The organism is Pseudonocardia sp. NPDC049154, assembly GCF_040648315.1.
Taxonomy (GTDB): domain Bacteria; phylum Actinomycetota; class Actinomycetes; order Mycobacteriales; family Pseudonocardiaceae; genus Pseudonocardia.
Genome location: NZ_JBEZDN010000015.1, coordinates 1 through 95,087 on the forward strand (window position 1 = coordinate 1; position 95,087 = coordinate 95,087).

Genomic DNA, 95,087 nt, shown 5'->3' on the forward strand with positions numbered 1-95,087 from the left:
CTGGCCGGGATCGACGACGCCGTAGTCCTCGATCAGTACGGAGAAGTACTTCTGTACGCCGTTCGTCCGCGTCGAGGCGGCCCGGCTCGACGAGCTGCGCCTGGGCGCCGCCGAGGACCGCGCCGACGCCGAGCTGGCGCTGGGCCGGCACACCGCGCTCGTGCCCGAGCTGGAACGGCGGGTGCAGAGGCACCCGATGCGGGAGCGCTCCCGCGCCCAGCTGATGCTCGCGCTCTACCGGTGCGGCCGGCAGGCCGACGCGCTGGCGGCCTACCGGCAGGGCCGCCGGGTCCTGCGCGACGAGCTGGGCCTCGATCCCGGCGCCCGGCTGCGCGAGCTGGAGCAGGCGGTCCTGCGGCACGATCCGGGCCTGACCTGGGAACCCCCGCGGCCGGTGGTCCTGCCCTCGGCCGGCCCGACTGCCGGTCCCGGCGCCGACGAGCCGGGCCGCGTCCTCGTCGTCGACGACAGCGGGGTCAACCGCCGGATGCTGGTCGCCGCGCTGAGCGAGCTGGGCCACGAGGTGCACGCCGCCGAGAACGGCCGGCGCGCGCTGGAGCTGTTGCCCGACGGTGGCTTCGACGTCGTCCTGCTCGACCTGCTCATGCCCGTGCTCGACGGCTACACCACCCTGGCCGCGATCAAGGCCGACCCCGCCCTCGACCACCTCCCGGTGATCATGGTGTCGGCGGTGCCGGACCTGGAGAGCGTGGTGCGCTGCATCGAGCTCGGGGCCACGGACTACCTGCCGAAGCCGTTCAGCGCCGCCATGCTCCGGGCCCGGATGCGCTCCTCGCTCACGCTGAAACGGCTGCGCGACCGCGAGCGCGCCGAGATCGCGGCCCTGCGCAACGAGGTCGACCGGGTGCGCGCCGGGGCCGACCGGCGGTGACGCGGCGTGCCGGCCGCCGGACGCTCACCCGGCTGCTGACCGTCGGGCTCGGGATCGGCGGGGCCCTCCTCGCGGTGCTGCTGCTGGTCAGCCTGCTCGCCGAGCAGAGCATGCAGGACGCCACGGAGGCCGAGGCCCGCCGGTCGGAGTCGCTGCAGCTGGCCTACGAGCTGCGGCAGACCTCGGACGACCTCACGCGGATGGCCCGCTCGTACGTGGCCACCGGCGAGCCGCGCTACCTGGACTGGTTCCGCGAGATCCTGGCGATCCGGGCCGGCACCGCGCCCCGGCCGGTGGGCTACGACGGCATCTACTGGGACGTCGTCAGCGACACCGGGCAACGCCCGACGCCGTTCGCCCCGCCGGACTCGTTCGCCACCCTGGCCGCCCGCGCCGGTTTCAGCGCGCAGGAACAGGCGCTCCTCGCGACCGCCCAGGCCCGCTCCGACGCGCTGGCCCGGATCGAGGAGCAGGCGTTCACGCTGGTCGCGGCCGGGGCGGCGACCTCCGACGCCGACCGCGCCCGGGCCACGTCGATGCTCTACGACCCGACCTACCTGCACGCCAAGGCCGAGATCATGGAGCCGATCGGGCAGGTGCTCTCGCTCGTCGACACCCGGACGGCGCAGGAGACCGCGCAGGCCACGGGGCGGGCCCGCGACTGGTCCGCGGCGGCGGTCACGACGGCCGTCCTGCTGCTGGCCGGCATGGCGGTGCTCGTCGTGGTGACCCGGCGGGACGTGCTGCGGCCGGTCGCCGAGCTCGACGCGGCCACCGCCCGGATCGCGGCGGGCGAGGCCGACGTCCGGGCCCGGGTCGCCGGCGTCGGCGAGGTCAGCGCGCTCGCCCGGCGCTTCAACGGCATGGCCGAGCGCGTCCGCGCCCGCACCGCCGAGCTGCGGCTGCTGCACCGGGTGGCGGCCACCGCGCACCGCGCCACCGACCTGCCGACCGCCACCCGCGAGGTGCTGGCGCTGGTCTGCGCCCACACCGGCTGGACGCGGGGCCGCGCGTCGTTCGCCGACGGCACCTCCCTCGCCGAGCACGGCGACCCGCCCGCGGACGCCGGACCGCGCGAACGCGTGCTCGCCACCGGCGAGCCCGTCTGGCTCCCCGGCCCGGACGGCGTATCGGGCGGATCGGACGACGTCGCCGTGGCCCTCCCGGTGCACGCGGCGGGCGAGGTCGTCGCGGTCGTGGAGTTCGTCGCGACCGGCCCCGCCGAGCCCGATCCCGCGCTGCTGGCCCTGCTGTCCGACGTCGCGGCGCAGCTCGGGCAGGTCGTCGACCGGGTCCGGACCGCCGACGCCCTGCGCGCCGCCGCCACCGCCGCGGAGAGCGCCAACCGGGCCACGAGCGCCTTCCTCGCGACGATGAGCCACGAGATCCGCACGCCGATGAACGCCGTGATCGGCATGTCCGGGCTGCTGCTGGACACCGACCTCGGGCCCGAGCAGCGCCGCTTCGCCGAGGTCGTCCGGGACAGCGCGCACGCCCTGCTGCTCATGATCAACGACATCCTCGACTACTCGAAGATCGAGGCGGACCGGCTCGAGCTGGAGCGGCGGCCGTTCCACGTCGCCGAGTGCATCGAGGGCGCGCTGGAGCTCGTCGCCGCCGACGCCGCCGCGAAGGACCTCGAGCTCCTCTGTGTGGTCGAGCCCGGCACCCCGTCCGGCCTGGTCGGCGACGTGACGCGGGTGCGCCAGGTGCTGCTGAACCTGCTGAGCAACGCCGTGAAGTTCACCGAGCGCGGCGAGGTCACCGTGACCGTGGGCGCCACACCGTGCGGGGACCGGCACGAGTGGCGGTTCACCGTGCGGGACACCGGCGTCGGCATCCCGGCGGACCGGCTGGGGTCGATCTTCGAGGCGTTCACGCAGGTCGACGCGTCGACCGCCCGGCGCTACGGGGGCACCGGCCTCGGCCTGGCGATCTGCCGGCGGCTGGCCGAGCTGATGGGCGGGTCGGTGACCGCGGAGAGCACCCCCGGCGCCGGCACCTCGGTCACGGTCACGGTGCGGGCCGAGGCCACCGGGGGCGTGCGCCGCGATCCCGTGCCCGACGCCGGCCGCGCGCTGTCCGGCCTGCGGGCACTCGTCGTCGACGACCATCCCGGCAGCCTCCGGCTGCTGCGCCGCCGGCTCGGGGCGTGGGGCATGCAGGTCAGGGACACGACCTCGCCGGCCACGGCGCTGCACTGGCTCGACGAGGGCCGCCGGTTCGACGTCGCCGTGCTCGACGAGCGCATGCCCGGGCTCGACGGCCCCGGCCTGGCCGCCGCGATCCACGCGCGGCCCGCGGGCGCCGGGATGCCGTTGGTCCTGCTCACCTCGCTCGGCAGCCGCCCGCCGCGCGACCGGACCGGGATCGCCGCCGTGCTGTCCAAGCCGGTCCGGCCCGCCGCGTTGTTCCGGGCGCTCGCCGACGCCCCCGCGGACCCGGTCCCGGTCACGCCCGGCGGCGCCGCGCCGCGGATCCTGGTCGCCGAGGACCACCCGGTCAACCAGCGGCTCGTCTCCCTGCTGCTCACCCGGCTCGGGTACCGCGCCGACGTCGTCAGCAACGGTCTCGAGGCGGTGGCCGCGGTCCGCGACCGCCATTACGACGTCGTTCTGATGGACGTCCGGATGCCCGAGCTCGACGGGCTCGGCGCCACCCGCCGGATCCGGGCCGAGGCCGAGGTCCGGCAGCCGTGGATCATCGCGGTGACCGCGGAGCCCGGCGGCCGGGACGCGTGCCTGACCGCGGGGATGGACGACCACCTGACCAAGCCGCTCGTGGCCGTCGAGCTCGCCGAGGCCCTGGCCCGGGCGCCACACGCGGAGGCTGCCGGGCCCCCTCCGCGGGACCCGGAGGCACCCGACCCGCTCGACCCGGCGGCCCTCGACCGGCTGCGCGAGCTCGTCGGCGGCGACGCCGACACCCTGTCCGGGCTCGTCGCGGACTTCCTCAGCGAGACCCCGCCCCTGGTGCGCTCGCTGCGTGCCGCCGTGGCCGCCGGCGACCCGGAGGGCGCGCAGCGCGCCGCGCACACCCTCAGGGGGCTCGGCGACACGTTCGGGGCCACCGCGATGGCCCGGCTGTGCCGGAGCGCCGAGTCACGGGGGCTGGCCGAGCTGGGCCTCGTCGTCGAGGAGATCGCGGGCGAGCACGCCCGCGTCGCGGCGGCGCTGCGGGACATCTGACCTGATCGAGCGGCACTTGGCGGTCGTTTAGCGGCGCGCTGTTCGCTGGTCGTCGGGGTCGGCGCAGCCCTCGCCGGCGCGCACCCGGGTGGGCCGCCGGAGATCACCACCGAACGTCACTCCGCGATCGGACGATGTCCGGAAAGGCAGCCGCATGAGCATCGAGAACCGGGAGGCGGGCGCCGCGCCGGCGGCCACCGCCGACGTCGGGACCGCCGCGAAGGAGACGCTGGAGGACTACACCCTCCGCTTCGCCCCGCGCAGCTACCGCAAGTGGTCGACGGGCGTCGTCGGGGTCACGGCGCTGGGCGGCATCGCCTACCTCGCCGACTTCGCCATCGGCGCCAACATCGGCATCTCCTACGGCACCACCAACGCCCTCTGGGGCATCCTCGTGTTCGCGGTGGTCATCTTCGCCACGGGCTTCCCGCTGGCCTACTACGCCGCGCGCTACAACCTCGACCTCGACCTGATCACCCGCGGCTCCGGCTTCGGCTACTACGGCTCGGTCGTCACGAACGTCATCTTCGCGACGTTCACGTTCATCTTCTTCGCCCTCGAGGGCTCGATCATGGCCCAGGGCCTCGAGCTCGGGCTCGGCATCCCGCTCTGGCTCGGCTACGCGCTCTCGACGCTGATCATCTTCCCGCTCGTCGTGTACGGGATGTCCCTGCTGTCGAAGCTGCAGCTGTGGACCACCCCGCTGTGGCTGGTGCTGATGGTCGCGCCGTTCGTGTACCTGCTGGTCAGCCACCCCGACTCGGTGGGCTCCTTCTTCGCCTACCAGGGCGAGAACGGCCAGGGCACGCCCAGCCTCGGCGCCGTGATGCTGGCCGCCGGCGTGTGCCTGTCGCTGATCGCGCAGATCGCCGAGCAGATCGACTATCTGCGCTTCATGCCGCCGAAGACGCCGGAGAACTCCCGCCGCTGGTGGACCTCGATGATCCTCGCCGGCCCGGGCTGGGTGTTCTTCGGCGCGATCAAGCAGATCGTCGGGCTGTTCCTCGCCGTGTACCTGATCGCCAACGTGGCCGACGGGGCCGCCGTCGCCAACCAGCCGGTGCACCAGTTCCTGGAGATCTACCGCGACCTCCTGCCCCCGTGGCTGGCGATGACGCTCGCCGTCGTCCTCGTCGTGATCTCGCAGATCAAGATCAATGTCACCAACGCCTACTCCGGCTCGCTGGCCTGGACGAACTCCTTCACCCGGGTCACCAAGCGCTACCCGGGCCGGCTGGTGTTCCTCGGCGTGAACCTGGTGATCGCGCTCGTGCTGATGGAGGCGAACATGTTCGACTTCCTCAACACGATCCTCGGCTTCTACGCCAACTGCGGCATGTCCTGGGTGGTCGTGGTGGCCGTCGACATCGCGATCAACAAGTACGTGCTGAAGCTGTCGCCGATCACGCCCGAGTTCCGGCGCGGCATGCTCTACGCCGTCAACCCGGTCGGCTTCGGCTCGATGATCGTGTCCGCGGGCGTGTCGATCCTGGTGTTCTTCGGGGTCTTCGGCGCGGCGGTCCAGCCCTTCTCCCCGCTCGTCGCGATCGGCCTGGCCGTGGTGCTGCCGCCGCTGCTCGCGATCGCGACCAAGGGCAAGTACTACCTGCGGCGCACCGACGACGGCCTCGACCTGCCGATGTTCGACGAGCACGGCAACCCGTCGGGCGAGGTCCTGCACTGCCACGTCTGCCGGCAGGACTTCGAGCGTCCGGACGTCACGAAGTGCGAGACCCACGACGCCGTCGTGTGCTCGCTGTGCCTGTCCACGGACAAGGTGGGAGATCACGTCCTGCCCGCGTGAGGGGCGGGTGGCGGTCGTCGCACGTGGGGCGGCCGCCACCCGGGCGTGTGCGGTGCAGAATCGTCCCGTGCCCCGCGTGATCAGGTTCCACGAGCTCGGCGGACCCGAGGTGCTGCGCGTCGAGGACCTCCCGGTCCGCGCGCCCGGCCCCGGCGAGGTCCGCATCCGGGTCGACGCCGTCGGCCTGAACCGCGCGGAGGTGAACTTCCGCCGCGGCACCTACCTGGAGGACCCGCGGCTGCCGGCGGGGCTGGGCACCGAGGCGGCCGGCGAGATCCTCGAGGTCGGGCCGGACGTCGCCGGCTGGGCCCCGGGCGAGGCCGTCAGCGTGGTCCCCGCCTTCTCCCAGAACGACTACCCGGTCTACGCCGAGGAGGCCGTGGTGCCGGCCGCGGCGCTGGTCCGGCGGCCGGCCGGGATGGACGCCGTGACGGGCGCGGCGGTCTGGATGCCGTACGTGACGGTGTACGGGATGGTCGCCGAGATCCTGCGGGTCCGGCCCGGTGACCGGGTGGTGGTCACGGCGGCCGCGAACAGCATCGGCGTCGCGGCGCTGCAGGTGCTGCGGTACCTGGGCGCGGTGCCGGTCGCGACCGTCCCGGCGCCCGGGCCGGAGGCGGCGCTCCGCGAGGCGGGCGCGTCCGCGGTGGTGGTCGCCGGGCCCTACGAGGGCGACGGCCGGGACGTCCCCGGGGGCGGCACCCTCGCCGACGCGCTGCGCGGCGCGTTCGGCAGGGCCGACCCCGGCGGGTCGGCCGGGGCCGACCTCGTCCTGGACGCCGTCGGCGGACCGCAGGTCGGCCAGCTGGTCACGGCCTGCGCGCCCGGGGCCAGCGTGATCGTGCACGGCGGCCTGTCCGGGCTGCCCACTCCCCTGCCGGGCGGCGGGTACGCGGCCGTCTGGCTGCGGCGCTACCGCGTCTTCGAGATCACCGGCGACCCGGCCGCGCTGCGCCGGGCGGTCGCGTTCGTGCAGGCCGGGCTGGCCTGCGGGGCGCTGCGGCCGGTGATCGACCGGGTCTTCGACTTCGACGACGTCGCCGCCGCCCACACCTACCTCGACTCCCCCGACCGCGCCCCCGGCAAGCCCGTCCTGCGCGTCCGCTGAGGGTCACGCCCAGGCGCGGGCGGAGCGGGCGGCCCAGTACTGCTCGGCGGGCTCGGCGAGGTCGAGCAGCTCGTCCTCCACCTCGGCCGGGATCTTCAGACCGGTCGCGGCCACGTTGCTCGCCACCTGCGCGGGGTCGACGGCGCCGGACAGCACGATCCCCGCCCACGGCTCGGCCAGCACGGCGGCGAAGGCCAGCCGGTCCACGCTGGTCCCCAGCTCGTCGGCCAGGTTGGCGACCCGGTCGTCCCGCGAGTTCGTCGCGCCGCCGGGGGCCAGCCGCCCGTTCGCGACGGCCTCCTTGACGATCACCCGCGCGCCCGCGTCCGCGGCCTCGGCCAGGGCCGGCCCGACGGACGGCTCGAGGATGTTCCAGGTGCTCTGGAACGAGGTGAACAGCGGCTCGCCGTCCACGGTCACGTCCAGCGCCCGCCGCACGGCCTCGGCCTGCCGCGGCCCGGACGTCGAGATCCCGACCCGGATCCCGTGCTCGCGCAGGTCGGCCATCGCGCGGTGGAGCGCGGCGTCGTCGAGCGCGCCGGTGTCGAGCGTCGCCGAGTGCACGTGGTAGACCGCGAGCCGGTCCCCGAGCAGCGCCAGCGACTCGGCGGACTGCTCGGCGAACGCCTCCACCGAGTGGTCCTTGACCTCGTGCGTGCCGGAGACGGAGCCTGCGGAGTCGGCCATCGGCACCCCGTCGAGCCGCCAGTCGCCGACGTAGCGGTACCCCCACTTCGACCCGATCTCGACGTCCGCCGTGTCCGGGCGGGCGGCCAGCCAGCCGGCCAGGAACTCCTCGGCCCGGCCGTAGGACCGGGCGGCGTCGACATACCGGATCCCCGCTGCGTAGGCCGCGTCGAGCACCGCCCACGTGCGTTCGCGCAGCGCCTCGACGTCCCGCGCGTCGCCGAGGTCGCGCTCGCGTCCGGCGGTGATGTACGCGGGCCGGCCGACCGCGGCGAGCCCGATCCCGATGCGGCGTACGGAGGTCACGCCCCCACGCTGCCACATCGCCGACCCGCCGCGGAGTTGCAACGGCGCTGCAACCCTTGATCCCCGTGCCGCTGGGGGCTTGGGTGGAGTGGCACGCACCACACGGGAGACGGACAGGGAGGTCCGCATGACCCAGACCCTCGAACCGGCCGCCGCCACCGGGGCCCGCGAGCGGGTCGACACGTGGCTCGCCGACTTCGAGGCCGCCCTCGCGGCCCGGGACGCCGAGCGGGCGGCCGGCCTCTTCGCGACGACGTCGTTCTGGCGCGACCTGGTCGCGTTCACCTGGAACATCAAGACCGTCGAGAACCGCGACGGGATCGCGGACCTGCTGCGGTCGACCATGGAGTCGACGGACGCACGCAACTTCCACGCCACGGAGGAGCCGACCGAGGCCGACGGCGTCGTCGACGCCTGGATCGGGTTCGAGACGGCCGTCGGCCGGGGCCGCGGGCACCTGCGGCTCACCGACGAGGGCGCCTGGACCTTCCTCACCACGCTCTACGAGCTGAAGGAGCACGAGGAGCCCCAGGGCGAGCGCCGGCCGCTGGGCGCCGAGCACGGCGTCAACCGCGAGCGCGTGACCTGGTCCGAGGCCCGGCAGGCCGAGGTCGAGGAGATGGGCCGCACCCGGCAGCCCTACGTCGTCGTGGTCGGCGGCGGGCAGGGCGGCATCGCGCTCGGCGCCCGGCTCAAGCAGCTCGGCGTGCCGCACGTGGTCGTCGACCGGTACCCGCGGCCCGGCGACCAGTGGCGCGGCCGGTACAAGTCGCTCTGCCTGCACGACCCGGTCTGGTACGACCACCTGCCGTACATCGACTTCCCCAAGAACTGGCCGGTCTTCGCGCCGAAGGACAAGATCGCCGACTGGCTCGAGATGTACACGAAGGTCATGGAGGTCAACTACTGGTCCTCCACGACCTGCAGGTCCGCCTCGTACGACGAGGAGGCGAAGGAGTGGACGGTCGTCGTCGACCGGGACGGCGAGGAGATCACCCTCCACCCCAAGCAGCTCGTGCTGGCCACCGGCATGTCCGGCAAGCCGAACGTGCCGGAGCTGCCCGGCCAGGACGTGTTCCGGGGCGAGCAGCACCACAGCTCGAAGCACCCCGGCCCGGACGCGTACAAGGACAAGAAGGTCGTGGTCGTCGGGTCGAACAACTCGGCCTTCGACATCTGCGGCGCGCTGTGGGAGGTGGGTGCCGACGTCACGATGGTGCAGCGCTCCTCCACCCACATCGTCAGGTCCGACTCCCTGATGGACCTGGGGCTGGGCGACCTGTACTCCGAGCGCGCGGTCGCGGCCGGGATGACCACGCAGAAGGCCGACATGACCTTCGCGTCCATCCCGTACCGGATCATGCACACCTTCCAGCAGCCGGTGTACGCGGCGATCAAGGAGCGCGACCAGGAGTTCTACGACCGGCTGGAGGCCTCCGGGTTCCGCCACGACTGGGGCGACGACGACTCCGGCCTGTTCATGAAGTACCTGCGCCGCGGCTCGGGCTACTACATCGACGTCGGGGCGGCGGACCTCATCGCCGACGGCGAGGTCAAGCTGGTGCAGGGCCAGGTCGTCGAGCTGACCGAGCACACCGTGAAGCTCGACGACGGCACCGAGCTCGAGGCGGACCTCGTCGTCTACGCGACGGGGTACGGCTCGATGAACGGCTGGGCGGCGGACCTCATCAGCCAGGAGGTCGCCGACAAGGTCGGGAAGGTGTGGGGCCTCGGCTCCGACACCACGAAGGACCCCGGCCCCTGGGAGGGCGAGCAGCGCAACATGTGGAAGCCCACCCAGCAGGAGGGGCTGTGGTTCCACGGCGGCAACCTGCACCAGAGCCGCCACTACTCGCTCTACCTCGCGCTGCAGCTCAAGGCGCGGCTCGAGGGCGTCCCGACGCCGGTCTACGGGCTGCAGGAAGTGCACCACACCGGCTGAGCCCGCCGCGGGGCCCGGCGGCGGGGCGAGTGGATCACGTGAGTCGATCTCCGCCGCCGGGTATCCCGCGTCACATGCATGCCGAACTGCTCGTCGTCGGCGGCGGGCCGGCCGCGCTGGCCGCCGCCACCAGCTACCGCGACCACGGGGGCGAGGGCGCGGTCGTGCTCGTCTCGGACGACACCGCGCCGCCCTACTTCCGGCCACCGCTGTCGAAGGACTACCTCCGCGGCGAGTCCGAGGCGGGTGACACGGAGCTGACCCCCGCCACCACCTACACCGACCGCGGCATCACGCTGCTGCTGCGGCAGATGGTGACCACCCTGTCCGGTCAGGAGCGCGCCGCGCAGTTGTCCGGCGGCGCGCGGATCACCTACAAGGCCTGCGTGCTGGCCACCGGGTCCGCCCCCAAGCCGCTTCCGGTGCCCGGCGCCGACGCGCCCGCCGTCGCCATGCTGCGCTCGCTCGACAGCGCCACGGAGCTGCGCTCGGCCGCCCTCACCGCCCGCAGCGCCGTCGTGGTCGGGTCCGGGTTCATCGGCTGCGAGGCCGCCGCCTCCCTGGCCCGCCGCGGGCTGGACGTCACGGTCGTGAGCATCGAGGAGCTGCCGCAGGAGAAGCGCCTCGGCGCCGACGTCGGCCGCCGGATCGCGGGCTGGCTCGCCGAGGACGGCGTCACGCTCGTCGGCGGTGCGCAGGTCGAGGCGATCGAGCCGCTGGGCGACCCGGACGAGCGCCCCCGCCGGGTCCGGGTGTCCGGGCACGCACCGCTGGAGGCCGACCTCGTGCTGGTCGCCGGCGGGATCGACCCGAACGTCACCCTCGCCCGGGCCACCGGGGCACGGGTCGAGCAGGACCGCGTGGTCGTCGACGAGCACATGCGCACCTCCCTGCCGGGCCTCTACGCGGCGGGCGACGTCGCCTACGCGCGCAACGCCACCGCGGGCCGCCACCTCGTCGTCGAGCACTGGGGCGAGGCGCAGGCGATGGGCACGATCGCGGGCGGCGTGGCCGCCGGGGCCGACCTCCGCTGGGACGCCGTGCCGGGCTTCTGGACCGAGATCGGCGACCGCACCCTCAAGTACGCCGCCTGGGGCGACGGCTACGACCACGACCGCCTCGTCGACCACGGCGGCGGCGCCTTCACCGTCTGGTACGCCGACGAGCAGGGCCGCGCGGTCGGGGTCGCCACCCACGGAGCGGACGAGGACTACGAGCGCGGCGAGCGGCTCGTCGCCGGCGGCCGGCCGGTGCCCGACGTGGCCGCGCTCACACCGGAGTAGGCGTAGGCACCTCCGGGTACGCATCCCGTGATCACGCCGGGTCGGGCGACCCGGCGTCACGTGCGACGCCCCGCGCAGGGGCTCGGGAGGTGCGCGTGTCGCTGTTGGTGTCGGCTCCGTCGACGGTGCCGGCGGGGGACCTCCGGGAGGAGGGCCGCCCGGCGGACCGGCTCGCCACGATGCTCCGCCGCGGCGAGCTGGAGCTGCCGCCGCCCGGGCAGGGCGCCACCGGCGTCCGGTGGGCCCGGCTGTCGGCGTGGGGCCGGGAGAGCCTGCCGCTCGCCCGGCTCGCCGAGGGCCACACCGACGCCGTCGCGATCCTGCGCGAGTCGGGAGCGGAGCCGGTGCCCGGCGCCCGGTACGGCGTGTGGGCGGCCCGCTCGGGCGGCACCGGCGCCGAGCTGGCCGGGGCGGCCGGCTCGTGGGTCCTGCGCGGGCGGGTCCGCTTCTGCTCCGGCGCCCCGGACCTGGAGCGCGCGCTCGTGGTCGCCGCCGCACCCGGGGGCAGCCGGATCGTCGACCTGGACCTCTCCCGCCCCGGCGTCCGGCGGCACGCCGACTCGTGGCACGCGGCCGGGATGCGGGCGAGCGACACCCTCGACGTGGACCTCGACGACCTCGCCGTGACCGACCTGGTCGGCGAGCCCGGCTTCTACACCGAGCGGCCGGGGTTCTGGTGGGGCGGCGCCGGCGTCGCGGCCGTCTGGCTGGGCGGCGCCGCCGGGCTCGTCGACGAGCTGCGGGAGCGCCTGCGCGAGAAGGCCGATCCCCACCAGCTGGCCCACCTCGGCGAGCTGCACGCCGGGCTCGAGGCGGTCGACGCCCTGCTCACCCGCACGGCCGACGTCATCGACGCCGACCCCAAGTCCCCCCACCGCACCGCCGTGTGGACCGCCCGCGCGGCGGCCGAGCGGCTCTGCCGGTCGGTCCTCGACGTCGCCCCGCGGGTCGCCGGGGTCGCCGCGCTGGCCGGCGGGCTGGCCGACCGGCTCGCCGACCTGGGGATGTACGTCCGCCAGCACCACGGCGAGCGGGATCTCGCGGCGCTGGGCGAGGCGGTCCTGGGCGAGGCGGTCCTGGGCGAGGCGGTCCTGGGCGAGGCGGGTCGGGCCGTGCCCGGGGAGGAGCGGTGACCGCGACCGTCCCGGGCTGGAGGGAGGCCCTGGCCACGCACGCCCCGCCCGCGATGGACCCGGCCGTCGGCCGGCTGGTCGTCGTCGCCGCCCACCCGGACGACGAGACGCTGGCCGCCGCGGGGTTCCTGCGCGCGGTGCACGCCGCCGGCGGCACCGTGGAACTGGTCGTCGCGACGGACGGCGAGGCCGCCTTTCCCGACGCCGCGCCCGCCGACCGGGCCGCGCTGGGCCGGACCCGGCGCGCCGAGCTGCACGCCGCCCTCGAGGCGCTCGGCGTCGGCGACACCCGGGTGACCTGGCTCGGCCTGCCCGACTCCGGCCTCGCCGGCCGCGAGGACGAGCTGACCGGCGCGCTCGCCCCGCTGCTGCGCTCCGCCGACGCCTGCCTCGCGCCCTGGACCGGCGACCCGCACCCGGACCACGCCGCTGCCGGGCGCGCCGCCGAGCGGGCGGCCCCGGTGCGCGCGCACCGCTTCGGCTACCCGATCTGGATGTGGCCCTGGATGCGGCCGGACGACCCGGCGATCCCGTGGTCGAAGGCGTGCGAGCACCGGCTCGACGAGCCCGCCCGCCGGGCCAAGGCCGCGGCGATCGGGCGGTTCGCGTCGCAGCTCGCCCCCGCCCCCGGCGGCGGCCCGCCGATCCTGCCGCCGGACGTCCTGAGCCACTTCGCCACCGGCCGGGAGCTGTTCTTCCGGGTACCCCGCCCGGACAGCGCCCCGGCCGAGCGGTTCGCCGACCTCTACGCCGGCGGCGCGGACCCGTGGGAGACCCGCACCAGCTGGTACGAGGAGCGCAAGCGCACCGTCCTCGCCGCGTGCCTGCCGCACCGGCACTACGCGCACGCCGCCGAGCCCGGGTGCGGGCTCGGCGGGCTGACCCGCGTGCTGGCCGGGCGCTGCGACGCCGTGACGGCCTCGGACTACGCCCCGGCCGCCGTGGCCGCGACCCGCGACGCGACCGGCGGGTTCCCCGGCGTCACGGTGCTGGAGGCGGCCCTGCCCGACCCGCGGGCGGTGCCCGAGGGCGTCGACCTCGTGGTGCTCAGCGAGGTGCTCTACTACCTCTCCCCCGCCGACGTCGACGCCGTGGCCGACCGCCTCGCCCACGCGCTGCTGCCGGGCGGGGACGTGGTGCTGGCGCACTGGCGCGGCTGGCCGGCGGAGGCCCCGCAGGACGCGGCGGCCACCCACCGCAGGCTCGTCGACGACCCCCGCTTCGGCCTCCTCGTCGAGCACGTCGACGAGGAGTTCCTGCTGCACGTGCTCCGGCGCTCGTGAACGGCCCGTACGCCGCGTTCCCGCCGGGGGCCGTGCCCGTCGAGGCCGTCGCGGTCGTGGTCCCGGCCCGGGACGAGGCGGATCGGCTCGGCTCGTGCCTGCGCTCGGTCCGCGTGGCGCTGTCCGGCGCCGGGCTGCCCGGCGCGATCTGCGTGGTCGCGGACCGGTGCACCGACGGGACCGAGGCGGTCGCGGCCCCGCACGCCGAGGTCGTCCGCAACACGGCTGCGCGGACGATCGGCGAGCTCCGCACCCTCGGGGCGGGACGGCTGCTGGCCCGGCTGCCCGCCCGGACCTGGCTGCTCAGCACCGACGCGGACACCGTCGTGCCGCCGAGCTGGGTCGCCGACCACCTCCGGCACGCCCGGCGCGGGGCCGACGCGGTGGCCGGCGTCGTGGACCTCGACGACCCCGAGGTGTTGCCGGCCGACGTGCTCTGCCGCTACACCGACCTCGTCCGCGCCGGCACCGGCGCCGACCGGCACACCCACGCCTACGCGGCCAACCTCGGGGTGCGGGCGGAGGCGTTCGTGCAGGTCGGCGGCTTCCCGGCGGTCCCGTCCGGTGAGGAGCACGCGCTGCTGGCGCGGCTGCGGACGGTGGGGTACCGGGTCGTCTCCCCCACGGACGTCCGGGCGCGGACGAGTGCGCGGACCGAGGGGCGCGCGGTCGGGGGCCTGGCGGACCTGCTGCGCGAGCTGGGCGCGTGAGCCGTCAGGGGCGCTCGAGGTCCTCGAGCGCACCGACGAGCTGCAGCTGGCTGTCGACGCCCGTCACCTGCATCGGGCGGAGCACGACCCGGCTACCACCGGTGATGACGGAGAGCGTGGTGCCGACGGCATCGGCCGCGCGTTGGGTGCGGACGAGCGCCGCGAGCCCGCGGGAGGCGAGGAACCGGACGCCCGAAAGGTCGACGACCAGGTACCTCGCCGTGCGGACCAGGTCGATCGCGGCGTCCTGGAAGGCGGCGGCCTCCGCGGCGTCGATCTCGCCGCGCACCGCGAGCACGCGGATGCGCTCACCCGCGCGGCACACGTGCAGCTCGATGCCGCTGCCGGGCTCGTCGAGACGCTCCCAGTCGCCGGCCTCGCCGCACCACGCCGCGACCTCGGGCAGGCCCGGCGCACGACCGGTTCCGGCACGCTCGGCACTGTCGGGAGCGGGGCACACGGGATCTCGTCCTCTCAACGTGGGAGCGGGCTTCTCGACTCCGGGCCAGTGTGCCCACGACCGTACCTCCCCGCAGCCGCCCCGGCGCGACGGCGACCACCCGGATGCGCGATCTCCGCCACGGAGGAGGACGGTTGGGCGCTCCGTGCGGGGGAACCCGGCCCCATGCCGACCGAGCCCACCCCCGACCCCGGCGAGGCGCCCGGGCGCGTCTTCCACCGGGACAGGGAGGACCGCATGGACCACGGCGACCCGCGTGAGCGCGCCGGCTCGTCTGAGTCTTCTGGGTCGTCCGAGTCGTCCGGGGAGTCCGAGGAGACGCGGGACCGCGAGGGCGGCCCGAACTCCGGCGCGAGCGGGGACTGGCGGGAGGAGCCGCCCCGCTAGTGTCCTCGGCCGCGCTCACCGCTGGCAGCCGGGGCACCACCAGGTCTCCCGGCCGTGCGGCGTGCGCGCCGCGGGTCGGAAGGCGACGGGGGTGCCGCAGCGGTGGCAGGGCCGGCGGGCCCGGCCGTAGACCCAGTGCGGGCGCCGCGGATCGCCGGTGGTGACCTGCCGGGGGTTGATGGCGACGGCCTCGCGCAGCCGCGCCCGGGCGTCGTCGAGCAGGGGGCCGACGTCGACCTCCCCGATCGGCCGCCACGGGCTCACACGGTGGAGGAAGCACAGCTCACCCGCCCACATGTTGCCCAGCCCGGCGACGCGCCGCTGGTCCAGCAGGGCGGCGACGGCGGCGGTGTCCGGGGTGGCGTGCAGCCGGCGGGCGGCGCGGTCGGCGTCGAAGTCGGCGGTCAGCAGGTCCGGACCCAGGTGCCCGACGACGCGGGCCTCGTCCCGCGTCCGGACCAGGTCGAGGACGGGCAGCGCGACGCCGGCCAGGGTGCGGCCGTCGTCGAGCCGGAGCAGGACGCGGGCCTCCACCGACCGCGGCAGCCGCTTCCCCGGGCCCAGCACCGACCACGACCCGCTCATCCGCAGGTGCGAGTGCAGGGTCAGGCCGGCCGAGGTCCGCATCAGCAGGTGCTTGCCGCGCGGCAGCCAGGCCTCGATGCGCTGCCCGGAGAGGTCGGCGAGGGCCAGGCGGGGATGCCGGAACGTGCCGCCGACGACCGTGCGGCCCGCCGTCGCCGCGTGCAGCCGGGCGGCCAGCCGCGCGATGGAGTCGCCCTCCGCCACGCCCGCACGCTACGCGCCCCGGGCGCGTCACACCTGTCGGCCGGGTGACTCACTTTGCTCCATCCGGCCGGTGCGCGAGCGGGCGCGTGCTGTGATCGTCGGCGGACGTCACACCGATGTGGACGGGAGCGCGGATGCTGCGTGCGGCGGAATGCCTGACCGAGGCCGAGCGGGTGCTGAACCAGGTGCTGGACGGGGTGGCGCCCGACCAGTGGCGCATCCGCGTCCCGCCGCTGCCCGACGGGCCGGATCCCGCCCGGCCGACCACGCTCGACGCCCTGGTCCGCCACCACGTCCGGGTCAACGCGTCGTTGCCGGACCTGCTGGCCGGGCGCGAGCCGGAGGGCACGGCCGAGCTCGCCGACCTCACGGACCTCGAGCACCGGCAGGACCTCCCCGCGCTGGCCCGCGAGGTCTCCGACAAGGCGTGCGCCGCGGCGGCGGCCGTCGCCGACCCGGCAAGGCCCACCGGCGACGGCGGGCTCCCCGCCGAGGAGCTGCTGTGGCGGCGGGCGGTCGGCACCGCGTTCACGGCGCACGAGGTGTCGGTGCACCGAGGCTCGGTCAACCCGCTGACCGAGGAGCTGGCCCGGGCGCTCTGGGAGCACACCGAGCCGGAGGCGGCGCGCTGGCGCGAGCTCGGCCTGTTCGGCGAGCCGCTGACGCCGGTGCCAGCGGACGTGTCCTGGCGCGACCGGTTCCTCATGCTCGCCGGCCGCGACCCGCACCCCCTCTGGGACCGCTAGCGCCGCTCGCGCCAGGCCCGCTCGAACGGCAGCCGCCACGCGTTCGGCGCGATCAGCTGGTGGATCGCGTTGGGCCCCCACGACCCGACGGGGTAGTTCTTCGCCGGCGGCGGGTCCTCCAGCAGCGGCATGGACCGTTCCCACAGCGACTCGATGCCCTCGGCCGTGGTGAACAGGGTGTGGTCGCCCCGCATGGCGTCGAGGATCAGGCGTTCGTAGGCCTCGAGCACGTCGCCGGCGGACTCGGTCTCCTGCGTCGAGAACTGCATCGACAGCTTCTCCAGCCGGAAGCCCGGGCCGGGGCGCTTTCCGTAGAAGGACAGCGAGACCTTGGAGGAGTCGGCGAGGTCGAAGGTCAGGTGGTCCGGGCCCTGGGTGCCGACGCCGGACCCCGCCGGGAACATCGTCCGCGGCGCCTCCTTGAAGGCGATCGAGATGATCCGCTGGCCCTCCGCCATCTTCTTGCCGGTGCGCAGGTAGAAGGGCACGCCCGCCCAGCGCCAGTTGTCCAGGCCGACCTTGAGCGCGATGAACGTCTCGGTGTCCGAGTCGCGGGCGACGCCCTTCTCCTCGCGGTAGCCGCTGTACTGGCCGCGGACGGCGTCCCACGGGTGCACCGGCAGCAGCGAGCGGAAGACCTTGTTCTTCTCCTCGCTGATCGCCCGCGGCTCCAGTGCCGTCGGCGGCTCCATCGCCACGAACGCCATGACCTGCATCAGGTGCGTGACGACCATGTCCTTGTACGCGCCGGTCGACTCGTAGAAGTTGGCCCGCTCGTCCAGCCCGAGCGTCTCGGGGATGTCGATCTGGACGTGGTCGATGAAGTTGCGGTTCCAGATGGGCTCGAACAGGCCGTTGGCGAAGCGGAACGCGAGGATGTTCTGCGCCGCCTCCTTGCCCAGGAAGTGGTCGATCCGGAAGATCTGCGACTCGTCGAAGACCTTGTGCACGTAGTCGTTCAGCTCGATCGCGCTGGGCAGGTCGTGCCCGAAGGGCTTCTCCATGACCACCCGCGAGCGGTCGACCAGGTCGGCGTCGCGCAGCATGGCGATCACGGCCTGGGCGGCCTTCGGCGGCACGGACAGGTAGTGCAGCCGCTGCACGCCCTCGCCGAGCCTGGCCTCGGCCTCCTTCACCGCGGCGGTGAGCCCCTCCGGCCCCGCGCCCTGCGGCACGTAGGTCAGCCTGTCGGCGAACCGGGCCCACGCGTCGTCGTCGGACTTGTGGGTGCCGAAGGACTGCACGGCGGTGTGCGCCAGCTCGCGGAACTCGTCGGTGGTCATGTCCTCCATCGCCGTGCCCACGACGCGGACCTCGGGGGCCAGCGACGACTCGCACAGGTAGGCCAGGCCGGGCAGCAGCTTGCGCTTGGCCAGGTCACCGGTGGCACCGAACAGCACGATGACGTGCGGCTTCAGCGGCTCCTGGTCGCGGCGGAAGGGGCGCGAACCGGGACCGGGGTAGGCGATCGTCTGAGGGCGGGACTCGGGCACGCGGGGACTCCTCGGGAGACGGACCGGTGGGCACGCGACGTCGGGGCCGACCCTAGTCCTTCCGGCGTGCGCCGTCCCGCTCCGTGATCGGCCCGGGGGTGATCGGCCCGGGGGTGCTCGGCCCGGGGGTGCTCGGCCGGGTGCCGGGGTGGTCGGCGCGGTAGCGCGCGCGGATCGGGCGGGCACCCGGCACGATGCGGACATGAGCACGGAGGCAGGCAGGGCGCGGGAGCACGATCTGGTCGTCTTCGGCGCCACGGGGTTCGTCGGGTCCCTGCTGACCGGCTACCTCGCGGGCGCCGCGCCGGACGGCGTGCGGATCGCGCTCGCCGGGCGGGCGCAGGAGAAGCTTGAACGGGTGCGGGCCGGCCTGCCGGAGCGGGCCCGGGACTGGCCGATCGTCACCGCGGACTCGACCGACCCGACCTCGCTGGCCGCGCTCGCGGGGTCGGCGCGCGTCGTCGTCACGACCGTGGGGCCGTACGCGCAGTACGGGTTGCCGCTGGTCGAGGCGTGCGCCAGGGCCGGCACCCACTACGCCGACCTCACCGGCGAGGTGCTGTTCGTCCGCGAGGCGATCGACCGGTACGACACCGTGGCCCGCGGGACCGGGGCGCGGATCGTCCACTCCTGCGGGTACGACTCCATCCCCTCGGACCTCGGCACCCTGCTGCTGCGCGAGGCCGCGGGCGTCGACCTGGGCCGGGTCCGGGCGGTCGCGACGGCCCGCGGCGGGTTCAGCGGCGGCACCCTCGCCTCCCTGCTCGGGCACGTGGCGAGCGTGGCGGGCGACCCGGCGGCGCGGCGGATCGCGCTCCGGCCGCACTCGCTGAGCCCCGACCACGCCACCGAGCCCACACCGGACCAGCCGCGCGACGCCGGCCCGCCCCGCCGCGAGCCGGACGGCTCCTGGACCGCCCCGTTCGTCATGGCGCCCTACAACACCCGGATCGTGCGGCGCAGCAATGCCCTGCAGGACTGGGCCTACGGGCGCGACCTGCGCTACGAGGAGCGGATGGCGGCCGGACGGGGGCTCACCGGCGCGGCGGCGTCGGTCGCGATCACCGGGGCGATGGGGGCGATGGTCGGCGGCGCGGCCTTCCCGCCCACCCGCGCGCTGCTGGAGCGGGTGCTGCCCGAGCCGGGCAGCGGGCCGAGCGAGCAGGCACGGGCGAAGGGCTACTTCCGGCACGTCCTCACCGGCACCACGGCCGACGGCCGGACGGTCACCGCCACGGTCGCGGGCTCCGGCGACCCGGGCTACGCCGCCACCGCCGTGATGCTCGGCGAGAGCGCCCTCTCCCTCGCCCTCGACACCGACCTCCCCGACCGCGCGGGCTCCCTCACCCCCGCCACGGCGTTGGGCCACATCCTGATCGAACGCCTCCGCAAGGCGGGCCACACCTACGAGGCGACCGCGGGGTAGAGCCACGCACTCCCCCGGCCCTTCCCCAGGCGTTGTGGATCCCTGGCGTTCTCCTCGCGCCCTCCCGGCCACGTCATGGATCCACAACGCGGGCTTCCGAATCCGGGCAGCGTCCGGGTGCACGCCCACCGCCCCGCGCACCCGCCCCAGCCCCCGCCCTGCACGCCCGGAGACCACCCCGCCCCCGACACCCCGACACCCCCTCCCGCTCACCCCGCTCGCCCTGTAGCGTGCGTCACCGTCGGAAGGAAATGACGATGACGTCACGCTCGCAGTCGTTCGACCACCCCCTCGCGGGCCTGCGCGTCCTCGAGGCCGGGGACACGCTGGCCGCGGCCTATGCGGGCCGCCTGCTGGCCGATCTCGGCGCGGAGGTCGTGCTGCTGGAGGCCCCCGAGGGCGACCCGTTCCGCACCCTCGGCCCGTTCGTGAAGTCGGTGCCCGACGCCGAGCGCAGCGCGTCGTTCGCCTACTTCCACGCGGGCAAGCGCTCGGTCGTCGCCGAGGATCCCGCGGTCCGCCTGCTCGCCGCCCGCGCCGACGTGCTGCTCCGGTCCACCCGGGACGGGTCGGACCTGATCGGCGACGACCTCGTCGCCGAGCTGGAGGCCGCCCGCCCGGAGCTCGTCGTCGTCGACCTGTCGACCTTCGGCCGCACCGGCCGCGACGGCCCCCACCCCACGAACGACCTGCTCGCGCTGGCCGCGGGCGGCCTGCTGTCGATCAACTCGACCACGCTGCGCGGCCCCGACCCGCTCCCCCTGCGCTACCGGGGCGAGCTGTCGAGCGTGCACGCGGCGTGCGGCGCGGTGCTCTCCCTGCTCGGCGCGCTGGTGGAGCGCCGGCGCAGCGGGCTGGGCCAGCGGCTCGACGTCTCCCTGCAGGCCTCGGTCGCGAGCGTGCTGGCCACGGCGATGTCGCGCTACCACTACACCGGCGAGATGCCGGTGCGGCAGGGCAACCGGAGCGTCGGGCCGTGGGGCTTCTACCCCTGCCGCGACGGCACGGTGCTCATGCAGATCACCCGGGACGAGGAGTTCCGCCGCCTGGTCGCGATGCTCGGCTCGCCGGACTGGGGCACGCTCGAGATCTTCGAGACGACCGCGGGCCGCGACGAGAACGCCGACGTCCTCGACGTGTTCGTCGGCGAGCACCTGGCGGAGTTCACCCTCGCCGAGTTCCTCGAGCTCGCGAGCGTCCACCGGATCGCGGCGGCGCCCATCCACGGCGCCCGGGACATCCTCGGGTGGGACCACCTGGCCGTCCGCGGGTCCCTCCCGCCGGTCGCGCTCGGCGGCGCCCGCGGCGAGTCGTTGCCGGTGCCCGGGCGGCCGTGGCGGGTCGACGGCACCGTCCCACCGCCCCGCGAGGCCGCGCCGGCCCACGGCGAGGCCGACGCGTCGTCGCTCTGGTCCGGCCCCACGGAGCACCCGGCCGGCTCCGGCACGCCCGCCGAGCGCCCGCTCGCCGGGGTGCGCGTCGTCGACCTGACCTGGGTCTGGGCCGGGCCGTTCGCCGCGATGCAGCTGGCCCATCTCGGCGCGGACGTCGTGCGGGTCGAGACCGGGACCCGGCTGGAGACCACCCGCGGCCTCGGTCCCTACGCGGACGGCATCGTCGGCGTCGACCGGTCCGGCTACTTCAACCAGTACAACCAGGGCAAGCGCGGCGTGGCGCTGAACCTGAAGACGGCGCGCGGCATGGAGCTGCTGCGCGGGTTGATCGCGACCGCCGACGTCGTGATCGACAACATGAGCGCCGGCGCGCTGGCCCGGATGGGCCTGCCGTACGAGACGCTGAAGGAGATCAACCCGCGGATCGTCGCCGTCTCGATGACCGGCTTCGGCGAGTCCGGCCCCTACCGGGACCGCACGGCCTACGGCTCGCTGATCGACGCGCTGAGCGGCATCGCGTCGTCCAACGGGGACGTCCGGGGTGGACCGACGGACCTGGTCATGTCGCTGCCCGACCCGATGGCCGGGATCACCACCGCGATCGCGACGGTGGCCGCGCTCTACCAGGCGCGGGCCTGCGGCGAGGGCGTCCGCGTCGAGACGGCGATGTTCGAGGCCTGCCTCGCCGCGTTCCCGTGGCCGGTGCTGTACGCCGGGGCGACCGGCGGCGAGGTGCCCGTGATCGGCAACCGCGACGACCTGGCGAGCCCGCACGGCACCTTCCGCTGCGCGGGCGACGACGAGTGGGTCGCCATCGCCTGCGAGGACGACGCCCAGTTCGCCGCCCTCGCGGTGGTGCTCGGCTCCCCCGAGCTCGCTTCGGACCCCCGCTTCGCCACGCTCGCGGCGCGGCGGGTGCACGAGGACGCGCTCGAGGCGCTGGTGACCCGCTGGACGGAGCAGCGGACGCCGGCGGAGGCGGCGAAGGCGTTGCAGGCCAAGGGGGTCGGGGCGGAGGCCGTCGCGCGGGTCGACGAGGTCTACCGGTCCCCCGTGCTCGCCGCCCGCGGCTTCTTCCCCGAGACCGTGCACGCCGTGATCGGGCCGCGCCGGCTGCCCTCGGTCGGCTGGATCGCCTCGCGCAGCGCGATGGGCCCGCAGGGCGCCGCCCCCGCCCTCGGCCAGCACACCCGCGAGGTCCTCGGCGAGATCCTCGGCCTGTCCGACGCGGATCTGGACGCCCTGGAGACCGAGGGCGTCACCGTCTGACGCCGCCCGCCCGGCCGCACCGCCGCGGCCGGCCGGGCTCGACCGTCGGAGGCGTGCGGCTGTGCCACGATCACCCGCATGACCGACGCGACGACGCGGGCCACGGAGCTGCGGGAGCGCTACGGGCGCGCGGACCTCTGCCTGGCCGCGGAACTGTGCGACCGGCACCCGGCCGGGGAGGTGGCGGCCACGCTGGTGGCCGGGGACCTGTCGGCCGTCGACCTCACGTACGGCGAGCTGCGCGAACGCTCCGAGCGGCTCGCCGCCGGCCTGGCCGGGCTGGGGGTCGGCCCGGGCTCGCGGGTGGCGACACTGCTGCCCAAGACCGCGGACCTGCTCGTCACGGTGGTGGCGGTGCTGCGCCTGGGCGCGGTCTACGTGCCGCTGTTCACCGCCTTCGCCCCGCAGGCGATCGCGTTGCGGCTCACCGCCTCCGGCACCGCCGTCGTGATCACGGACGAGACCCAGCGGCCGAAGCTCGACCCGGGCGAGGACATGCCCGCCGATGCGCCGTGGACCGTCGTCACGGTCGGGTCGGCGGAGTGGGACCGGCTCGCCGGCGCCTCGCCGACCGGCGCGCCCGCCGCCGTGGTCGGGCCGGACGGCGCGATGGTGCAGCTCTACACCTCCGGCACCACCGGCAGGCCCAAGGGCGTGATCGTCCCGGCGAAGGCGCTCGCGTCGATGGTCGCCTACCAGGAGCTCGCGCTCGACGTCACCGCCGACGACGTGTTCTGGAACGCCGCCGACCCCGGCTGGGCCTACGGGCTCTACTACGCCCTGCTCGCCCCGCTGGCCACCGGACGTCGCACCCTCCTGCTGCTGAACGCGGGCTTCTCCGCCCGGTCCACGTGGGACGTGCTCGGCCGGTTCGGCGTCACCGCGTTCGCCGCCGCACCGACCGTCTACCGCGGGCTGCGCGCCTCCGGGATCGCCCCGCCCGAGGGGTTGCGGCTGCGCACCTGCTCGAGCGCGGGTGAACCGCTGAACCCGGACCTCGTGACGTGGGGCCGCGAGGTCCTCGGGGTGGAGATCCGGGACCACTACGGACAGACCGAGCTCGGCATGGTCGTCGCCAACGCCTGGCACCCGGACCTGCGCACCGGGATCCGGCCGGGCTCGATGGGCCGCGCGCTGCCGGGCTTCCGGGTCGCCGTCCTCGCCGACGACGGCTCCGGGCAGGAGGTGCCGCCGGACACCCCCGGCCGCGTCGCCCTCGACGTGCCGGCCAGCCCGCTGCTGTGGTTCGAGGGCTACGCGGGCGGCGTCCGCGGCGACCGGTTCAGCGAGGACGGCCGCTGGTACCTCACCGGCGACGCGGGCCGCGCCGACGCCGACGGCCACCTGTACTTCTCCGCCCGGGACGACGACGTGATCATCATGGCTGGCTACCGGATCGGTCCGTTCGACGTCGAGTCCGTGCTGTCGACGCACCCGGCCGTCGCCGAGGTCGCCGTCGTCGGGATGCCGGACGAGCTGCGCGGCGAGGTGGTCGAGGCGTTCGTGGTGCTGCGCGAGGGCGTCGAGGCGACCCCGGACCTGCCCGACGAGCTGGCGAACCTGGTCCGGACCCGCTACGCCGCCCACGCCTACCCGCGCCGGGTCCACCTCGTCGACGCCCTGCCGAAGACGCCCAGCGGGAAGGTGCAGCGCTTCCTGCTGCGACAGCAGGGCCGTTAGACCGAGACCTGGTCCGGGAGCTTGGTGGGCACCCCGAGCGGCAGGATCGTGAGCCGGTCCGCCAGCCCGGCCTCGGCGAACGCGCGGTACAGCGTGCCCGGCCCCTCGGTGAAGTGCAGCCAGCCCTCGGTGTGCACCGGCAGGACCCGGCGGGCGTCGAGGGCCCGGGCCGCGAGGACCGCGTCGGCCGCGGTCAGCGTGAGCGGCTCGGGGCGGTCGGGGCGGCGCGCCGCGCCGCAGAACAGCACGGCGAGGTCGACGCGCGGGACACGCTCCGCGATCGCCTCGACCACCCCGACGGAGGCGTTGTCGCCGGACACGTAGACCGTGGTCCCGTCCGGGGCCTCGAGGACGAACCCGGTCACCGGACCGGAGAAGGCCTCCGCCCCGGGCGGGCCGTGGCGCGCCGGCACCGCCCGCACGACCAGCGGCCCCGCGGGCGCCGGGACCTCCGCGGTCTCCCACGGCGCCAACCCGTCGAGGCCCGCGATGCGGCCCGCGGCCGCCGGCGTGGACAGCACCCGCCCGGCCTCGCCCAGCAGCGCGCGGCCGGACGGGTCGAGGTTGTCCGGGTGCTGGTCGTGCGACAGCAGGACGAGGTCGACGCGGCCGAGGTCGGTCGCGGGCACGGCGGGCCCCGTCAGCTTGCGCAGCACCCGGCCGTCGCCGATCGGATGGTCGCCGGGCGGGTCGAAGGTCGGGTCGGTGACGACGCGGAGGCCGGCCAGGTCGAGGACGAGGGTCGGGCCGCCAACGTGGAGCGCGGTGAGGGTCATGGCCTCATCACAGCGCCGCCGACGGCCCCGCTCCAGTGGCCCGGAGGCCGATACCTGCTCACATCGGGCCATGTCCGCCCTACCCTGGCGGCGTGACCCACGCGATCGCGGTCCTGGCCTTCCCGGGGATCAGCCCGTTCCACCTGTCGGTGCCGACCCTGGTGTTCACCGCCGAGCTCGACGACCGCCCACTGCCGGGCTACCGGGTCACGGTCTGCGCCGCGACACCGGGCGCGCTGCCGACACGGGCCGGCTTCGACCTGGCCGTGCACCACGGGCTGGAGGCGGTCGCGGCGGCCGACACGGTCGTCGTGCCCAGCTGGGACCCCGACCTGCCGGTGGCCCCGGAGCTGGGCGAGGCGCTGCGCGCCGCGCACGGCCGGGGCGCCCGGATCGTCGCGCTCTGCCTGGGGGCCTTCGTCCTCGCCGAGTCGGGGTTGGTCGACGGCCGCGAGGTCACCACGCACTGGCACGCGGCCCCGCTCCTCGCCGCGCGTCATCCCGGGATCCACGTCCGGTCGGACGTGCTGTGGACCGACCTCGGCGACGTCGTGAGCTCGGCCGGCACGGTCGCCGCGCTGGACTGCTGCCTGCACCTGGTGCGCCGCGACCTCGGCGCCGCCGTCGCCGGCGAGGTGGCCCGGCGGCTGGTGATGGCCCCGCACCGGGACGGGTCGCAGGCCCAGTTCGTGCGCACCCCGGTTCCCGACGACGACGGCCCCGACGAGATCGCCGAGGCCATGGCCTGGGCGCGGTGGCGCCTCGACCGGCCGCTCGACCTCGACGCGTGGGCCGACGGTGCCCTGATGTCGCGCCGCACCTTCACCCGCCGCTTCCGCGAGCGCACCGGGGAGAGCCCGGGCCGGTGGCTGCTGCGCCAGCGCCTCGAGCTGGCCCGCACGCTGCTGGAGACCACACAGCTGCCGATGGACGAGGTGGCCGAGCGATCCGGGCTGGGCTCCTCGGCGTCGCTGCGCCGGCACTTCCGGCAGGCGCTCGGGACCAGCCCGCGCCGGCACCGGGACCAGTTCGCCGACGGCCCGGGGGCCCGCTGATCACTCGATCTCGTCGAGCTCCCCGAGCATCGCGCGCAGGACGCGCAGGGTGGCCTCGACGTCGTCGCCCGTGATCCGCCCGGCCAGCGCGCGCAGGCGCGCGTGCTCCCACCCGCTGACCGCTGCGATCACGCGGCGCCCCTCGGGGGTGAGCCGCACCAGGCCGGAGCGGCGGTGTGCGGGGTTGTCGACCCGCTCCACCAGACCGGCCTCGCGCGCGTCGTTGACCATGCGCTGCACGAACTGCCGGCTCAGCGACTGCGCCCGGCCCATCTGCGGCACGGTCATCGGGCCGGTGCGGTGCAGCAGGTCCAGCACGGCACGCACCCCTGCGGACACCCCGGCGCCGGGGCCGTCGGCCCCCACCTCCCGCAGCACCCGCCGGTACAGCGGGCCGACGACCAGGTAGACCTCGGCGAGCCGGTCCGCGAGGGCATCGGCATCCGTGCCGTCCGTCATCCGCCCGGCCGCCACCCCGCCCATGCCCCGGCGAGCAGCTCGTGGCTGCGGACCCGGTCGGCGTGGTCTGTGGTGATCGTGGTGACCAGCAGCTCGTCCGCCCCGCTCACGCGGGCGAGGGTGGCGAGCCGCTCGCACACCGTGTCCGGCGCGCCGACGAACTGGGTGTCGACGCGGTCGGCCACCCCGGCCCGCTCCTCGGGCGTCCACTCCCGGGCGCGCGCCTCGGCCGGGGTCACGTACGGCCGGGCCCCGCGGCCCGTGCGGATGTCGAGCACCCACTGGCCGTAGGGCGCGGCGAGCTCGCGGGCCCGCTCGTCCGTCTCCGCGACGACCACGTCCGCGGACACGATCACGTGCGGCTCGGCCACCCGGCCGGGCCGGAAGGCCTCGCGGTACGCGGCGACGGCGTCGAGCACCAGGTGTGGCACGAGGTGATAGCTCACGGCGAACGGCAGCCCGTACTCCCCGGCCACCCGCGCGCTCTCCCCCGGCGTCGAGCCGAGCACCACGACGTCGACGTCGGCGCCCTCCGCGGGCGTGACGTGCAGCGGTTCGCCCCGCGGCCCGCGGGCGGTCCCGGCGAAGTAGGCGAGGATCTCGCCGACCTCGCGGCCGTAGTCCGGCGGTTCCTGGTCGGGGTCGAAGCCGAGCAGCTCGGCGAGGCAGCCGTACAGCCCCAGGTCCGACGGGACCTTCCCCGGCTTCGGCAGCAGCAGCCCGTCGACCGTGCGGGTCTCCGGCGGCCGGCCGCCCGGGCGTCCGGTCGGGCCGTTCTTGATCAGCCGCAGGATGCGGTGCAGGTCGAAGCGCCCGAGCCCGACGTCGATCCGTCCGGGATGGACGGCGGCCACGGTGCCGAACTGCTCGGCCACCTGCACCGGCCGGGTGTGCGGCAGCTGCACCGCGCCGGAACCCACCCGGATGCGTTCGGTCGCCGCCGCGAGCAGGGCGACCAGCACGGGGGTGGAGGAGGACGCGACGCCGGTGACGAGGTGGTGCTCGGCCACCCAGAAGCGGTGGTAGCCCGCCCGCTCCGCCGCCCGCGCGAGGTCGATCGAGTTCCGCAGCGCGTCGCCGGGCGTCCCGCCGGCGGGGACGGGCGAGAGGTCGAGGACCGACAGCGGGAGGCTCACCCGCGGCCCCGCTCGAGCACCTCGGTGAGCACGGCCGCCCACCGGTCCGGCGCCTCCACCGGCGAGAAGTGGCCCACGCCGTCGAGCGGCCGCAGGTCCACCTTCTCGAACCAGTCGTCGAGCCGGTCGGCCCAGGCGCGCGGGAACAGGGGATCGTGCTCGGGCCACAGCACCGTGGTCGGGACGGTGATCCGGTTCACGGGCGGCTCCTCGGCGAGCGAGCGCGCGATCATGCCGGAGCCGCTGCGGTACCAGCCGATCGACGCCGTGAACGCGCCCCGCGGCGAGTACCGCGCGGTGAGCCGGTCGAGCCGCTCCTCCTCCACGGTGAAGTCCGGGCTCGACCAGTGTTCCCAGAAGTGCCGCAGGTACGCGCGCACGGCGTCGGGCCGCCCGTCGACCACCTGCTCGGGCAGCCCGAGCCGGTGGAAGTGCTGGTACCAGAACTCGGCCGCGGCCTCGGGTTCCAGCACGCGCCGGCCCGCGCCGGGCAGCGGCGGCGCGAGGACCAGGGCCGCGACCCGGTCGGGGTGCTCGGTGGCCAGGGTCTGCGCCACCCGACTCCCGACGTCGTAGCCCGCGACGACCGCCCGCCCGAGGCCGAGCTCGTCGAGCAGGGCGAGTGCGCTGCGGGCCTGGCCGGCCGCCGCGACGTCGCCGCCCTCGTGCTTGTCCGACTCGCCGAACCCCCGCAGGTCGGGCCACACCACGTCCGCCGTGCCCGCGTCGGCGAGCAGGTGCGCGACGGCGGCCCAGTCGCCGCGGTCGCCCGGCCAGCCGTGGAGCAGCAGCACGGGGTCGCCGGTCCCGGCCCGCTCGTAGGCGAGCGCGTAGCCGTCCGCGTCCGGGGTCGTTCGTGTCGTCCCTGCCACGCTGACGGACCTTACGACGTCCTCTTCGGCCCGGCCGGGGTTAGTGTCGACGCTGTGGTCCCCGGGGTCCTGACGATCGTACTGACGCAGCGGCGGTGGATCGACCGCTGCCTCGTCACGACCACCGGCTGTCGCGCCCGCTGACGCGCACGCCCCTTCCTCGACCCGTCCCCAGGGAGAGCTGTCGGATGACCCCCCTGCACCTCGCCGTCGCCCTCGAGGGCACCGGCTGGCACCCCACCTCGTGGCGCGAGCCCGAGGCCCGGCCCACCGCGCTGTTCGACGCCGGCTACTGGGCCGACCAGGTCCGCGAGGCCGAGCGCGGGCTGCTCGACCTGGTCACGATCGAGGACGGTTTCGCCATCCAGTCCTCGCGCCCGTTCGAGCCGGACGAGCGCACCGACCAGGTCCGCGGCCGGCTCGACGCGCTGCTCGTCGCGGCCAGGGTCGCGCCGGTGACCTCGCACATCGGGATCGTGCCGACCGCGGTCACGACCCACACCGAGCCCTTCCACTTCTCGAAGGGCGTCGCGACCCTCGACTTCGTGAGCACCGGCCGCGCCGGAGTGCGCGTGCGGGTGTCCACACGTCCGGACGAGGCGGCTCTCGTGGGGCGGCGGGAGATCGGCCGGGAGGACGCGCCGGAGCTGTTCGACGAGGCCGCGGACTGGGTCGAGGTCGTCCGCCGGCTCTGGGACAGCTGGGAGGACGACGCCGAGATCCGCGACGCGGCGACCGGCCGGTTCGTCGACCGGGACAAGCTGCACTACATCGACTTCGAGGGCCGGTTCTTCTCCGTGCGCGGCCCGTCGATCACCCCGCGGCCGCCGCAGGGGCAGCCGCTGGTCGCCGCGCTGGCGCATCGTGACTACGCCTACCGGCTCGTCGCGCGCTCCTGCGACCTGGGCTTCGTGACCCCGCAGGAGACCGCCGACGTGGCCCCGATCCTGGGCGAGATCCGCCGCGAGCAGGAGGCCGCCGGCCGGGCGGAGGAGCCGCTGCACGTGCTCGGCGACGTCGTGGTGTTCCTCGACGAGAGCGCCGAGGCCGCGCGGGACCGCAAGGGCCGCATGGACACCCGGCTCGGCCGCGAGCTGGTCAGCGACGCCCGGATCGTCGCCGGCACCCCCGCCGAGCTGGCCGACCTGCTGCTGGAGTGGCAGGAGGCCGGGCTCGCCGGCGCCCGGCTGCGCCCCGGCTCCGTCGACCACGACCTCGCGCAGATCACCCGCGGGCTCGTCCCCGAGCTGCAGCGCCGCGGTGCCTTCCGCACCGCCTACGAGGCCGACACCCTGCGCGGGCTGTTCGGCCTCGACCGCCCCGCCGACCGCTACGCCGCCTGACCGCCCGGGAGGACACCGCATGCCGCGCAAGCAGATCCACCTCGCCGCGCACTTCCCCGGCGTCAACAACACCACGGTGTGGAGCGACCCGGAGGCCGGCAGCCACATCGAGTTCGACTCGTTCCTCCACTTCGCCCGGACCGCCGAGCGGGCGAGGTTCGACTTCCTGTTCCTCGCCGAGGGGCTGCGGCTGCGCGAGCAGAACGGGCTGATCTACGACCTCGACGTCGTCGGGCGGCCGGACACGTTCACGATCCTGGCCGCGCTCGCCGCCGTCACCGACCGGCTCGGGCTGGCCGGGACGATCAACTCGACCTTCAACGAGCCGTACGAGGTCGCCCGCCAGTTCGCCTCGCTCGACCACCTCTCCGCGGGCCGCGCCGCGTGGAACGTCGTCACCTCGTGGGACGAGTTCACCGGCGAGAACTTCCGCCGCGGCGGCTTCCTGCCGCAGGAGAAGCGGTACCTGCGCGCCAAGGAGTTCCTCGCCGCCACCTGGGAGCTGTTCGACTCCTGGCAGGGCGACGAGATCGTGGCCGACAAGGAGACCGGCGAGTTCTGGCGGCCGGGCGGCGACTTCGCGATCCGCTCGGACCAGTTCGACATCCACGGACGGTTCCCGGTGCCGCGCAGCCCGCAGGGCCGCCCGGTGATCCTGCAGGCCGGTGACTCCGAGGAGGGCCGCGAGTTCGCCGCCTCCGGGGCGGACGCGATCTTCACCCGGCACGGCACGCTCGAGGCCGGCCAGGCCTTCTACGCGGACGTCAAGGGCCGGCTGGCCAAGTACGGCCGCTCCCCCGACGACCTGAAGATCATGCCGGCGGCCACGTTCGTGCTGGGCGACACGGAGGCCGAGGCCCAGGAGAAGGCCCGGCACGTCCGGTACCAGCAGGTCAGCCCGGCCACGGCGATCAAGTTCCTCGAGCAGCTGTGGAACCGCGACCTGTCCGACCACGACCCGGACGGCCCGCTGCCCACCGTGGACCCCGTCGTCGGCGAGAACACGATCTCCCGCGGCCGCGCGAGCGTCCGGATGTACCGGGACCCGATCGCGACCGCTCACGAGTGGCGGGAGCTCGCCGAGGCCAAGCACCTCAGCACCCGCGAGCTGATCATCGAGGTGACCGGCCGGCAGAACTTCATCGGCACCCCGGGCCGGATCGCCGAGCTGCTCGACGAGTTCGTGCAGGCGGACGCGTCGGACGGGTTCGTGCTCGTCCCGCACATCACGCCCGGCGGGCTCGACGAGTTCGCCGACACCGTGGTGCCGCTGCTGCAGGAGCGCGGGGTCTTCCGGACCGAGTACGAGGGCACCACGCTGCGCCAGCACCTCGGCCTGAAGCCGGCGCCGACCACGGCCGCCGGTGACCTCGGGACGGCCGTGTCCGGGTGAGCTAGCGCCCGTGCTGGCCGTCGTCGACCTTGATCACCGTGCCGGTGACCAGCTCCGACGCCGGCGAGCACAGGTAGAGCAGGGTGCTGTCCAGCTGCTCCGGGGCGCCGAGGCGCTTGCGCGGGAACGGATCCGCCAGGCCCTCGGGGTCCGTGTGCAGACGCTCGATCATGCCCTCCATCATCTCGGTGAGGAAGGCGCCCGGGGCGATGCCGTTGACGTTGATCCGGTGTTGCGCCCACTCCGTGGCGAGCACCTCGGTCATCCGGTTCAGCGCCGCCTTGCTCACCGAGTACAGCGCGGCCGCGCCGCCGTTGCGGTAGTCGAAGGCGCTCATCGACGAGATGTTGACGATCCGGCCGGGCCGCTCGGCGGCGATCAACCGGCGGCCCACCTCGGTCGCGAGCAGCCACGGGCCGCGGACGTTGGTGTCGAGCACGGCGTCGACGACCTCGAGCGGCATCCAGTGGGCCCGCTTCGCGTCGGGGACCCCGGCGTTGTTCACCAGGATCGTGACGGGCCCGAGCTCGGCCTCCACGCGGTCGACCGCGGCCGGGATCTCCTCGGCGCGCGAGACGTCGAGCTGCACGGGCAGGCACCGGCCCCCCGCGGCCTCGATCTCCTTCGCCAGCTCCTCCAGCCGGTCCGCGCGGCGGCCCGCCGCGGCGACCGCGGCACCGGCGCCGGCCAGGACCTCGGCGAAGCGCCGGCCGAGACCGGACGTCGCACCGGTGACGAGGGCGACCTGCCCCTCGAGCTCACGGGACACGGGCACACCTCACGGGCGTCGGGGACGGGGGCGGACCGACGCTAGGCCGCGGCCCACGATCTTGTCAAACGTTCGTTCAGATGAACCAGGTCAGTAGGACGCGCCGTCGGTCCGCGCGGCCACCGAGTCCGACGGTCGGGTACGCGAGCTCCCCCTCCGGCGACCCGCGTCCCGGCCCGCGGCGTCCTCGAGGATCACCGCGGAGGCGCTGGTGCCGAAGCGGGTGGCGCCGAGCTCGCACAGCGCGAGCAGGGTGTCCAGGTCCCGCACCCCGCCGGACGCCTTGACCTGCACGGACGGGCCGACGGAGGCCCGCATGAGGGCGACGTGCTCGGCCGTCGCGCCGCCGCCGGCGAACCCGGTCGACGTCTTGACGAACGCCGCGCCCGCCGCCTCGGCCGCGTGGCAGCCCGCCACGATCTCGTCGCCGGTGAGGAAGGCCGTCTCCAGGATGACCTTGACCACCCGCTCCCCCGCCACCCCGACGACGGCGGCGATGTCCGCCCCGACGTCGTCGAGCAGGCCGCTGCGCAGCCGGCCGACGTTGAGCACCATGTCCAGTTCGACGGCGCCGTCGGCGAGCGCCTGCCGGGCCTCGGCCACCTTCGCCGCCGTCGACGTGCTGCCGTGCGGGAAGCCGAGGACGGTGCCGACCGCGACCCCGCTGCCGGCCACGGTGGACACCGCGTGGGCGACGTCGGACGGCCGCACGCACACGCTGAACACCCTGTGCTGCATCGCCATCGCCAGGTCCGCGTCGACCTGCGGGCGGGTGAGCTCGGGCTTGAGGATCGCGTGGTCGATCATCGCGGCGACCGCGGGGGCGTCGAGGCTCATGCTCAGGGCTCCGGGGACGGCGGGTGGGACGGGCCGACGCTACCCGAGGCGCGCGGGTGCTCCGGGCCTTGCCGGACGGCGCGGCCGCTCGTAACTTGCTGCGTCAACGGGCCGTCGACACCCACCTGCGGCCCCGGGCCGACGGGAGGCCGCCAGGATGCCGGAACCGTCCGAGGGAGGCAGGGCACGCCGGTCCGTGGACCGTGCCCCGCGATCCCTGCACGAACGGCTCGTCGACGTGCTGTGCGACGTCCGCTACCCGGCCGAGCGCTGGGAGATCATCGCCGGGGCCGCGGCCCGGGGCGCCGACCGGGTGACCGCCTACCGTCTCGCCCGCCTGCCCTACGGCACCTACCCGGACCTCGACGCGGTGCTGGCCGGCGTGTTCGCCGCGCAGCCGATGCCGCGACCCGGGCGCGCCGGGCCCTGACGCGCCCTAGGGCCGCGGCACCTCACCCGACGCGACCACCCCGCCCGCCGCGTCGGCGATCCGGACGCTCGCGACGGCGTCGGCCGGGCGTTCCACGCCCCACCACTCCGTGCCGCCCGAGGCGTCGTAGACGGTGGAGGCGGCCACCGTGCCGTCCTGCCGGAGGAGGTCGCACCGCAGCGGTCCCGGCGCGGACACGTCCAGGTAGACCGACAGGAAGTCGGGCCGGGCGCGGCTCACGAGGACGTCGCCGACGTGCCGGTCCCCGGCCAGCAACGGGGCGGCGACCGCGGGCGCCGCGGGCGCGACCGTCGTCGTGCCGGCGAGCCAGCCGCCCGCGAACGCGGCCCCGACCAGGGCGGCGGCCGCGGCGACCCGGCCCCAGCCGGGCAGCCGGCGTCGGGGCCGGACCGGGCCGACCCGGCGGAGCACCCGCTCCTCGAACCCGGCCGGCGGCTCGACCGGCGGGACGAGCGCGCGCAACCGGTCGTGCACGCCGGCGAGCCGGGTCACCTCGTCGCGGCACGCCGGGCAGCGCTCCAGGTGGGCGAGCGCCTCCGCGCGCTCGTGCCCGCCGAGCAGGCCGAGCGCGAGCTCCGGCGCGAACTCGCGGCAGCGGGTGCACTCCGGGCCGGTCACGACGGGCCCCGCTTGGGCTCGAGGACCGCGGCCAGCCGCAGCATGGCCGTGCGGATCCGGGTCTTGGCCGTGCCCACCGGGATGCCCTCGCTCTCGGCGACCTCCCGGGCCGTCAGCCCGCGGAACGCGGCGAGCACCAGGGCGCGCCCCTGCTCGGCGGGCAGCCCGCGGATCGCCGCCCGCAGCTCCGCGGCGGACTCGGCCGCGAGGGTCGCGCGCTCCGGGCCGTCCGGGCCCGCGCCGAGGACCTCCTCGAGGGCCATCGGGTCGACGGGTGCGGCGCGACGGGCGCGTACGGCGTCGATCGCCAGGTGGTGGGTGATCGCGGTCAGCCAGGTGGTCACCGAGCCGCGGCGCGGGTCGAACACCGCGGCGTGCCGCCAGGCGCGCTCGAAGGCCTGCTGCGCGACGTCCTCGGCCTGGCGCGGGTCGCCCAGCACCGCCATCGCGACGCCGAAGACCCGGCTCTGGAAGCGCCGCACGAAGGCGACCGACAGCTCGGCGTCCCCCGACGCCAGGCCGGCGAGCAGCAGGTCGTCGGGGAACCCGTCGACCGGCCTGGCCCGCCACGCCATCCCGCGCCCTCCGGCGCCGGCGCTCAGGCCCGGGTCCGGCCGGCGGCGAAGGACCAGGCCAGCAGCCACACCGCCCCCACCAGGCAGATCATCGCGAGGGGCACGTGCACCGCCATCACCCCGCCGCTGCCCAGGGCGGCCTGCAGGAAGGTCACCACGAACAGGACCGCGGCGAGGATCGGCGGCCACCACGGGCCACCCGTCGCGCGGACGACGAGGAACGCGGCGATCGCGGTCAGCCCGGTGAGCACGTGCACCACGATCGCGCCGCCGGAGTGCAGCGCCGCGGCGGTCGCGCTGCGGGACAGGATCTCGCCGGCCGACACCCCCTGCACGACGATCATCAACACGGACAGCGCGGCCAGGACGCGCAGCAGGGTCACGACCGCCGGTGAGACGGCGGACGCGGCGTGCGAGCGGGTCATGGTGCTCCTCTCGTCGGCCGGGCTCTCCCGGCTCCGGTGCTACGGAAGGATGGGCGAGCGGGATTGCACCCGCCCTCGATCGTGACCGTCCCGTGACCTTCCCCGGGCGCTCGGCCGTCGAGAAGGAGCTGACGGCTCTGCGGAGCGGCCCCGGGAGCCCTCAGCTCCTGATGATCACCGCGCGCCGGGCTGTCCCCCGATCGCCCGACAGCGCGGTCGGCCGGGAGATCGGCCGGCGGACCGACGGTGGCGGGGCCGGATCCGCAGGAGGGTTCTCCTCGACGGAGCGAACGCCCCGGACCACCTCGTAAGGAGAATCCGATGAGCACCACCGACACGATCAGCACCCCCGCCCCGCAGGACCCGCGCGACGGCGACGGCGCCCCGCAGGCGTCCGGCCGCGCCGGGGTCGACCGCACCGCCGGGGCCCCCGCGTCCGGGCCCCGTCGCACCGACGCGCCCGCCGACGACCCGTTCGCCGACGCCCCCTACTCCCCCGCCCTCTACGACTGGTCCCGCGCCCACGGCGCCTATCTCGGGCCCGACGACGCGGCCGACGTGCCCGGCCGGAAGGAGACCTGGCGCCGCATCGGGTTGACCGTCGGCGCCCTGGTGGTGGCCGCGGGCATTGCGGCCGGTCTGGTCTACGGGCTCGGCTACGGCCACGACGCCGCTCCGATCCCGGCCGACCCCGGGGTCGCCGCCACCGCGCCGGCGCGCCACGCACCGATGCCGGCCCACCCCGTGACCGGGACAGGCGCCACCGCAGGCACCGGCGGCACGAGCGCGAACGGCGGCTCGTCGAGCGGCGGGCACCCCACCCCGCCCGCGCCGCCGACGCCCTCGGCCGCGATCGAGACCCTGCAGAAGGAGCTCGGCCAGTTGAACTACTACGAGGGGCCCGTCACCGGCCTGATGAACACCCAGACCACGCAGGCGATCACCTACCTGCAGCGCGACGCCGGCCTCCCGCAGACCGGCCAGATGAACGCCGCCACCCAGGCCGCGCTCACGAAGATGCTGGCGACCGGGAACAGCCAGATGAACGGCAACAGCCAGATGAACGGGGGCAGCCAGATGAACGGGGGCAGCCAGATGGGAGGGATGCCGGGCATGTGAGGCCACGACGATCGGCCGACGGCCTGCGCACCCCGGCGCGGGCCCGCCGCCGTTCCCGGAACGGCGGCACCTGCTCCACCGGCGCCTACTCCACCAGCCCCCGCCGCATCGCGACCGCCACCGCGGCCGCGCGGTCGGACACGCCGAGCTTCTCGTAGAGCCGCTGGGTGTGGGTCTTGACCGTGCTGACCCCGATGACCAGCTCCTTCGCGACCTGCGGGATCGACAGCCCGCGGGCGAAGGCCGACAGCACCTCGCGCTCCCGCTCGCTCAGCACCGGCCCGTCCGACGCGGCCCGCATCCGGATCTCGCCGGCCAGCCCGGCCGCCAGCTCGGGCGGCACGACGGTGCGGCCGTGGGCGACGTCGAGCACCGCCTGCACGATCTCCGCGCGGCGGGCGTCCTTGGCCAGGTAGCCGGCCGCCCCCTCCTGCAGCGCCTGGTACACCACGGCGCTCTCGGTGTGGGCGGAGAGCAGCAGGATCCGCGTCGGCAGCCCGTCCCGGACGACGGCGCGGACCACCCCGAGGCCGTCGATGTCGGGCATCTCGTAGTCGACCAGCGCGACGGCCGGGGACTCGGCCCGGATCGCCTCGAGCGCGGCGCGGCCGTCGCCGGCCTCGCCGACCACCTCGATCCGGCCGCTCTGCACGAGTCCGCGCGCCACGCCGTCGCGGAAGAACGGGTGGTCGTCGGCGACCAGCACGCGGATGCGCGCGTCGCCCCCTCGGCCGGCGGTCACGGGTGAAGCATAGGGAGGATCAGGATGCGGGGACCACGACCGAAGGGTGGATGGATGAGCACTCCGACCGGCGCACCCGTCCCGCCCGGAGGGCCTGCGGTGCTGGCGGTGGCCGTCGAGCACGCCCGCCGCGGGGTCCGGCTGCAGGTCGCCCTGCGCTGGGTGCTGGTCGCGTTCGTGGCCCTGACGGTGGCGTTCGTGCCGCCGGCTCACGACCTCGTCACCTGCGCGGTGATCGCCGCCTGCTACGCGCTGTTCGCGCTCGCGATCGCCGTCTGGGTGCGCCGCGGCGGCGATCGCCCGGTCCGGCTCGCGTGGGTCGCGCTGCTGGGCGACCTCGTCGTGCTCGCGGTGCTCACCCTGCTCACGGGGGTCTCGACCCCGGAGAGCTGGACCTCCGACGTCGTGACGACGGGGTTCCTCCTGCTCCCGGTGCTGGCCGCGACCCAGCTCCGCCCGCGCGTGTGCGCGGCGGTCGTGATCCCGACGGTCGTCGTCTACCTCGTCGCCGGGATCGCGACGATGGGGGCGAACCTGGAGCCGTGGAGCTCGCTGCTGCTGCGCACGGCGATCGTGGCCGGGGTGGCCGCGGGCTGCGTCGGGCTCTCCCGGATCCAGCGCTCCCGGGTCGCGCAGATCGGGCGGCTCGTGCAGACCCGCGGCGAGCTGCTCGGCGAGCTCGGCGACCTCGAGCAGCGCGAACGCAGCTCGCTCTCCGAGCACCTGCACGACGGCGCCCTGCAGTACGTCCTCGCCGCGCGGATGGACCTCGACGACGCCCGGGACTCCGGCGACCCCGAGGCGTTCGAGCGGCTCGACCGGGCGCTCACCGAGACCTCCCGGCTGCTGCGCTCCACGGTCGCCGAGCTGCACCCCGCGGTGCTGGCGAAAGCCGGCCTGCCGGCGGCGGTGCGGGAGCTGGCGGCGACCGCGGCCGCGCGGGGCGGGTTCGTCGCCGACGTCCGCGCCGACGGCTGGCCGGCCGACCTGCGCACGACCGCCGATCCCCTGCTCCACCGGACCGCCCGCGAACTGCTGGCCAACGTCGCCGAGCACGCCCGGGCCCGCACCGCGGACGTCACGCTGACCTTCCTCGGCGGCCGCGCCCGCATGGTCGTCGCCGACGACGGCGTGGGGATCGGGCCGGGCGCCGCCGGTCCCGGCGGCGGTCACATCGGCCTGGCATCCCACGCGGTGCGGATCGAGGCCGCGGGCGGACGCCTGACGATCGGCCCGGGCCCCTCCTCCGGCACCGTCGTGACGGTCGAGGTGCCGGCCGACCCGGTCTGACCGGGGGTCAGGTGTCGAACTTCTCCGCCCGGGAGGGGGTGTCCTCGGCGGTGAGGTACTCCAGCGTGCGGGTGAGCTCGAGCAGGCGGGCGAGGCCGGGCTGCATGTTGTCCAGGTGCAGACGCGCACCCACGCCCCGGATGTGCCGGTGCGCCATGAGCAGCGCGGCGAGGCCGTAGGAGTCGCAGAAGGCGACCTCGGCGCAGTCCAGGTGCACCTCGCGCAGGCCCGGGTGCGCCGCGAGGCCCTCGACCAGGACGCGGTTGATCTCGTCGGCGTGGTCGTAGTCGAGGTCGCCGACGATCGTGAGCCGGCCCGTGCCCCGCCCGGCGACCGCCCAGCTGCAGGTCAGTCGCTGCCCCGCCGTCACGCCGACTCCTTCGTGCCCACGAGGGAGGCCGCGAGCTGCGCCCGGGCGCCCTCCAGCAGGGCCGTGGCCCGCGGGAAGTCCCGCAGCTCCTCCTCGAGCAGTTCGAGCGCGGGGACCAGGAAGCCCGGCGGCACCGACCGGGCCTGCAGGATGTCCGCGGTCCAGCGGAGGAAGTGGCCGAACAGCTCGTCGTCGCCGGTGTAGAGCGAGGTCGCCAGGAACTGCACGATGTGGTCGAGGTCCTCGGCGGTGTGCTGGCGCTGCTGGTCGGTGTAGCGCGCCATCACCGGCAGCTTCTGCTCCAGGCCGGTGTACATCGCCTTGACCAGCTGCGGCGCGGTCCGCGTGACCATCGTGTACTCCTGGTCCGCGAGGTGCGGCAGGTCGTCGATGGCCTGTGTGCCGTTCTGCGGCCGCGGCAGCGGGCCCTCGGCGAGCCGGGCCGCCGCGGCGCGGGCGTCGGGCGCCCAGGCCTCGGCCCCGAGGAGCCGGGCGTAGCGGCCGTCCGGGCCGAAGGCGGCGCCGCCGGCGATCACGGGGACGCCGGTGGCGCGGCAGGCGGTGATGGTGGCGTGCGCGGTGGGCAGCCGGGTCGCGATCGAGCCCGAGATGGCGACGGCCTCGGGGGCGGTCCGGTGCAGGTGCTCCACCAGGTGCGGCGCGGGCACCTGGGCACCGAGGTAGTCGACCCGGAACCCGCGCAGCCGCAGCACCTCGGCGAGCAGCCGGGCCGGCAGGGCGTGCCACTCGCCGTCGACGCAGGCCACGGCGATCCGGCCGCGGTGCGGCTCGGTGCGCACCCGGTGGCCGATCGCGCCGACCACGCGCTCGTCGATGGCGGTGGCGGTGTGCTCCTGCGCCACGGTGATCCGGTTGGCCGCCCACTCGCGGCCGACCTTGCGCTGCACGGCCCCCACGACGTCGAGGAGCACGGCCTCGGGGTCGACGCCGGCGTCGAGCGCGCCGAGCACGGCGTCGGTGGCCGCGTACTCGTCGCCCGCGATGGCGGCGGACCACAAGGCGTCGGCGTAGGTGCGGAGGGACTCCTCGGGCCCGGTCGGGGTTCGGGTCGTCGGATCGGTCATGCGGTGTACCTGCCTCGTCCGTGCCCCCCGACCGCTGTGAGGTGCTGCCCGCGGGGAGCCGTGATCGCCAGTACGGCCATGTCGTCGTGCGCGCCGCGGCCCAGCCACTGCGACGCCAGCATCTGCACCCGCTCGACGACGGCCTCGGCCGGCATCCCGGCGCACTCGCCAAGCACCCGGTGCAGGCGCTGCTCGCCGAACAGCTCGTCGCCGAAGGGACCGCCCTTCGCCTCGGTGATGCCGTCGGTGTACATCAGGCACGTCTCGCCCGGGCCGAGCGTCAGCTCGGCCGTGGTCGCCCTGACGTCGGGCATCGCGCCGATGAGGGTGCCGCGCGTGGGGGCCTCCTCGACGCGCCCGTCGGCCCGCACGACCAGCGGCGCCGGGTGGCCGCCGCAGGTCAGGCGCAGCCGCACCCCGGCGCCGTCCCGGGCGACGGAGGCGAGCACGAGCGTGGCGAACCGCGCGTCGTGGGTGTTCAGCAGCGCGCCGTTGAGCAGGCGCAGCATCCGCAGGTGGTCGTCGGCGAGCGGGAGCAGCGCGTGCAGGGTGCTGCGGATCTTCCCGGTGAGGACGGCGGCGTCGAGGCCCTTGCCGCAGACGTCCCCGAGCACGACGAGGGACTCCTCGTCCTCCACGCTCGCCGGGTGCACGTCGTAGAAGTCCCCGCCGACGCGGTCGCCGTCCTGCGAGGCGCGGTACCGGGCCGCGAACTCCACTCCGGACAGCTGGTGCACCGCGGGCGGCAACAGGTCCCGCATCAGCGTCTCGGTGATCGACGCCTGCTGGTCGTACATCCGGGCCGCGGACATGGCCACGCCGGCGCGGGTGGCGAACAGCCGCGCGACGACCTCCTCCTCCTCGCTGAACTCGGCGGCGCCGGCGCCGCGCACGAGGATCAGCGCACCGGCGGGCACGCCGTGCCCGGGAAGCGGGGTGACGACGACCGAGCCGACCTCGCCGAACCCGGTCGGCCGCAGCCACTCCGGGACCGACATCGGGTCGAGCCAGCGCGAGGGCACGGGCGGGAAGCCCTGCAGCGCCTCGGCCAGCCCGGGGACCTCCTCGGCGTCGACGTCGAGCACGTCGTGCACGACCTCGCCGCCGCGGACGGCGGTGACCGTGGGGTACCGGCCGCCGCGCCCGGCGGGGGCCATGACGATCGCGGCGTCGCAGAGGTTCTCGGTCGCCAGCGTGACCGTGGTCTCCGTGCAGCGCTGCAGGTTCAGCGACCCGAGCAGCGCGGTCGAGACCTCGGTGAGGAAGGCCGTGCGGGCCTGCTCGGTGCGCAGCGCCTCGCGGGCCAGCCGGGTGTCGGTGTCGTCGACGAGCCACCAGGTGACCGTGCCGTCGTCGTGCCGGACGGGGTGGCCCCCGAGGCTGCGCCGGTCGACCCAGCCCTGCGCGGCGCTCCGGGGGCCGGGGTCGGGGTCGCCGGCGAGGGTCGCGTGCGACTCGGCCAGCCAGCCGGGGGCGGTCGCGGTGAGGGTCTCGCCGACGCGCACGCCGGGCAGCAGCGTGCGCGCGGCGCGGTTGAGGGCCTGGACGATTCCGGCAGCATCCGCCACCACGGCCGCATACGGCGCGGTGTCGATCCGCGCGTCGATCTCGAGGACCGCCGCGCGCGTGGCGTGCTCGGGCTCTGTCACGGGTACGGGGGCGCCTTCGCGGCCCCTTCTCACCTCATCCCGTTCGGGTCGGGTGCGATCAGTGTCGCGCATGCCGATGGCTGTGTCCAAAGGGCACGAACTGGCTGTGTCCAAAGGGCATGAACCCCGTTCAACCGCCGCGGGCGCCCCGGGATTCCCGGATCAGCTCCAGCCCGGGACCACGCGGGCCCACACGACCTTGCCCTCGCCCCGGTCGACGACGGCCCACTCCTCGGCAAGCGAGTCGACGAGCTGGAGGCCCCGGCCGCGGGCGGCGCCGGGATCGTGCGGCCGGAGGACGGGCGGCAGCGGTGAACGGTCGCCGACGGCGATCCGCAAGCCGGTCCGGTCGAGCGTCAGGGTGAGCGTGAAGGTGGTCTTCGCGTGCTCCACGGCGTTCGCGGCCAGCTCGTTCACCACGAGGGCGACGTCCTCGGGGTCGCCCGGGAAGGCCCAGGCCGCCAGGCGCCGGACGACCTCCCGCCGCGCGCGGCCCACCATCTCCGGCTCGGGCGGGAAGGTCCAGCTCGCGTCGACGACCGCGGGACGGCGTTCGGCCCGGTCGAGCGCCAGGTCGAGGCCGTCCGCGACGGCCACCCGGTCGGCCACCCCGGCCGCGCGCAGCATCTGCCGGAGCTGGGTGTCCCGGGCCACGAGGGCGAGCCGGGCGCCCGGCCAGCCGCCGGCGTCGCGCGCGGCCCGGGCCAGCACGGCGAGCAGGCTCAACCGCTCGACCCGCAGCTCGTCGAGGTCCACGACGACCCGGTCGTAGCCCTGCAGGAGCCCCGCGAGGTGTGCGACGGCGTCGGGTGCGGTCTCGGGGGCGAGCCGCCCGAACAGGTGCACGTGGGCCGTCCCGCCCGCCGCCGCCGTGACCGCGCGCAGCACGGACGAGGCGTCGTCGTGCTCGGGAACGGTCACCCGGCCCGGCCCCCCTTCCACATCACCCACGGTCGCTCACCCGGTACTCGTCCACCTCACCCTCGGCGCTAACGCCTCGTGAGGCCGGGGTCCCCGATCCGGACGACGATCACGCCCGCGTCGTCCGGCGAGCGGCCGTCCGACCGGGCGCGCGCGGCCCCGACGAGCGCCTCCGCGGCCTCCTGCGGCCCGGTGCCGTGCGGCAGGCCGGCGAGCACCGCGGCCAGCCCGGACTCGTCGAACTGGTCGGGGTCGCCGACCCGGTGCGCCTCGGTCACGCCGTCGGTGTAGAGCACCAGGTCGTCCCCCGCGGCGAGCTCGACCCGCTGTGTGCTGACGGCCGCGCCGGCGATCAGGCCCAGGATCATGCCTCCGCCCCTCAGGTGCTCCACCCCGCCGGCGGCGCGCCGGACGAGGCCCGGCGGGTGGCCCGCCCCGGCGACGTCGACCTGCCAGGTCCCGCCCGCCGCGGGTCGGTGGAACGTGGCGTAGGTCGCCGACACGAAGCCGATGCGGCCACCGAACAGCGGGTCCGCGAACCAGCCGCGCAGCACCTCGTTGACCGTCCGCAGGACGGCCGTCCCGTCGCCGTCCGCGGGCTCGCTGAGCGTCGCCGTGCGCACGGCGGAGCGGGCCAGGGCCGTGGTCCGGGCGGCCGCGGCACCCTTGCCGCAGACGTCGCCGACGACGAGGCCGAAGCCGCCCGCGGCGGACACGACGTCCCAGAAGTCCCCCATCACCTCGACGCCGGTCCCGCCCGGCGCGAAGCACGCACCGATCGTCACACCGGGGAGCGCGGGCGGCTGCAGCGGCAGCAGGCTGGCCTGCAGGGTCCGAGCCAGCTCCGCGGCCTCGGCGGCGTGCCGCTCGGCCTCCGCGGCCGCCCGGGCGGTCTCGGCGAGCGCCCGGCGCAGCGCGATCTCGCCGCCCGCCGCGCGGGCCAGGCCGCGCAGGCCCTCGCGCTGCTCGTCCGTCCACTCGCGGACCACCCGGTCCAGGGCGCAGAAGTTGCCGACGACGTAGCCGTCGGGATCGAGGATGGGCACGCCGATCCAGGCCGCGGCCTCGAACTCCTTGATCTGCGGCAGATCCCGCAGCCGCGGCTCCAGTGACACGTCCGGCGCGTAGATCTCCTCGCCTGCGTCGATCACGACGTGGCACGCGGCGTCGAAGACCGGGGACTCGTACGTCCCGTCCGGACCGGTCATCGCCTCGGGGTGCGGCGCGCCCTTGAGGAAGGAGCGCACGTCGTCGACCACCGTGAGGGCGACCATGGGGGTGCAGAGGATGATCGCCGCCAGCCGGGTGAGGCGGTCGAAGGCCTCCTCCGGTCCGGTCTCGAACAGGCGCGTGGCGTGCACGGCCTCGACGCGACGGGGCGATCCGACGCCGGTCCGGTCCCCGCCGGTCGCGTGGGACCCGCTCACTCCACCCTCACCGTGCGACTCCTCGTGCGTTGCGCGACCGCAGTGGGCTGAACGGTGCTCGGGCTGCGTCGATCCGTTCGCGATGCTAGGCGTCGGGCGCCCCCCGCGCGCGGGCGCGGGGTGGTTGAGGGCAGTGGTGACGGGGATGTCATCCGACCAACGGCCGGAAGGTCAGGGCCAGGTGGAGGGTGAGCCGGTCCCGGCCGTCGGCCAGGTCCAGACCGGTGAGCTGGGCGATCCGCCCCAGCCGGTAGTAGAGGGTCTGCCGGTGCACGGCGAGCGCCTCCGCGGTCCGCTGCACGTTGCCGGCCAGGTCGAGCCAGGTCGTCGCGGTCTCGGCGAGCACCGGGTGCTCGAAGAGCGGGCGCACCGCGGGGTCGATCGCGCCCTCGCGCAGCGCCGGCCGCGGCCCGCAGGCGAGCAGGCGGTAGGGACCCAGGTCGTCCCACCGCGCCACCGGGCGCAGCCGGGGCACCTCGTGCGCGACCCGGGCGGCGAGCCGTGCCTCGCGGACGCTGTCCCGCAGTCCGACGAGGTCCGCCCGCTCGCCGCCGATGCCCGCCACCAGCCGGTCCGGGTCGACGCGGTCGAGCCGGTCGGCGTAGAGCCGGCGCGCGGCCCCGGCGAGGTGGTCCGCGTCGGCCGACGGCGTCAGCAGCAGCACCGTCGGGTCGGCGGGATCGTCGGCGGCGGTCGCGACGGCCGCCCGGGGCAGCCGCCAGAGGTTGAGCGGAGGCACCGGCCCGCCGTCGGCGAGGTGCAGGGCGATCGCGCGGACCGGCACGTCGCGGGCCAGGGCGCCCAGCCGGTCGATCTCGGCGGCCGCGATCTCGGCGGTCGCCGGGTCCCCGGCCAGCAGGTCGTGGGCCCGTTCGGCGAGGTGCTCCCGGGTGCGCGCCTGGCCGGCCATGATCGTCCCGGCGCGGGCGGCGTGCCGCATCACGCGGTCGAGCCGCTCGTCGGCCTCCGGCCCGGCGAGCCGGCCGGCGGCGTCGAGCACCCAGACGTAGCCGTAGGTCACGCCGTTCCAGCGCGCCGGCAGGCACACCCGCGCGACGACGCCGAAGCCCGGGTCCGCCGGCGTGCGCACCGGCCGCTCGCTGGTCGCGATGCCGAACCGCTCGAACCAGTCCTGCACCTCCGGCGCGGAGCGGCGGTGCAGGATCGAGCGCTGCCGGACCGGGTCCAGCTCGTCCGGGTGCGCGCCGTAGCAGACCAGGTTGAAGTCCCGGTCCTCGAGCACAACGGGCTCGCCCAGCACGCGGGAGACCTCGTCGACGAGCTCCTGCAGCTCCATCGGACAAGTGTATGAGGATTCGGGGCACATCCTCGGACGTCCGTCCATGGGCCCGGGAACGGGAACTCCCTACTGTGACTGCACACCGGCGCCGTCGGTCCTGCCCGCCGCGCCGGTGGCCGGAAGGGAGACCTGCCGTGTTCAGCGCGTCCGTCCTCGCCGTCAGCCGCCGCCCGTGGGTGCGCCGCCTCGTGACCGGAGCGCCCGCCGCGCGCCGGGTCGTCGACCGCTTCGTCGCGGGCGACACGCTCCACGCCGCCCTCGCCACCACCGCCGACCTCACCGCCGCGGGCCTGCTCGTGACCCTCGACCACCTCGGCGAGGACACCACCGACGCCGCCCGGGCCGCCGCGATCCGCGACGCGTACGTCGCCGCCCTCGACGGGCTCGCCGCGCACGGCCTCGCCGACCGGGCCGAGGTGTCGGTCAAGCTCTCGGCGCTGGGCGCGGCTCTGCCCGGCACCCTCGCCCTCGACAACGCGGCCGCCATCTGCGCCGCCGCCGACCGCGCCGGCACCACGGTCACGGTCGACATGGAGGACCACACGACCGTCGACACCACGCTGGAGACGGTCGCGAAGCTGCGGGCCGAGCACCCGTGGGTGGGCGCCGTCGTCCAGGCGGCCCTGCGCCGCACCGAGGCGGACTGCGCCGACCTCGCCCGCGAGGGCTCCCGGGTCCGGCTGGTCAAGGGCGCGTACGCCGAGCCCGCGTCCGTCGCCTTCACCGCGAAGGCCGAGGTCGACGCGTCGTACGAGCGCTGCCTGCGCGTGCTCATGGCGGGGCCCGGCCACCCGATGGTCGCCACGCACGACCCGCACCTGATCGCCCTGGCCGAGGGGTCCGGACGCGACCCCGGGACCTTCGAGTTCCAGATGCTCTACGGCATCCGGGTCCCCGAGCAGCACCGGCTCGCGGCCGCCGGGCACCGGATGCGCGTCTACGTCCCCTACGGCGCCGACTGGTACGGCTACTTCGCCCGGCGGCTCGCCGAACGGCCCGCCAACCTGGGCTTCCTGGTCCGCGCCCTCCTCACCCGCTGACCCGTTCTCCCGAGGAGTCGATCATGGATGCGATCACCACCGTCCCCGAGCCGGCGAACGAGCCGGTGCACACCTACGCGCCCGGCACGGCCGAACGCGCCTCCCTCGAGGCCCGGCTCGCCGAGCTGCGCGGGCAGCGGCCCGACCTGACGATGACCGTCGCCGGACAGCGCCGGATGGCCTCCGGCGAGCGGTTCGACGTCGTCGAGCCGCACCGGCACCGCTCGGTGATCGGGGTGTCGGCCAACGCCACGGACGCCGACGTGGCCGAGGCCGTCGCCGCCGCGAAGGCCGCCGCCCCGGACTGGGCGGCCCTGCCCTTCGACGAGCGCGCCGCCGTCCTGCTGCGGGCCGCCGACCTGCTCGCCGGGCCCTGGCGGGACACGGTCAACGCGGCCACGATGCTCGGCCAGTCCAAGTCCGTGCAGCAGGCCGAGATCGACGCCGCCTGCGAGCTGATCGACTTCCTGCGGTTCAACGTCCACTACGCCCGCCGGGTCCTCGCCGAGCAGCCGCGCAGCGTCCCCGGCGAGTGGAACCGGATGGACCACCGTCCGCTCGACGGGTTCGTCGTGGCCATCACCCCGTTCAACTTCACCGCCATCGCCGGGAACCTGCCGACGGTGCCCGCGCTGATGGGCAACACGGTCGTCTGGAAGCCCACGCCCACCCAGCAGCTCGCCGCCGAGTACACGATGCGGCTGCTCGAGGCCGCCGGCCTGCCGCCCGGCGTGATCAACCTCGTCACCGGCGACGGACTGGCCGTCTCCCGCGTCGCGCTCACCGACCCCGGATTCGCCGGCCTGCACTTCACCGGCTCCACCGCCACCTTCAAGACCCTGTGGCGCACCCTGGCCGACAACCTCGACCGCTACCGCAGCTACCCGCGGATCGTCGGCGAGACCGGCGGCAAGGACTTCGTGGTCGTGCACCCGTCGGCCGACCCGGCGCCGCTGACGACCGCGCTGGTCCGCGGCGCGTTCGAGTACCAGGGGCAGAAGTGCTCCGCGGCCTCCCGTGCCTACGTGCCGCGCTCGCTGTGGCCGGCGCTGCGCGAGGAGCTCGCCGAGGTCACCGCCTCGCTCACCTACGGCGACGTCACCGACCTGCGCCACTTCGGCGGCGCCCTGATCGACGCCCGCGCCTTCGGCCGGGTCCGCACGGCGCTGGACCGGGCGAAGAACACCGCGTCGCTCGACGTCCTGGTCGGCGGGGGCAGCGACGACGCCGAGGGCTGGTTCGTCGACCCCACCGTGCTCGTCGGCACCGACCCCGGCGACGAGGCCTTCACCACCGAGTACTTCGGACCCGTGCTCGCGCTGCACGTCTACGACGACGCGGACTGGCTACCGACGCTGGAACTCGTGGACCGGACCAGCGCCTACGCCCTCACCGGCGCCGTCTTCGCCACCGAGCGCACGGCGATCGACGACGCCCACCGGGTGCTCCGGCACGCCGCGGGGAACTTCTACGTCAACGACCGCCCCACCGGCTCGATCGTCTCCCGGCAGCCCTTCGGCGGCAGCCGCGGCTCGGGCACCAACGACAAGGCCGGCTCGATGCTCAACGTCCAGCGCTGGACCAGCCCCCGGGCGATCAAGGAGACCCTCGTCCCGCCCACGGACCACACCTACCCGCACATGCACTGAGCGAACGGCGCTCTCGCTCATACCTCGTGAGCGAGAGCGCCGCTCGTCGACATTCAGTCGAGCCCGCCGCGCTTGACGAGCTGGGCGGCGATCACGTTGCGCTGGATCTCGTTGGTGCCCTCACCCACGATCATCAGCGGGGCGTCCCGGAAGTAGCGCTCCACGTCGAACTCGGTGGAGTAGCCGTACCCGCCGTGGATCCGCACCGCGTTCAACGCCACCTCCATGGCGATCTCGGAGGTGAACAGCTTCGCCATCCCCGCCTCCATGTCACAGCGCTCCCCGGCGTCGAACTTCTCCGCCGCGAACAGGATCAGCTGCCGCGCCGCGGTCAGCTTCGTAGCCATCTCGGCCAGGTAGTTCCCGATCGACTGGTGCTGCCAGATCGGCCTGCCGAACGACTCCCGCTCCTGGGCATAACGCAGCGCATCCTCGAACGCCGCCCGCCCCACCCCCAACGCCCGCGAGGCCACCTGGATCCGCCCGGTCTCCAGCCCCTTCATCATCTGCGCGAACCCCTTGCCCGGCACCCCGCCGAGCACCGCCGACGCCGGCACCCGCATGTCGTCGAAGACCAGTTCGCAGGCCTCGACGCCCTTGTACCCCAGCTTGGGCAGGTCCTTCGACACCGTCAGCCCGGGCCCGTGCTCGACCAACAGCACCGAGATCCCCCGGTGCTGGGGCTCGGCCTTCGGGTCGGTCTTGCACAACAGCGCGATCAGCCCCGACCGGCGCGCGTTGGAGATCCACGTCTTCGACCCGTTGACCACATAGGAGTCGCCCTCCAGGCGGGCGTTGGTCGACATGGCCTGCAGGTCCGAGCCGCCGCCCGGCTCGGTCAGCGCCATCGTCGCGCGCAGCTCCCCGGTGGCCATCCGCGGCAGGTAACGGTCCTTCTGCTCCTGCGTCCCGAACGCCAGCAGCAGCTTGGCCACGACCGTGTGCCCACCCATCGCCCCCGCCAGCGACATCCAGCCCCGCGCCAACTCGGCGGTGACCAGCGCATAGCAGGGCATCGACACCGGCGCCTCACCCCACGGCTCCGGGATCGCCAGCCCGTAGATCCCGAGCTCCTTCATCTGCTCGATGAGCTTCTCGGGGTACTCGTTGCGGTGCTCGAGGTCCCGGACGACGGGCTTCACCTCGCGGTCGACCCAGTCCCGCACCGTCTCGACGACGGCCCGCTCCTCGGTGCTCAACGTGCTCATGCTCGGACCCCTCGTCGCGCCTCTCGGATTCTGCAGAATATAGAAGCCGGTGCCGCGGCCCAGCCAGGTCGTGCCGGTGTGAGACCGTCCACCCTGCCCCCGCCCCCGACGGTCCGCACCCGCTGGGTCCGGACCGCCCTCGACCGCGCGGCCCCGACCCGCGATCATGGCGGCGTCCCCCGACCGGAGGTGCCCGTGCCCGAACCCCAGGCGGTTCTCGCCCCGCTGACCGAGAGCGCCGTGTTCCTCACGCTCGTGATCGAGCCGGGCGGCGAGGCCGCGGTGCACGACCTGCTGCCCGACGTCGGCGGGATGATCCGGTCCGTCGGGTTCCGGATGCCCGAGGAGGGCCTCACCTGCGTGCTGGGCATCGGGTCCGACGCGTGGGACCGGCTCTTCGCCGGCCCCCGCCCCGCGCACCTGCACCCCTTCCGCGAGCTCACCGGGGAGCGGCACCATGCGCCGGCCACCCCCGGCGACCTGTTCCTGCACATCCGGGCCCGCCGCACCTACCCCTGCTTCGAGCTGGCCCGGCGGATCGTCGCAGCGTTCGGGCCGGCCGCGCGCGTGGTCGACGAGGTGCAGGGCTTCCGCTACTTCGACCGCCGCGACCTGCTCGGCTTCGTCGACGGCACCGAGAACCCCACGGGCCGGGCCGCGTCCGACGCCGTGCTCGTCGGCGACGAGGACCCCGACTTCGCCGGCGGCTCGTACCTGATGGTCCAGAAGTACCTGCACGACCTCGACGCCTGGAGCGCGATGACCGTGGAGGAGCGCGAGCTCGCCATCGGCCGCCGCATGCTCGACGACGTCGAGCTCGACGACGCCACCAAGCCCACCGACTCGCACGTCGCCCTCACGACGATCGAGGAGCCGGACGGCACGGAGCGCGAGATCCTTCGGGACAACATGCCCTTCGGCTCGATCGCCGCCGGCGAGTACGGCACCTACTTCGCCGGCTACGCCGCCGATCCCCGCGTGACCGAGCTGATGCTCACCCGGATGGTCGTGGGCGACTCGCCCGGGCACTCCGACCGCATCCTCGAGGTGTCCCGGGCCGTGACCGGCGGGCTGTTCTTCGTGCCCACCGCCGATCTCCTCGACGACCCGCCGCCCCTCCCGGAGCCCGCGGAACCGGCCGCGGCCGCGCCCGCCGATCCGCCGGCCGTGCACGCGGGCCTGGGCATCGGCGGGCTGCGCGGCCCGCGCTGACCGAACGGGACCTCAGGGCTGCCGGAGCATGATCGAACAGCCCTCAGGTCCCGCTCACTCGTGGTCGGTCGCGCCGGCGAACTGGGCCTGGTAGAGCCGGTGGTAGGCGCCGCCCGCGGCGAGCAGCTCCTCGTGCGTGCCCTGCTCGACGATCGAGCCCTCCTCCATGACCAGGATCAGGTCCGCGTCCCGGATCGTGGAGAGCCGGTGGGCGATCACGAAGCTGGTGCGCTCGGCCCGCAGCGCCGCCATGGCCCGCTGCACCAGCAGCTCGGTGCGGGTGTCGACGGAGCTGGTGGCCTCGTCGAGGATCAGCAGCGAGGGATCGGCGAGGAACGCCCGGGCGATCGTGATCAGCTGCTTCTCCCCCGCGCTGACGCCGGTGCCCTCCTCGTCGATCACCGTGTCGTAGCCCGCGGGCAGGCTCCGGACGAACCGGTCGACGTAGGTGGCGCGGGCCGCGGTGAGGATCTCCTCCTGCGTGGCGCCCGGGCGGCCGTAGGCGATGTTGTCCCGGATCGTGCCGTGGAAGAGCCACGTGTCCTGCAGGACCATGCCGATGCCGGAGCGCAGGTCGGCGCGGGCCATGCGGGCGGTGTCCACGCCGTCGAGCGTGATCCGGCCGGCGTCGAGCTCGTAGAACCGCAGCACCAGGTTCACCAGCGTGGTCTTGCCCGCGCCGGTGGGCCCGACGATCGCGACGGTCTGGCCCGGCTCGGCGACCAGCGAGAGGTCCGTGATCAGCGGGCGTTCGGGCTCGTAGCGGAACGAGACGTGCTCGAAGGCGACCCGGCCGCGCCGCTCGGTGCGCACCTCGGGCACGGCCGGGTCCGGGGTCTGCTCCTCGGCGTCGAGCAGCTCGAACACCCGCTCGGCCGACGCCACCCCGGACTGCAGCAGGTTGGCCATCGACGCGGCCTGGGTGAGCGGCTGGGTGAACTGGCGGGAGTACTGGACGAACGCCTGGACGTCGCCCAGCGTGAGCGAGCCCGAGGCCACCCGCAGCCCGCCGATCACGGCCACGAGCACGTAGTTCAGGTTCCCGACGAACATCATCGACGGCATGATGATCCCGGAGATGAACTGCGCCCGGAAGCTGGCGCCGAAGAGGTTCGCGTTCTTCTCCTCGAACTGGGCCTCGACCTCCGCCCGCCGGCCGAACACCCGCACCAGCTCGTGCCCGGTGAAGGCCTCCTCGATGTGCCCGTTGAGGATCCCGGTGTTGCGCCACTGCGCCACGAACTGCGCCTGCGAGCGCCGCCCGATGGCCCGGGTGAGCCAGATCGACACCGGCACGGTGATCAGCGCGATCAGGGCGAGCAGCGGCGAGATCACGAGCATCATGGCGAGCACGCCGACGATCGTGAGCAGCGAGGTCAGCAGCTGGCTCAACGTCTGCTGCAGCGACTGCTGCACGTTGTCGATGTCGTTGGTGACCCGGCTGAGCACCTCGCCGCGCTGCCGGCCGTCGAAGTACCGCAGCGGCAGCCGGTGGATCTTGTCCTCGACCTCGCGGCGCAGCTGGAACACCGTGCGCTGCACGATCCCGTTGAGCAGGTAGCCCTGCGCGTAGGAGAACACCGCCGCCGCCAGGTAGATCGCGAGCACGCCGAGCAGCACCAGGCCGAGCGCGCCGAAGTCGATCCCCTGCCCCGGCACCACACCCTGGCTCTCGATCAGCGTGGCGACGGTGTCGTTGCCCGCCAGGCGCGCCTGCTCCGCAGCCTCGGCCCTGGTGAGCCCGGCGGGCAGCTGCGCGCCGATCACGCCGGCGAAGATCACGTCCGTGGCGTGCCCGAGGATCCGCGGCCCGACGACGTTGAGCGTCACGCTGATCACGCCCAGCGCGACGACGAGCAGCACGCCCAGCCGTTCCGGTGCGAGCCGGCCGATCAGCCGCTTCGCCGACGGCCCGAACGTCGCGGCCTTCTCGGCGGGCTGTCCGATGCCGGCCCAGGGCGGCCCGCCGCCGCGGCGCTGGGCGGCCATGCCGCGCGCGGCGGAGACGGTGTCCGCGTCCTGCCGGGGGCGGCCACCGGGGGCGGTGGTGGTCACGCGGCCTCCTCGACGCCGAGCTGGGACTCGACGATCTCGGCGTAGGTGGGGCAGTCCACCAGCAGCTCGTCGTGCCGGCCGACGCCGACGACCACGCCGTCGTCGAGCACGACGATCCGGTCCGCCGCCGACACCGTGGACACCCGCTGGGCCACGACCACCACGGTCGCCGCAGCCGTGACCGGGGCCAGCGCGGCCCGCAGCCGGGCGTCCGTGGCGAGGTCGAGGGCGGAGAACGAGTCGTCGAACAGGTAGATCGGCGGCCGCTTGACCAGGGCCCGGGCGATGGCGAGCCGCTGCCGCTGGCCGCCGGAGACGTTCGTGCCGCCCTGGGAGATCGGCGACCCGAGGCCCTCCGGCATGGCGCGCACGAAGTCCTCGGCCTGCGCGATCCGCAGCGCCTCCCACAGCTGCTCGTCCGTGGCCGCCGGGTCGCCGTAGCGCAGGTTGCTCGCGACCGTGCCGGAGAACAGGTAGGGCTTCTGCGGCACCAGCCCGATCCGCCGCCACAGCTCCTCCGGGTCGAGGTCGCGCACGTCGACCCCGTCGACCAGCACCGCGCCCCCGGTGACGTCGAACAGCCGCGGGACCAGCGAGAGCAGCGTGGTCTTGCCCGCGCCCGTGCTACCGATGACCGCCGTGGTCTCCCCCGGCCGCGCGACCAGGTCGATCCCGCGCAGCACCGGCTCGGCCGCCCCGGGGTAGCGGAACGTGGCCGCGCGGAACTCGAGCACGCCCTCGACGGCCTCCGGGACGACCGGCGCCGGCGGCGGCGCGACGGACGACTCCGTGTCGAGCACCTCGGTGATCCGCTCGGCGCAGACGGCGGCGCGCGGCACCATGATCGCCATGAACGTGGCCATCATGACGGCCATGAGGATCTGCAGCAGGTAGGCCAGGAACGCCGTGAGGGCGCCGATCTGCATCTCCCCCGCGTCGATCCGGATGGCCCCGAACCAGAGCACGGCCACGCTCGAGGCGTTGAGCACCAGCATCACGATCGGGAAGATCAGCGCCTGCAGGCGGCCGGCGGCCGTGGCGACGTCCGTGACCTCGCGGTTGGTCACGCCGAACCGGGCCCGCTCGTGTGGCTCCCGGACGAAGGCCCGCACCACCCGGATGCCGGTGATCTGCTCGCGGAGCACGCGGTTGACGGCGTCGATCCGCTCCTGCAGCAGCCGGAACTTCGGCACCATCCGCACCACGACCGCGCCGATGCTCAGCGCGAGCACGGGCACCGAGACCGCGACCAGCCACGACAGCCCGGCGTCCTCCTGCAGCGCCATGACCACGCCGCCGACGCACATGATCGGCGCCGACACGAGCATGGTGCAGCTCACCAGCACCAGCATCTGCACCTGCTGCACGTCGTTCGTGCTGCGCGTGATCAGCGACGGCGCCCCGAAGCGGTTCACCTCGCGCACCGAGAACCCGCCGACGCGGTGGAAGACGGCCGCGCGCACGTCCCGCCCGAAGCCCATCGCCGTGTGGGAGCCGAACCAGACCGCGGCGATCGAGCAGACGACCTGGATCAGCGAGACCACCAGCATCCAGCCGCCGGTGCCGAGGATGTAGCCCGTGTCGCCGCGGGCGATCCCGCGGTCGATGATGTCCGCGTTGAGGCTGGGCAGGTAGAGCGCCGCCATCGTCCCGATCAGCTGCAGGACGACGACGAGGGCGAGCGGCCTGCGGAAGGGTTGCAGGTACCGCCGCAGCAGGCGCAGCAACATGCGTCGACACACCCCTGTCGTGAGTGGCCCGCCGCGGGCGGACGTGTGGTGGGAGGCCGACGATAGCCGCGGGGTCCGACGGTTCCGGCAGACGATCGTCGCGCCGTGCAACAGTAGTCCGTCCGGCGCAGCGGGCCGACCGGATTTCCGGACGACGGATTCCGGACTACGTAGTTGTCGCACTGGCCGGGCCGCCGGGCGGGCGGGACCCTCGAGGCTCCCCTCTGGAGGGCAGGAGGTCGGATGCGTCGGCTCGTGGTGTGCTGCGACGGCACCTGGCAGAACGTCGCGGCGGACAGCAACGTGGCCCGGCTGCACCGGGCGCACCGGGCCGAGCCGGGCTCGCCTCCGGCGAAGTACGTGCCCGGCGTCGGCACGGCGTCGTGTGACCCGGTCGGCAACCTGCGGGCCGGGCTGACCGGCGCGGGCCTCGACCGGTCGATCACCGACGGGTACCGGTTCCTGGTCGACACCTACCGGCCCGGCGACCGGATCTCCCTGTTCGGCTTCAGCCGCGGCGCCTACACCGCGCGCAGCCTGAGCGGGATGGTCGGCCGGGTCGGCATCGTCGACGGCACCGGGCTCGACCCCGCCGCCCGCGACGACGCCGTCCGGCGCGCCTACCGCCGCTACCGGGACCTGCGGGACCACCCGGACGACCCGGGCTGGAGTACGGGGCTGGTCCTCGCCTACGAGCCGGACGAGCCGACGTCGCCGATCGAGTTCGTGGGCGTCTGGGACACCGTCGGCGCGCTCGGCATCCCGGTCTACGTGGGGATCCCCGACCTGGTGCACTCCCGCGAGCACTACACGTTCCTCGACGTCACGCTGGACCGCCGGATCCCCGTCGCCCGGCACGCGGTCTCGCTCGACGAGCTGCGCGGCCCGTTCCGCCCCACGCTGTGGGACCCGCCCGCCCCGGAGCAGGACGTGAAGCAGGTCTGGTTCCCGGGCGACCACGGGGACGTCGGCGGCGGGTACCGCGAGAAGGGGCTCAGCGACACCACGCTGGCCTGGATGGCGGCCGAGGCCGCGCACCTGACCTTCGACCTGGGGGCTGTGACCGGGTTCGCCCCGTCGGCCACGGGGCCGTCGCACACGATGGCGGACGGGCTGGTCGGCGCGGCGCTGGAGATCGCCTTCCAACCCCGCCCGCGGACCGTGCCGCGGGTCGACGCGGCCCGGCCCGAGCCCGCCGTGTCGGACGTGGCGCTGCAGCGGCAGGCCGCGCAGGGCTACCGCAGCACGACGACCCTCGCCGCCGGGCAGTCGGCCCGGCTCACCGTCCACGCGGACCGCGCGTGGACCGCGACCGGACTGTGGCTGGAGAAGGGCGAGTACCGCTTCACCGCGGAGGGCCGCTGGACGAGCGCCGGGCGGTCGTGCGGGCCGGCGGGCGGCCCGGGGCGTTCCGGAGCGCTGGGCGGGGTGTTCTCCGGGCTGGAGCGGGTCCTGCGCCGGGTGCTCGGCAACGACCGCGCGGAGCTCGCCTTGACCCGCCGGCACGACGACCTGCCGTGGCTCTGCCTGGTCGGGTCGGTCGCGAACGCCCCGAGCCCGGACGCCGGCGACACGGTGATCGCGATCGGGACGGGCACGACGGCCGAGGTCCCGGCCGAGGGGTACCTGTACGCGTACCCGAACGACGCCCTGGGCTGCTACGGCAACAACTCCGGGGAGATCACGGTCGAGGTGGAGCGGCTGTCCTGATCGGACCGGCGCGCTACCGTGCGTCCTCGTGACCGACATCGACCTCACCGCGCGGGCCGCCGCGACCGGCGGCTCCCCCATCCTCCGTGGGTACCTGGCCGCGCCCGAGGGCGAGGGGCCGTGGCCGGGCGTGGTCGTGGTGCACGAGGCCTTCGGGCTCGACGACGAGATGCGCCGGCACGCCGACCGGCTCGCCGCCCGGGGCTACCTGACCCTGGCGCCGGACCTGTTCAGCGCGGGCGGCGCCCGCAAGTGCCTGGTCTCGACCTTCCGCGCCCTGTTCTCCGGTCAGGGCCGCGCGTTCGCCGACATCGAGGCCGCCCGGGCCGAGCTGGCCGCCCGGGACGACTGCACGGGCAGGGTCGGCGTGATCGGCTTCTGCATGGGCGGCGGGTTCGCGCTGCTCACGGCCTCGCGGGGGTTCGACGCGTCGTCGGTCAACTACGGGCAGCTGCCCAAGGACCTCGACGCCGCGGTCGCCGGGGCCTGCCCGATCGTCGCCAGCTACGGGGCGAAGGACGTCTCGCTCAAGGGCGCCGCCGGGAAGCTGGAGGCGGCGCTGACCCGGGCCGGCGTGCCGCACGACGTCGCCGAGTACCCGGCCGCCAACCATTCGTTCCTCAACGAACGGCAGAACGGGCCCCGCGCCCTGCGCCCGCTGCTGCGGGTCACGGGGATGGGGCCCGAGCCGGAGAGCGCCGCCGACGCGTGGCGGCGCATCGACGCGTTCTTCCGGCAGCACCTGTCGTGATCAGGCGGCGGCGAAGGAGCGCTTGGACAGGCCCCACCAGAACCCGTCGATCGTCGCCTCGCGCGGTGCCTCGGGGTCGGCGGAGGCGCCGAGGGTCACGAAGAGCGGGGTGAAGTGCTCGACGGTCGGGTGTGCGTAGGGCATGCCGGGGGCCTTGGCCCGATAGGCGGCCAGCTCGTCGACGTCGCCGCGGCGCAGGGCCTCGGCCGCCCACGCGTCGAACTGTCGCGACCAGCCGGGCGCGGCGCCGCCGGTGATCGCCTCGCGGGTCAGGAAGGGCAGCCCGTGCGTGGTGAAACCGGAGCCGATCACCAGCACGCCCTCCTCGCGCAGCGCCCGCAGCTTCCCGCCGAGACCCAGCAGCGTCGTCGGGTCGGCGGTGGGCAGGCTCAGCTGCAGCACCGGGATGTCCGCCTCGGGGTACATGACCTTGAGCGGCACCCAGGCCCCGTGGTCGAGCCCACGGCCGGTCTCGTGGACGTTCTCGCTGCTCAGCGCACCGAGGACCCGGCGGGCCAGCGTGCTCGCCTCCGGGGTGTCGTAGCGCATCCGGTAGTACATCGGGTCGAAGCCGCCGAAGTCGTAGACCGGGGTGACGTGCGCGGCGCTGCTGGAGATCGCGAGCGGCGCCTCCTCCCAGTGCGCCGACACGATGAGCACGGCCTTCGGCCGTGGCATCGAGCGCGCCCAGGTGAACAGCTCCTCCATCCAGGCCGGGTCCTCGAACAGCGGCGGGGCGCCGTGGCTCAGGTAGAGGGCGGGCAGCGGCCCGTCGGCCGGCGTCCACGCGGCGTGCCCGCCGGCCCGCGCGACCCGGGCGAGGTGCGTCTCGTAGGGGTGCACGGACATCTTCCACTCCATTCGTTCAACGTTCAACTGAACTCTCAACAAAGATAGGTCGCGCCGGGACGACTGTCAAAGGCCGAGATCGGGAAGGCCTGAGGGAGACAGCCGGGAGGAGGACGTATGCAGTACGTGAAGCTGGGATCGACCGGCCTGGACGTCTCGCGCATCTGTCTGGGGGCGATGAGCTTCGGCGAGCCCGGGCGCGGGCGGCACGACTGGACGCTCGGCGAGGACGACGCGCGCCCGATCATCCTGCGCGCGTTCGAGGCCGGGGTGAACTTCGTCGACACCGCCAACGTCTACTCCGCGGGCGGCAGCGAGGAGATCCTCGGGAAGGTCCTGGCCGAGTACGGGCACCGGGACGAGATCGTGCTGGCCACCAAGGTCAACGGCCGGATGCGGCCCGGACCGAACGGCCAGGGCCTGTCGCGTAAGGCGATCCTGAGCGAGCTCGACGCCAGCCTGCGCCGGCTCGGCGTGGACCACGTGGACCTCTACCAGATCCACCGGTGGGACCCGCACACGCCGATCGAGGTCACGATGGAGGCGCTGCACGACGTCGTGAAGGCGGGCAAGGCGCTGCACGTCGGGGCGTCGTCGATGTGGGCCTGGCAGTTCGCGAAGGCCCAGCACACCGCCGAGCGGCACGGCTGGACGCCGTTCGCGACCATGCAGAACCACTACAACCTCCTCTACCGCGAGGAGGAACGGGAGATGCTGCCGCTGTGCGCCGACCAGGGCGTCGGCGTGATCCCGTGGAGCCCGCTGGCCCGCGGGCGGCTGACCCGGCCCTGGGACGCGACGACGGCCCGCACCGAGACGGACGAGTTCGGCCGGAGCCTCTACCGGGACGAGGACCGCGAGATCGTGGACCGGGTCCTGGAGCTCGCGGAGCGCCGGGGGCTGCTGCCGGCGCAGATCGGGCTGGCGTGGCTGCTGAGCAAGCCCACGGTGACCGCGCCGATCGTCGGGGCGACGAAGCGGCAGCACCTCGAGGACGCGCTCTCCGCCGTCGACGTCACCTTGTCGGCGGAGGAGGTCGCGTTCCTCGAGGAGCCGTACCGGCCGCACGAGGTGGCCGGCTTCGTCTGACCGGTCACGCCGCCCCTCATGCGGCGAGGGTGGCGTAGCGACCGCGGTCGGCCACCAGCGTGTCGTGCGTCCCCCGCTCGACGACGCGGCCGTGGTCCAGCACGGCGATCTCGTCGGCGTCCCGGACGGTGGAGAGCCGGTGCGCGATCGTGATGGTGGTCCGGCCCTTCGCCAGCTCGGTGAAGGCGCGCTGCACCGCCCGCTCGGTCTCGGTGTCGAGGGCGCTGGTGGCCTCGTCGAGGACCAGCACCCTCGGGTCGCGCAGCAGCGTGCGGGCGATCGCGATCCGCTGCTTCTCGCCGCCGGAGAACCGGTACCCGCGGGAGCCGACGACCGTGTCGTAGCCCTCGGGCAGGCTCGCGATGAGGTCGTGGACCTGGGCGGCCCGGGCGGCGGCCTCGATCTCGGCGTCGGTGGCGTCGGGCCTGGCGTGCCGCAGGTTCTCCCGCACGGTGGCGTGCAGCAGATAGGTCTCCTGGCTCACCACGCCGACGATCCGGGCGAGGTCGGCCAGGCGCAGGTCCCGGACGTCGACGCCGTCGATCGTGATGCGCCCGCCGTCGGGGTCGCGCAGCCGCGGGACCAGCGAGGCCAGGGTCGACTTGCCGGAGCCGGTCTCCCCCACCAGGGCGAGGGTGGTGCCGGCGGGCACGTCGAGGTTCACGCCCGCGAGGGCCGCGGTGCCGCTGCCCGGGTAGGCGAAGGTCACGTCCTCGAACCGGACGTGCCCGCGCACCCGCGCGGGGTCGACGGCGACGGGCTCGGCCGGCTCGTCGACCTCGACCGGCAGGTCCAGGTACTCGAAGATCCGGGCGAACAGGGCCAGCGAGCTGACCAGCGAGACGCCGACGTCGAGCAGGCCCGTGAGCGGCCGGAACAGGCTGCCCTGCAGGCTCGTGAAGGCGATCAGCGTGCCGACGGTCATCGCGCCGGCGGTGATCGGCAGGCCGGCGGACAGGTAGATCACCGCGGGGATCGCGGCGAAGATGATGCTCATCGTGGCCATCCGCCAGCGGCCGGCCAGCTGGCTGCGCAGCTCGAGGTCGACCAGCCGCTCCGAGGAGGCGGTGAAGCGGTCGACCAGGGCCGGGCCGGCGCCGAGGGTCTTGCTCAGCTGGATGCCGGAGATCGAGAGACCCTCCTCGATCGTCACGTTGAGGTCGGCGAGCTCGCGCTGCTGGCTCGCGGTGATGGTGCGGCGCATCCGGGCGACGCGGCGGGACAGCAGGATCGCGGGCGGCAGCACGACCAGCGAGATCAGCGTGAGCTGCCAGGACAGGGCGACCATCGCGACCAGGGTGGCGACGGTCGTGGTGAGGTTCGAGGCGATCGACGTGGCCGTGGAGGTGACCACGGACTGCATACCGCCGATGTCGTTGGTGATGCGGGACTGCACCTCGCCGGTGCGGGTGCGGGTGAAGAAGCCGAGCGACTGGCGCTGCAGGTGCGCGAAGACGTCCGTGCGCAGCCGGTGCATGACCTGCTGGCCGACCCGCGTCGAGATCCAGGTCTGGACCACGCCGAAGGCAGCGGTCACGGCGGCGACGGCGACCATGCCGCCGACCAGCCAGGCCAGGAGGGGGACGTCGCGGTTCGGCAGCGCGACGTCGAGCACCTCGCGGAGCAGGAAGGGCGAGGCCATGCCCACCACGGACGAGGCGACGATGATCGCCACGACCAGCGCGAGCGGCCCGCGGTACGGGGTGAAGAGCCGGCCGATCCGGCGCAGCGAGACCTCGCGGGCCTGCTGCTTCTCGGCGGCCGACGGGGCGCGTAGGCCCGGGCGCTCCGGACGGTCCGGGCGGCCCTGGGCGTTCTGTGTCTGCGGATCCAAGTACGTGTCCCCTCTCGACGTTTTGCTGAGGTTACCTCAACGTGAGGGAGCAACACGAACCGCTGGTACGGTATTCCCGTGCGCGAGGGGGAGGAGACACTGGCGGAGGCCTTCTGGGCCGTCGCGCGCATGCTCCGCGGCCGCAACAAGGAGGCGCTGGCGCCCTGGGACGTCACGCCCTCGCAGTTCCGGGCCGTCGCCACGCTGGCCCGGCACGGCCGGATGCGCCTGTCGACCCTCGCCGAGCACCTGCGGATCGCCCCGCGCTCGGCCACCGAGGTGGTCGACGACCTGCAGGAACGCGGCCTCGCCGAACGTACGCCCGACCCCGGGGACCGGCGGGCCACGCTCGTCGCGCTGACCGCGAAGGGCGTCACGCTGGCCCACGAGGTCCGGGCGGCGCGGCAGGCCGAGTCCGAGAGCCTCTTCGCCGGGCTGGACGAGCGGGACCGCACGGACCTCGCCCGGATCCTGCGGACGCTGCGCGCCGCGGCGCCGGACGAGCCCGGCCGGGCCGTGCCGTCCGGCCGGGGTGATGTGCAGCCGCGAGCCGGAACGGGAACCTCGACGCCGTGAACCGCTTCACCACGACCACCGAGTCGGAGGCCGTCGTCGCGGCCGAGCGCCCCGGCATCTGGGCCGTCCTCACCGACCCGGACCTGCTCCCCCGGCTCACCCCCCTGCTGACCAGCATCGAGACCGACGGCGAGCGCTGGCGGTGGAGCATGATGCGCCTGGCCGTCCTCGGCGTCGGGATCCAGCCGACCTTCACCGAGCGGATGCGGTTCACCGACGGGTCCGAGGAGTCCCGGATCGACTTCACCCACGAACCGCCCCGGGACACCCACGAGTTCACGGGCGCCGAGGGCTGGTACCGCCTCCGGGACGTCGACGGCGGCACGCACCTGGCGATCCGGCTGACCCTGCACGTCGAGCTGCCGCTCTCCCGGCTCGCCTCCCCCGCCGTCGTCGGGCTGATGAACGTCACGCTGCAGCGCACCGGGGACCGGTTCGTCACCAACCTCCTGCACCACCTCGACGTCGACGAGGTCCCGGGCAGCCGCGTGACCCGCTGAGCACGCCGACGGCCCCCCGACCACGTCGTCGGGGGGCCGCCGGGCCTTCTCGACACGTCAGGGACGTCAGGGGATGACGAGCGCGGACCGCCCCGCGGTGTCGTCGAGGTCGCTCACGGCGAGGCCGAGGCCGGTCAGGCGCGGCGGGACGCCGTCGGACACCCAGCGGTCCAGCAGCAGCTGGACCTTCTCCGCCATCTGCGTGCGCAGCAGGGTGAAGGACTCCTCGGCGGTCACGGCGTCGTCGCGGGTCATGCCGACCCGGCCGAGCAGCAGCCACCAGGCCCAGGCCGCCGCGCCGGCGTTGGCCACGAAGTCCGGCACCACCGGGACGCCGCGGGCGGCGAGCATGGCCTCGGCCTCCGGCGTGGTGGCGGCGTTCGCGGCCTCGACGACGACCTTGGCGGCCACGTCGTAGCTGTTGTCCGGGGTGATCGCGTAGGAGATCGCGGCCGGCACGAAGACGTCTGCCGGCAGCCCGACGACCGCGGAGCGGGGCAGGCGCGCGACACCGGCGGGCAGCCGGGTGCGGTCGATCTCGCCGAAGCCGTCCCGCAGCTCGAGCAGGGTCGGGACGTCGAGGCCGTCCGGGTCGTAGAGGGTGCCGGCGGCGTCGGCCATCGCGACCACGCGCATGCCGGCCTCGTGCAGGTACCAGGCCGCGCCGCCGCCCATGGTGCCGATGCCCTGGATCGCGACGGTGGTGCCCTCGACGGCCCAGCCGAACGCGGAGGCCGCGCCGAGGCAGGCGTGCGCCACGCCGTAGCCGCCGACCACGTCGCCGAGCAGGCCGCCGGGGACGCGCGCGTCGAGGCCCTGGCGGACGCGCTCGAGGGTGGCCGCCGGGTCCGCCGAGCGCGAGATGGCCGCGTGGTACGACTGGCCGAGCCCGATCCGCTCGAACACCTCGTCGATCAGGTGCTGCGGCACGCCGAGGTCCTCGGCGGTGACCCAGTGGCCGTCGATCCACGGGCGCATGGCCTGGCAGAAGCGCTCCAGCACGCCGACCGCGCGCGGGTCCTTCGGGTCGAAGTCGATGCCGCCCTTGGCCCCGCCGACGGGCAGGTCGAAGGCGGCGGTCTTCGCGGCCATGCCCCGGGCCAGGTCCTCGACCTCGGACAGGGTGCAGCCGGCGCGCATGCGGGTGCCGCCGGTCGCGATCCCGGACCGCAGCGTGTGCACGACGAGGTGGCCGCGGGCGCCGGTGACGGGGTCGGTCCACGTCACGCGCAGGTAGGGCTCGCGGTCCCGCGGGGCGGGAGCGGCGGCCGTGGGAAGGAGTGCGGGCACCGGCGCGGCCGGCACCTCGATCGGCGTTCCCAGCGGCCCCATCGGCTCCTGCATCGTGGTCACGTCGGCGGACCTCCCGGTCTGCTGCTCGGGGCACGACGGACCGCGCCGGGCCCGTCCGGGCGGCGGCGTGGGGGTCGTGCCGGGGTGGCCGGCGATCTCCGCCGGTGCCCCCACTGTGCGGCAGCGGCGCGGCCGGCGTCCATCAAGGAATCGTGGAGGGTCGCGTTCACGGTTCCTGCACGAGCGGAACCGCCCACCTACGGTGGGTGCCGTGGAGCTCTCCCTGTCGCGCCTGCGCATGCTCCGGGAGCTGCACCGGCGGGGCACGGTCACCGCCGCGGCGGCGGCCCTGCACTACACCGCGTCCGCCGTGTCGCAGCAGCTCGCCCAGCTGGAACGGGACGTCGGCGGCACCCTCTTCGAGCGGCTCGGCCGCCGGGTGCAGCTCACCGAGCTGGGCATGGTCCTCGCCGAGCACGCCGAGGAGATCCTGGCCTCGGTGGAGCGCGCCGAGCTCGCCGTCGAAGAGGCCCAGCAGGCCCGGTCGGTGCGGCTGACCGCCGGCGTCTGGGCCTCGGTGGCCTCCGGCCTCCTGCCCGACGCGCTGGCCTCGCTCGCCGCCGAGCACCCCGGCATCCAGGTGCGGACCCGCGAGCTCGCGCCCGAGGAGACCGCGGGTGCGGTCCGCGACGGCGCGCTCGACTTCTCGTTCGTGATCGACTACTCGGGGCACCCCATGTCCTGGGACCCCGCGCTGACCCGGGAGGTCGTGGCCGTCGAGCGGCTGTACGCGGCGGTCCCGGCGGGCACCGTGCCGGGCGCGACGGTCACCCTCGGCGAGCTGGCCGACCAGCCGTGGATCCTCGCCGGGCCGCGCTCGCACTTCGGCCGCGCGGTGCGCGTCGCCTGCCGCCGCGCCGGGTTCGACCCCGCCACCACCCACGAGGTCGAGGAGCAGTTCACCGCCCTCGCGCTGGTCGCGGCCGGGCTCGGGGTCACGCTCGTCTCGGACCTCGGGCTGGTGCAGCGCCCGCCCGGCGCCGACGACGCGATCGACGTCGTGGCCCTCACCGAGCCCGTCATGCGCACCGTCTCGATCGCCTACCGGACCAAGGCCACCCGGCGGCCCGCGCTGCACCTGGTCATCGCGGCGGTGCGGGAGGCGGCCGCGGCGAAGGGGCTGGGGGCGGAGGCGAGCTTCGGGCTCCCCGCCACGGACGGCGCCGCGGACGCGCACGGCCCCCGGCTGCCGCTCCCCTGAACCTCACCCCTGCAGCTGCGCCCAGACCTCCTGGTCGCGCTCGGCCGTCCAGATGACCGGGCGCTCGACACCGGACAGCTCGTCCCACAGCCGCGAGACGTCGAACGGCAGGCAGTGCTCGAAGATCGGCCACTGCCCGTAGTCGTCCACCAGCGCGGCGTGCGTGGCCTCGAACGCCTCCTTGAGCGTGCCACCGCGCTCCTGCACCCCGCGGACCTCGCGGATCATCACCTGCAGGAACCCGCGGGTCTGCTCGATCGCCGCGTCGACGGCCGCGCGGCCCTGGGTGACCGCGCCCCGCCCGCCGACGAGCTGCTCGGCGCCCACCGCCTTGACCCGGTCGAGGGTGCCGCCGGCCCAGTCCCGGTGGAACGCGTCGCCGGTGTACAGCGCCGCCTCGGCCTCGACGAGATCGCCGGCGAACAGGATCTTCTGCCGCGGCAGCCAGGCCGTGATGTCGCCCTCGGTGTGCCCGCGCCCGTGGTACTGCAGCACCAGGTCACCGCGGTCGCCGCCGAGATCGATGGTCAGCCGGTCGGCGAAGGTCAGCGTGGGCCAGGTCAGCCCCGGTACCGAGTCCGCCGCCTCGGCGAGCCGCGGCATCCGGGCGAACTCGCTGGCCCAGTCCTCCTTGCCGCGCTCGGCGATCAGGGCGCGGGTGTTCTCGTGGGCGACGATGATCTCCGCGTCGAACGCGCTGGCCCCCAGCACCCGGACGGCGTGGTAGTGCGAGAGCACGAGGTAGCGGATCGGCTTGTCGGTGTGCTCGCGGAGCCGCGTCAGCCACTTCCGCGCGGCGACCGGCGTGGCCAGGGCCTCGAAGCAGACGAGGAAGTCCTCGCCCTCGATCGCGCCGATGTTCGGGTCCCCCTCGGCCGTGAGCGCGTAGACGCCGTCGGCCAGGATCTCGAGCGTCTGCTCCTTCGCGGCCAGGTCGGCCGACGAGGCGAAGGGCTTGGCGGCCATGGTGTCCTCCTGCTCAGCTCGCGGTGACGAACGCTTCGCGCTCGGCCGGCGTGCCCTCGCGCAGGGCCAGCACCGCGGCCAGCGTGACCAGGCACATCAGGAACATGTAGGCGGAGACCGACAGCGAGGTCCCGGTGACCGCGATCAGCCAGGTCGCCAGCAGCGGCGCGAACCCGCCGCCCAGGATCGCACCGAACGCGTACGCGAACGAGACGCCGGAGTAGCGGACCGGCGCCGGGAACATCTCCGCATAGGTGGCGGCCTGCTGGCCGTAGGTGAGGCCGAGGCCGAACGCCAGCACCACGACCGCGACGATCATCAGCCCGACCGAGCGCGTGTCGAAGAGCAGGAAGAACGGGAAGCACCACGCGGCCAGCGCGACGATCCCGATCAGATACGTGCGCTTGCGCCCCCAGGTGTCCGACCAGCGCCCCGCCATCAGCGTGAACACACCCCACGCCACCGCGCCGACCATGCCGACGACCAGCATCGTCGTGCTGGAGAGCCCGAGCTGGCGGGTGCCGTACGAGGTGATGAACGCGATCAGGATGTAGCCGATCATGTTGTTGGCGACGAACAGCCCGATCGCCACGAGCAGCTCGCGGCGGTTCTTCCGCAGCACCTCGGCCAGCGGGGCGGACCGGCGCTCGCGACGCTCCCGCAGCTCCTCGAACACCGGGCTCTCGGAGACCCGCGCCCGCACCCAGAACCCGACGACGATCAGCACGATCGACAGCAGGAACGGGATCCGCCAGCCCCACGCCTGGAACTGCTCCGGGGTGGTCGTCGCCGACACGGCGAAGAAGACGAGGTTGGCCAGCAGCAGGCCGATCGGCACGCCGATCTGCGGGTAGGCGCCGTAGTAGCCGCGCCGCCCGGGCGGGGCGTGCTCGACCGACATCATCGCCGCGCCGCCCCACTCCCCGCCGGCGGAGAGGCCCTGCAGCATCCGCAGGGCGACCAGCAGGATCGGCGCCGCCACGCCGATCGAGGCGTACGAGGGCAACAGGCCGACGCCGACCGTCGACAGGCCCATCAGCAGCAGCGTGCCGACCAGCACCGGCTTGCGGCCGAACCGGTCGCCGAGGTGCCCGGACACCACGCCGCCGATCGGGCGGGCGATGAAGCTGACGCCGATCGTCGCGAAGGAGGCGAGCAGGGCCGCGGTGCCGTCGAGGCCCGGGAAGAACTGCTTGCCGAACACCAGGCCGGCGGCCGAGGCGTAGACGAAGAAGTCGTACCACTCGATGGTCGTGCCGACGAGGCTCGCGCCGACCACCCGGCGCAGCTGGCTCGACGGCGGGTGGACCGCCGAGGCGGCCGATCCCGGGGTCTGCGTCATCGGAAATCCCCTCGTTCCCGGCACTGGGAAACGGTCAAAGCCTTGACCGTGCGGAACGGTAACCCGTCCCGGGCCCGACGGCCAGGGGTCCGGCCCGGTTCAGCGCCGGTTGACCCACTCCGCGGCGTGGGCGGCGCCGGCGAGCTTGGCGAGCAGCCGGTTGAGGGCGGCGAGGTCCTCGGGGTCGAGCAGCCGCGCCCACTCCGTCTCGCGGGCGTTGTGCTGCAGGAAGGTCTCCTCGATCGCGGCGGTGCCCTTCTCCGTGAGCGCGAGGACCACCGAGCGGCCGTCGGCCGAGCCGGGCGTGCGGTCCAGCAGGCCGGCGGCGCTGAGCGTGTTCGTCAGGGCGGAGACGGCGGCCCGGCTCATCCCGGACAGCTCGGCCGCCCGCCGGGACTCCTGCGGCCCGGCGACCCAGATCGTGAAGAGCAGCCGCCAGGCCGACCAGCTCCAGCCCGCCGGCCGGTGCACCGTCGACTCCAGGTCGTAGACCAGCCCGCTCGCGACCCGGGTGAGCAGTAGGACCATGGCCATCGCCGAGCGGTCGGTCCCCGGGAGCCGGCGCTGGGTCTCGTCGATGGCGATGCCGGCGAGGGACAGGAAGTCGCTGTCGGGCGGCGGGTCGACGGACACGGCCGGATCCTACGGCCGTCCCCCCGGGGACCGGCCGGACGCCGCCCACTGGTCGACGAGCGAGTCGAGCACCGAGTCGTAGCCCTGGAACCCGTAGGAGCCCACCGACTCCTGCGAGTTGATCCGCACCACCCGGCCGGCCCGGACCGCGGGCAGGCCCGCCCACAGCGGCGAACCCTCCAGCTCGGCGAGCGCCGCCTCGCCGGCCGCGCCGGTGTTGAACATGACGACCACGGTGTCCCCGGTGACCTGCCCGAGGCTCTCCGGGCCGATGAGCACGTGCTCGTCGCCGTACGGTTCGCCGGTCGCGTCGGCCAGGGTCGGGACCACGGACCCGCCCGCCTCGGCCAGCCAGCGCGCCACCGACGAGCCGGCCGGCGTGTAGACGCGGAACTGGCCGCCGCCGATCCCGAGCACCACCGAGACCGTGCCGATGTCCCCGAGCTCGGCGAAGCGGGCGGCGCGGCGCTCGGCGAACCCCCCGATCACCCGCTCGGCCTCCGCCTCCCGCCCCACCGCGGCCGCGATCGCCCGCAGGCTGACCGCGGCGTCGGTGAAGTCGACGTCGACCGCGACGGTGGGCGCGATCCGGGACAGGGCCGCGTACTGCTCCTCGATCCCCGCGGTCCAGCCGATCACCAGGTCCGGACGCAGGGCGGCGACGGCCTCGACGCTCGGGTCGTCCGCCCCGCCGCCGGTGGGCAGGACCGCGACCTCGCCGGTCCGGTCGGCGACCACGGGCGGGAACGGGGTCCCGATGATGCTCTCGTAGGTCAGCGCCCCGACCGGCGTGACCCCGAGGGCGAGCAGGTGCGGCAGCGCGGCGCGACGGTCGAGGGCCACGACACGGGCCGGGGCGACCGGGACCGCCGCCGTGCCGAGCGGGTGCTGCACGGTCCGGGTGGCCGGGCCGGCGGGGCCGGACCCGTCGGCGGACGAGCATCCGGCCAGGAGTCCCGCGGCACCGAGCACGGCGAGGAACTGGCGGCGGGTGGAGTCGGTGACGACGGGGGCACGCAGGTCCCGGTCGAGGACGGTCGACGGCATGATCGGTAACTTAGGTAAGCCTGGCCATGTTGTCGAGATCGTCCGGTTCGCGGGGTCTCTCGTCCTACCGCCCGGGAGGCTCGGCGAGCCGCGCCAGGGCCGGGGCCATCCGCATCGGGACCGACTCCACCATGGAGATCGCGGTGCTGGACCGCACGACGCCGTGGCAGCGCAGCACGGCGAGGGTGATCCGGTGCAGGTCCGCGGTGTCCCGGGCGACCACCCGGACCAGCAGGTCACCGTCGCCGGTGATCGCGTGCACCTCGCAGACCTCCGGCACCTCGGCGAGGTCGGCGAGCGTGCGGTCGGCGTCGGCCTGGTCGATGGCCAGGGTGAGGAAGGCGAGCACCGGATAGCCCGCGCGCCCGGGTCGCACCCGCACCGTGACGGCCGACAGGGCGCCGTCGGCCTCGAGCCGGCGCAGCCGCGCCTGGACGGTGTTGCGGGCCAGGCCCAGCCGCTCCGCGAGCGCGACGACGGTGGCGTGGGGCTCGGCATCGAGCGCGAGCAGGATCCGGGCGTCGGTCCGGTCGAGCACGGTGACCACTCCTGACATCCGTGTGCGTTCGGTCTTGCGCATTCTGCGTCATCGAGACGACGTGTGTTGCGCAGGACGCGCGATCGGCGTGTCCTGGCTCCATGGTCACCGTCGCGCAGTACCTCGCCCACCGGCTGCACGCGCTCGGCGCCCGGCACCTCTTCGGCGTGCCCGGCGACTTCAGCCTCTCCCTGCTCGACAGCGTCCTGGGGACCGACCTGCTGGAGTGGGTCGGCTCGCCGAACGAGCTCAACGCCGGGTACGCGGCCGACGCCTACGCCCGCACCCGCGGGATCGGGGCGATGGTCACGACCTTCGGCGTGGGTGAGCTCTCCGCGATCGACGCCGTGGCCGGCGCCTACGCCGAGAACGTCCCGCTCGTGCAGGTCACCGGCGCACCGCCGACGGCCGCGGCCGCGCGCGGGGCGCTGCTGCACCACACCCTCGGCGACGGCGACTTCGGCCGCTTCGCCCGGGCCTACGCCGAGGTCACGGCCGACGGCGCCGTGCTGACCGCGGACGACGCGGCCGAGCGGATCGACGCCGTCCTGGCCACCGCGGTCCGCGAGCTCCGGCCGGTCTACCTGGCGATCCCCGCCGACGTCGCGCTCGCTCCGGTGGACCCGGCCCGCCTCACGCTTCCGCTGCCCGCCGCGACCGCCGACCCGGGCACGGTGGAGGCCTTCCGCCGGGCCGCCGCCGACCTGCTCAACGGCGCCCACAGCGCGGCCGTGATCGCGGGGCACCTGGTCGAGCGCACCGGCACGCAGGAGGAGCTCCGTGCGCTCGTGCACGCCGCCGCCTCCCCCGTCGTCACGCTGACCAGCGGCCGGGGTGCGATCGCGGCCGACGACCCGTACTTCGCCGGGGTCTACGTCGGGGAGATCGGCGCCAAGCGCGCGGTGCTCGCCGTCGAGACCGCCGATGTGCTGATCGAGGCCGGCACGCTCATGGCCGACGCGGTGACCGGCATGTTCACCCACCGCGACGACCCCGCCCGCACGATCCACCTGGGCGTCCACATGGCGACGGTCGCCGGCGTGCCGTTCCCCGGCGTCCCGTTCGCGACGGGTCTCGAGGTGCTCGCCGGGCTGACGGACGGGCGCCTGCGCCGCGAGCTGCCCGACCTGCCGGCCGCCGGTCCGGTCGCCGGCGCCGAGCTCGACCAGGAGACGCTGTGGGCGACGCTCGAGCGCCGGCTGCCCCGCGACACCCGGCTGGTCACCGACATCGGCACCAGCTTCTGGGGCGCCGCCGGGATCACGCTGCCCGCCGGCGTCGACGTCGTCGCGCAGCCGGTGTGGTCGTCGATCGGCTACGCCCTGCCCGCCACCCTGGGCTGCGCACTGGCCGACCCGGACCGCCGGCCGGTGCTGGTGATCGGCGACGGCGCGGCCCAGATGACCGTGCAGGAGCTCGGCACGCTGGCGCGGCGGGCGAACCCGGTCGTGGTGGTGGTCGACAACTCCGGCTACACCATCGAGCGCGCGCTGCAGAGCCCGCGGGCGGTCTACAACGACGTCGCCGCCTGGGACTGGTGCGCCCTCGCCCGCGCCTTCGCGCCCGGCGCCGACCTGCGGACGGCGAGTCCGGCGACGCCCGGGGAGCTCGACACCGCGCTGGTCGAGGCCCTCGCCGACGAGCGCATGTCGGTGCTGCACGTGCGCCTCGACGCGCTCGACGTCCCGGCCGGGCTGCGCGGGCTCGCGGACCGGCACCACGGCCGCTGAGGCCGCCGGCGGCGGCGGGTCCCCGGGGGCGCGCCGCGTCCTGCTGGAGGGCGCCCCGGGCGGTCGGGGTGGTCAGGCGTCGCTGCTCGCCAGGAGGCGCTCGGCGGCTGCCCGCTCGCACTCCTGGACGCTCCCGGGCAGGGCGTCGCGCAGGGACCAGCGGGACACCGTGCCGTCCGGCCCGGTGAGCAGGCCGCGGGCCAGCGCGGCGTCGATCCGGCTGCGGACCTCGTCCTCGAGGTCGACGTCGCAGGCGAACAGCACGCGCAGCCGCACCCGGCTCCCGGCCCGCGACGACGCGGTGTGGTGCGACGCGATCGGGCACGGCGGCTCGTGCTCCCACGTCCCGCACAACGCGGCGGTGATCGCGGCGCCCGGGGCGGCCCGGTCGCCGTCCTCGGCGAGCTCGATCTCGGCGGTGTGCGCGAAGGCGGAACGCATGGCGCCAGCATGGCAGAAGATGTGGTCGTCGTCACACTCGCCCGGTTCGCGGTGCCGACGACCCGTCGTCCTACGGTCGTCCGGTGACGCTCCCCCGCCCGCGGGTCCGTGCCCGCGCCGCCTGGACGGGGGCGGCGGTGCTGGTCGCGCTGCAGCTCGCGGTGCTCGCGGCCTGGCCCGGCGCGCACGCGCTGATGATCGACCTGCAGGTCTACCGGGCCGGTGGCGAGGCCGTGCTGCACCACCGGCCGCTGTACGCCGGCGGGGTCCTGCTCGACCTGCCGTTCGTGTACCCGCCCGTGGCCGCGGTGCTGTTCGTGCCGTTGACGCTGCTCCCGCTGCCGCTGCTCAAGATCCTCTGGACCGCCCTCGGCGTGGTGCTGCTCGTAGTGGTGGTGCGGCGGTCCGCCGCGCGGGCGGGCACCGTGCTGCCGGCCGGCACGGTGGCGCTGCTGGTCGCGGCCGCGCTGTGGCTCGACCCGGTGCGGACGACCTTCTACCTCGGGCAGATCAACGTCGTCCTGCTCGCGCTGGTGCTGCTCGACCTCACCGGCCGCCCGTCGCGGTGGCGCGGCGCCGGGCTGGGGCTGGCCGCGGCGCTCAAGCTCACGCCGCTGCTGTTCGTGGTGTACCTGCTGCTCGTCGGGCGGCGCCGGGAGGCGGCGGTCGCCGTCGGGACGTTCGTGGCGGCGACCGGGCTGGGGTTCGCCGTCGCACCGGCCGAGTCGGTGCAGTACTGGGTGCGCGGGACGTTCGCGGCCGCGAACCGGATCTCGGACGTCGCGGCGACCAGCAACCACTCGATCGACGGCCTGGTGGCCCGGGTCCTCGGCGAGAACGTGCCGGTGTACCTGGTGCCGGCGGCGCTGCTGACCGCCGCCGCGCTGGCCGTCGCGGTCCGTGCGCACCGGCGCGGGGACGACCTGCTCGCCCTCACCGTGGTCGGGCTCGCCTCCGCGGCGGTCGCGCCCTTCGCCTGGTCGCACCACTTCGTCTGGTGCGTCCCGCTGCTCGTGCTCCTGACCGTCCGGCACGCCCGGCTCGGGCTCGCGACACTGCTGCTGGTGACCGCGGCCGTGATCACGAGGCTGCCCGGACCCGACGTCGGGCCCATCCCCTCGACCGGCGCGATCTCCCTGCAGCCCGACGTCTACCTCGCCGGATTCGTCGCGCTCCTCGTCGCCGCTCTTCTCCACCTCCGACCGGAATCGCACGATGGTTCCCTCACGCCCGTTCAGCGCCGCAATTCGGGCGTTGTGGAACCATGATGCGCAGGCTCGGAACGCCAAGGCGCACAAGCCCTTCCATCTGAAGAACTGTGCATGCGAGCATCACGCTCGTGATCGCTCCCCCCGCGCAGTCCGTGCCGCGGACCCGTTTCGACCGCACGGACCGCCGGCACCTCGCCGGGATGACGGCGGTCATCCTGCTGCTCACGCTGGGCGGCTGGACGCTGCTGGCCGCGGTGGTCGCGCCGCAGCACCTCGCGCTGGCCTCGGGCGGCACGTTCGGGCTCGGCATCGGCCTCACCGCCTATTTGCTCGGCATGCGGCACGCCTTCGACGCCGACCACGTCGCCGCTATCGACAACACCACCCGCAAGCTGGTCAGCGAGGGGAAACGGGCCCGCGGCGTCGGGTTCTGGTTCTCGCTCGGCCATTCCTCGGTGGTGTTCGTGCTGGCGCTGCTGCTCGCCCTCGGGGTCCGCACGCTGGTCGGCGAGCCGGGCGACGCCTCGTCGTCGGTCAAGGAGACCCTCGGCCTGGTCGGCACCCTGGTCGGCGGCGGGTTCCTGGTCCTGATCGGGATGCTCAACCTGCAGGCGATGATCGGCATCGCCCGCGTGTTCGCGCGGATGCGCACCGAGCCGCTCGACGACGCGGCCCTCGAGCGGCATCTCGCCTCCCGCGGCCTGCTCGCCCGGGTCCTCGGCCGCACGCTGCGGGCGGTGAGCAGGCCCTGGCACATGTCCGTCGTCGGGTTCGTGTTCGGCATCGGGTTCGACACCGCCACCGAGGTCACGCTGCTGGTCCTGGCCGGCGGCGCCGCCGCGGCGCAGCTGCCCTGGTACGCGATCCTGGTCATCCCGGTGCTGTTCGCGGCCGGGATGAGCCTGTTCGACACCGCCGACGGCGTGTTCATGTCCGCCGCCTACCAGTGGGCGTTCGTCACCCCGGTGCGCAAGGTCTTCTACAACCTCACCGTCACCACGCTGTCCGTGGTCGTGGCGCTGGTGATCGGGCTGATCGAGCTGCTGCAGCTGCTGGGCGAGAGGCTGCACGTCACGACGGGGCCGCTGGCCGCCCTGGCCGCGCTCGACCTCGAGGTGGTGGGGTACCTCGTCGTCGCCCTCTTCGTGGTCACCTGGCTCGGGGCACTCGCGGTGTGGCGCTACGGACGGATCGAGCAGCGCTGGGCCGCCACGAACTGACCGGCGGACCGATCTCCCCCGGCGGATCCGGTAGAACCTCCACATGCAGCGCACCGCGGTCGTGACCGGAGCGGGATCGGGGCTGGGCCGGGTCATCGGCCGCGCCCTCCTGGAGGACGGCTGGGCGGTCGCCCTGGCGGGGCGGCGGCCCGAGCCGCTCGCGGAGACCGCCGAGGGGTTCGGCGACGCGCTCGCCGTGCCCACGGACGTCGCCGACGAGGAGTCGGTCGCGGCGCTGTTCCGCGCGGCCGTCGGGGCGTGGGGCCGGGTGGACCTGCTGGTCAACAACGCCGGCACGTTCGGGCCCACCGGCACGCCCGACGAGATCGAGGTCGCCGCCTGGCGCGCGGCCGTCGACACCAACCTCACCGGGTCGTTCCTCTGCGCCCGGGCGGCGTTCGCGGTGATGCGCGAGCAGGACCCGCAGGGCGGCCGGATCGTCAACAACGGCTCGATCTCGGCGCACGTCCCGCGTCCGGGCAGCGTGGCCTACACCGCCACCAAGCACGCGATCACCGGCCTGACCCGGTCGATCTCGCTCGACGGCCGCCCCTATGGCATCGCCTGCGGGCAGATCGACATCGGCAACGCGGCCACGGACATGACCGCCGGGATCGCCACCGGGGCACGTCAGGCGGACGGGTCGGTGCGGCCGGAGCCGACCTTCGACGCCAGGCACGTCGCCGACGCCGTCCGCTACATGGCGAACCTCCCGCTCGACGCGAACGTCCAGTTCCTCACCATCACGGCCACCACCATGCCGTTCATCGGGCGGGGCTGATCACACGGGGGACGATCACACGGGCCGCCGTCCCGCATTAGGGTCGGTGCATATCCCCGTGAGAGGAGAGCACGATGAAGACGCGACTCAACTGCCCGTGCGGCGAGCAGATCCAGGGCACGGACGAGGACGACCTCGTCGCCAAGACCCAGGCCCACCTCAAGGAGAAGCACCCGGGCCACGAGTACTCGCGCGACGAGATCCTCTTCATCGCCTACTGAGGCTCAGTCGTCGGCCTGCCACGGGGCGAAGGGCGGCAGCGCGCTGGCCCGGCCGGTGAACTCGGCCGGCCGCTTCTCCAGGAACGCGCGCACGCCCTCCTTCCCGTCGGCGATCGACGTGTAGAACATCGCGAGCGAGTCGACGCGGTGCGCCTCCACCGGGTGCGGCGCCGCGCTGTTGCGGTACATCATCTGCCGCATCAGCGCCGTGGCCACCGGCGAGTGCCCGTCGACGAACTTCCGGGCGAGCGCGTACGCCGTGTCCAGCAGCTGGTCGGCGGGCACGACGGACCGGAGCAGGCCGCCATCGAGCGCCTCCTGCGCGCTCAGGACGTCGGCCGAGTAGACCCACTCCAGGGCCCGGCTGATCCCGACGATCCGGGGCAGGAACCAGGTCGAGGCCGCCTCCGGCACGATCCCGAGGCGGCCGAACACGAAGCCGATCCGAGCGTCCTCCGAGGCCAGCCGCACGTCCATCGGCAGGGTCATGGTCGCCCCGATCCCGACGGCGGCACCGTTGATCGCCGCGATCACCGGCTTGGTGCAGCGGTAGACGGCCAGCGAGACCTGCCCGCCGGTGTCGCGCACGCCGTCGACGATCTCCGGGTCCTCGAAGCGCTCCTCCAGGTCCTGCAGCGTCGGCTGCTGCGACTCGTCGAGGCCGAACACGTTGCCCTCCGACGACAGGTCCATGCCCGCGCAGAACGCCCGGCCGGCCCCCGTCACGACGATCGCGCCCACCTCGTCGTCGGCGCTCGCCCGGTCGTAGGCCGCGATCAGCTCGTCCGCCATGGTCACGGTGAAGGAGTTGAGCTTGTCCGGCCGGTTCAGGGTGAGCGTGAGGATGCCGTCGCGCACCGTGTAGTCGAGGGTCTCGTACGTCATGCCCCGATCATCCCTCCCCCGTGCGTGCCGACTGCCCCTCTCGCGGCACTTCCCCCGCACGACCCCGGGCGACCTGCGGTAACACCACGGCGCGCCGGGGCGACACCGGCAACGTGACCGACAGCGCGCGCAGGCCCCACCGCCCGGGCCCGCTGGGTTGGGCGGGAGCGTTGTGCGTCGGCCTGGGCGTGGCCGCCACCTACCTCGGGTTCGCCACGCTGACCTGGACCGCCACGGCGATCGCGGTGCTGCTGGTGGCGGTCGCGGCAGGGGTGCTGGCGCTGTCCGTGGTCGCGCAGCCCGGACCGATGCGCGCGGCCGCGGTTCGGGCCGGGCTCACCTGGGCCGCCTACGTCGCCGCCCTGTTCGGCTGGCGGGTGCCGGTGACGGGCCCGGACTTCGCGCTCGGCGGTGCGGTCGTGGCAGCGGTGCTGGTGGTCGCCGTGGCCGTGGTGCGCCGGCGGCCGGGGACCGCCGGCGCGGTCCTGGCCGTGGCCGTGCTGGTCGGCCTGGCGCTCGCGATCGGCGTGGCCTTCCGGGGGCTCGCGCTCGGCGGAGCCGCGGCCGGCGCGGCGCTGGTCGTGGCCGGGTGCGCGGCGGCGGTGACCTACGTGGCGGTGACGCCGATCGTCGGCGGTCGGCCGTCCGACGCCGCCTGATCAGCGAGCGGCCAGGAACCGGTCGATCACCGGCACCAGCTCGTGGGGCTCGGTGAGGAGCGCCAGGTGCCCGCCGCGGTAGACGTGCAGGTGCGAGTCGGGGATGCCGCGGTGCAGGACCCGGGCGTTGACCAGCGGGATGAGCGGGTCGTCGTCCCCGGAGACGATCAGCGTGCGGGCCGCGATCAGGCGCAGGACGGGCAGCGTGGTCCAGCCCGCGCCGGCGAGGAGCTGGTAGAGGTAGCCACGCTCGTAGCCCGCAGCGTCGCCGTCGTCGGACGACTGCAGGAGGCGGGAGGCGCGCTCGGGGTGCGTGCGCATCGAGCCGCCGTAGATCTCACCGGCGACCCGCGCGGCGTAGGCGGGGTCGCGGTAGCGCCGCGGGGTCAGCATCTTGCTCAGCACCGCGGGCCGGGCCGGCACCATCAGCGAACCGGTGCCGGTGGCCACGAGCACCAGTCGGCGGACCCAGTCCCGGCCGGTCAGCGCGGACTGCTGGGCGAGCCCTCCGCCCCAGGAGTAGCCCAGGACGTCGACCTTCCCGTAGCCCAGCTCACGCACCAGCTTGCCGACGGTCAGTGCGAACGTCGCCATGTGGTACGGCATCCGGGGCCGCGGCGACCCGCCGACGCCCGGGACGTCGAAGCGGACCACCTCCAGCTCCCGGGGCAACGCCTCGACGAACGGCTCGAGTATCTCGAGGCGGGCGCCGATGCCGTTGAGCAGCAGCAACGGAGTGCGGGAGCCGTCGCCGCGACGGATCGCGACGCGGAGCGTGCGCCCTCCGACGGTGCGGGTGGACACCTCGCCGAGGGTGCCGGTCATGGGACCAGTCTGGCCGATCTCCGGCTCAGCGTCCCGCGGACATGGCCCTCACCACGAGTGCCTCGAGGATCTCCGGGCGGGACTCGGGCGCCCGGACCTCGACCACGACCTCGCCGTCCTCGCGGTGCACCGCGAACCGCACGAAGGCGCAGCCGGGGTCCGTCGTCAGCAGGCGGCGGGCGTCGGCCTCGACCTCGTCCGAGCCGTCGAATGCGAGCAGGAGCAGGCCGGGGGCCATGCGCTCGGCGTCGCGCAGGGCGTCGGCGAACAGGTCGTCGAGGGTGCGCGCCCTTGCCGGCGCGGTGGCGAGCATCGTCATGCTGATCGCAACGCCGCCGCGGCCCCGGGTCATCCCGCGACGCGGACCGTGCTCCCCGTGCGGAGGCTCTCCGCAGCGGCGTCGGCGAGCACGAGCGCGGCCCGGCCGTCGGCGAAGCTCGGCGAGGGCGCGGTGCCGGCCTCCACGGCCGTCACGAAGTGGTCGAGCTCGAGGGCGTACGCGGCGCTGTACCGCTCGAGGAAGAAGTTCTGGTACGGCGCGGCGGCCTCGCTGCGGTCCGCGCCGGCGTAGCGGACGCTCGTCGGCAGCTGGTTCTGCGCGGTCAGCATGCCGGTGGCGCCGAACGCCTCCACGCGCTGGTCGTAGCCGAACACGCAGCGCCGCGAGTTGGTGATCTGCGCGAGCGCCCCGTCGGCCGAGCGCAGCACCACGACGGCGGAGTCGATGTCCCCGGCCTCGGCGATGTACGGCTCGATCAGGTTGGCGCCCATTGCCTGCACCTCGACGACCTCCCCGGAGCCCGAGGCGCCCAGCAGGAAGCGGGCCATGTCGAAGTCGTGGATCGTCATGTCGCGGAACAGCCCGCCGGAGGTCTCGATGTACGCCTTCGGCGCCGGGGCGGGGTCCCGGCTGGTGATCACGAGCTGCTCGAGACGGCCGATCTCGCCCGCCGACACCCGGTCGCGGATCTCGCGGAAGGACGGGTCGAAGCGGCGGTTGAAGCCGACCATGACCGTCGGGGAGAGCTCGCCAATCTCGTTCCAGCAGGCGTCGACCCGGATGAGGTCGAGGTCGATCGGCTTCTCGCACATCACGGCCTTGCCGGCCCGGACCGCGGCGGTGAGCAGCTCGACGTGGGTGGGCGTGGGCGAGGCGACGATCACGGCGTCGACGCTCTCGTCGGCCAGCACCGCGGCGACGTCCGACCCGGCCTCGGCCCCGTACTGCCCCGCGAGCTCCTTGGCGGCCGCCTCCATCGGGTCGCACACCCACGCGAGCTCGGCCCGGGGGTGGGCGGCGACGGCGGCGGCGTGCACCCGCCCGATCCGACCGCATCCGAACAGGGCCACTCGCAGCATGGGAGCTCCTTCGCACCGTGGCGCCGGTGGGCGCGGGATGAGTTAGATCGATCTAAGTTCGGGAGAAGTGTGGGGCCGGGTGTCGAGGTGCGTCAAGTCCCGGTAGCGGCACCTCGGCCATCGGGCGCTCGAGATGAGCATCAGTGCTGTTTCGGGCCGCTCCGACGACCACCACGCTCATCTCGTTGCGGCACAGGGGAACCTGGGCGCGGCACCGGGGAATCCGGGCGCGACGGGTCCTCGGCCGGACCGGCCGCAGCGGCCCCGTCGGCGAGGACCTGCACGGCTCGCACAACCGCTTGACCGCCCCACACCCCGGTCGACGGGATGTGTCGCGGATCGTCGGAGGTGTGCCGCGGGGCGGCAGCGGGTGCGAGGCGCGAGCGGGTGTCAGGCGACCGAGCGGGTGTCAGGCGACCGAGCGGGTGCGAGGCAGCCTCCGGGACGCGCCCCAGGGCCAGCGCCCCTCGGATCCCGCCCCCCGGATCCCCGTTCCCCGGATCCCGCACCTCGGATCCCACCCTCACACCCCCGGAACCCCGGTGGTCCCCCGCACCACGAGGTGGGGGCGGAGGCGGATGCGGCGGGGGGCGGGCGCCTCCTCCCCCTCCACGCGCTCCAGCACGCAGCCGACGGCGAGGCGGGCGATCTCGGCCGCGTCCTGCGCGACCGTCGTGAGGTCGACGTGGGCGAGGCGGGAGAGCTGGCTGTCGTCGTAGCCGACGACCGAGACCCGGCCGGGCACGTCGATCCCCTGCCGGCGCAGGGCGTCGAGCACGCCGACCGCACACTGGTCGTTGTTCGCGAGGATGGCGGTGGGCAGGTCCGGCAGCAGCTCGGCGACCGCCGCGGCCCCGGAGACCTCGGTGTTGTCGCCCCGCAGGATCCGCACGGCCAGCCCGTGCCGGAGCATCCCGTCCCGGTAGCCCTGCCGCCGCTCCTCCGCGCCCGGCTGCTCGCCGCCGTCGACGTGCACGATCGCCCGGTGCCCCAGCCCGACGAGGTGGTCGACGGCGGCCGCGACCCCCTCGTCGTCGGCGCTCTCCACGGCGTCGACCTGCGCGGGGCCCGCACCGACCCGCCCGACGTCGACGACCGGCAGCCGCGCCGCCAGCCCCTCCATCTCGGCCGGGCCGTACCGCCCGGCGAGCAGCACCAGCGCCTCGCACCGCGACGCGAGCAGCGCCTGGACCGCCCGCTCCTGCCGCCGGACGGGCGAGACCGCGCCGAGCACCACGGTGTAGCCGCGCTCCTCGGCGGCCGGGTAGAGGCCGTCGAGCAGGTCGGCGTGGAACGCGTCCCGGGCGGTGAAGACGACGCCGAGGAGCCGGCTGCGGCGCCGGCGCAACACCTGGGCGGTGGGATCGGGGACGTAGCCGAGCTCGGCCGCCGCGGCGCGCACGCGTTCGCGGGAGGCGGCGCTGGGCCCCCGCTCCTCGCGGATCACCAGGGAGGCGGTCGCCCGGGAGACCCCGGCCCGGGCCGCGACGTCCTTCAGCGTGGGGCGGCGGCCCGCCATCGCGACCTCCCCCGGGACGGCTCGCGGCGACCCTACCCGGCCGGGTCGAGGTCCTTGGCGAACCAGTGGTGGGCATAGGGGTTGTCGTTGAAGGGCGGGACCTCGCGGTAGCCCGCCGAGCGGTACAGTGCGATCGCCTCGACGAGCGTGGCGTTCGTGTCGAGCCGGGTCGCGCGCAGCCCGTGCACGCGGGCTCGCTCCTCGATCTCGGCGAGCAGCCGCCGGGCGAGCCCGAGGCCCCGGGCCGCGGGCGCCACCCACATCCGCTTGATCTCCGCGGCGTCGGCCCCGAACTTGGCGCCGACGCAGCCGACCGGCTCGCCGTCGAGCGTCGCGACCAGGAACTCGCCGGCGGGCGGCGTGAACTCCGCGGCTCCCGCGGCGGGGCCGACCGAGGGGTCGAAGCCCCCCTCGAACCGCCCGGCGAGCTCCTCGGCGTACGCCCGCAGGCAGTCCCGCGCCTCCGGCCGCGTCGGCGGCGTGACGGCGACCCCGACGGTGGAGGCGGTGAGCAGCCGTTCGACCTCCCCCGTGGCGGCGATCAGCCGGTCCCGCTGCCGGGGGTTCAGCGGTTCGAGGATCGACGCGGCCAGCGCGTCCGAGCGACGATCGAGCTCGGCCCGCTCCGCCCGCCCGGCCGAGGTGAGCCGGACACGCCGGACCCGGGCGTCGGTCTCCTCGGTGTCCACGACGACGAGGTCCGCCCCCTCCAACGCCCGCAACATCCGCGAGAGGTAGCCCGAGTCGAGGCCGAGCCGGGCGCGCAGCTCGCGCACCTCGGCGCCCTCGGGCCCGATCTCCCAGAGCAGCCGGGCCTGGCCGAGCGGCCGGTCACGACCGAGGTAGCCCTCCTCGAGCGCTCCGACCCGGCGCACGACCGCCCGGTTGAACCGCCGGACCTGGGCCACCGCACCGCCGTCCATTCCTCTGACTTTAGTCAGAGGTCAGCTGCAGCTCCCCGTCGGCGACGGTCAGCCGGGCCCGCCCGCCGGACCGCAGCTCCTCGGCGAGCAGCAGCCGCGCCAGCCGCCGCTCCACCTCGCGCGCGACGACCCGGCGCAGCGGCCGCGCCCCGTACTCGGGCCGGTGGCCGAGCTCGGACAGCCGGTCGAGCGCCTCCGGCTCCACCACGAGCTCGACGCCCTGCGCGGCCAGCCGCGCCCGGGTGCCGGCCAGCATCATCTCGGCGATCTCGCGGATCTCGGCCCGGTCGAGGGCCTCGAACAACACGACGTCGTCGATCCGGTTGAGGAACTCCGGCCGCAGGTGCCGCCGCACGGCGAACATCAGCTGCTCGCGGATCGACTCCACCGGCCGGCCCGCCGCGGCCGCCGCGAGGATCTCCTCGGCACCGAGATTGCTGGTCATCACGACGATCGCGTGCCGGAAGTCGACGGTGCGGCCGCGGGCGTCGGTGAGCCGGCCCGCGTCGAGCACCTGCAGCAGCGTGGCGACGACGTCCGCGTGCGCCTTCTCGATCTCGTCGAGCAGCACCACGCTGTACGGGTCGCGGCGCACCGGCTCGGTGAGCTGGCCCGCCTCGTCGTGGCCGATGTAGCCGGGTGGCGCGCCGATCAGCCGGGTGGCGGACGCGCGGTCGCCGTACTCGCTCATGTCGAGCCGGACCATGCGCTCGTCGGAGCCGAAGAGGGCGGCAGCCAGGGCGCGGGCCAGCTCGGTCTTGCCGACACCCGTCGGGCCGAGGAACAGGAACGAGCCCGACGGCCGGTCCGGGTTCGCCAGCCCGGCCCGCGCGCTGCGCACCGCGTCCGCGACGGCCTCGACGGCCCGGTGCTGCCCGACGACCCGGCGGTGCAGGTGCTCCTCCAGGTCCAGCAGCCGCCTCCGCTCGGAGGTGGTGAGGTCGGCGACCGGGATGCCGGTCCGGTCGGCGACGACCTCGGCGACCTCCCGCGCGGTGATCTCGGTGCGGTCCCGCGGCCCGTTCTCCAGGACCAGCCGCTCGAGCTCGCGGTCGAGCATCGCGACGCGCTCGGTGTCGCCGGCGTCGGCGGCCACCTCGCGGGCCCGGACCAGTTCCTCGACGCGGTGGTCCGGCTGGTCGCTGCGGCCGCGCAACCCGGACCGCGCGGCCGCGCGGTCGATCAGGTCCACGGCCTTGTCCGGCAGGTACCGGTCCCGCAGGTACCGCACGGAGAGCGCGACGGCGGCGTCGATCGCGGCGTCGGTGATCCGGACTCGATGGTGCTCCTCGTACCGCGGCCGCAGCCCGCGCAGGATCTCGGCGGTCGCCTCGGGCGTCGGCTCCGGCACCCGGACGACCTCGAACCGGCGGTCCAGGGCGGCGTCGCGCTCGATGTAGCGGCGATGGTCCTCGGGCGTGGTCGCACCGACGAGCTGCAGGTCGCCGCGGGCGAGTGCGGGCTTGAGGATGCTGGCCGCGTCCATGGCCTGGTCCTGCGCGGAGCCGGCCCCGACCACCAGGTGCAGCTCGTCGACGAACACCACCACCGAACGCCCCGCCGCCACGATCTCGTCGATCACCGCGGTGAGCCGCTCCTCGAACTCGCCGCGGTACTTCGTCCCGGCGACCATCCCTGCCAGGTCGAGTGCGACGACCCGGACGTCCCGCAGCGCCACCGGCACCCGGCCGGCCGCGACCCGCTGCGCCAGCCCCTCGACGATCGCGGTCTTGCCCGTGCCCGGCTCGCCGACCAGCACGGGGTTGTTCTTCGTGCGGCGCGCCAGCACCTCCACGACCTGGTCGATCTCGGCGTCCCGGCCGACGACCGGGTCCAGCCGGCCGGCCCGGGCCTCGGCGGTCAGGTCGCGGCCGTGCCGGTCCAGCCGCCGCGTCGAGGTCCGCCGGGGACGTTCGGGACCCCGCTGCTGCGGCTCGTCGTCCCGGTCGTCGTCGGGGAAGCCGAGGCCGTTGACGAGCCCGCGCAGCAGGTCCTCCAACGGGCCGAGCCCGCCGCCGAACGGGTCCTGGGGTTGGGGCATCGCGCGCGACCTCCGGCTCGGCGACGTGTCCCTCCGTTGTACCCGCCCCGTCCCGGTTTCAGGCGGGTGCGCCGAGCCGCACCGGCAGCTCCGTGAGGCCGCGGATCAGCGTGCTCCGCCGGTGGGTCAGGTCGTCCGCCGCCAGATCGAGCTCCGGACGCGCGGTGAGCAGGCTGCGCAGCGCCACCTCGCCCTCGATCCGGGCCAGCGGGGCGCCCAGGCAGTGGTGCAGGCCGTAGCCGAAGGCGAGGTGCCCGCGGTCGTCGCGGGTCACGTCGAGCCGGGCGGCATCGGTGAACCGGGCGTCGTCGCGGTTGGCCGCGGCGATCCCGAGCATGACGACGGCGCCCTCGGGGATCGTCGTCCCCGCGACCTCGACGTCCTCGGCGGCGAACCGGACCGGCGCGTTGGTGACCGGCGAGTCCCAGCGCAGGAACTCCTCGACGGCGTTCGGCCACAGCTCCGGCTTGTCGGCCAGGATCTCGCGCTGCTCGGGATGGGTGAGCAGGCCGAGGACCCCGTTGCCGATCAGGTTGACCGTGGTCTCGTGGCCGGCGATGAGCAGCAGCATCGCCATGGCGACGAGCTCCTCCTGCGACAGCGCGTCCCCGTCCTCGTCCGAGACCTGGGTCAGCGCGCTGAGCAGGGCGTCGTCCGGCTGGGTGCGCTTGCGGTCGATCAGCCCCGCCAGGTACTCCGACAGCTTCTGCGAGGCGGCGAACTTCTCGTCCTGCGGCGACTCGTCGATCATGGTCGACGACCAGCGGCCGAAGTCGTCGCGGTCCTCCGCCGGCACCCCGAGCAGCTCGCAGATCACCCGGACCGGCAGCAGGAAGGCGTACTCCGCCATGACGTCCACGGTGCCGTCGGCGGGCAGGGCGGCGAGCAGGTCGTCGGCGATCTCCTGCACGCGCGGGCGGAGCTCGGACATCCGCCGGGCGGTGAACGAGCGGCTGACGAGCTTGCGCAGCCGGGTGTGGTCCGGCGGGTCCATCAGCAGCATCATCGGCGTGGGTGCGGCCGGCATGGCGGCGCGCTGGTCGGCCGGCAGGGTGTAGCGCCAGTCCTTGGAGAACCGCGCGTCGACGAACGCGGCCCGCGCGTCCTCGTACCGGGCGATGATCCACATCGGGCCGTCGGGCAGGTCCAGCCGGCGCACCGGCTCGTCCGCGCGTAGATCGGCGTAGGCCGGATAGGGATCGCTCCAGAACGGCCCGTCGAAGAGTTCGCGGCCGGAGGTGGTGGTCGGCGCCATCCCCCCATCGTGCCGCAAGAAGTGAGCGCGCGCTTACAAGCGTGACGGAGACACCTGCCCCGGCCGGACGGCGACGTCCGCCGGCACCGGGGTCCCCGTCACGACGGCCGCCCCGAGCGCGGCCAGTGCGGGCGCCGACTCGATCCCGGAACCGCCCTGACCTGCGAAGAAGTGGAATCCGGGGAACTCCGGACGAGCCCCGACGACCGGGTCGCGGTCCGGCGCGAAGGTCCGCAGCCCCGCCCAGGACGTACGCACCGAGCGCAGGCCGAGGTGCAGCGCCTCCTCGACCCGCTCGAGGGCGAGGGCGACGTCGAGCTCGTCCGGACGGGCGTCGCCGGGCTCGGCGGGGGTCTCGTCGCCGGGCGAGAGCAGCAGGGTCTCGCCCTCGGGCTTGCAGTAGAAGCGCTCGGCGGCGTCGATCAGCATCGGCATGCCCGCGGGCAGCGTGCACGGGCAGATCGCGATCGTGCGGCGGTACGGGGTGAGGCCGGCTGTCGGCACCCCGGCGAACGCGGCGACGACGTCCGCCCACGACCCGGCCGCGTCGACGACGTCGGGTGCGGTCCACGTGCCCGCCGGGGTCTCGACCCGCCACGCGTCGCCGGTCCGCGTGATCGCGGTGACCCGGGCGCCCTGCACGACCCGGCCGCCCCGGCGGCGCAACCCGCGGACGTAAGCGCCGTGCAGGCCGATGGCGTCGGCGTCCGCGGCCGACTCGGTGATCGCGCCGGTGCGCACGTCCCGCAGGCCGGGGCAGGCCTTCGCCGTCTCCGCGCCGGTCAGGGCGCGGGGGCCGTCGGGTTCGGCGGCCCACTCGGCCAGGAGCTGCTGCAGCGCGCGCTCGCCGTCCTCGTCGGACGCCGCCCAGACGACGGTCAGCGGCCGCAGGAACGGCGGCGCCTCCAGCTCCTCGGCCAGGGCGGCGAAACGCGGCGCGCTCGCGCGGATGAGCGCGCGGAACACGGCCGTGCCGTGGCCGGGGATGTAGGTCGCCGCCGAGCGGCCGGTCGAGTGCACCGCCAGCGACGACTCGGCCTCCAGCAGCAGCACCGAGCGGTGCGCGGCGATCTCGTAGGACACCGAGGCACCGGCGATCCCGCCGCCGATCACGATCACGTCCGGGGAGCCGTCCACGAGGGTCACCGTAATTCGGTCGCGGCCCGCGGGAGGTGTCCCTAGGGTTTCGGCCATGGACCTCATCACCCTGTGAGACGCCGCGGCGGTTCTCCTTCCCGAGACCGCCGCCCGTTCCCGGCGCAGCTGTCGCGCCGACCGGTTCCTGTCCGTCCGGGCCGCCCCGCAGTGGCCGGACGTCCTCCCTCCTCGGATCGCGCGGGTGTTGCGGCCCGCGATCCCGGATCCGCCCGCCGCTCGTGCGTCGGGTGGCGAGCCGTGATCCACGGGAGGACGCGCACACCGCCCCGCGGGGCGGCCCCTCTTCTCCTCCAGGAGGTCCTCGTGCGAGCACGTGACACCAGCCAGACCCCGACCCAGCCCACCAACCGCGCCGCCCGCCGCGCCGCCGCCAGCGGGAAGACCTCGCGGGCCGCCGGCTCGGACGCGCCGCGCACCCTCGCCCGGATCGGCCGGGCGAGCACCACCCCGGTGCACTTCCGCACCGATTTCGCCGCACGTCGCAGCGGCTGACACCGCGGCGGGGCCGGCCACTCCTGGGCGCCGGCCCCGCCGCACCCTCACGTGGGGGGATCGCCGGAGGGGAGCGGGACCGCTCGACCGCGGCTCCCGCTCCCCTCCCACCGACCACCCCGTCCCGCGAGTCGGCACTTACGGCACCGCGAGTCGGGACTTCCCGCACCGCGAGTCGGGACTTCCCGCACCGCGAGTCGGCCGTTTCGGCACCGCGAGTCGGCACTTCCAGCACCGCGAGTCGGCCGTTTCGGCACCGCGAGTCGGGACTTTCAGCACCGCGAGTCGGCCGTTCGGCACCGCGAGTCGGGCTCCAGCCCCCGCGAGTCAGGCTCCAGCCCCCGCGAGTCGCGCCCTGAACTCCCGCGGGTCGCACCCCACCCCCACGCTCCCGAGGCGTCGACCTGCGGTGCACCGACCGCTGTGGCGCGGTCCCGACTACGCTCGGCCCGTGCCGGACGTCTGGTGGGCCCGACCCGTCGACCCCTCGTCGGCGCCGCAGCTCGTCGCGCTGCTCGACGCCCACGAGCGCACCCGGCTCGCGGCCTTCCGCCGCCCCGTCGACCAGGCCCGCTACCTCGCCGCGCACGCCCTCACCCGGCTCCTGCTCGGCGCCCGCCTCGACGCCGACCCCGCGGGGATCGCCCTCGACCGGACCTGCCGCTGCGGCAAGCCCCACGGCAAGCCGCGCCTGGCCACCGGCACCGCGCCCGCCTTCTCCCTGACCCACTCCGGGGACTTCGTCGGCGTCGCGCTGAGCGACGACGGCCCCGTCGGCCTCGACGTCGAGGAGGTCCGCGCCCTCTCCGACCTCGACCGCCTCGCCGAGCACGCCCTCTCCCCCGTCGAGCGCACCCGCCCGCCGGCCGACGCCCGGGCGTTCCTCACGATCTGGACCCGCAAGGAGGCCCTGCTCAAGGCCACCGGCGAGGGTCTCGCGAGCCCCATGGACGCGATCACCCTCGGCCCGACGGGCGCCGTCGAGGCCTGGGCGGACGGGCCCGGTGCGGCCTGGGTCGTCGACCTCGAAGCCGGTCCGGACCATCCGGCCGCGCTGGCCGGACTCGGCGCCGCGGCCCCGCAGGTCCGGGTCCACGACGGCGCCACCCTGCTCCGCTGAGCTACTCGACCGGCCGCCACGGCCGCGGCGGCAGCGTCGGCAGCCCCGACGGCGAGCACTGCCCGCCGCGCTCCCCGGCCAGCCGGAACACCAGCCAGCCCACCAGGGCCGCGAGCACCGACCCCGTCAGGATGCCGATCTTGGCCTCGCTGACGAGGAGCTCGTCGTCGAGCGCGAGCTCGGTCACGAACAGGGCGACCGTGAACCCGATTCCGGACAGCCCGGCCCCGCCGAAGATCTGGCCCCAGCGCAGGGTGTCCGGGACTCGTCCGATGCCGGTGCGCAGCGCCACCCACGTCCCGATCGTGACGCCGATCGGCTTGCCCAGCACGAGGCCGACGATGATGCCCCAGGTCAGCGGCGAGGCGAACGCGGCGGTGAGGGTCTCGCGGTCGAGCACCATACCGGCGTTGGCCAGCACGAACAGCGGCACGATCACGTAGCTCGACCAGGGCTGGATCCTCAGCTGCAGCCGCTCGTTGGGCGAGACCGCCTCCGTGACCGCGGCCTGCGCGGCGAGGGCGCGCTCGGGCGTCGGGTCCAGGATGAACGTCTTCCCGACGATCAGCGCGCGCTTCATGTCCTGCCGGCGCGGCCCGTAGGCGTTGACGAGCAGACCCAGCGCCACCCCGACGACGCTCGGGTGCACCCCCGACGCCAGCACGGCGACCCACATGACCACGCCGATGACCGCGTAGAAGGGCGTGCGCCAGAACCGGGCGAACCGCAGCGCGAGGAGCGCGACGAAGAGCAGGATCGCGAGGAACAGCGCGAGGACGTTGACCTGCGCGGTGTAGAAGACGGCGATGGCGATGACGGCACCGATGTCGTCGACGATCGCCAACGCCAGCAGGAACACCCGCAGCTGGTCGGGGCAGCGCGGGCCGACGAGCGCGAGCACGCCGAGCAACACCGCGGTGTCGGTGGAGATCGTGATGCCCCACGCGTTCTGGGCGGTCGTACCGGCGTTGAAGGCGAGGAAGACGAGCGCGGGGACCACGAGCCCGCCGATCGCCGCGGCCGCCGGCGCCGCGACCGCCCGGAAGCCGCGGAGCTCGCCGAGGGTCATCTCGCGCGCGATCTCCAGCCCGACGCTGAAGAAGAACAGCACCATCAGGCCGTCGTTCACCCAGTGCCGCAGGTCCAGGCTCAGCGACCACTCGCCCAGGTTCATCGACAGCTGGGTGTGCCAGAACGTCTCGTAGCCCAGCGGGAGGTTCGCCCAGAGCAGGGCGATCACCGCCGCCGAGATCAGCATCACCGCCGAGCCGGACTCGGTGCGGAGGAACTGCCGCGCGGCGCGGGAGAGCTCCCCCCGCTCGGATAAGGTCGTCACGGCCACCGGATCATCCTGCCCGGAGGCCCGACGCGGACGCGAGGAGGTGGGCGAAATCGGGCAGCTCGATCCGCCGCTCGGAGCGTACGACCACGTGGCCGGGCGGGTCGACGCGCCGCTGGCGCTGGTGGAGTACGGCGACTTCGAGTGCCCGTACTGCCGCGCCGCCGCACCGGTGATCGAACAGGTGCGGGAGCGGCTCGGCGCGGAGCTGCGGTTCGCCTTCCGGCACTTCCCCCTGCACGAGCTGCACCCGCACGCGCTGGCCGCGGCCACGGCGGCGGAGATGGCGGCGCTCGAGGGCCGATTCTGGCCGATGCACGACAGCCTCTACGCCCCCGGCCCACCCCGCCTCACCCAGGCCGACCTGCGCGACCACGCCGTCGAGGCGGGGGTGAACCCGGACCGGGTGGTGTGGCCCGCGACCCGGCTGGTCGAGGACCGGGTCGAGGCGGACTTCAATTCCGGGGTGCGCAGCGGGGTGCGCGGCACCCCCACGCTGTTCGTCAACGGCGAGCAGTACCGCGGGGAGGTCAGCGTCGACCGGTTGGTCGCCGCGCTCACCTCGGTCCCGTCCGACTCCTGAGTCTTCCCACGACGGGCGGCGGGCGTGTGGTCGCGACCCGCGGCAGCCTCCTGATCACGGTCCGGGACCGGAGCAAGACACATCCGGCCGTGGACGTCCGATCCGGCGATCACCGCGAGCCGCTCGCCACCCCGATCTCGCCCGCCGCCGTCGCGGCCGGTGATCAAATCGCTGCGCCGAGTAGGCGACCGGCGTCGTCGCACCGGGGGGAGGCTTCTACCCTGGGTCGCGTGACCGCGCCCTCCGACTCCCCGCACCGGGGGATCCGCGCGGCCGGGGACCCGCCGGCCACGCGGGCGTTGGCGCCGGACGAGCCGTTCACGGTCACCGGCGACTCCCTGGTGCTCTGCGGCGTGCTGGACGGCGGTCTCGCGGAACCCGACCTGGCCCGGGGCGGCGCGGTGCTTCTCCGCCGGGTCGCACCGGTCCGTGCCGGGCGGGCCGGGGCCCACGTCCTGGTCTGCCGCTACGACGCCCCGTCCGTGCGCGGGCTGCCGGACCTCGCCGTGGTGCCCGACGGGGTGTGCCCGGGCCTGCTGGCGCGGGTGGCCGCCGACGGCCCGCCCGTCCTGCGGGAGCGCCTGCTCACGGCCACCCTGGCCTGCTGGTTCGCCCGTCCCCACGGCGCGGAGCCGACCTGGTTCGCCGACCCGGTCGTCGGGCCGGCCCTCGCGGCGATCGAGGACGACCCGGCGCGCCCGTGGACGGTCGCGGACCTCGCCGCCGAGGCCGGCGTCGCCGCGACCGACCTCGCCGCGCGGTTCCGCACGGTGGTGGGCGTCGCCCCGCTGGCGCACCTCCGGCAGCGCCGCATGCGGCTGGCCGCGGAGTACCTCGCCGAGCCCTCGGCCACGGTCGCCGCGGTCGCCCGCCGGGTCGGGTACGCCGACCCGTTCTCGTTCAGCGCCGTGTTCACGCAGGAACGCGGGGTCTCGCCGGCCGAGGTCCGCGGATCGCGGGTCTGACGCAGGAGGCTGTCGGTCCCGACCGTCACAATGGCGGGGTGAGCCGGTGGGTCCTGCATCTCGACATGGACGCGTTCTTCGCGTCCGTCGAGCAGCTCACCCGGCCGACCCTCGCAGACCGGCCGGTCCTGGTCGGCGGCACCGGCGGCCGTGGCGTCGTCGCGGGGGCCAGCTACCAGGCGCGGGTGTTCGGTGCGCGGTCGGCGATGCCGATGGGCCAGGCGCGCCGGCGCTGCCCGCACGCGACCGTCCTGCCACCGCGGTTCCCCCTGTACAAGGTGATCTCCGAGGAGGTCATGGCGGTCCTGCGCGAGGCCGCGCCCGTGCTGGAGCCGGTGTCGGTCGACGAGGCCTTCCTCGAACCGCCCGCGCTCGCCGGTGCGTCCGCCGCCGAGGTCGAGGCGTTCTGCGTCGCGCTGCGGGCCGAGGTGCGGGCCCGGACCGGGCTGCCGGCGTCGGTCGGGGCGGGCTCCGGCAAGCAGGTGGCGAAGATCGCCTCGGAGCTGGCGAAGCCGGACGGGCTGACGGTCGTCGCGCCCGAGGTCGAGCGGGAGGTCCTGGACCCGCTGCCGGTGCGGTCGCTGTGGGGCGTGGGTCCGGTGGCCGAGGCCGGGCTGCGCAAGGTCGGGATCGAGACGATCGGCGCCCTCGCCGCGATGGACGCCCGCGAGGTCGCCGGGGTCCTCGGCTCCGCGGTCGGCGCCGAGCTGCACCGGCTCGCCCGCGGGATCGACGAGCGACCGGTCGCCCCGCGCGGCGCCGCCAAGCAGATCTCGGCGGAGACCACGTTCGAGCACGACCTCACCGCGATGGACGACGTCCTGCGCGAGGTCGGGCGCATGACGGCGGCGGCCCACCGCCGGCTCGTCGTCGACGGCCGGGCGGCGCGCACCGTCACGGTCAAGGCGCGCAACGCGGACTTCGAGACCCACACCCGCTCCGAGACCACCGCCTTCGCCTCCACCGACCTCGCCACGCTCACCGCGGTCGCGCAGCGCCTGGCCCGCACCGCGGTGCCGGAGGGCGGGGTGCGGCTGGTCGGGGTGTCGCTGTCGGGGCTCGCGGAGAGCCCACCGCCCGCGCTGTTCGAGGCCGTCCCGTCGGCGTCGGGCTGGACCACGGCCCCGCCCGCGGAGCCTGCGGACGACCTCGGGGCGGCGGACACGGTGCTCACCGTCGAGACCTCGGAGGAGGCCCACCCGGAGCCGGGCACCGAGTTCGGGCCGCGGCCGGGCGGCCGGCACGGACCCCGTGACCCGGCGAGCCCGTGGCGGGCGGGGGACGACGTCGCCCACACCGAGCACGGTCACGGCTGGGTCCAGGGCGCGGGGCACGGGCGGGTCACCGTGCGGTTCGAGACGCGGGCGACCGGGCCGGGTCCGGCGCGGACCTTCGCCGCGGACGACCCGGCGCTCTCCTTCGCCGACCCGGTCGAGAGCTGGCGGCTGCCCTCACCGGCCCACTGACCGCGTGAGCCCGCCGAAGAGGCGCATCATGGTTCCATCACGCTTTCGCCCCTCACGCGTCCTTGTCCGCCACCCCCGCGGCGTCGAAGGTGGCGACGTCGGCCAGGGCCCGCGCCGCTCCCTGCACCACCGGCAGGGCGAGCAGCGCGCCCGTCCCCTCCCCCAGCCGCATCCCGAGGTCGAGCAGCGGGTCGAGGCCGAGGTGCGCCATCGCGATCCGGTGCCCCGGCTCGGCGGAGCGGTGCCCCGCGACGCAGGCCGCCACGGCGTCGGGGGCCAGGACCGAGGCGACGAGCGCGGCCGCCCCCGCGTTGACGCCGTCGAGCAGCACCGGGACGCGCAGCGCGGCGGCGCCGAGGACGAACCCGGCGATGCCGGCGTGCTCGAGGCCGCCGAACGCGGCGAGCAGGCCGAGCCCGTCGGCCGGGTCCGGGGTGTGCCGGGCCAGCGCCTGCCGGACGACCTCGGTCTTCCGGACGAGCGTCTCGTCGTCGATCCCCGTGCCCCGCCCGGTCGCGTCGGCCGGGTCCGCCCCGGTGACGGCACAGATCAGGGCGGCCGCGGCCGTGGTGTTGGCGATGCCCATGTCACCGGTGATCAGGCAGCGGTTGCCGGCGGCGACCAGGTCCCGCGCCACCTCGATGCCGGCCTCGACCGCCCGACGGGCCTGGTCGCGGGTCAGCGCCGGACCGGCCGTCATGTCCGCGGTGCCCGCCGCGACCCGGCGCGGGAGCAGCCCGGGCACGGGGTCGAGGGGCGCCGCGACGCCGACGTCGACCACCTGGACCTCGGCGCCGAGCTGGCGGGCGAACGCGTTGACCACGGCCCCGCCGGCCAGGAAGTTCCCGACCATCTGCGCCGTGACCTCCTGCGGCCACGGGGTCACGCCCTGCGCGTGGACGCCGTGGTCCCCGGCGAACACGGCGACGGCCGCGGGCTCGGGCACCGCCGGCGGGCACTGCCCCGCGATCCCGGCCAGCCGCACCGCGAGGTCCTCGACCCGGCCGAGCGAGCCACGCGGCTTCGTCATCCGGTCGAGCCGGTCCCGCGCCTCCGCCTCGGCGGCGGCGTCGGCGGGCCGGATCGCGGCCACGGTCTCGTCGAGCAGGGTCATCGCCACCTCCCCGGGCAGCGCCCGGTCTCCGTACCGCTCCTGGTGCACCGACCACCGCAGCGGGCGGCGACGGGCCCAGCCCGCACTCGCCAGCTCCGGCTCCGGCGCGAACTCCCGCACGTGCCCGACGCACAGGTACGCCACCACCTCGACGTGCGCGGGCAGCCCGAGCAGGTCGGCGAGGGCGCGCAGGCCGGCGTCGTCGAAGAAGCTGACCCAGCCGACGCCGAGGCCCTCGGCGCGCGCGGCCAGCCACAGGTTCTGCACCGCCGAGGCCGTGGAGTGCCCGGCCATCTCGGGCCGCCCGTATCGGCCGAGGACGTGCCGGCCGCCGCGCGTGGGATCCGAGGTGACGACGACGTTGACCGGGGTGTCGAGCACCGCCTCCACCTTGAGCGCGCCGAAGGCCGCCGCCCGGGCGCGGGGCAGCGAGGCGGCGAACGCGGCCCGCTGCGCGGCGACGAGCCCGGCCACGCGCTCACGGGTCGCCCGGTCGCGCACCACGACGAAGTCCCAGGGCTGCGAGAACCCGACGCTCGGCGCGGCGTGCGCGGCCTCGAGCACGCGGCGGAGTGCCGCGTCCGCGACCGGCTCGTCCGGCAGGAACCCGGTCCGGACGTCCCGACGACCGTGGACGATCTCGTAGAAGTCCCCGGTCACCACGGCATCGGGCTCAGCCGCGGCGGGACGAGCGAGACGCCGGGCCGCGCGACCGCCTCGATCCCGGCGACCCGCAGACCGTCGAGCAGCGCCCGGCAGGCCGGGTTCGACGCGGGGTCGCCGGGCACGGCGAGCACCACGCGCGCCGCCCCCAGACCGATCGCGTCGGCGACGGCGGCGGCCGCCCCGGCCAGGTCCGGCAGGCGTTCGACGCGCCAGGCCTCGGCGTAGAACAGGACCGTCGACTCGACGTCAGGCGTGGTGAGGACGGCGTCCGCGGCGGCGAGCAGGTCGGCGCCCTCGGCCGCGTCCGGGTCACCCCCGCCGGCACCGAGGACCGTCACGGTGGGGGTGCGCGCAGCGGTGTCGCGACCGTCGCCGGTCATCCTGGCCTCCTCGAGGGTCCGCGCCCTCATCGTCGAAACCTGCGACGGCGGCGAGTGTCCTGGCTCCCGGATCGACGCGCGTGCCCCGGCCTTCCCACCCCCGCGGGGCAGTGGCCATCGGGCGGGGACGCGCTCCCCGGTCACAGTGGCGGGACCGCACCGGATTCACACCGGCTTCCTCCACTGCCGTCGCCCACGACGACACCACGCCGCGGGCGGAGAAGCAAGCCGCCGGGCGTCACACCCGGTCGACCGGTGAGGCCCCATACCGCACCGGCCCGTCGCGCTGGGTGATCACCCCCTGGTCGGAGGGCCTCCCGAGGTGCGGTACTGTGGTCGTCGTCGGAGCGAACAGCCCGGCGGCCCCGGGCGACCGGGTGCAGATGCGGACGTAGCGCAGTTGGTAGCGCATCACCTTGCCAAGGTGAGGGTCGCGGGTTCGAGTCCCGTCGTCCGCTCCACGACCTCTCAGCGGTGCGGAGCCAACTCCTCCGCCCGCGCCCACCTCCCCCGCCCGACCGGCCGCAGCTCGACGACCGTGCCGTTGGCCGGGACCTCCCGGGGCGCCTCCTCGACCCCCAGCCCGCAGGCGGCGGCGACGAGGGCCCGCAGCGTCTCGCCGTGGGTGACCAGCACGAGCGACCCGGCGGCGGGCAGCGCGCGCAGGACCCGGCCGGCTCGCGCGTGCAGCTCGCGGCCCGTCTCGCCGCCCGGCGGGGCCCAGTCCGGCTCCGCACCGGCCAGCGCCCCGGCGCACTCGGCGGCCGGGCGACCCTCCCACTCGCCGTGCGACTGTTCGCGCAGGCCGGGGCACTCGCGCACCGGCAGGTCGAGGACCCGGCCCACCACGGCCGCTGTCTCGGCCGCCCGGCGCTGCGGGCTCGTGAGGACCAGCGCGTCGGTGCCGACCGGCAGCGCCTCCGCCGCGGCCCGCGCCTGCGCCCGGCCCCGCGCCGTCAGCCCGACGTGCGCGGTGCGGCCCTGCAGCAGCCCGGCGGCGTTCCAGGTGCTCTCGCCGTGCCGGACCAGGTGCAGCACCGGCGCGGTGCTCACCGCTGGGCCACGAGCCCCGCGACCGGCCCGATCACGACGATCGCCGGCGGGCTGATCTCCTGCTCCTTGACCTGCACCGCGACCGTGCCGAGGGTGGCGCGCAGCGTGCGCTGGATGCGGGTGGTGCCGTCCTGGATCACGCCGACCGGGGTGTCCGCGGGCCGGCCGTACTCGATCAGCGCGGCGGCGAACTGCGCGATCCGCTCCACGGCCATCATCAGCACGACCGTGCCGCGCATCCGGCCGAGCGCCTGCCAGTCGACGAGGCTGCGCGGGTCGTCTGGCGCGACGTGCCCGGACACCACGACGATCTCGTGCGCCACCCCGCGGTGGCTGACCGGGATCCCGGCGACGGCCGGCGCGGCGAAGGCGCTGGTGATGCCGGGGACGACCGTGACCGGCACGCCGGCCTCGGCGCAGGCCTGGACCTCCTCGAACCCGCGCCCGTAGACGAACGGGTCGCCGCCCTTGAGCCGCACCACGAACTTCCCGGCCCGCGCGTGCTCGATCAGCAGCTCGTTGATCCGCTGCTGGGCCATCGCGCGGCCGTACGGGATCTTGGAGGCGTCGATGACCTCGACGTCCGGCCCCAGCTCCTCGATCAGGTCCCGCGGGCCGAGCCGGTCGGCCACCACCACGTCCGCCCGGGAGAGCAGTCGCCGCCCGCGGACGGTGATCAGCTCGGGGTCGCCGGGCCCGCCGCCGACCAGCGCGACGCCCGGCAGCACCGGGTCGGCCGAGTCGGGCACCACGCCCGCCTGCAGGGCCTCGACCAGCGCGGTCCGGACCGCGGCCGAGCGGCGGTGCGCGCCCTTGGCGAGGACGCCGACGGTCAGGCCGTCGTACTCCCCGGTCGCCGGGGTGACGGCGGTGCCGAGGCGGCCGTCGTCGGCGCGGACGCAGAAGACGCGGCGGCGCTCGGCCTCGGCGCCGACCACGGCATTGACCTCGGCGTCGTCCGTGCAGGCGATGGCGTACCAGGCGCCGTCGAGGTCGCCCTCGGCATAGCGGCGCGGCGTCCAGGTGATCTCGCGGGCCGAGGCCATGCCCTCGACGGCCGGGGTCACCTCGGGCGAGACGACCTCGACGAGCGCCCCCGACGCGATCAGCCGGGAGACCCGGCGCTGCGCGACCTGGCCTCCCCCGACGACGACCACCTTGCGCCCGGCGAGCTCGAGGCCGACGAGGTACTGGTCGTGCTGGGTCACGTGCAGGTCCTTCCGCGGATCGCCCCGGCGGGCTGGTCGTGGGCCGGCGCGCCCTGGAGAGAAGGTCGCGGGACGCACCCGGTGTCGCCCCGGGCTCCCTGTCGCCGACCGCGGAAGCATAACGAGCCGACGATCGGAGCTGAACGGTCCCGCCCGGGGGACGCCTATCCCGATGGGGAGTTCCCGCTGGTCAGGGAGGTGTGCTCGACGCGGGCGGCGGCGACCGTCACATCCCCCACGATCGTCTTGGGCACGACGAGCCGCGGCTGCACACCGAGCTCGGACGCCACCAGGAGGGCCGCGGCCTCGGCCACGGACGGCGTGCCGACCGCCTCGTCGACCCACGCACTACCCGGCACGGCGACTCCCGCCAGCGCTCCGGCGGGCCGCACCTCGAGCCGCGCGGGCGCGATCGCGTCGAGGATGCCCTGCTCCCCTGCCTTGGCGTCGACCGAGGCGTAGACGACGTCGGCCTCCGCCCCGACCACGTCCCGCACGACCTCCAACGCCGCCCGCACCGCCGCCCCCGACACCCCCCGCCGCGCCCCGATGCCGACCACCACCCGTGAGTGGCGACTGCCCCTAGAGGGGCAGTCGC

At 75.0% G+C, this 95,087-nt stretch carries 87 protein-coding genes, 1 tRNA gene and 1 riboswitch; of the genes, 41 read left to right on the top strand and 47 right to left on the bottom strand.

The genetic code is table 11. From position 1 onward, the window contains the following. Nucleotides 1-31 precede the first annotated feature (31 nt). The 4 genes from AB0B41_RS10815 (at nt 32) to AB0B41_RS10830 (ending at nt 6,992) form a co-directional block, all read left to right on the top strand. Nucleotides 32-892, top strand: a complete 861-nt coding sequence (locus AB0B41_RS10815) for a BTAD domain-containing putative transcriptional regulator (protein WP_358201603.1) — start codon at nt 32-34, stop codon at nt 890-892. Further along, nucleotides 889-4,080, top strand: coding sequence for a response regulator (locus tag AB0B41_RS10820; protein WP_358201424.1), 3,192 nt, complete (start codon nt 889-891; stop codon nt 4,078-4,080). The genes AB0B41_RS10815 and AB0B41_RS10820 overlap by 4 nt, the downstream gene beginning before the upstream one ends. 154 nt (nt 4,081-4,234) lie before the next feature. Then, nucleotides 4,235-5,884: a hypothetical protein gene (locus AB0B41_RS10825; protein ID WP_358201427.1), complete on the top strand. Its 1,650-nt coding sequence runs from the start codon at nt 4,235-4,237 to the stop codon at nt 5,882-5,884. A gap of 67 nt (nt 5,885-5,951) precedes the next feature. After that, nucleotides 5,952-6,992 carry a zinc-dependent alcohol dehydrogenase family protein gene (locus AB0B41_RS10830; protein WP_358201429.1) on the top strand — a complete coding sequence of 347 codons (1,041 nt, stop codon included), beginning with the start codon at nt 5,952-5,954 and terminating at the stop codon, nt 6,990-6,992. Between the two features lie 3 nt (nt 6,993-6,995). On the opposite strand, the gene AB0B41_RS10835 is transcribed toward AB0B41_RS10830, so the two are convergent. After that, a complete protein-coding gene (locus AB0B41_RS10835; protein WP_358201431.1) occupies nt 6,996-7,985 on the bottom strand; it encodes an aldo/keto reductase in 990 nt (329 codons plus the stop codon). Nucleotides 7,986-8,112: 127 nt separating this feature from the next. Between AB0B41_RS10835 and AB0B41_RS10840 the strand changes: the two genes are divergently transcribed. From AB0B41_RS10840 to AB0B41_RS10860, 5 genes are all read left to right on the top strand, one after another. Then, on the top strand, nt 8,113-9,927 hold the full coding sequence (locus AB0B41_RS10840) for an NAD(P)/FAD-dependent oxidoreductase (protein ID WP_358201434.1): 1,815 nt from the start codon (nt 8,113-8,115) through the stop codon (nt 9,925-9,927). Between the two features lie 74 nt (nt 9,928-10,001). Continuing rightward, complete coding sequence (locus AB0B41_RS10845) at nt 10,002-11,210, top strand: FAD-dependent oxidoreductase (protein WP_358201437.1); 1,209 nt, start codon at nt 10,002-10,004, stop codon at nt 11,208-11,210. Between the two features lie 95 nt (nt 11,211-11,305). Next, on the top strand, nt 11,306-12,343 hold the full coding sequence (locus tag AB0B41_RS10850) for an acyl-CoA dehydrogenase (protein WP_358201439.1): 1,038 nt from the start codon (nt 11,306-11,308) through the stop codon (nt 12,341-12,343). Beyond that, entirely contained in the window at nt 12,340-13,626 is a 1,287-nt protein-coding gene (locus AB0B41_RS10855; RefSeq protein WP_358201441.1) for a bifunctional PIG-L family deacetylase/class I SAM-dependent methyltransferase, read from the top strand. Before AB0B41_RS10850 ends, AB0B41_RS10855 begins: the two co-directional genes overlap by 4 nt. Beyond that, nucleotides 13,623-14,336, top strand: coding sequence for a glycosyltransferase (locus AB0B41_RS10860; protein WP_358201443.1), 714 nt, complete (start codon nt 13,623-13,625; stop codon nt 14,334-14,336). Before AB0B41_RS10855 ends, AB0B41_RS10860 begins: the two co-directional genes overlap by 4 nt. Before the next feature lie 4 nt (nt 14,337-14,340). Here the strand turns inward: AB0B41_RS10860 and AB0B41_RS10865 are convergent, their stop codons facing one another. After that, nucleotides 14,341-14,796: an STAS domain-containing protein gene (locus AB0B41_RS10865; RefSeq protein WP_358201445.1), complete on the bottom strand. Its 456-nt coding sequence runs from the start codon at nt 14,794-14,796 to the stop codon at nt 14,341-14,343. Between the two features lie 165 nt (nt 14,797-14,961). Between AB0B41_RS10865 and AB0B41_RS10870 the strand changes: the two genes are divergently transcribed. After that, complete coding sequence (locus tag AB0B41_RS10870; protein WP_358201448.1) at nt 14,962-15,183, top strand: hypothetical protein; 222 nt, start codon at nt 14,962-14,964, stop codon at nt 15,181-15,183. A gap of 15 nt (nt 15,184-15,198) precedes the next feature. Here AB0B41_RS10870 and AB0B41_RS10875 read toward each other — a convergent pair whose 3' ends face one another. Beyond that, nucleotides 15,199-15,972: a DNA-formamidopyrimidine glycosylase family protein gene (locus tag AB0B41_RS10875; RefSeq protein ID WP_358201450.1), complete on the bottom strand. Its 774-nt coding sequence runs from the start codon at nt 15,970-15,972 to the stop codon at nt 15,199-15,201. Between the two features lie 134 nt (nt 15,973-16,106). Between AB0B41_RS10875 and AB0B41_RS10880 the strand changes: the two genes are divergently transcribed. Continuing rightward, on the top strand, nt 16,107-16,718 hold the full coding sequence (locus tag AB0B41_RS10880) for a hypothetical protein (protein WP_358201452.1): 612 nt from the start codon (nt 16,107-16,109) through the stop codon (nt 16,716-16,718). Here AB0B41_RS10880 and zwf read toward each other — a convergent pair. Further along, nucleotides 16,715-18,211, bottom strand: a complete 1,497-nt coding sequence (gene zwf, locus AB0B41_RS10885) for a glucose-6-phosphate dehydrogenase (protein WP_358201455.1) — start codon at nt 18,209-18,211, stop codon at nt 16,715-16,717. The genes AB0B41_RS10880 and zwf overlap by 4 nt on opposite strands. A 202-nt stretch (nt 18,212-18,413) precedes the next feature. Here zwf and AB0B41_RS10890 point away from each other — a divergent pair, with 202 nt between their 5' ends. From AB0B41_RS10890 to AB0B41_RS10900, 3 genes are all read left to right on the top strand, one after another. Next, nucleotides 18,414-19,637 (top strand): saccharopine dehydrogenase NADP-binding domain-containing protein, encoded by a 1,224-nt coding sequence (locus tag AB0B41_RS10890; RefSeq protein ID WP_358201457.1) that lies wholly within the window; start codon nt 18,414-18,416, stop codon nt 19,635-19,637. 257 nt (nt 19,638-19,894) lie between these two features. After that, nucleotides 19,895-22,300 carry a CoA transferase gene (locus AB0B41_RS10895; RefSeq protein ID WP_358201460.1) on the top strand — a complete coding sequence of 802 codons (2,406 nt, stop codon included), beginning with the start codon at nt 19,895-19,897 and terminating at the stop codon, nt 22,298-22,300. 78 nt (nt 22,301-22,378) lie between these two features. After that, the gene (locus AB0B41_RS10900; RefSeq protein WP_358201462.1) at nt 22,379-23,980 is read left to right on the top strand and encodes an AMP-binding protein; all 1,602 of its coding nucleotides are present in this window, start codon (nt 22,379-22,381) and stop codon (nt 23,978-23,980) included. On the opposite strand, the gene AB0B41_RS10905 is transcribed toward AB0B41_RS10900, so the two are convergent. Then, nucleotides 23,977-24,756: an MBL fold metallo-hydrolase gene (locus AB0B41_RS10905; RefSeq protein WP_358201463.1), complete on the bottom strand. Its 780-nt coding sequence runs from the start codon at nt 24,754-24,756 to the stop codon at nt 23,977-23,979. The genes AB0B41_RS10900 and AB0B41_RS10905 overlap by 4 nt on opposite strands. A 92-nt stretch (nt 24,757-24,848) precedes the next feature. Between AB0B41_RS10905 and AB0B41_RS10910 the strand changes: the two genes are divergently transcribed. Then, entirely contained in the window at nt 24,849-25,811 is a 963-nt protein-coding gene (locus tag AB0B41_RS10910; protein WP_358201465.1) for a helix-turn-helix domain-containing protein, read from the top strand. On the opposite strand, the gene AB0B41_RS10915 is transcribed toward AB0B41_RS10910, so the two are convergent. From AB0B41_RS10915 to AB0B41_RS10925, 3 genes are read right to left on the bottom strand one after another with little or no spacing between them, the layout of a single operon-like run. Further along, nucleotides 25,812-26,270: a MarR family transcriptional regulator gene (locus AB0B41_RS10915; protein WP_358201468.1), complete on the bottom strand. Its 459-nt coding sequence runs from the start codon at nt 26,268-26,270 to the stop codon at nt 25,812-25,814. Beyond that, entirely contained in the window at nt 26,267-27,406 is a 1,140-nt protein-coding gene (locus AB0B41_RS10920) for an LLM class flavin-dependent oxidoreductase (protein WP_358201470.1), read from the bottom strand. Before AB0B41_RS10920 ends, AB0B41_RS10915 begins: the two co-directional genes overlap by 4 nt. Continuing rightward, entirely contained in the window at nt 27,403-28,278 is an 876-nt protein-coding gene (locus AB0B41_RS10925; RefSeq protein ID WP_358201472.1) for an alpha/beta hydrolase, read from the bottom strand. The genes AB0B41_RS10920 and AB0B41_RS10925 overlap by 4 nt, the downstream gene beginning before the upstream one ends. 188 nt (nt 28,279-28,466) lie before the next feature. Here AB0B41_RS10925 and AB0B41_RS10930 point away from each other — a divergent pair, with 188 nt between their 5' ends. Beyond that, complete coding sequence (locus AB0B41_RS10930; RefSeq protein WP_358201475.1) at nt 28,467-29,621, top strand: LLM class flavin-dependent oxidoreductase; 1,155 nt, start codon at nt 28,467-28,469, stop codon at nt 29,619-29,621. 19 nt (nt 29,622-29,640) lie between these two features. After that, nucleotides 29,641-31,014 carry an NtaA/DmoA family FMN-dependent monooxygenase gene (locus AB0B41_RS10935; protein ID WP_358201477.1) on the top strand — a complete coding sequence of 458 codons (1,374 nt, stop codon included), beginning with the start codon at nt 29,641-29,643 and terminating at the stop codon, nt 31,012-31,014. A 1-nt stretch (nt 31,015) separates the two neighbouring features. Here AB0B41_RS10935 and AB0B41_RS10940 read toward each other — a convergent pair whose 3' ends face one another. Both AB0B41_RS10940 and deoC read right to left on the bottom strand, forming a co-directional pair. Continuing rightward, nucleotides 31,016-31,783 carry an SDR family NAD(P)-dependent oxidoreductase gene (locus tag AB0B41_RS10940; protein ID WP_358201479.1) on the bottom strand — a complete coding sequence of 256 codons (768 nt, stop codon included), beginning with the start codon at nt 31,781-31,783 and terminating at the stop codon, nt 31,016-31,018. Between the two features lie 90 nt (nt 31,784-31,873). Next, nucleotides 31,874-32,620 (bottom strand): deoxyribose-phosphate aldolase, encoded by a 747-nt coding sequence (gene deoC, locus AB0B41_RS10945; protein WP_358201481.1) that lies wholly within the window; start codon nt 32,618-32,620, stop codon nt 31,874-31,876. A 196-nt stretch (nt 32,621-32,816) separates the two neighbouring features. On the opposite strand from deoC, the gene AB0B41_RS10950 reads away from it, so the two are divergent. Further along, nucleotides 32,817-33,050 carry a hypothetical protein gene (locus AB0B41_RS10950; protein WP_358201483.1) on the top strand — a complete coding sequence of 78 codons (234 nt, stop codon included), beginning with the start codon at nt 32,817-32,819 and terminating at the stop codon, nt 33,048-33,050. Nucleotides 33,051-33,056: 6 nt separating this feature from the next. Here AB0B41_RS10950 and AB0B41_RS10955 read toward each other — a convergent pair whose 3' ends face one another. The 3 genes from AB0B41_RS10955 to AB0B41_RS10965 are packed head-to-tail and all read right to left on the bottom strand — an operon-like array spanning nt 33,057 to nt 34,689. After that, nucleotides 33,057-33,689 (bottom strand): hypothetical protein, encoded by a 633-nt coding sequence (locus tag AB0B41_RS10955; RefSeq protein WP_358201485.1) that lies wholly within the window; start codon nt 33,687-33,689, stop codon nt 33,057-33,059. Further along, a complete protein-coding gene (locus AB0B41_RS10960) occupies nt 33,686-34,264 on the bottom strand; it encodes a sigma-70 family RNA polymerase sigma factor (protein ID WP_358201487.1) in 579 nt (192 codons plus the stop codon). The genes AB0B41_RS10955 and AB0B41_RS10960 overlap by 4 nt, the downstream gene beginning before the upstream one ends. A gap of 23 nt (nt 34,265-34,287) precedes the next feature. After that, complete coding sequence (locus AB0B41_RS10965; protein ID WP_358201489.1) at nt 34,288-34,689, bottom strand: hypothetical protein; 402 nt, start codon at nt 34,687-34,689, stop codon at nt 34,288-34,290. Nucleotides 34,690-35,010: 321 nt separating this feature from the next. Here AB0B41_RS10965 and AB0B41_RS10970 point away from each other — a divergent pair, with 321 nt between their 5' ends. Continuing rightward, complete coding sequence (locus AB0B41_RS10970) at nt 35,011-35,808, top strand: peptidoglycan-binding domain-containing protein (RefSeq protein WP_358201492.1); 798 nt, start codon at nt 35,011-35,013, stop codon at nt 35,806-35,808. A gap of 85 nt (nt 35,809-35,893) precedes the next feature. Here the strand turns inward: AB0B41_RS10970 and AB0B41_RS10975 are convergent, their stop codons facing one another. After that, nucleotides 35,894-36,550, bottom strand: coding sequence for a response regulator transcription factor (locus AB0B41_RS10975; protein ID WP_358201494.1), 657 nt, complete (start codon nt 36,548-36,550; stop codon nt 35,894-35,896). A 54-nt stretch (nt 36,551-36,604) separates the two neighbouring features. Here AB0B41_RS10975 and AB0B41_RS10980 point away from each other — a divergent pair, with 54 nt between their 5' ends. Beyond that, nucleotides 36,605-37,840, top strand: a complete 1,236-nt coding sequence (locus AB0B41_RS10980) for an ATP-binding protein (protein ID WP_358201496.1) — start codon at nt 36,605-36,607, stop codon at nt 37,838-37,840. A 7-nt stretch (nt 37,841-37,847) separates the two neighbouring features. On the opposite strand, the gene AB0B41_RS10985 is transcribed toward AB0B41_RS10980, so the two are convergent. From AB0B41_RS10985 to AB0B41_RS11010, 6 genes are all read right to left on the bottom strand, one after another. Then, nucleotides 37,848-38,210 (bottom strand): STAS domain-containing protein, encoded by a 363-nt coding sequence (locus AB0B41_RS10985; protein WP_358201499.1) that lies wholly within the window; start codon nt 38,208-38,210, stop codon nt 37,848-37,850. Next, on the bottom strand, nt 38,207-39,295 hold the full coding sequence (locus AB0B41_RS10990) for a cobalamin-dependent protein (RefSeq protein WP_358201501.1): 1,089 nt from the start codon (nt 39,293-39,295) through the stop codon (nt 38,207-38,209). The genes AB0B41_RS10985 and AB0B41_RS10990 overlap by 4 nt, the downstream gene beginning before the upstream one ends. Then, the gene (locus AB0B41_RS10995) at nt 39,292-40,944 is read right to left on the bottom strand and encodes a SpoIIE family protein phosphatase (protein WP_358201503.1); all 1,653 of its coding nucleotides are present in this window, start codon (nt 40,942-40,944) and stop codon (nt 39,292-39,294) included. The genes AB0B41_RS10990 and AB0B41_RS10995 overlap by 4 nt, the downstream gene beginning before the upstream one ends. 162 nt (nt 40,945-41,106) lie before the next feature. After that, nucleotides 41,107-41,865 carry an ATP-binding protein gene (locus tag AB0B41_RS11000; protein WP_358201505.1) on the bottom strand — a complete coding sequence of 253 codons (759 nt, stop codon included), beginning with the start codon at nt 41,863-41,865 and terminating at the stop codon, nt 41,107-41,109. 68 nt (nt 41,866-41,933) lie between these two features. Beyond that, nucleotides 41,934-43,292 (bottom strand): GAF domain-containing SpoIIE family protein phosphatase, encoded by a 1,359-nt coding sequence (locus AB0B41_RS11005; protein WP_358201507.1) that lies wholly within the window; start codon nt 43,290-43,292, stop codon nt 41,934-41,936. Nucleotides 43,293-43,440: 148 nt separating this feature from the next. Then, nucleotides 43,441-44,589, bottom strand: coding sequence for a helix-turn-helix domain-containing protein (locus AB0B41_RS11010; RefSeq protein WP_358201510.1), 1,149 nt, complete (start codon nt 44,587-44,589; stop codon nt 43,441-43,443). Nucleotides 44,590-44,726: 137 nt separating this feature from the next. Here AB0B41_RS11010 and AB0B41_RS11015 point away from each other — a divergent pair, with 137 nt between their 5' ends. Both AB0B41_RS11015 and pruA read left to right on the top strand, forming a co-directional pair. Continuing rightward, a complete protein-coding gene (locus AB0B41_RS11015; RefSeq protein ID WP_358201512.1) occupies nt 44,727-45,632 on the top strand; it encodes a proline dehydrogenase family protein in 906 nt (301 codons plus the stop codon). A 23-nt stretch (nt 45,633-45,655) separates the two neighbouring features. Then, nucleotides 45,656-47,281, top strand: coding sequence for an L-glutamate gamma-semialdehyde dehydrogenase (gene pruA, locus AB0B41_RS11020; RefSeq protein ID WP_358201514.1), 1,626 nt, complete (start codon nt 45,656-45,658; stop codon nt 47,279-47,281). Nucleotides 47,282-47,334: 53 nt separating this feature from the next. Here the strand turns inward: pruA and AB0B41_RS11025 are convergent, their stop codons facing one another. Continuing rightward, on the bottom strand, nt 47,335-48,489 hold the full coding sequence (locus AB0B41_RS11025; RefSeq protein ID WP_358201516.1) for an acyl-CoA dehydrogenase family protein: 1,155 nt from the start codon (nt 48,487-48,489) through the stop codon (nt 47,335-47,337). Between the two features lie 195 nt (nt 48,490-48,684). Here AB0B41_RS11025 and AB0B41_RS11030 point away from each other — a divergent pair, with 195 nt between their 5' ends. Further along, nucleotides 48,685-49,701: a Dyp-type peroxidase gene (locus AB0B41_RS11030; RefSeq protein ID WP_358201518.1), complete on the top strand. Its 1,017-nt coding sequence runs from the start codon at nt 48,685-48,687 to the stop codon at nt 49,699-49,701. A gap of 54 nt (nt 49,702-49,755) precedes the next feature. Here AB0B41_RS11030 and AB0B41_RS11035 read toward each other — a convergent pair whose 3' ends face one another. Then, the gene (locus AB0B41_RS11035; RefSeq protein WP_358201605.1) at nt 49,756-51,690 is read right to left on the bottom strand and encodes an ABC transporter ATP-binding protein; all 1,935 of its coding nucleotides are present in this window, start codon (nt 51,688-51,690) and stop codon (nt 49,756-49,758) included. A 62-nt stretch (nt 51,691-51,752) separates the two neighbouring features. Continuing rightward, nucleotides 51,753-53,486 carry an ABC transporter ATP-binding protein gene (locus AB0B41_RS11040; protein WP_358201520.1) on the bottom strand — a complete coding sequence of 578 codons (1,734 nt, stop codon included), beginning with the start codon at nt 53,484-53,486 and terminating at the stop codon, nt 51,753-51,755. Between the two features lie 243 nt (nt 53,487-53,729). Between AB0B41_RS11040 and AB0B41_RS11045 the strand changes: the two genes are divergently transcribed. Further along, nucleotides 53,730-55,196 carry a DUF2235 domain-containing protein gene (locus AB0B41_RS11045; protein ID WP_358201523.1) on the top strand — a complete coding sequence of 489 codons (1,467 nt, stop codon included), beginning with the start codon at nt 53,730-53,732 and terminating at the stop codon, nt 55,194-55,196. 28 nt (nt 55,197-55,224) lie between these two features. Next, complete coding sequence (locus tag AB0B41_RS11050; RefSeq protein ID WP_358201525.1) at nt 55,225-55,947, top strand: dienelactone hydrolase family protein; 723 nt, start codon at nt 55,225-55,227, stop codon at nt 55,945-55,947. Here AB0B41_RS11050 and AB0B41_RS11055 read toward each other — a convergent pair whose 3' ends face one another. Beyond that, on the bottom strand, nt 55,948-56,796 hold the full coding sequence (locus tag AB0B41_RS11055; RefSeq protein ID WP_358201527.1) for a class III extradiol ring-cleavage dioxygenase: 849 nt from the start codon (nt 56,794-56,796) through the stop codon (nt 55,948-55,950). It abuts the gene before it with no gap. A gap of 117 nt (nt 56,797-56,913) precedes the next feature. Here AB0B41_RS11055 and AB0B41_RS11060 point away from each other — a divergent pair, with 117 nt between their 5' ends. Continuing rightward, nucleotides 56,914-57,885 (top strand): aldo/keto reductase, encoded by a 972-nt coding sequence (locus tag AB0B41_RS11060; protein WP_358201529.1) that lies wholly within the window; start codon nt 56,914-56,916, stop codon nt 57,883-57,885. 16 nt (nt 57,886-57,901) lie between these two features. On the opposite strand, the gene AB0B41_RS11065 is transcribed toward AB0B41_RS11060, so the two are convergent. Then, nucleotides 57,902-59,719, bottom strand: a complete 1,818-nt coding sequence (locus AB0B41_RS11065) for an ABC transporter ATP-binding protein (protein ID WP_358201531.1) — start codon at nt 59,717-59,719, stop codon at nt 57,902-57,904. A 78-nt stretch (nt 59,720-59,797) separates the two neighbouring features. Between AB0B41_RS11065 and AB0B41_RS11070 the strand changes: the two genes are divergently transcribed. Together AB0B41_RS11070 and AB0B41_RS11075 are read left to right on the top strand one after the other, a co-directional pair. Next, entirely contained in the window at nt 59,798-60,295 is a 498-nt protein-coding gene (locus AB0B41_RS11070) for a MarR family transcriptional regulator (RefSeq protein ID WP_358201534.1), read from the top strand. Then, nucleotides 60,292-60,795: an SRPBCC family protein gene (locus AB0B41_RS11075; RefSeq protein WP_358201536.1), complete on the top strand. Its 504-nt coding sequence runs from the start codon at nt 60,292-60,294 to the stop codon at nt 60,793-60,795. The genes AB0B41_RS11070 and AB0B41_RS11075 overlap by 4 nt, the downstream gene beginning before the upstream one ends. Nucleotides 60,796-60,861: 66 nt before the next feature. On the opposite strand, the gene AB0B41_RS11080 is transcribed toward AB0B41_RS11075, so the two are convergent. Then, nucleotides 60,862-62,148, bottom strand: coding sequence for a Glu/Leu/Phe/Val dehydrogenase dimerization domain-containing protein (locus AB0B41_RS11080; protein ID WP_358201538.1), 1,287 nt, complete (start codon nt 62,146-62,148; stop codon nt 60,862-60,864). A gap of 211 nt (nt 62,149-62,359) precedes the next feature. Between AB0B41_RS11080 and AB0B41_RS11085 the strand changes: the two genes are divergently transcribed. Then, nucleotides 62,360-63,349 carry a LysR substrate-binding domain-containing protein gene (locus AB0B41_RS11085; protein WP_358201540.1) on the top strand — a complete coding sequence of 330 codons (990 nt, stop codon included), beginning with the start codon at nt 62,360-62,362 and terminating at the stop codon, nt 63,347-63,349. A gap of 3 nt (nt 63,350-63,352) precedes the next feature. Here the strand turns inward: AB0B41_RS11085 and AB0B41_RS11090 are convergent, their stop codons facing one another. The 5 genes from AB0B41_RS11090 to AB0B41_RS11110 all read right to left on the bottom strand — a co-directional run bounded on the left by AB0B41_RS11090 (nt 63,353) and on the right by AB0B41_RS11110 (nt 67,875). Then, on the bottom strand, nt 63,353-64,315 hold the full coding sequence (locus AB0B41_RS11090; protein ID WP_358201542.1) for an MBL fold metallo-hydrolase: 963 nt from the start codon (nt 64,313-64,315) through the stop codon (nt 63,353-63,355). Between the two features lie 13 nt (nt 64,316-64,328). Further along, complete coding sequence (locus tag AB0B41_RS11095) at nt 64,329-65,657, bottom strand: MFS transporter (RefSeq protein ID WP_358201544.1); 1,329 nt, start codon at nt 65,655-65,657, stop codon at nt 64,329-64,331. A gap of 99 nt (nt 65,658-65,756) precedes the next feature. Continuing rightward, nucleotides 65,757-66,290, bottom strand: coding sequence for a MarR family transcriptional regulator (locus AB0B41_RS11100; protein ID WP_358201547.1), 534 nt, complete (start codon nt 66,288-66,290; stop codon nt 65,757-65,759). 9 nt (nt 66,291-66,299) lie between these two features. After that, the gene (locus AB0B41_RS11105; protein WP_358201549.1) at nt 66,300-67,337 is read right to left on the bottom strand and encodes an ABC transporter substrate-binding protein; all 1,038 of its coding nucleotides are present in this window, start codon (nt 67,335-67,337) and stop codon (nt 66,300-66,302) included. A 64-nt stretch (nt 67,338-67,401) separates the two neighbouring features. Further along, a complete protein-coding gene (locus AB0B41_RS11110) occupies nt 67,402-67,875 on the bottom strand; it encodes an Lrp/AsnC family transcriptional regulator (protein WP_358201552.1) in 474 nt (157 codons plus the stop codon). 101 nt (nt 67,876-67,976) lie between these two features. Here AB0B41_RS11110 and AB0B41_RS11115 point away from each other — a divergent pair, with 101 nt between their 5' ends. Continuing rightward, the gene (locus AB0B41_RS11115; protein WP_358201554.1) at nt 67,977-69,605 is read left to right on the top strand and encodes a thiamine pyrophosphate-binding protein; all 1,629 of its coding nucleotides are present in this window, start codon (nt 67,977-67,979) and stop codon (nt 69,603-69,605) included. Between the two features lie 72 nt (nt 69,606-69,677). On the opposite strand, the gene AB0B41_RS11120 is transcribed toward AB0B41_RS11115, so the two are convergent. Beyond that, complete coding sequence (locus AB0B41_RS11120; protein ID WP_037048235.1) at nt 69,678-70,046, bottom strand: hypothetical protein; 369 nt, start codon at nt 70,044-70,046, stop codon at nt 69,678-69,680. 83 nt (nt 70,047-70,129) lie between these two features. Between AB0B41_RS11120 and AB0B41_RS11125 the strand changes: the two genes are divergently transcribed. From AB0B41_RS11125 to AB0B41_RS11140, 4 genes are all read left to right on the top strand, one after another. Beyond that, nucleotides 70,130-71,314 carry a glycosyltransferase 87 family protein gene (locus tag AB0B41_RS11125; RefSeq protein ID WP_358201557.1) on the top strand — a complete coding sequence of 395 codons (1,185 nt, stop codon included), beginning with the start codon at nt 70,130-70,132 and terminating at the stop codon, nt 71,312-71,314. Between the two features lie 143 nt (nt 71,315-71,457). Next, a complete protein-coding gene (locus AB0B41_RS11130) occupies nt 71,458-72,477 on the top strand; it encodes a HoxN/HupN/NixA family nickel/cobalt transporter (RefSeq protein WP_358201607.1) in 1,020 nt (339 codons plus the stop codon). A 43-nt stretch (nt 72,478-72,520) separates the two neighbouring features. Continuing rightward, entirely contained in the window at nt 72,521-73,258 is a 738-nt protein-coding gene (locus AB0B41_RS11135; protein ID WP_358201559.1) for an SDR family oxidoreductase, read from the top strand. A 74-nt stretch (nt 73,259-73,332) separates the two neighbouring features. Beyond that, on the top strand, nt 73,333-73,479 hold the full coding sequence (locus AB0B41_RS11140) for a DUF1059 domain-containing protein (RefSeq protein ID WP_063739802.1): 147 nt from the start codon (nt 73,333-73,335) through the stop codon (nt 73,477-73,479). A 3-nt stretch (nt 73,480-73,482) separates the two neighbouring features. Here AB0B41_RS11140 and AB0B41_RS11145 read toward each other — a convergent pair whose 3' ends face one another. Continuing rightward, nucleotides 73,483-74,364, bottom strand: coding sequence for a crotonase/enoyl-CoA hydratase family protein (locus tag AB0B41_RS11145; protein ID WP_358201561.1), 882 nt, complete (start codon nt 74,362-74,364; stop codon nt 73,483-73,485). Nucleotides 74,365-74,477: 113 nt separating this feature from the next. On the opposite strand from AB0B41_RS11145, the gene AB0B41_RS11150 reads away from it, so the two are divergent. Further along, the gene (locus tag AB0B41_RS11150) at nt 74,478-75,023 is read left to right on the top strand and encodes a hypothetical protein (RefSeq protein WP_358201563.1); all 546 of its coding nucleotides are present in this window, start codon (nt 74,478-74,480) and stop codon (nt 75,021-75,023) included. Here the strand turns inward: AB0B41_RS11150 and phaZ are convergent, their stop codons facing one another. The 8 genes from phaZ to AB0B41_RS11190 form a co-directional block, all read right to left on the bottom strand. Beyond that, nucleotides 75,024-75,848, bottom strand: coding sequence for a poly(3-hydroxyalkanoate) depolymerase (phaZ, locus tag AB0B41_RS11155; RefSeq protein ID WP_358201565.1), 825 nt, complete (start codon nt 75,846-75,848; stop codon nt 75,024-75,026). A gap of 25 nt (nt 75,849-75,873) precedes the next feature. Beyond that, nucleotides 75,874-76,200 carry a hypothetical protein gene (locus AB0B41_RS11160; protein ID WP_358201567.1) on the bottom strand — a complete coding sequence of 109 codons (327 nt, stop codon included), beginning with the start codon at nt 76,198-76,200 and terminating at the stop codon, nt 75,874-75,876. Beyond that, entirely contained in the window at nt 76,197-77,207 is a 1,011-nt protein-coding gene (gene iolG / locus AB0B41_RS11165; RefSeq protein WP_358201569.1) for an inositol 2-dehydrogenase, read from the bottom strand. The genes AB0B41_RS11160 and iolG overlap by 4 nt, the downstream gene beginning before the upstream one ends. A gap of 523 nt (nt 77,208-77,730) precedes the next feature. Continuing rightward, nucleotides 77,731-78,726, bottom strand: a complete 996-nt coding sequence (locus AB0B41_RS11170; protein WP_358201571.1) for a LacI family DNA-binding transcriptional regulator — start codon at nt 78,724-78,726, stop codon at nt 77,731-77,733. A 32-nt stretch (nt 78,727-78,758) separates the two neighbouring features. Next, complete coding sequence (locus AB0B41_RS11175; protein WP_358201573.1) at nt 78,759-79,649, bottom strand: helix-turn-helix domain-containing GNAT family N-acetyltransferase; 891 nt, start codon at nt 79,647-79,649, stop codon at nt 78,759-78,761. A 10-nt stretch (nt 79,650-79,659) separates the two neighbouring features. Further along, nucleotides 79,660-81,690: an ATP-dependent Clp protease ATP-binding subunit gene (locus tag AB0B41_RS11180; RefSeq protein ID WP_358201575.1), complete on the bottom strand. Its 2,031-nt coding sequence runs from the start codon at nt 81,688-81,690 to the stop codon at nt 79,660-79,662. 58 nt (nt 81,691-81,748) lie between these two features. Then, nucleotides 81,749-82,945 carry a cytochrome P450 gene (locus AB0B41_RS11185; RefSeq protein WP_358201577.1) on the bottom strand — a complete coding sequence of 399 codons (1,197 nt, stop codon included), beginning with the start codon at nt 82,943-82,945 and terminating at the stop codon, nt 81,749-81,751. A 33-nt stretch (nt 82,946-82,978) separates the two neighbouring features. Then, entirely contained in the window at nt 82,979-84,082 is a 1,104-nt protein-coding gene (locus AB0B41_RS11190; protein ID WP_358201580.1) for an FAD-dependent oxidoreductase, read from the bottom strand. 324 nt (nt 84,083-84,406) lie between these two features. On the opposite strand from AB0B41_RS11190, the gene AB0B41_RS11195 reads away from it, so the two are divergent. Further along, nucleotides 84,407-84,595: a hypothetical protein gene (locus AB0B41_RS11195; RefSeq protein ID WP_358201582.1), complete on the top strand. Its 189-nt coding sequence runs from the start codon at nt 84,407-84,409 to the stop codon at nt 84,593-84,595. A gap of 451 nt (nt 84,596-85,046) precedes the next feature. Beyond that, complete coding sequence (locus tag AB0B41_RS11200; protein ID WP_358201584.1) at nt 85,047-85,715, top strand: 4'-phosphopantetheinyl transferase superfamily protein; 669 nt, start codon at nt 85,047-85,049, stop codon at nt 85,713-85,715. A 1-nt stretch (nt 85,716) separates the two neighbouring features. Here the strand turns inward: AB0B41_RS11200 and nhaA are convergent, their stop codons facing one another. After that, nucleotides 85,717-87,057: a Na+/H+ antiporter NhaA gene (gene nhaA, locus AB0B41_RS11205; protein WP_358201586.1), complete on the bottom strand. Its 1,341-nt coding sequence runs from the start codon at nt 87,055-87,057 to the stop codon at nt 85,717-85,719. Between the two features lie 40 nt (nt 87,058-87,097). Here nhaA and AB0B41_RS11210 point away from each other — a divergent pair, with 40 nt between their 5' ends. The 3 genes from AB0B41_RS11210 to AB0B41_RS11220 all read left to right on the top strand — a co-directional run bounded on the left by AB0B41_RS11210 (nt 87,098) and on the right by AB0B41_RS11220 (nt 90,068). Continuing rightward, nucleotides 87,098-87,637 carry a thioredoxin domain-containing protein gene (locus tag AB0B41_RS11210; protein WP_358201588.1) on the top strand — a complete coding sequence of 180 codons (540 nt, stop codon included), beginning with the start codon at nt 87,098-87,100 and terminating at the stop codon, nt 87,635-87,637. A 230-nt stretch (nt 87,638-87,867) separates the two neighbouring features. Beyond that, nucleotides 87,868-88,602 (top strand): AraC family transcriptional regulator, encoded by a 735-nt coding sequence (locus AB0B41_RS11215; RefSeq protein WP_358201591.1) that lies wholly within the window; start codon nt 87,868-87,870, stop codon nt 88,600-88,602. A 38-nt stretch (nt 88,603-88,640) separates the two neighbouring features. Next, on the top strand, nt 88,641-90,068 hold the full coding sequence (locus tag AB0B41_RS11220) for a DNA polymerase IV (protein WP_358201593.1): 1,428 nt from the start codon (nt 88,641-88,643) through the stop codon (nt 90,066-90,068). Between the two features lie 52 nt (nt 90,069-90,120). Here the strand turns inward: AB0B41_RS11220 and cobT are convergent, their stop codons facing one another. Beyond that, nucleotides 90,121-91,842 (bottom strand): nicotinate-nucleotide--dimethylbenzimidazole phosphoribosyltransferase, encoded by a 1,722-nt coding sequence (cobT, locus tag AB0B41_RS11225; protein WP_358201596.1) that lies wholly within the window; start codon nt 91,840-91,842, stop codon nt 90,121-90,123. Continuing rightward, the gene (locus AB0B41_RS11230) at nt 91,839-92,228 is read right to left on the bottom strand and encodes a hypothetical protein (protein WP_358201598.1); all 390 of its coding nucleotides are present in this window, start codon (nt 92,226-92,228) and stop codon (nt 91,839-91,841) included. Before AB0B41_RS11230 ends, cobT begins: the two co-directional genes overlap by 4 nt. A gap of 31 nt (nt 92,229-92,259) precedes the next feature. Further along, a riboswitch (cobalamin riboswitch) is annotated at nt 92,260-92,452 on the bottom strand. Between the two features lie 161 nt (nt 92,453-92,613). Between AB0B41_RS11230 and AB0B41_RS11235 the strand changes: the two genes are divergently transcribed. Then, nucleotides 92,614-92,689, top strand: a tRNA-Gly gene (locus AB0B41_RS11235). 7 nt (nt 92,690-92,696) lie between these two features. Here the strand turns inward: AB0B41_RS11235 and AB0B41_RS11240 are convergent. The 3 genes from AB0B41_RS11240 to AB0B41_RS11250 form a co-directional block, all read right to left on the bottom strand. Further along, nucleotides 92,697-93,281, bottom strand: a complete 585-nt coding sequence (locus tag AB0B41_RS11240; RefSeq protein WP_358201600.1) for a histidine phosphatase family protein — start codon at nt 93,279-93,281, stop codon at nt 92,697-92,699. After that, nucleotides 93,278-94,495 (bottom strand): uroporphyrinogen-III C-methyltransferase, encoded by a 1,218-nt coding sequence (gene cobA / locus AB0B41_RS11245; protein WP_358201610.1) that lies wholly within the window; start codon nt 94,493-94,495, stop codon nt 93,278-93,280. The genes AB0B41_RS11240 and cobA overlap by 4 nt, the downstream gene beginning before the upstream one ends. Before the next feature lie 158 nt (nt 94,496-94,653). Further along, a partial coding sequence (locus AB0B41_RS11250; protein WP_358201602.1) for a cobalamin biosynthesis protein occupies nt 94,654-95,087 on the bottom strand: 434 nt, incomplete at its 5' end.

Coding starts and splice junctions, on each gene's coding strand:
- AB0B41_RS11120 (WP_037048235.1), bottom strand. CDS start 70,046: ATGCGTTCCGCCTTCGCGCACACCGCCGAGATCGAGCTCGCCGAGGAC.
- AB0B41_RS11105 (WP_358201549.1), bottom strand. CDS start 67,337: ATGCCGTCGACCGTCCTCGACCGGGACCTGCGTGCCCCCGTCGTCACC.
- AB0B41_RS11045 (WP_358201523.1), top strand. CDS start 53,730: ATGCGTCGGCTCGTGGTGTGCTGCGACGGCACCTGGCAGAACGTCGCG.
- phaZ (WP_358201565.1), bottom strand. CDS start 75,848: ATGACCGGCACCCTCGGCGAGGTGTCCACCCGCACCGTCGGAGGGCGC.
- AB0B41_RS10845 (WP_358201437.1), top strand. CDS start 10,002: ATGCATGCCGAACTGCTCGTCGTCGGCGGCGGGCCGGCCGCGCTGGCC.
- AB0B41_RS11090 (WP_358201542.1), bottom strand. CDS start 64,315: ATGGCCGCCAAGCCCTTCGCCTCGTCGGCCGACCTGGCCGCGAAGGAG.
- AB0B41_RS11035 (WP_358201605.1), bottom strand. CDS start 51,690: ATGGCCGCCCAGCGCCGCGGCGGCGGGCCGCCCTGGGCCGGCATCGGA.
- AB0B41_RS11060 (WP_358201529.1), top strand. CDS start 56,914: ATGCAGTACGTGAAGCTGGGATCGACCGGCCTGGACGTCTCGCGCATC.
- AB0B41_RS11115 (WP_358201554.1), top strand. CDS start 67,977: ATGGTCACCGTCGCGCAGTACCTCGCCCACCGGCTGCACGCGCTCGGC.
- AB0B41_RS10905 (WP_358201463.1), bottom strand. CDS start 24,756: ATGACCCTCACCGCGCTCCACGTTGGCGGCCCGACCCTCGTCCTCGAC.
- AB0B41_RS11145 (WP_358201561.1), bottom strand. CDS start 74,364: ATGACGTACGAGACCCTCGACTACACGGTGCGCGACGGCATCCTCACG.
- AB0B41_RS11185 (WP_358201577.1), bottom strand. CDS start 82,945: ATGGCGCCGACCACCACCTCCGGCCGCGAACTCTTCGACGGGCCGTTC.
- AB0B41_RS11025 (WP_358201516.1), bottom strand. CDS start 48,489: ATGAGCACGTTGAGCACCGAGGAGCGGGCCGTCGTCGAGACGGTGCGG.
- AB0B41_RS11175 (WP_358201573.1), bottom strand. CDS start 79,649: ATGGACGGCGGTGCGGTGGCCCAGGTCCGGCGGTTCAACCGGGCGGTC.
- AB0B41_RS10965 (WP_358201489.1), bottom strand. CDS start 34,689: ATGACCCGCTCGCACGCCGCGTCCGCCGTCTCACCGGCGGTCGTGACC.
- AB0B41_RS10930 (WP_358201475.1), top strand. CDS start 28,467: ATGACCCCCCTGCACCTCGCCGTCGCCCTCGAGGGCACCGGCTGGCAC.
- AB0B41_RS10960 (WP_358201487.1), bottom strand. CDS start 34,264: ATGGCGTGGCGGGCCAGGCCGGTCGACGGGTTCCCCGACGACCTGCTG.
- AB0B41_RS11040 (WP_358201520.1), bottom strand. CDS start 53,486: ATGTTGCTGCGCCTGCTGCGGCGGTACCTGCAACCCTTCCGCAGGCCG.
- AB0B41_RS10900 (WP_358201462.1), top strand. CDS start 22,379: ATGACCGACGCGACGACGCGGGCCACGGAGCTGCGGGAGCGCTACGGG.
- AB0B41_RS10980 (WP_358201496.1), top strand. CDS start 36,605: ATGAGCACTCCGACCGGCGCACCCGTCCCGCCCGGAGGGCCTGCGGTG.
- iolG (WP_358201569.1), bottom strand. CDS start 77,207: ATGCTGCGAGTGGCCCTGTTCGGATGCGGTCGGATCGGGCGGGTGCAC.
- AB0B41_RS11135 (WP_358201559.1), top strand. CDS start 72,521: ATGCAGCGCACCGCGGTCGTGACCGGAGCGGGATCGGGGCTGGGCCGG.
- AB0B41_RS10970 (WP_358201492.1), top strand. CDS start 35,011: ATGAGCACCACCGACACGATCAGCACCCCCGCCCCGCAGGACCCGCGC.
- AB0B41_RS11130 (WP_358201607.1), top strand. CDS start 71,458: ATGACGGCGGTCATCCTGCTGCTCACGCTGGGCGGCTGGACGCTGCTG.
- AB0B41_RS10935 (WP_358201477.1), top strand. CDS start 29,641: ATGCCGCGCAAGCAGATCCACCTCGCCGCGCACTTCCCCGGCGTCAAC.
- AB0B41_RS10880 (WP_358201452.1), top strand. CDS start 16,107: ATGCTGCGTGCGGCGGAATGCCTGACCGAGGCCGAGCGGGTGCTGAAC.
- AB0B41_RS11140 (WP_063739802.1), top strand. CDS start 73,333: ATGAAGACGCGACTCAACTGCCCGTGCGGCGAGCAGATCCAGGGCACG.
- AB0B41_RS11230 (WP_358201598.1), bottom strand. CDS start 92,228: ATGACCGGCGACGGTCGCGACACCGCTGCGCGCACCCCCACCGTGACG.
- AB0B41_RS10895 (WP_358201460.1), top strand. CDS start 19,895: ATGACGTCACGCTCGCAGTCGTTCGACCACCCCCTCGCGGGCCTGCGC.
- AB0B41_RS10890 (WP_358201457.1), top strand. CDS start 18,414: ATGAGCACGGAGGCAGGCAGGGCGCGGGAGCACGATCTGGTCGTCTTC.
- pruA (WP_358201514.1), top strand. CDS start 45,656: ATGGATGCGATCACCACCGTCCCCGAGCCGGCGAACGAGCCGGTGCAC.
- AB0B41_RS11055 (WP_358201527.1), bottom strand. CDS start 56,796: ATGTCCGTGCACCCCTACGAGACGCACCTCGCCCGGGTCGCGCGGGCC.
- deoC (WP_358201481.1), bottom strand. CDS start 32,620: ATGAGCCTCGACGCCCCCGCGGTCGCCGCGATGATCGACCACGCGATC.
- AB0B41_RS10840 (WP_358201434.1), top strand. CDS start 8,113: ATGACCCAGACCCTCGAACCGGCCGCCGCCACCGGGGCCCGCGAGCGG.
- AB0B41_RS11095 (WP_358201544.1), bottom strand. CDS start 65,657: ATGACGCAGACCCCGGGATCGGCCGCCTCGGCGGTCCACCCGCCGTCG.
- AB0B41_RS10915 (WP_358201468.1), bottom strand. CDS start 26,270: ATGACGGACGGCACGGATGCCGATGCCCTCGCGGACCGGCTCGCCGAG.
- AB0B41_RS10870 (WP_358201448.1), top strand. CDS start 14,962: ATGCCGACCGAGCCCACCCCCGACCCCGGCGAGGCGCCCGGGCGCGTC.
- AB0B41_RS11170 (WP_358201571.1), bottom strand. CDS start 78,726: ATGGCGGGCCGCCGCCCCACGCTGAAGGACGTCGCGGCCCGGGCCGGG.
- AB0B41_RS11160 (WP_358201567.1), bottom strand. CDS start 76,200: ATGACCCGGGGCCGCGGCGGCGTTGCGATCAGCATGACGATGCTCGCC.
- AB0B41_RS11180 (WP_358201575.1), bottom strand. CDS start 81,690: ATGCCCCAACCCCAGGACCCGTTCGGCGGCGGGCTCGGCCCGTTGGAG.
- AB0B41_RS10990 (WP_358201501.1), bottom strand. CDS start 39,295: ATGACCGATCCGACGACCCGAACCCCGACCGGGCCCGAGGAGTCCCTC.
- AB0B41_RS10825 (WP_358201427.1), top strand. CDS start 4,235: ATGAGCATCGAGAACCGGGAGGCGGGCGCCGCGCCGGCGGCCACCGCC.
- AB0B41_RS11010 (WP_358201510.1), bottom strand. CDS start 44,589: ATGGAGCTGCAGGAGCTCGTCGACGAGGTCTCCCGCGTGCTGGGCGAG.